The organism is Shewanella sp. NKUCC06_TVS (genome assembly GCF_019345515.1).
Lineage (GTDB): Bacteria > Pseudomonadota > Gammaproteobacteria > Enterobacterales > Shewanellaceae > Shewanella > Shewanella oncorhynchi.
Map to the genome: position 1 here is coordinate 57672 of NZ_JAHKQX010000003.1, position 115343 is coordinate 173014.

Annotated in this window: 85 protein-coding genes and 2 tRNA genes (1 of these 87 only partly in view); 38 read left to right on the forward strand and 49 right to left on the reverse strand. The window is 45.7% G+C overall.

Annotated elements, in window-relative coordinates:
- The first annotated feature begins 308 nt into the window (after positions 1-308).
- Positions 309-719: a lactoylglutathione lyase gene (gene gloA, locus KO531_RS04180; protein ID WP_006087315.1), complete on the forward strand. Its 411-nt coding sequence runs from the start codon at positions 309-311 to the stop codon at positions 717-719.
- 159 nt (positions 720-878) lie between these two features.
- On the opposite strand, the gene msrQ is transcribed toward gloA, so the two are convergent.
- Both msrQ and msrP read right to left on the reverse strand, forming a co-directional pair.
- Positions 879-1541, reverse strand: coding sequence for a protein-methionine-sulfoxide reductase heme-binding subunit MsrQ (gene msrQ / locus KO531_RS04185; RefSeq protein ID WP_105252441.1), 663 nt, complete (start codon positions 1539-1541; stop codon positions 879-881).
- A 46-nt stretch (positions 1542-1587) separates the two neighbouring features.
- A complete protein-coding gene (gene msrP / locus KO531_RS04190) occupies positions 1588-2622 on the reverse strand; it encodes a protein-methionine-sulfoxide reductase catalytic subunit MsrP (protein WP_219250460.1) in 1035 nt (344 codons plus the stop codon).
- 253 nt (positions 2623-2875) lie between these two features.
- Here msrP and rmuC point away from each other — a divergent pair, with 253 nt between their 5' ends.
- The 10 genes from rmuC (at position 2876) to KO531_RS04240 (ending at position 22283) form a co-directional block, all read left to right on the forward strand.
- Positions 2876-4450 (forward strand): DNA recombination protein RmuC, encoded by a 1575-nt coding sequence (rmuC, locus tag KO531_RS04195; RefSeq protein WP_219250461.1) that lies wholly within the window; start codon positions 2876-2878, stop codon positions 4448-4450.
- Between the two features lie 81 nt (positions 4451-4531).
- The gene (locus KO531_RS04200) at positions 4532-6457 is read left to right on the forward strand and encodes a transglycosylase SLT domain-containing protein (RefSeq protein WP_219250462.1); all 1926 of its coding nucleotides are present in this window, start codon (positions 4532-4534) and stop codon (positions 6455-6457) included.
- A 239-nt stretch (positions 6458-6696) separates the two neighbouring features.
- Positions 6697-7401, forward strand: a complete 705-nt coding sequence (locus KO531_RS04205; protein WP_219250463.1) for an EAL domain-containing protein — start codon at positions 6697-6699, stop codon at positions 7399-7401.
- A 185-nt stretch (positions 7402-7586) separates the two neighbouring features.
- The gene (locus KO531_RS04210) at positions 7587-8498 is read left to right on the forward strand and encodes a MoxR family ATPase (protein WP_028760026.1); all 912 of its coding nucleotides are present in this window, start codon (positions 7587-7589) and stop codon (positions 8496-8498) included.
- A gap of 71 nt (positions 8499-8569) precedes the next feature.
- A complete protein-coding gene (locus KO531_RS04215; protein ID WP_219250464.1) occupies positions 8570-9676 on the forward strand; it encodes a DUF58 domain-containing protein in 1107 nt (368 codons plus the stop codon).
- Positions 9673-11844 carry a DUF3488 and transglutaminase-like domain-containing protein gene (locus tag KO531_RS04220; RefSeq protein WP_219250465.1) on the forward strand — a complete coding sequence of 724 codons (2172 nt, stop codon included), beginning with the start codon at positions 9673-9675 and terminating at the stop codon, positions 11842-11844. The genes KO531_RS04215 and KO531_RS04220 overlap by 4 nt, the downstream gene beginning before the upstream one ends.
- Positions 11845-11999: 155 nt before the next feature.
- Positions 12000-15812, forward strand: a complete 3813-nt coding sequence (gene recC, locus KO531_RS04225; RefSeq protein ID WP_219250466.1) for an exodeoxyribonuclease V subunit gamma — start codon at positions 12000-12002, stop codon at positions 15810-15812.
- Positions 15809-19597 carry an exodeoxyribonuclease V subunit beta gene (gene recB / locus KO531_RS04230; RefSeq protein WP_219250467.1) on the forward strand — a complete coding sequence of 1263 codons (3789 nt, stop codon included), beginning with the start codon at positions 15809-15811 and terminating at the stop codon, positions 19595-19597. The genes recC and recB overlap by 4 nt, the downstream gene beginning before the upstream one ends.
- Positions 19594-21792 carry an exodeoxyribonuclease V subunit alpha gene (gene recD, locus KO531_RS04235; RefSeq protein ID WP_219250468.1) on the forward strand — a complete coding sequence of 733 codons (2199 nt, stop codon included), beginning with the start codon at positions 19594-19596 and terminating at the stop codon, positions 21790-21792. Before recB ends, recD begins: the two co-directional genes overlap by 4 nt.
- 95 nt (positions 21793-21887) lie before the next feature.
- Complete coding sequence (locus KO531_RS04240; protein WP_251068837.1) at positions 21888-22283, forward strand: hypothetical protein; 396 nt, start codon at positions 21888-21890, stop codon at positions 22281-22283.
- Positions 22284-22451: 168 nt separating this feature from the next.
- Here the strand turns inward: KO531_RS04240 and KO531_RS04245 are convergent, their stop codons facing one another.
- Positions 22452-22922, reverse strand: a complete 471-nt coding sequence (locus KO531_RS04245) for a GNAT family N-acetyltransferase (RefSeq protein WP_219250469.1) — start codon at positions 22920-22922, stop codon at positions 22452-22454.
- A gap of 322 nt (positions 22923-23244) precedes the next feature.
- Between KO531_RS04245 and KO531_RS04250 the strand changes: the two genes are divergently transcribed.
- Positions 23245-24258 (forward strand): D-alanine--D-alanine ligase, encoded by a 1014-nt coding sequence (locus tag KO531_RS04250; RefSeq protein ID WP_219250470.1) that lies wholly within the window; start codon positions 23245-23247, stop codon positions 24256-24258.
- Between the two features lie 206 nt (positions 24259-24464).
- Here KO531_RS04250 and KO531_RS04255 read toward each other — a convergent pair whose 3' ends face one another.
- The 4 genes from KO531_RS04255 to KO531_RS04270 form a co-directional block, all read right to left on the reverse strand.
- Positions 24465-26729, reverse strand: coding sequence for an EAL domain-containing protein (locus tag KO531_RS04255; protein ID WP_219250471.1), 2265 nt, complete (start codon positions 26727-26729; stop codon positions 24465-24467).
- A gap of 148 nt (positions 26730-26877) precedes the next feature.
- Entirely contained in the window at positions 26878-28092 is a 1215-nt protein-coding gene (locus KO531_RS04260; protein ID WP_219250472.1) for an RsmB/NOP family class I SAM-dependent RNA methyltransferase, read from the reverse strand.
- A 143-nt stretch (positions 28093-28235) separates the two neighbouring features.
- Positions 28236-29507 (reverse strand): sugar MFS transporter, encoded by a 1272-nt coding sequence (locus tag KO531_RS04265; RefSeq protein ID WP_105252429.1) that lies wholly within the window; start codon positions 29505-29507, stop codon positions 28236-28238.
- 141 nt (positions 29508-29648) lie between these two features.
- Entirely contained in the window at positions 29649-31271 is a 1623-nt protein-coding gene (locus KO531_RS04270; protein WP_219250473.1) for an alpha-glucosidase, read from the reverse strand.
- 494 nt (positions 31272-31765) lie between these two features.
- Between KO531_RS04270 and KO531_RS04275 the strand changes: the two genes are divergently transcribed.
- The 5 genes from KO531_RS04275 (at position 31766) to KO531_RS04295 (ending at position 40039) form a co-directional block, all read left to right on the forward strand.
- Positions 31766-34588, forward strand: a complete 2823-nt coding sequence (locus KO531_RS04275) for a TonB-dependent receptor (protein ID WP_219250474.1) — start codon at positions 31766-31768, stop codon at positions 34586-34588.
- 120 nt (positions 34589-34708) lie between these two features.
- Positions 34709-36949: a glycoside hydrolase family 13 protein gene (locus KO531_RS04280; protein ID WP_251068838.1), complete on the forward strand. Its 2241-nt coding sequence runs from the start codon at positions 34709-34711 to the stop codon at positions 36947-36949.
- Positions 36946-39117 carry an alpha-amylase family protein gene (locus tag KO531_RS04285; RefSeq protein WP_219250475.1) on the forward strand — a complete coding sequence of 724 codons (2172 nt, stop codon included), beginning with the start codon at positions 36946-36948 and terminating at the stop codon, positions 39115-39117. The genes KO531_RS04280 and KO531_RS04285 overlap by 4 nt, the downstream gene beginning before the upstream one ends.
- A gap of 143 nt (positions 39118-39260) precedes the next feature.
- Positions 39261-39644, forward strand: a complete 384-nt coding sequence (locus KO531_RS04290; RefSeq protein WP_113939623.1) for a VOC family protein — start codon at positions 39261-39263, stop codon at positions 39642-39644.
- 185 nt (positions 39645-39829) lie between these two features.
- Positions 39830-40039 carry a hypothetical protein gene (locus tag KO531_RS04295; protein WP_219250476.1) on the forward strand — a complete coding sequence of 70 codons (210 nt, stop codon included), beginning with the start codon at positions 39830-39832 and terminating at the stop codon, positions 40037-40039.
- A gap of 92 nt (positions 40040-40131) precedes the next feature.
- Here the strand turns inward: KO531_RS04295 and KO531_RS04300 are convergent, their stop codons facing one another.
- From KO531_RS04300 to def, 3 genes are all read right to left on the reverse strand, one after another.
- A complete protein-coding gene (locus KO531_RS04300; protein WP_131525774.1) occupies positions 40132-40758 on the reverse strand; it encodes a LysE family translocator in 627 nt (208 codons plus the stop codon).
- Positions 40759-40984: 226 nt separating this feature from the next.
- A complete protein-coding gene (rhlP, locus tag KO531_RS04305) occupies positions 40985-41830 on the reverse strand; it encodes a rhombotarget lipoprotein (RefSeq protein WP_219250477.1) in 846 nt (281 codons plus the stop codon).
- A 230-nt stretch (positions 41831-42060) separates the two neighbouring features.
- Positions 42061-42552, reverse strand: a complete 492-nt coding sequence (gene def / locus KO531_RS04310; protein ID WP_011789520.1) for a peptide deformylase — start codon at positions 42550-42552, stop codon at positions 42061-42063.
- Between the two features lie 545 nt (positions 42553-43097).
- Here def and KO531_RS04315 point away from each other — a divergent pair.
- Positions 43098-43526 carry an MGMT family protein gene (locus KO531_RS04315; protein ID WP_028760045.1) on the forward strand — a complete coding sequence of 143 codons (429 nt, stop codon included), beginning with the start codon at positions 43098-43100 and terminating at the stop codon, positions 43524-43526.
- Positions 43527-43741: 215 nt separating this feature from the next.
- Complete coding sequence (locus KO531_RS04320) at positions 43742-44533, forward strand: DUF3108 domain-containing protein (protein WP_113939617.1); 792 nt, start codon at positions 43742-43744, stop codon at positions 44531-44533.
- Between the two features lie 321 nt (positions 44534-44854).
- Here KO531_RS04320 and KO531_RS04325 read toward each other — a convergent pair whose 3' ends face one another.
- Entirely contained in the window at positions 44855-45634 is a 780-nt protein-coding gene (locus KO531_RS04325) for a class II glutamine amidotransferase (RefSeq protein WP_113939616.1), read from the reverse strand.
- 244 nt (positions 45635-45878) lie between these two features.
- Between KO531_RS04325 and fadE the strand changes: the two genes are divergently transcribed.
- Positions 45879-48326 carry an acyl-CoA dehydrogenase FadE gene (gene fadE, locus KO531_RS04330; RefSeq protein WP_219250478.1) on the forward strand — a complete coding sequence of 816 codons (2448 nt, stop codon included), beginning with the start codon at positions 45879-45881 and terminating at the stop codon, positions 48324-48326.
- A gap of 117 nt (positions 48327-48443) precedes the next feature.
- Here fadE and KO531_RS04335 read toward each other — a convergent pair whose 3' ends face one another.
- Both KO531_RS04335 and KO531_RS04340 read right to left on the reverse strand, forming a co-directional pair.
- On the reverse strand, positions 48444-50417 hold the full coding sequence (locus tag KO531_RS04335) for a cation:proton antiporter (protein ID WP_219250479.1): 1974 nt from the start codon (positions 50415-50417) through the stop codon (positions 48444-48446).
- Between the two features lie 508 nt (positions 50418-50925).
- Positions 50926-51345 (reverse strand): PRC-barrel domain-containing protein, encoded by a 420-nt coding sequence (locus KO531_RS04340; RefSeq protein ID WP_028760076.1) that lies wholly within the window; start codon positions 51343-51345, stop codon positions 50926-50928.
- A 291-nt stretch (positions 51346-51636) separates the two neighbouring features.
- Here KO531_RS04340 and KO531_RS04345 point away from each other — a divergent pair, with 291 nt between their 5' ends.
- The 7 genes from KO531_RS04345 to KO531_RS04375 all read left to right on the forward strand — a co-directional run bounded on the left by KO531_RS04345 (position 51637) and on the right by KO531_RS04375 (position 56176).
- Positions 51637-51792 (forward strand): DUF3309 family protein, encoded by a 156-nt coding sequence (locus KO531_RS04345; protein WP_197018079.1) that lies wholly within the window; start codon positions 51637-51639, stop codon positions 51790-51792.
- Between the two features lie 38 nt (positions 51793-51830).
- On the forward strand, positions 51831-52172 hold the full coding sequence (locus KO531_RS04350) for a BON domain-containing protein (protein ID WP_028760077.1): 342 nt from the start codon (positions 51831-51833) through the stop codon (positions 52170-52172).
- Positions 52173-52276: 104 nt separating this feature from the next.
- Entirely contained in the window at positions 52277-52975 is a 699-nt protein-coding gene (locus KO531_RS04355; RefSeq protein ID WP_219250480.1) for a Crp/Fnr family transcriptional regulator, read from the forward strand.
- A gap of 122 nt (positions 52976-53097) precedes the next feature.
- A complete protein-coding gene (locus KO531_RS04360) occupies positions 53098-53865 on the forward strand; it encodes a Crp/Fnr family transcriptional regulator (RefSeq protein ID WP_219250481.1) in 768 nt (255 codons plus the stop codon).
- A 499-nt stretch (positions 53866-54364) separates the two neighbouring features.
- Positions 54365-54541 (forward strand): hypothetical protein, encoded by a 177-nt coding sequence (locus KO531_RS04365; RefSeq protein WP_247651537.1) that lies wholly within the window; start codon positions 54365-54367, stop codon positions 54539-54541.
- Positions 54542-54887: 346 nt separating this feature from the next.
- Positions 54888-55310, forward strand: coding sequence for a DUF4398 domain-containing protein (locus KO531_RS04370; protein ID WP_028760080.1), 423 nt, complete (start codon positions 54888-54890; stop codon positions 55308-55310).
- Positions 55310-56176: an OmpA family protein gene (locus tag KO531_RS04375; RefSeq protein WP_219250482.1), complete on the forward strand. Its 867-nt coding sequence runs from the start codon at positions 55310-55312 to the stop codon at positions 56174-56176. Before KO531_RS04370 ends, KO531_RS04375 begins: the two co-directional genes overlap by 1 nt.
- A gap of 132 nt (positions 56177-56308) precedes the next feature.
- Here the strand turns inward: KO531_RS04375 and KO531_RS04380 are convergent.
- From KO531_RS04380 to dnaQ, 3 genes are all read right to left on the reverse strand, one after another.
- Positions 56309-56385, reverse strand: a tRNA-Asp gene (locus KO531_RS04380).
- 286 nt (positions 56386-56671) lie between these two features.
- Positions 56672-58045, reverse strand: a complete 1374-nt coding sequence (locus KO531_RS04385) for a TIGR03503 family protein (RefSeq protein ID WP_219250483.1) — start codon at positions 58043-58045, stop codon at positions 56672-56674.
- Positions 58046-58055: 10 nt separating this feature from the next.
- Positions 58056-58784 carry a DNA polymerase III subunit epsilon gene (dnaQ, locus tag KO531_RS04390; protein ID WP_219250484.1) on the reverse strand — a complete coding sequence of 243 codons (729 nt, stop codon included), beginning with the start codon at positions 58782-58784 and terminating at the stop codon, positions 58056-58058.
- Positions 58785-58854: 70 nt separating this feature from the next.
- Between dnaQ and rnhA the strand changes: the two genes are divergently transcribed.
- The gene (gene rnhA, locus KO531_RS04395; RefSeq protein WP_006081489.1) at positions 58855-59325 is read left to right on the forward strand and encodes a ribonuclease HI; all 471 of its coding nucleotides are present in this window, start codon (positions 58855-58857) and stop codon (positions 59323-59325) included.
- Positions 59326-59491: 166 nt separating this feature from the next.
- Here rnhA and KO531_RS04400 read toward each other — a convergent pair whose 3' ends face one another.
- Positions 59492-60400 (reverse strand): LysR substrate-binding domain-containing protein, encoded by a 909-nt coding sequence (locus KO531_RS04400; protein WP_105252337.1) that lies wholly within the window; start codon positions 60398-60400, stop codon positions 59492-59494.
- 33 nt (positions 60401-60433) lie between these two features.
- On the reverse strand, positions 60434-61171 hold the full coding sequence (locus KO531_RS04405) for a class I SAM-dependent methyltransferase (RefSeq protein WP_028760087.1): 738 nt from the start codon (positions 61169-61171) through the stop codon (positions 60434-60436).
- A 154-nt stretch (positions 61172-61325) separates the two neighbouring features.
- Between KO531_RS04405 and gloB the strand changes: the two genes are divergently transcribed.
- Both gloB and KO531_RS04415 read left to right on the forward strand, forming a co-directional pair.
- A complete protein-coding gene (gene gloB / locus KO531_RS04410) occupies positions 61326-62117 on the forward strand; it encodes a hydroxyacylglutathione hydrolase (protein WP_168827799.1) in 792 nt (263 codons plus the stop codon).
- Positions 62118-62349: 232 nt separating this feature from the next.
- On the forward strand, positions 62350-63897 hold the full coding sequence (locus KO531_RS04415) for a LysM peptidoglycan-binding domain-containing protein (protein WP_168827800.1): 1548 nt from the start codon (positions 62350-62352) through the stop codon (positions 63895-63897).
- A gap of 124 nt (positions 63898-64021) precedes the next feature.
- Here the strand turns inward: KO531_RS04415 and KO531_RS04420 are convergent, their stop codons facing one another.
- Genes KO531_RS04420 through KO531_RS04430 form a run of 3 tightly spaced genes read right to left on the reverse strand, consistent with a single transcriptional unit; the run spans position 64022 to position 67020 of the window.
- Positions 64022-64642, reverse strand: a complete 621-nt coding sequence (locus KO531_RS04420; protein ID WP_113939588.1) for a BsuPI-related putative proteinase inhibitor — start codon at positions 64640-64642, stop codon at positions 64022-64024.
- Positions 64642-66468, reverse strand: coding sequence for an AsmA family protein (locus tag KO531_RS04425; RefSeq protein WP_168827801.1), 1827 nt, complete (start codon positions 66466-66468; stop codon positions 64642-64644). The genes KO531_RS04420 and KO531_RS04425 overlap by 1 nt, the downstream gene beginning before the upstream one ends.
- Positions 66469-66525: 57 nt before the next feature.
- A complete protein-coding gene (locus KO531_RS04430) occupies positions 66526-67020 on the reverse strand; it encodes a putative 4-hydroxy-4-methyl-2-oxoglutarate aldolase (RefSeq protein ID WP_028760092.1) in 495 nt (164 codons plus the stop codon).
- Between the two features lie 220 nt (positions 67021-67240).
- Here KO531_RS04430 and KO531_RS04435 point away from each other — a divergent pair, with 220 nt between their 5' ends.
- On the forward strand, positions 67241-67561 hold the full coding sequence (locus tag KO531_RS04435; RefSeq protein ID WP_028760093.1) for a hypothetical protein: 321 nt from the start codon (positions 67241-67243) through the stop codon (positions 67559-67561).
- A 250-nt stretch (positions 67562-67811) separates the two neighbouring features.
- On the opposite strand, the gene KO531_RS04440 is transcribed toward KO531_RS04435, so the two are convergent.
- Entirely contained in the window at positions 67812-69584 is a 1773-nt protein-coding gene (locus KO531_RS04440; protein ID WP_168827802.1) for a DUF885 domain-containing protein, read from the reverse strand.
- A 312-nt stretch (positions 69585-69896) separates the two neighbouring features.
- On the opposite strand from KO531_RS04440, the gene KO531_RS04445 reads away from it, so the two are divergent.
- The 3 genes from KO531_RS04445 to KO531_RS04455 all read left to right on the forward strand — a co-directional run bounded on the left by KO531_RS04445 (position 69897) and on the right by KO531_RS04455 (position 73424).
- Positions 69897-71300 (forward strand): DEAD/DEAH box helicase, encoded by a 1404-nt coding sequence (locus tag KO531_RS04445; RefSeq protein WP_131525615.1) that lies wholly within the window; start codon positions 69897-69899, stop codon positions 71298-71300.
- Between the two features lie 61 nt (positions 71301-71361).
- The gene (locus tag KO531_RS04450) at positions 71362-71862 is read left to right on the forward strand and encodes a peptidylprolyl isomerase (protein WP_105252328.1); all 501 of its coding nucleotides are present in this window, start codon (positions 71362-71364) and stop codon (positions 71860-71862) included.
- 671 nt (positions 71863-72533) lie between these two features.
- Positions 72534-73424, forward strand: a complete 891-nt coding sequence (locus KO531_RS04455) for a DMT family transporter (RefSeq protein WP_242068414.1) — start codon at positions 72534-72536, stop codon at positions 73422-73424.
- Between the two features lie 146 nt (positions 73425-73570).
- Here KO531_RS04455 and KO531_RS04460 read toward each other — a convergent pair.
- The 3 genes from KO531_RS04460 to KO531_RS04470 all read right to left on the reverse strand — a co-directional run bounded on the left by KO531_RS04460 (position 73571) and on the right by KO531_RS04470 (position 76777).
- A tRNA-Ser gene (locus tag KO531_RS04460) sits at positions 73571-73658 on the reverse strand.
- A gap of 213 nt (positions 73659-73871) precedes the next feature.
- A complete protein-coding gene (locus tag KO531_RS04465; protein WP_219250485.1) occupies positions 73872-75866 on the reverse strand; it encodes a methyl-accepting chemotaxis protein in 1995 nt (664 codons plus the stop codon).
- A gap of 278 nt (positions 75867-76144) precedes the next feature.
- Positions 76145-76777 carry a YchE family NAAT transporter gene (locus tag KO531_RS04470; protein ID WP_006081420.1) on the reverse strand — a complete coding sequence of 211 codons (633 nt, stop codon included), beginning with the start codon at positions 76775-76777 and terminating at the stop codon, positions 76145-76147.
- Between the two features lie 318 nt (positions 76778-77095).
- Here KO531_RS04470 and adhE point away from each other — a divergent pair, with 318 nt between their 5' ends.
- A complete protein-coding gene (gene adhE / locus KO531_RS04475) occupies positions 77096-79699 on the forward strand; it encodes a bifunctional acetaldehyde-CoA/alcohol dehydrogenase (protein ID WP_212599851.1) in 2604 nt (867 codons plus the stop codon).
- 221 nt (positions 79700-79920) lie between these two features.
- Here the strand turns inward: adhE and KO531_RS04480 are convergent, their stop codons facing one another.
- The 4 genes from KO531_RS04480 to KO531_RS04495 form a co-directional block, all read right to left on the reverse strand.
- On the reverse strand, positions 79921-80856 hold the full coding sequence (locus KO531_RS04480; protein ID WP_028760134.1) for a M14 family metallocarboxypeptidase: 936 nt from the start codon (positions 80854-80856) through the stop codon (positions 79921-79923).
- A 161-nt stretch (positions 80857-81017) separates the two neighbouring features.
- Positions 81018-81476 (reverse strand): GNAT family N-acetyltransferase, encoded by a 459-nt coding sequence (locus tag KO531_RS04485; protein WP_219250486.1) that lies wholly within the window; start codon positions 81474-81476, stop codon positions 81018-81020.
- A 249-nt stretch (positions 81477-81725) separates the two neighbouring features.
- Entirely contained in the window at positions 81726-83777 is a 2052-nt protein-coding gene (locus tag KO531_RS04490; RefSeq protein ID WP_113939551.1) for a S9 family peptidase, read from the reverse strand.
- A 290-nt stretch (positions 83778-84067) separates the two neighbouring features.
- On the reverse strand, positions 84068-85612 hold the full coding sequence (locus KO531_RS04495; protein WP_219250487.1) for a fumarate hydratase: 1545 nt from the start codon (positions 85610-85612) through the stop codon (positions 84068-84070).
- Between the two features lie 119 nt (positions 85613-85731).
- Between KO531_RS04495 and pabB the strand changes: the two genes are divergently transcribed.
- Positions 85732-87144 (forward strand): aminodeoxychorismate synthase component I, encoded by a 1413-nt coding sequence (gene pabB / locus KO531_RS04500; RefSeq protein WP_219250488.1) that lies wholly within the window; start codon positions 85732-85734, stop codon positions 87142-87144.
- Between the two features lie 30 nt (positions 87145-87174).
- Positions 87175-87762 (forward strand): CoA pyrophosphatase, encoded by a 588-nt coding sequence (locus KO531_RS04505; protein WP_219250489.1) that lies wholly within the window; start codon positions 87175-87177, stop codon positions 87760-87762.
- Positions 87763-87829: 67 nt separating this feature from the next.
- On the opposite strand, the gene KO531_RS04510 is transcribed toward KO531_RS04505, so the two are convergent.
- Positions 87830-88165, reverse strand: coding sequence for a hypothetical protein (locus tag KO531_RS04510; protein WP_113939548.1), 336 nt, complete (start codon positions 88163-88165; stop codon positions 87830-87832).
- Between the two features lie 150 nt (positions 88166-88315).
- Between KO531_RS04510 and asnS the strand changes: the two genes are divergently transcribed.
- Positions 88316-89716, forward strand: a complete 1401-nt coding sequence (gene asnS, locus KO531_RS04515; protein WP_105252305.1) for an asparagine--tRNA ligase — start codon at positions 88316-88318, stop codon at positions 89714-89716.
- A 126-nt stretch (positions 89717-89842) separates the two neighbouring features.
- On the opposite strand, the gene KO531_RS04520 is transcribed toward asnS, so the two are convergent.
- The 19 genes from KO531_RS04520 to KO531_RS04615 all read right to left on the reverse strand — a co-directional run.
- Positions 89843-90214, reverse strand: a complete 372-nt coding sequence (locus KO531_RS04520; RefSeq protein ID WP_242068418.1) for a DUF1801 domain-containing protein — start codon at positions 90212-90214, stop codon at positions 89843-89845.
- A gap of 206 nt (positions 90215-90420) precedes the next feature.
- Positions 90421-91008, reverse strand: coding sequence for a cytochrome c3 family protein (locus KO531_RS04525; protein WP_028760143.1), 588 nt, complete (start codon positions 91006-91008; stop codon positions 90421-90423).
- A gap of 8 nt (positions 91009-91016) precedes the next feature.
- Positions 91017-91502: a nitrate reductase cytochrome c-type subunit gene (locus KO531_RS04530; RefSeq protein ID WP_028760144.1), complete on the reverse strand. Its 486-nt coding sequence runs from the start codon at positions 91500-91502 to the stop codon at positions 91017-91019.
- Positions 91503-91512: 10 nt separating this feature from the next.
- Positions 91513-94002, reverse strand: coding sequence for a nitrate reductase catalytic subunit NapA (napA, locus tag KO531_RS04535; RefSeq protein ID WP_028760145.1), 2490 nt, complete (start codon positions 94000-94002; stop codon positions 91513-91515).
- Positions 94003-94004: 2 nt separating this feature from the next.
- The gene (locus KO531_RS04540; protein WP_028760146.1) at positions 94005-94262 is read right to left on the reverse strand and encodes a chaperone NapD; all 258 of its coding nucleotides are present in this window, start codon (positions 94260-94262) and stop codon (positions 94005-94007) included.
- A gap of 43 nt (positions 94263-94305) precedes the next feature.
- Positions 94306-94464: a nitrate reductase gene (locus KO531_RS04545; protein ID WP_028760147.1), complete on the reverse strand. Its 159-nt coding sequence runs from the start codon at positions 94462-94464 to the stop codon at positions 94306-94308.
- 605 nt (positions 94465-95069) lie between these two features.
- Positions 95070-98951, reverse strand: a complete 3882-nt coding sequence (gene hrpA, locus KO531_RS04550; RefSeq protein WP_219250490.1) for an ATP-dependent RNA helicase HrpA — start codon at positions 98949-98951, stop codon at positions 95070-95072.
- 116 nt (positions 98952-99067) lie between these two features.
- The gene (locus KO531_RS04555) at positions 99068-99484 is read right to left on the reverse strand and encodes a CBS domain-containing protein (RefSeq protein ID WP_006081403.1); all 417 of its coding nucleotides are present in this window, start codon (positions 99482-99484) and stop codon (positions 99068-99070) included.
- A gap of 301 nt (positions 99485-99785) precedes the next feature.
- A complete protein-coding gene (locus KO531_RS22595) occupies positions 99786-100469 on the reverse strand; it encodes a response regulator (protein WP_028760150.1) in 684 nt (227 codons plus the stop codon).
- Between the two features lie 49 nt (positions 100470-100518).
- Positions 100519-103179 carry a sensor histidine kinase KdpD gene (locus tag KO531_RS04565; protein ID WP_113939544.1) on the reverse strand — a complete coding sequence of 887 codons (2661 nt, stop codon included), beginning with the start codon at positions 103177-103179 and terminating at the stop codon, positions 100519-100521.
- 2 nt (positions 103180-103181) lie between these two features.
- A complete protein-coding gene (locus KO531_RS04570; RefSeq protein ID WP_219250491.1) occupies positions 103182-103943 on the reverse strand; it encodes a TorF family putative porin in 762 nt (253 codons plus the stop codon).
- Between the two features lie 34 nt (positions 103944-103977).
- Complete coding sequence (gene kdpC / locus KO531_RS04575) at positions 103978-104577, reverse strand: potassium-transporting ATPase subunit KdpC (RefSeq protein WP_219250492.1); 600 nt, start codon at positions 104575-104577, stop codon at positions 103978-103980.
- A gap of 9 nt (positions 104578-104586) precedes the next feature.
- Complete coding sequence (gene kdpB, locus KO531_RS04580; protein WP_219250493.1) at positions 104587-106605, reverse strand: potassium-transporting ATPase subunit KdpB; 2019 nt, start codon at positions 106603-106605, stop codon at positions 104587-104589.
- A gap of 2 nt (positions 106606-106607) precedes the next feature.
- Positions 106608-108332, reverse strand: a complete 1725-nt coding sequence (gene kdpA / locus KO531_RS04585) for a potassium-transporting ATPase subunit KdpA (protein ID WP_219250494.1) — start codon at positions 108330-108332, stop codon at positions 106608-106610.
- Positions 108333-108646: 314 nt separating this feature from the next.
- A complete protein-coding gene (locus KO531_RS04595; RefSeq protein ID WP_219250495.1) occupies positions 108647-109645 on the reverse strand; it encodes an FAD:protein FMN transferase in 999 nt (332 codons plus the stop codon).
- Positions 109646-109697: 52 nt separating this feature from the next.
- Positions 109698-111179, reverse strand: coding sequence for a TrkH family potassium uptake protein (locus KO531_RS04600; RefSeq protein WP_049821715.1), 1482 nt, complete (start codon positions 111177-111179; stop codon positions 109698-109700).
- Positions 111180-111827: 648 nt separating this feature from the next.
- Positions 111828-112988, reverse strand: coding sequence for a PLP-dependent aspartate aminotransferase family protein (locus KO531_RS04605; protein ID WP_219250496.1), 1161 nt, complete (start codon positions 112986-112988; stop codon positions 111828-111830).
- Between the two features lie 18 nt (positions 112989-113006).
- Positions 113007-114011, reverse strand: coding sequence for a 2-oxoglutarate and iron-dependent oxygenase domain-containing protein (locus KO531_RS04610; protein WP_219250497.1), 1005 nt, complete (start codon positions 114009-114011; stop codon positions 113007-113009).
- 387 nt (positions 114012-114398) lie between these two features.
- Positions 114399-115343, reverse strand: the 3' portion of a protein-coding gene (locus KO531_RS04615) for an isoaspartyl peptidase/L-asparaginase (RefSeq protein WP_028760160.1). Its footprint extends 87 nt past the window's final position; the window shows 945 of its 1032 coding nt (coding positions 88-1032); the start codon falls outside the window, past its right edge — the gene reads right to left on this strand; its stop codon occupies positions 114399-114401.

Here is a 115343-nt window from a genome sequence, read left to right on the forward strand (position 1 = left end):
ATTACAACTGTGGTGCCTAAAGCCATTTTAAGTTCGGTGTTCATCATTCACTCTCCTAGTTGGTATGGCTACATTATTATCAACCCAGTGATAAAAACCCATGTTTGTCTCTGTGTTTTGTGAGCGATAGCCAATTTATCGGCAATTTTCTCTTCTAAATCCTGAAAATCCCTCTTACAGACATTCATTTCCCTATCCTAAGCTTTAATCTGGGTCAAGCGCTGTAAAAACAATGGCTGACATTTATCGAGGTCCATCTACGGATTTTTGGTATACTCCACCCCGTAATCTATTTAGAGAGAGGACCTATGTCGCAACTATTACATACTATGATCCGCGTCGGTAACTTAGAACGCAGTATTGCTTTTTATACTGAAGTGCTCGGCATGAAACTACTTCGCACCTCTGAAAATCCAGAGTACAAATATTCTTTAGCTTTCGTGGGTTACGGTGAAGAATCCACAGGCCAAGCCGTGGTTGAACTAACCTATAACTGGGGCACTGACAAATACGATTTAGGCACAGGCTTTGGCCACTTAGCAATTGGTGATGAAGATATCTACGCCCGTTGCGCTGCTATTGCCGCAGCCGGTGGCAAAGTGACTCGCGCCCCAGGTCCTGTCGCTGGTGGTACCACTGAGATTGCATTTGTTGAAGATCCAGACGGTTATAAAATTGAGTTTATTCAAATGAAATCAGCGACCCAAGGTTTAGGTTAAGTCCTGCCTACTGACCCCGAAAAAGTAGCTGAGCAAGACTATTTATTCAGCGAAAAATGCCGAATCTTCATTCGGCATTTTTGTTTTTATACTTTAGATCTCACGTTAGGCACAAAGAAACATAAATCAAGCCAGTGATTTACTGCTCGCGCCATACGTCTAAACCGACTTTATCGAAGCTTTATCTTGTGTCAGCTTACGCTCGGTTTTGTTCGCCACTTTACGGCTGAAATGACGTTTAAACCAAGGCGTGCGCCACAGCAGCAACACACTAAAACCTACGATATACAGACTCGGCTCGATGATTTCCGATTTTACCGACCAGTAAAAATGGATTGGCGCTAATATCGCGACTAAATACACCCCATTATGCAAGGTTTGCCAACGACGTCCCATCTTGCGCATCAAGGCTTTAAACGAAGTTATCGCCAAAGCGGTGACGATAAGATAAGCCACTGCGCCGACTAAAATGTACGGCCGTTTTACCACTTCACTAAACAGTAATTCCCAAGCAAATAACAGATCTAAACTAAAAAACGCCAAGATATGCAAGGTGGCATAGGCAAACACATATAAACCCACTAAACGGCGGGTCTGCATCAACAACCCTTGCTTGGTCAACTTGGCAATCGGTGAGATCAGCAAGGTCGCCGCTAGCGCATTTAATGCGCCTATGCCTGTGTAGTGAATAATGTGCTGCACGGGATCGCCACCCGCACGGCCAAGCACCACAGTGAGCACAAGGTAGACGATGGGCACTAAACCCAACAAATGAAATAACGCCTTTAGCCAAAACAAGTGCTTAGCGGTTAATCTCAACATAGGTTGTCCCCGCTTAATGGCGAATATCCAAACAACAAACCAATCATCAATAGTATTTCCTCAGATCCATGCCGTCATACAGTGAAGCCACAAACTCGCCGTAACCGTTGAACGGCAGGGTATCGATGCGGGTTGCTGAAAACAATCCCCCCTCGCCGATACGACGCTCTGTGGCCTGCGACCAGCGCGGATGATCCACCGCAGGATTAACGTTGGCATAAAATCCATACTCGTGTGAGGCAAGCTGATTCCAGCTGGTCGGCGGTTGTTTATCCAAGACGCGAATTCGCACGATTGATTTAATGCTCTTAAAGCCGTATTTCCACGGCACCACTAAGCGAATGGGCGCGCCGTTCTGCGGTGGCAAGGTTTTACCGTACAAACCGACCGACATTAAGGTTAAATCGTTCATAGCTTCGGCTATCGTGAGGCCTTCAACATAGGGATAATGAATACCACCGCCCATTAATCGACTCTTCTGCCCCGGCATTTGTTCGGGATCGAAGGCGGTTTCAAAGGCGACATACTTGCCCTTACTGGTGACGCCAACTTTTTTCAATAATGCCGCCAGCGGGAACCCCACCCAAGGGATCACCATAGACCAAGCTTCAACGCAGCGCAGGCGATAGTTACGCTCCTCAAGCGGGAACATTTTAGTCAGATCATTAAAATCTAAAGTCATGGGCCGTTCAACTTCACCTTCGATACGCAGGTGCCAAGGATCGACTTTAAAGCCTTGGGCATTATTGAAGGGATCTTGTTTGTCCGTACCAAATTCGTAGAAATTATTATGCTGCGTCACTTTATCAAACGGGGTTAACACATCGGCGTCACCGTACTGCTTATTGGATTGAAACGTCAGTGGTGTAGTGATAAATGAGGACTTAGGTTGATCGCCAAATAGATCGAATAATCCGGCCTGCACATAACCGGGCACGCTGGCACCGATAGCACCGAGTCCGATGGCTTTTACAATTTGCCGACGCGAGCGAAATACCGTTTCGGGCGTCACTTGGTTGTCTTGCATGTGCCACTGCGCTTTTTTAAGAATACCTGGGGTAAAACGGGAATGTTTAGCCAATTGACACCTCTACCATCCAATGATTAAAGCCACCGAGTCGCGATAAAAACCTTCTCTGGCGCTCGTCTGTATCGCTCACTCTTATATAGACAGGTAAAAGCCAGAAAAACTTTCCACCCGCGAATAAATGCACCTTAAACGTATAAGACTTGCTCATTCAAGCATTAAGCGCAGATATAGTTGATTAAAGGGCTTGAAGCCAGTTGGGGGGCATGCGAACCTAAGCGCCAAAGCTAAAGGAGTGCTATTGATCATGCCATTTTCTCAATCTTTTTCTGTCGCCGAAATCATCGGCCTTCTCGCCATTGCCTTCTTAGGCCTGTTGATCGGTGCTCTGCTCAATCAAAGACTCACCCGCCAACGCTGGCAACTACACAAAGACCAACTTGAGCAAGAAATGCGTCAAGTAAATGAAGATGCGGAATTATCCTTAGCACAACAGCAAATTTTGGTCGATGACAAAGAAGCGCAATTACGTCAATACCAGCAACGCCTTGAGCTCAAAATTGAACAACTGGGCAAAGCCGAGGCCTTAGCCGAACGCGTTCCCACCTTAGAGCAGCAATTAAATGATAGCCAGCGCCGTCAGTTAGAGATCCAATTAGCCCTGTCGAAATCCAATGCCATGCAGCAAACCATTCAAGCCAAGGCCGATGCCCAGCAAGAATCGCTGCAGGATAAAATTGCCAGCTTAGAATCGGCCGAAGTGCGTTTACAAACCCAATTTGAAAACCTCGCAAACCGTATTTTTGAAGAACGTAGCGAAAACTTTAAGCACCAAAATGCCAGCCAACTCGAAGGCGTACTTGGGCCATTAAAACAACAGCTTGAAGGATTCAGACAGCAAATTCGTGAATCCTACACCCACGAACAATCCGAGCGCAGCGCCCTCAAACATCAGCTTGAGCACTTAAGGGAGCTCAATCTAAAGATGAGCCAAGATGCTATCAACCTGACCAAAGCGCTCAAGGGCGATAACAAGCAACAAGGTAATTGGGGTGAAGTGATCCTCGATCGCGTACTGCAAGAAAGCGGCCTACGTGAAGGCCATGAATACCATACTCAGCAAGATCTCAAGGATGATAGCGGTAAGCGCTTTAAGCCGGATGTGATTGTGCATCTGCCAGAAAATAAAGATGTGGTCATCGATGCTAAGATGTCGTTGGTCAGTTATGAGCGCTACTTCAACAGTGAAGATCCGGCACTGCGCCAACAGGCGATTAACGAGCATGTCATTTCAATTCGCAGTCACATTAAAGGCTTAAGTCAAAAGGATTATCAACATCTGCATGGCCTTAAGAGTCTCGATTATGTGTTGATGTTTATTCCTATCGAACCGGCATTTTTACTGGCATTAGAGCATGATCCTAGCCTAGTCAATTTTGCCCTTGAGCAGAATATCATGCTTGTTAGTCCAACGAATTTGTTGGTGGCCCTGCGCACAATTAACAATATTTGGCGCTACGAATATCAAAATCAACACGCACAAACCATTGCAAAACAAGCGGGTCGAATTTACGACAAGTTATGTGGTTATATTGAAGACATGGAAAAACTCGGCCGCGCCTTAGATAATGCGGAGAAAACCTATCACAGTGCAATGAACAAGCTGTCATCGGGCAAAGGCAACCTAGTGCGTCAAGCCCATTTAATGCAGCAGCTCGGGGTCGATACCAGCAAACAACTGGATAAAATGCTGCTAGAAAAAGCGCTCAATGAAGCCCAGGACGATAACGACACTCAGGATGACGACGCTGAACTTAATCTGTCGCATACCCGCGAGCCTAAAGACACAGAACTCGAGCCTGTCGAGTGCAATGATAGATAACAAGAATTGAACACCCATTAATTACCTCAAATCGATACGGACATGTCGATTGATACCTTGATGCCCGGAGGCAAACGCTCCATGTGCAAAGCAGTTATAAATGTGGTTATATCCAGTGCAATATTGCTCGCAGGCGCATTGAATGCCCCTGCCGCACTTGCGTTAACGTCAACGCAGAAAACCTTTCTTGAGGCCGAAAAAGCCCTAAAGAAGCAAGATTATGCAACCTATAAACCCCTACGGGCAAAACTAGGTAATTATCCGCTCGCGATTTATTTAGATCATGATATCGACATCGGTGCTCTTAATGCCTTACAGGGTTATGCAGCTAAAGCCTTGATTGAAAAATATGAAACCACACCCATGTACAATAGGTTACGGTCTAAATATTTAAACAATGCTGGTAGCCAAAAACGCTGGAATGATTATCTTGCGATCACCCCAGAAGCGCCTACCGACATCCGCCTGCAGTGTTATTACTATGAGGCGAAACTCGCCAAGGGCGATCTAAAAACGGCTTATGCGGCCGCACAATCACTTTGGGTATTTGGGGGTTCGCGCCCAAAGGAATGTGATCCTCTTTTCAACACATGGACCAAAGCGGGCAAACGCACTCAAGATGTCGTATGGGCGCGAATGATGCTGAGTTTCGAGGCTGGCGAAACGAGTTTACTGAGTTTTTTATCCCAAAAAATCACCACCCATAGTAACGAAGCTAAGCGTTTAGTCGCCGTCTATAAAGATCCCAATAGCCTGCGCCATACCGAAAAGTTTAAAGATAAAAATCCCATTGTCGGTGACATAGTTGCCGCAGGATTAAAACGCCTTGCCCGTAAGGATCTCGACCAAGCCATTAATTTGTATGAACGGTATCAAAAGGCTCATCGTTTTACCCCAGAACAAGCGCAGCAACTCGATAAATACCTTGTTCGCCGCATTTTAATTGAACAAGATGATAACTATAAAAACTATGTCGACAATGTGCTCACTGAGCTGAAAAATGACGACTTATTTGAGCGCCGTTTAAGATGGGCTATCCGCGATCACGACATGCGCAGTATTGCCCGTTACTTGAACCTACTCCAACCAGAAACCTTGGCAAAGGAACGTTGGCAATACTGGCTTTATCGCACCAATGCCAAAGAAGCGCCTGAAAGCGCCATAAAAGCGCTCGCGACAATCAGTAATGAACGTAATTTTTACGGTTTTGCTGCTGCGCAGTTCTTAAATAAACCGGTATCACTCAATCAAAGCCCTGAGCCTGTTGTTGATGCCAATAGCCAAAAGTTAACCGATGATCTCGGCTTTGTCAGAGTACAAGAGTTAATGGCACTCGACCGTTATTTCGATGCTCGCTATGAATGGATGTCACTACTAAAACGCAGTGACAATACGATGCGAGCACGCTATGGACGCTATGCCCATGAACAGGGCTGGTACGATTTTGGTGTTGAAGCCAGTATTCAAGGTAAGTTGTGGGATGATATTCCTTTACGCTTCCCTATGGCGCACCAAGCCGGTTTTGAGCACGCCAGCAAAAAGCATAGGGTTAACATCGATGAGATCCGTGCGATTAGCCGCCGCGAAAGTGCATTCTATCTTTATGCGACCTCGGGTGTAGGTGCCCGTGGTCTAATGCAAATTATGCCTGCCACGGCCAAAGCTACCGCCAAAAAAAACGGGGCAAGATATAGCGATCCAAAGGATCTCTACAGCGCAGAGCTTAACCTCAATCTTGGTAGCGCTTACTATGCCCAGCTGTTGAAAGAGTTTAACCAAAACCGCATTCTCGCCACGGCGGCCTATAACGCGGGTCCCTCTCGCGTGCGTCGCTGGTTATCAAACTCTGATGGCAAACTCGATGCCATGGGCTTTATCGAGGCCATTCCCTTTACTGAAACCCGTGAATATGTTCAAGCCGTCCTCAGCTATCGATTGATTTATGAGGCGCAAAAGCAAAAAGCACAGCCATTATTCAGCGAAGCTGAGCTTAAGTTTGCTTACTAACTCGCGACATGAAAAGGAACTCGATACTCAGCAGCATCGAGTTCCTACGTTTCAGCATACCCTAGGGTAAAGCTCATGCTTTAACCACCAAAAATTCTAAATGTTATTCTCTAAATTCAAATAATTAGCAAAGCGAATAATTATTCAGCAATCACGCCGTTTTATCGAAAACTTGTTTGCACTGAAGGGCGTTAAATGCGAATAATTAGTATTAAAGCATTAAGAATCCCATTACACCCATGATTAACCTTAGTTCGTTAACCCTTAGCTGCGAATACCAACCCTTTGTCAATCCTCATACTTTAGCCATCGACGGCTATGAAGCCTTAGCACGCTTTTACTTGCCTAATGGTGATGCGGTTGCACCTAATATTGTGTTCGAGCAATTGCATGAATCCACAGAATTACTCGCCGCAGTTGAATATCAAGCCAAGGCATTTCAACTCATCCATGCGCCGAGTCAGCAGCGAATTTTTATCAATGTTGATCCCCACGCCGTCGATGGACCACATACCGCCAAGCTCATTCGTTTACTGTCCCACTATGAACGAGTCACAGTCGAGATCATCGAAAACACCTGCATTAACGATGCCCAGCTGGCCAGTCAATTATTCACTCAATTTAAACAAGCTAAGATACATGTGGCGCTGGATGATATTGGTGCGCCCCACTCCATGCTCAGTGTCGATCTGATGATGAACGTGGATTATCTTAAATTTGACCGTCATTGGTTAACGCACATAACACACCCAGAGGGAGCCCAATTATTAATTGCATTGGTCAACTTTGCCAAAAAGACTCACAAACAATGCATTTTAGAAGGCATAGAAACTGAAGCTCACTTAGCCTTTGCGCGCGATATCGGTGTCGACTTTGTCCAAGGCTTTTTGTTTAAATCCTGGTTTATTCGCCCCACCAGCAGCCAAGCACTGTGCCTTACGTAAGATCAGGCTAAAACGGTTTACATTCGCGCCACCAGCCCACTCAAGACCAAACCTAATGCTGTCGAGTAATTGATTTAGCACTAGAAATGCCACTGGATATACGGGCGATGATCCGCCATAGTGATAACGCACATCAGCTTGCAAATGCACCTTAAGCACACTTCCAAATGTATTAGGAGTCGCCCGTGGCACAATCTGGGATCAGCGAATTACTACAACAACTCGAACAAGTATTGCTGGGCAAGCCTAGGCAAATTCGTCTCGCTCTAGCCTGTATTCTCGCCCGTGGGCACCTGTTGATTGAAGACTTACCCGGCATGGGTAAAACCAGTATTTCCCATGGTATAGCCCAAAGCTTAGGTTTGAGCTATCAGCGGATCCAATTCACCAGTGACATGCTGCCTGCCGACATTCTCGGCGTATCGATTTTTGATAAGCATCAAGCACAATTTATCTTTCATCCTGGACCGATTTTTAAGCAGATGATTTTGGCCGATGAAATTAATCGCGCCAGCCCTAAGACACAAAGTGCTTTACTCGAAGCGATGGCCGAACAACAAATTTCCGTCGATGGCATCACCCACAGATTGCCCAATCCTTTCTTTGTGATCGCGACTCAAAATCCCACCGATCAATCCGGTACATTTTCGCTACCAGAATCGCAGCTCGACAGGTTTATGATGCGTCTGTCTATTGGTTATCCAAGCCACGATGCTGAGCTCGCTATGCTTAAGAGCAATCACAACCACTTAACCTTAGATCAATTGCCCCAATGCCTGACACCTATGGCCTTAATGCAACTGCAAGAGCAGTGCGACAAGGTCAGCGCTTCCGATGCCTTACTCAATTATATTCTGGCCTTAGTGAGTTTTTCCCGTAGCCAAAGTGACAGCGTAGGGTTATCGCCGCGTGCCACCAAAGCGCTATTACAAGCGGCTAAGGCATGGGCCTTTTTAGAAGGTCGACATTATTTAGTCCCTGAAGATGTACAAGCGGTATTTTGCTGCGTGGCTGAGCATAGACTCAGAACCAGTAGCCAATTACAGGGTGAAGCCTTATCCGAGCGAATTCTGGCGAGCGTTAACCCTATTATGTAGCAAGATACTGTAATGAGAAGATATCGCTAAAGTATGCATTTAACGCATTAAACCAAGGAAATAACTCAGAAGTGAAACGACTGATACTCCCGACTTTCATTACGACGTTAGTCCCGATTTGGCAACGTTGGTTAGCAAGACGCTTGCCACCGAGTCCCGAAATAACCTTAAGCCATCGCAGCATTTTTATTCTGCCGAGTGGTTTTGGGTTAGTTTGGCTCGGTCTGGTTTTACTTTTATATCTATTCGGCACTAACTATCAAAATAACTTAGTCATTGGCCTCAGCATCTTACTTCTAAGCCTCTTTAATACCTGCATTCTCTACAGTTACAAAAATCTGGCTGGCTTACATTTACGGGCCACGACGCCGCCCGAAGTCTATGCGGGCGAAACCTTAACCTTTCCCGTCCTCATCAGCACGCACCACAGTGGCCATAACATACAACTTAACTATCCGCATAATCGCACTTATACGGTGCAGAATCTTGGTACAGATGAACAACAAGCGCTCGTGCCCTTTGAGTATCATCAGCGGGGTCAAGTGTCACCGGGTCGGCTCAAAATTGAATCCTTCTATCCCTTAGGGCTTTGCCGCACATGGTCGCATGTGGATTTAGCCATTAGTCACTTAGTCTTTGCCCAGCCGATTGAAGCGCCGCTACAGCTTGAGGCTGATCATACTCAGTCGGAGCAAGATCCCCTGTTACTCGCGGGTAAACATGTATCGGGGATTGATGAGTTCAAAGGCCTTAAACCCCATGTGCTCGGCGAATCCCTCAAGCAAGTGGCATGGAAACAATGGGCACAAGGTCGAGGCATGCTGACTAAAGAATTCCAGCAGCCCCAAGGTGATCCCGTCTGGTTAAGGCTCAGACCCGATGCCAAACGCCTCGAAACCCAATTGAGTCAGCTAAGCTGGCAAGTCAATAAACTCACGCAACTTGAGCAGTATTTTGGCTTACATCTGCAAAACCCCATGGGAGACGATGTCTTGATCGCGCCCGCTATAGGCAATCACCACAGGATCGCCTGTCAAAAAGCCATTGCCTTATATCCACAATTAGCGCCTTCAGTGGCGAAGCCCCCATATCAGTCATCAGTCGCTAATCACCCACAAAAAACGAATCAAGCTCCCCGCAAGCAGCATCATATCCCTACTTCGAGGGAGCAAGTATGAAGTTAGCGGCCAATAGCACGACACCGCAAATCGGCGACAATATTAGCCGCCAGACACTTTTTTGGTTATTGATCACCAATATTGCGGTATTAAGCCCACTATTTGATAAAACCACGCCTTGGACTTTGGGCATTTGCGCTATCTGTTTGCTGTGGCGTGTGGGGATTTATGTCGGCAAAGTGGCAAAACCACCGCGTTTTTTGGTCACCAGTCTTGCGATCGGCGCCGCAACCACACTGGCACTCGTCTCAAAGGAAATAGGCTTACTCAATGCGCTAGTAAATCTGCTGCTGTTAGGTTATGCCTTAAAATACATTGAAATGCGTAATCAAAGGGATGTGCGCGTTGTCGTCCTCGCGGGCTATTTTATTATCGCGCTGACCTTTATCGACCATCAATCCCTGCTTAATACCGCGCATTTACTCGTGGTAACGCTGATCAATACCTGCGTACTCGTGACTTTGTATCAAGATAAGCAATCCTTAAAACACACGGCTTGGATCGGTGGCAAATTTTTACTCCAGAGCCTTCCCCTCGCGCTGCTGTTATTTTTAGTCTTACCGCGTCTTGCACCGCTCTGGTTAGTGCCCAACATGAAAGAAGCCCAAACGGGCTTGTCCGATAGTCTGGCGATTGGTGATATAGGTAAGCTCACCCGTTCGACTGAACTTGCCTTTAGGGCGAGTTTTACCAATGCAAAGCCCATTAATGCCGAGTTATATTGGCGCGCCCTCGTGATGGAGAACTATGATGGTGTCACTTGGCGCCAAGAAGCGGGGATTAAACAGTTGCAAAAAGATGCGCTGCTGTTTCCGCCCTCACGGCCCAGCCCAGCATTGATGGTCAATAATCCTGATCCCATGAGTGATCCCATGAGCAATAGTCCTGCTTCGATAAGCAGCGAAGCTCAAGAGAACGCATTAAGTGCGCAAGATAAGCATAGTATTCGTTATCAAGTAATTGCTGAGCCGAGCCACCAGCCGTGGTTATTTGGTCTCGATGTGGCCTATAGCCAAGATGATAACGTGGTCAATATGCCCGACTATCGGCTGTTGGCGCTGCGCAATATCGATCAGCGAATGAGTTATCAAGTGGAGTCTTGGCCTAAGGCGAAGATGGACCTCAAGCTATCGGCGCGGCAAAGGCAGATTAACCTCGAACTGCCGAGCCAAAGTAATCCACGCACTTTGGCGTTAGCTGAGCAGTTTAAGACTCAGTATCCCGCGCCTAAGCCACGACTATGGGCCATGATGGGCCACTTTAATAGTGAGCCTTTTTTCTACACTCTCACGCCGCCTCCCCTTGGGCCGCAGCAAGTGGATGATTTCTTATTTGAAAACAAAGCCGGTTTTTGCGTGCACTATGCCGCAGCCTTCATTTTTATGGCGCGGGCCACAGGCTTACCCGCGCGTATGGTCACAGGCTATCAGGGGGGAGAATATAATCCGCAAGCGGGTTACTACAGTGTGTATCAATATATGGCCCACGCATGGGCAGAAGTCTGGCTTGAAGATGAAGGTTGGGTGCGTTTCGACCCCACCGCTATGGTGGCGCCCGATCGTATCGAACAAGGTTTCGACGCCCAGTTTGATCCCGAGCAAAGTTACCTGCAGGAAAGCCCTTTTAGTAGCTTACGATTTAAATCCATGCCTTGGCTCAATGAGTTAAGACAACGTTTTGCCAGCATAGATTATTACTGGAGTGTGTGGGTACTGGGTTTTAACCAAGAGAAGCAGAATCAAGTGCTCAGTGGCATTTTAGGCGATGTGACTCACACTAAAATCGCGGTCTTTATGGGGCTCTGTATCAGCCTTATCGTGCTCTATATCGCCTACAGTGCGGGCTTATTACATTTTAGAGTTCAAGGCGATCCTATTAGCACTCGTTATCAACAGCTCTGTAATCGTCTCGCACACCATGGCATTAAGCGCAAAGACAGTGATGGACCAAATCAATTTGCGCAGCAGATTATTGAGCAATACCAACACAGTGCACCAAAGCTTTGCACGCTGTTCCAAACCTTGACCCAAAGTTATGTAGCGCTGAAGTACCAAGATTTACCGGCTAAAGACTATCAAGCGCATTTAACCGCATTTAAAACGGCGGCGAAGCAACTCAACTGGTTATTGCTCAGAGCCAAAGTGAAAGATAAGTTCAATCTAGCCTAGCATTCGTCAACTGAGCTGTAACTTACGATACCTCATCGGAGCAAGCACCAATAAACACCTAAAATTGCGGGTTAATTCCACAGAAGCTGCAATAGTGTTGAATCTTATAAATCAAACACATAGAATTGTTTTATTGTCACCATGCCGAGTTGCACATGCTAAAGTTAATCCAGTCCAATCAGATGGAAGTGCTCTGCGCCCATTTAGCCGCTTACCTGACCCAACCCCTTGCTTTCGCACGTCTACTGAGTAACGAGCATATTCTGGTGCAGAGTCCCGGCATGTCGACTTGGCTACGCCTCGAAATCGCCAAACAGAATGGAATTGCTGCCGCATTGGAATTCCCGCTGCCATCGAGCTTTACCTGGCAGTTGTGCCATGACTTATTGCCCAATGTGCCCAAGGATAACGCCTTCACTAAGGCGACGATGACGTGGAAACTGATGCAACTCTTACCGCGCATGTTACAAAATGACGCCTTTGGGCCGTTGAGACACTATCTAAGTCATCAGCAATCCAGCACAAATGCCGCCGACACGAGTGAACAGCAAAACACCCGTGATATGACGGCTGACGACATTAAGCTGTACCAACTCTGTGGCCGGATTGCCGATATCTTCGACCAATACTTAGTGTATCGCCCCGATTGGATTTTAGCGTGGGAGCAAAACGAGCAGCCCGACTCACTCACCAAGCCGCTGAATGAAGACCAACGCTGGCAACCCATTTTATGGCGCGCGCTCATTGCTTTTAACCGTGATGAGCTTAATCAAAGCCATTACCACAGGGCCAACCTGCACAGTGACTTAATTGCCGCGCTGAATCATCCCGACACGTCACTCGCCAAATTGCCACAACGCCTATTTGTGTTTGGCATTTCCTCGATGGCGCCGCAAACCCTTGAAGTGCTTTACCATCTGGCAGGCCGTATCGATGTGATCGTGCTTGGCTTAAGCCCGTGTCAGCACTATTGGGGGGATATTGTGGATCCCCGTAATCGTGCCCGCATAGCGGTGCAATATGCGGGTAAACGCCAATTAGCCGAACTGTGGGAAGATAAACTCGAAGTGGGCAATCCGCTGCTTGCCAATAACGGCAAGATGGGCCGTGAATTACTCGATATGCTGCTTGAGCTCCCCGCCGAACACTGCGACTTTGGCGATGATGTGTATTGTGAACCCTGTGACGATCCCAACTCGCCACACAGTCACGCCAGCATGCTCCACGGCGTGCAATACGATATTTTAGAGATGCAAACCTTAGACAGAGTGCTAGGGCCAGATGCCGAGCTGTACCAAAATGTCGAGAACAGACGCCTGCTTAAGCGCGACGATGAATCCATTCGAGTCAAGAGTTGTCACAGCCCACTGCGGGAAATCGAAACCCTGCACGATCACTTGCTTGAGTTACTCAGCAATGATATCGACCTGACGCCTAAAGACATAGTGGTGATGATGCCCGATGTCGCCGCCTACGCGCCCTACATCGATGCCGTCTTCTCGGCGAAGCAAGGCCTGCATTACATTCCCTACGCCATTGCCGACCGCGGCGCAGCGCAGGAATCACCGCTCATCAATAGCTTTTTAAATTTACTTGGAATTAATCAAAGTCGTTTTGGTCTGACCGACATTTTGAGCATACTCGAAGTGCCCGCCATTTTGCGCCGTTTCCAGCTCGATGACGATGAATTGCAACTGACCCGCCGCTGGTTAGATGAAGCTGGCGTGCGCTGGGGCCGCAATGAACAAAGCCGCCTTAAACAAGGTGTGCCAGCGTTTGAGCAAAACTCCTGGGCCTTTGGTATTAAAAGGCTGATTTTAGGTTACGCCTTGAGTGACGATGCGCCGCTCTATCAAGACCATCTTGTCGTCACTGGCATCGAAGGCCAATCGGCGCAGGCGTTAGGTAAGCTACTCAATTTTATTGAAGTGCTCGATGAAACGGCGCAAATACTCTCCTTACCACAAGTGGGCGCACTGCGTTTAGCGGAATTAACTGAGTTGCTGGATGCCTTCTACGACACAGATGAAGACGAGCGCGAACAATTACAGGAAATCCGCGATGCCATTGCCGCCCTAGAGCAAGAGTTACTGTCAGCGGGCAGGCCCTTAGATACCTCACCGTTAGCTTTTTCTTTAGATATAAGCCCGTTAGCGCCGCTAGCCCAAGAGCGCATAAGCGGACTTAGCCTCAGTATTGAGGTGCTGCAGCAATGGTTTAATCAGCGCTTAACCGAATCTCGGGTCGGACAGCGTTATCTTGCGGGGAGTGTTAACTTTTGCACCTTAATGCCGATGCGCTCGATCCCCTTTAAGGTCGTGTGTTTACTCGGCATGAACGATGGGGTTTATCCTAGGGTTCAACATCCCGTTGGCTTTGATTTAATGGCACACTTTGGTGCCCGTAAAGGCGATCGCTCCCGCCGCCTCGATGACAGATATTTGTTTTTAGAAGCCTTATTGTCGGCGCGGGAGCAACTGTATATCAGCTACATCGGACGCAGCGAACGGGATAACTCTGAGCGTATCGCCTCTATGCTCGTCTCTGAACTGATTGAATATTGTCAGCTGTGCTATCTGCCTGAAACGCTATTGGCTCAATCGCAAAACGCTTCAAGCCCCATAGACCCAGAGGATGCCGAAAAAGCCCTCTATAACGCAATTGTCAGCCACCAGCCGCTGCAACCCTTCGATCCTAAGTTGTATCAAGCCACAGAAAAAAGTGATGACAAAAATGGCTCAAACATAGATGGCTCAGGCAGAACCCAAAATAGCTCGGGCATAGGCCAAAGTTACAGCCTGCAATGGTGTCCACCCAATGCGGACGCTGCGGGCACACATGCGGGCCGCTTTATCGGCGTGCAAACTCGCATCATGCTAGACGCGGATGAACAAGACTCAGTGCCAGATTCTGAGCACGAACAACAGCAAAGTAAGCAAGTGGATGTGTCAGCCCTGATCCGTTTCTTTCGAAATCCAGCGCAGTACTTCTTCAACCGTACGTTAAAAGTCGATCTCAGCCTTAATATTCAGGCCGATGATAATGACGAGCCCTTTAGCTTGAATGCCCTAGAGCGTTATATGTTACAGGCCCAGTTACTCGATGATGCCATAGACCAAGGCCTAACTGAGCCCGATATTGAACTGATTAAACGCCTCAAAGCCAGTGGCACTTTGCCCATGCAGCCCTTCGATGATTTGCTACTGCGCCAATATCAGCATGATATTAAACCTTTGATTGGCAGAACCTTGTTCCTCAAGGGAGAACAAGCCAGCAGTCACGCCGATATTAAACTCGTGTTTGACTTGCCCATTACGGCGGGTAAATCCCAGCAAGTGTTACTGCAAGGTCGTATCGATGACATCAGCCCTAAGGGGTTAGTCAATTATCGCCCTGGTAGCGCACACGGTCGCGATGTGCTGAGGTTGTACCTTCGCCACCTGTGTTTAATGGCAATGGGCCACACACATGCAAGCTATCTACTCGACATGGGGCACTTCCACGCCTTAGCGCCAATCACAGCAGAGCGCGCCCATGCGTTACTGGCCGATTTGTTAGTGTTGTTTTATCAAGGCCAGCAACACCCACTGTGTTTTATGCCGCGCACGTCACTTGCCTACGTCAGCAGCGAGGGTGAGCACGATGAGCGTTTGCAGCAAGCGTTATCCGAATGGTTAGATGAGCAGAGTCAATTGGGTGAAGCAGCTTTTGGAGAAGGAAACGAACCCCATTACCAGAGATTATTCAGTTTCCCGCGGGATTTCTCTGAGGATAGCTTTGGCGCATTAGCCGAACGTATCTATCGCCCTATGGTGAGTTTATATCTCAAAGATACCTTGGCTCAGCTTGAGGAATTTGCGCTGAACGATGGCATGACCCAAGGCCAAACACCCGATGTACAAGCGACTGACACACGAGCGACTGCAGCACATTTGAACCGCAATAGCGCACAGGGAGAGCAAGCATGAGTGAACAGATGCCGTTGAACACGCAAGCCTTACAGTCTGCACCACAAGCGCTTGATCCTCTCACTCTGCCCTTTGGCGGTAGTCGTCTTATTGAGGCCAGCGCTGGCACAGGTAAAACCTACACAATTTCAGGTCTTTATTTACGCTTATTGCTTGGTGATGGCATTCCTGCGCCGCTCACCTGCGAACAAATTCTCGTGGTTACCTTCACCAATGCGGCCACCGAAGAGTTAAGGGATCGTATTCGTCGCCGTATTCAAGTTGCCTTTAAGTGCTTCTTAGGGCTAACGATTGCCGACCCCTTTGTGCAAGCGCTGTATGACAACACCCCAGAGAGTGATCGCGCTATTGCCCTGAGGCGGTTCGATCTCGCCCTTAAATCCCTCGACGAAGCAGCAATTTTTACCATTCACGGTTTCTGTCAGCGAATTTTATCGGATCTCGCCTTTGAGTCTTCCTTGCTGTTCGAATCGGACTTTACCTTGGACGACAGCGAATTTTTGCACCATGCCGTGCGGGATTTTTGGCGTGAGGCCTGTTATCCGCTGCCCGATTACTTAGCGCAAATCATTGCCAAGGAATTTGGCGAGCCCGATGGTTTAGTCAAACAGTTGCGACCGCTCCTTGGCGCCAGTCAAGCAAAGCCTCTGAAACCCGCGCTTAAGTTTGATGCCTTAGCCCTGTCACTACGCCAAAGTTTAGAGCGCTTTAAATTAGCTTGGCCAAGGGGACGCGATGGCTTATTGGCATTGCTACACAGTTTGCCACTCAACGGCACCCGCTTTGGCAAAGCAACGGATAAGTACCCCAAGCTCGCCGCCATGTTCGATGCATTAGATAACTGGCTCGCCTTCGGTCATGGGTTGCCGCCACTGAAAGAGTTAGAAGCCTTATCGCTGTCTGAGTTAAAACTCAACAAGGGCGGCGTGCTCCCAAGTGTGAGTGAAGCACCGCTGATGGATCATATGGAGCAACTCGCCACATTGATTGCCGCCATTAAACCAGCATTTTTATATAGCGCGAAACTCGGCATAAGCGAGCGATTTGCCCAGCAAAAACAACAACAAAATGTGCTGACCCCAGATGACTTACTCACGACATTAGCGAGCGCGTTAAACGCCAATAATGAAACCTTGCCCAAAGCCGTGGCAACACGTTTCCCCGTCGCGCTTATTGATGAATTCCAAGATACCGATCCGCTGCAATTTGCGATCTTCTCTGGCATCTACCAAAACCGCTACTCGTTTGAGCAGCAAGGCAAAAACGATACAAAAAATAAGCTCAGCCTGTTGATGATTGGCGATCCTAAGCAAGCCATTTATGCCTTCCGTGGCGCCGATATCCATACCTACATTGAGGCCCGTCATCATACGCAGGCGCACTATCATCTGGATACCAACTACCGCTCAAGCACAAACATGGTCGCTGGGGTTAACCATCTGTTTAGCCAGCATCACGATCCGTTTATCAGTCAATCGATCCCCTTTGATAGCGTGAAAACGCCCAGCAGTGCTAAAGGGAAAATCCTCACTGAAAAAACCGCCAATCCTGCCGCCTTAAGATTAAGACTCTTAAGCGAAAGCGTAGAAAACGGCCTCAACAAAACCACGGCAAGACACTTGCTCGCCGAAGATGCGGCGGCACAAATTACCCGTTTACTGACAGATGCGGCCAATGGCGAATGCCACAGCCCTAAAGGGCCTTTGATCGCTAAAGACATCGCTATCCTAGTGCGGGATCGCAACGAAGCGGCAGTGATGAAAACCGCATTAAGTAAACGCCACATAGGCGCGGTGTTTTTAAGTCGCGACAGTGTGTTCGATACCCTTGAAGCGCGGGAAATGGCGTTAATTTTGCGATCTCTGGCGAACCCTAAAGATGAACGGGCACTGCGCAGCGCCCTAGCCACGGCATTATTAGGTTATAGCGCCGAGCAAATCCATGCCTTTAACCAAGATGAAGAGCACAGACAGCTGTTATTAGAGCAATTTTTTAACTTGCACCAAGTGTGGCAGAAACGCGGCATCATGCCCGCGCTACTCAGCCTTGCCAATAGCACTAAACTAATTGACCGTTTACTGCACACCGCCAGTGCAGAGGTAGATGCTCAAGAGCAAGATGCCACGAATGGCGAGCGCCGTTTAACGGATTTTCGCCACCTTGCCGAACTATTACAGCAAAAGGCCACCGAACTTGATGGTATGAGTGCCCTACTCAATTGGTATGAACAGCAACTGATTGATAACACAGGCACCGATGAACAGCAGCTGCGCCTTGAGAGCGAGCAGAATCTGGTGCAAATTGTGACTATCCATAAGAGTAAGGGCCTTGAGTATCCCGTGTGTTTTGTGCCCTTTGTCAGCCTAGCCCGTGATAATCGCCGCCGCCCGACGCCTATGCTGTACCACAGAACTAACGATGCAGGTGAGCAAGAGCTAGTATGGGATATCGAAGGCACGGATGAGGGTTGGGATCGCGCCAAACAAGAAACCTTGGCCGAAGACTTGCGCCTTTTGTATGTGGCGCTCACTCGCCCAGTGTATTTGTGTTACTTGTATATCGCCAATCACAGTCGTCAGCTTAAAAATGGCCTTAAAAGTCAGCTGCATGAAACCGCTATCGGCTATCTATTGGGCATAGGCGACTCAGAATGTGACTTTGCCCGTATCTGCAATGCTGCGCAGCAGCTCGCCCAAGATGTGGAAGCCATAAGTCTTGATAAGGTGCCCAATGACATAGACGAGCGGCCATTGCCCTCAAGCCAAGACTTAGCACAAATACTGAGCGCGAAAACCTTAACCCGCCAATACAGCACGCCGTGGCGAGTCGGCAGTTATTCAGGTCTCGTTAAAAATACCAGCCATGGTAAAGCCGCTCCGGGTGCCGACGATGAAATATTAGGTACGCTTGAATATACGGCTGCGCAAACACTCTCTATTCCTGATGAGCCAAGCCATGAGCTGCAGGATGGCATGCTCAATCGCTTTAACTTTGAGCGCGGCGCCAATGCCGGTAGCTTTATGCATTTAGTGTTAGAAGAGATTGATTTTACGCAGGCAGAAATCGACTTACCGCTGCAATTGCCTAAAGCCATGCTGCAATACGGTATCGCGCCCGAGTGGCAAACAGTATTACATACTTGGTATTTGGATGTACTGCATGCACCGCTGTGCGCTATACCGCACGCCTTAGAGTCGCAGGTCACGGGGCATGTAAGCGCCGTCAAACCTGCTCATCCAGATCTGTGCTTAGCCAAGTTATCGCCGCAGAATACCTTAGTCGAAATGGAGTTTTATTTACCCTTAAGCGAACTTAAAGATACTGAGCTCAATGCGCTACTGCAGCAGTTTGGCTATGAGTCGACACTTAAGTTTGATGATCTCAAGGGCATGCTCAAAGGCTTTATCGATTTAACCTTTGAATACCAAGGTCAATATTATATCGCCGACTATAAGTCGAATCATTTAGGCGACAACATCAATGCCTATCATCAGAGCGCACTGCAAAGCGCAATAACCGATCACAGGTATGATTTGCAGTACATTCTCTATTCATTGGCGCTACACAGGTATTTGAGTTTACGCCTGCCAAGTTATGACTACGACAGCCATATCGGCGGTTGTTATTACTTGTTCTTACGGGGAATGTCGGCTCAATATCCCGGCTATGGTATTTATTACGACAAACCGCCGAAGGCACTTATTCTCGCGCTAGATTCACTTTTTAATGACAATTTATTTCACAGCAGATTGACTGGTGCAATAGATACAGGAGTCACGGCATGATGCGCTCAACCCAAGGGCTAAATGCACATTCACTCACAGCGGCGAAATGGATAGACCATGGCGCAATTCAGCTTACAGCGCCGCTGCCAGAGCTGTTGAAACAGTGGGAGCAAGAACGACTGCTCACGCCACTCGACCGGCATTTCGCACTCGAGATGAGCCACTTACATCCAAGCGACAGCCAACAACCTTTGTTTATTTTGCTGTGCGCACTGTTAAGCCAGCAATTATCTTCACAGCACAGTTGTCTAGTGCTCGCCCATATAGTGCCACTCAATCCCATGGCCGAACAAAATAGCCATTGTAAAATCACCTTAAGCCTAGAAGCACTCACAGAGACCTTACAAACTTTTGATGCCGTCGGCCAAGCGGGCAGTAACAAACCGCTTATTTTTGATAATGGCAGACTCTATTTACAACGTTATCATCAATTTGAAACCTCAGTCGCCGCCTCATTAATCCGCTTGTCCGGAAGCGTATCTAAGCACTTATCTGAAGAAGCAAACCACCAAGAGCAACCGCAAATCGCTAAGTTGAGGTCACTGTTAGATCAACTGTTCCCTGCCAATGTGAGCGCGACCCATGCACTCACTACCAATGTACTCACTAACAGTGAAGACACAGCACCCATTGATTGGCAAAAGGTCGCAACGGCCACAGCGCTGGGTAAAAAACTGTCAGTGATCACTGGCGGCCCAGGTACGGGTAAAACCACCACTGTAACTAAACTTTTGTTATTGCTACAAATGGAATCACAGCAGGAAATCCGTTTAGTCGCGCCAACGGGAAAAGCGGCGGCTCGCTTAAGCGAATCAATCAAAGCCTCAAAAGCGCGTCTGGCGAAGGAACTCAGCGCCCATGCTAATGTTATTGATGAAGTTCGCAATAGAAATAGCCAAGACTTTTTAACGACTCTGGGCCGCATTCCAGAGGAAGCTTCAACCTTACACAGGCTGCTTGGGGTGATCCCCAATTCGCCGCACTTTCGCCACCATCAAGGTAATCCGCTTAGGCTCGACTTATTGATTGTCGACGAAGCCTCTATGGTCGATTTGCCCATGATGTATAAATTGCTGAGCGCATTGCCTGAGCACGCCAGTTTGATTTTACTCGGCGATCAAGACCAACTCGCCTCGGTTGAGGCTGGCGCTGTGCTCGCCGATATTTGTGCTGGCCTTAAAATACCAGTAGATCCCAATAACCTTGCTCAGAACAACATAGCTTCAAGCAGCCCTGCTCTGTGGCAAATGCGCTATTCCAAGGAACAAGCCGAGCGTCTGAGTGCTTTAACAGGTTTTGAGTTAACGCCCTATATCAGCGACGCCCCTAAGCTTGGCGATAGCTTATGTATGCTAATGCACAGCCACAGATTTAAAGGCGATGCAGGGATTGGACTTCTCGCCAGTGCCGTCAATCGTGCTGATCTTCAAGGTATTTTGCAGGTATGGCAACAGGGACCTGCAGAATTGAGCTGGTTAGAACACAGTATGGTCGTAAGCCAAACCCAAGCCAAAGTGAGCGAGTCTGCTAATAATATGGGACTCAATTCACTTCTGGAGCAGGCCTGCCAGCAATATGGCACTTATCTCAGCGCCTTGAATAGCGATACGAGTAATAGTGATTTAAGCAAGCGTCCAAGCACAGCTGACATCATTGAACGCTTTAACCAGTACCGTATTCTATGTGCTATGCGCTCGGGCGATTATGGGGTTGAAGGCATTAATCAGTATGTGACTCAAGCACTGGCCAATGCCAAGCTGATTAAACCGCTACAGGAGTTTTATCTGGGTCGGCCCATTATCATCCAAAGCAATGACTATAACTTAGGCCTGTTTAACGGTGATATCGGATTGATTTTGCAGGATGAAGATAAACCCGAACGTTTAATGGCGCACTTCATCAAGGCCGATGGCAGCCTGTTAAAAGTCTTGCCAGCCCGTTTGCCCAGCCATGAAACCTGTTATGCCATGACAGTACACAAAAGCCAAGGCAGCGAATTTAGCCGTGTGGCCTTAGTATTGCCGCCGAGCCCCAGCCTAGCCCAATGGCAACTGCTGACCAAAGAGTTGGTCTACACCGCCATCACCCGCGCTAAAGTCCACTTTACCTGCTTAGGCACCCAGCACGTATTCGAGCGGGCCAGTAGCCAAGCAACCCAACGCGCATCGGGTCTTGCCGACCGCCTTTGGGGGTGAATGAAGCTTTGTGGTCAATGGGGAACACTTTAGGAACTACATTTTAAGATATGACTTTTAGATTTACTCTAACCATGAAACTAAGGATTTAAACATTGATTAAAAAGGACATTATTACACTTAAGGATCTACAAGCCGTTATTGCCTTGTTTGACGCCATAGCACCAGATGCCGCTTTACCTAAGCGTTATTATGAAAAAAACCGCTATATCCAGTGGTCAGAATTTAAAGACATGCAGGTATATGCACTCGACTTTGAGCCCTATTTAACGATTAGCCAGCGTTGTAATATGACGTATTTTGGCATACATCAAAGTACGCGACGTTTATACCTAGCACACTGTAATGATGCTGGCCACGCACCGCGCTGGGAAGCGAGACCAGTGACCTTAGCGCAACTGATGGATGTCGAGTTAATGGTGAATTTACATAAAAATCATGCCTATAACTTAGGGCTAAACATCTGTTTTGATCTGAACTATTTACTCTGATCTTTTGTATTAATGTACAAATTCGGATGACTGAATATCGGTGGTGGGCCAAGCAATATCAATTGCTAAAATCAATCAATTTGAAATTATCAATGTCACCCGCAACGTTTTTCCGGTACCCGAAGGCACAAGGACAACGGATCTGATTATGCTCGCTCGAGCCAAGAATTAGCCGTTTGGTTCACTCAAAACTAAGCTGTAGCGAAAGGATGTTTTGGTAAACCCTATACTTTCATAGTATTGCTGTGTGGCAATGCGCTGCATCGATGTAGTGAGTTCGAGTAACTGGCAATTCTCTTGCTTTCCCCTTTCTTTCGCAAAGGCAATCAACTGAGAGCCAACACCCTGACCCCGCATGTCGGCATCCACCACAATTGCGGTTATACGACAGATACGACTCAAGGCGGGGAAATAATCAAAGAACATTAAGGCCATCACAGCGACAACTTGCAGGTCACCCTGCACATTATGTTGCTCATACACCAGTAATTCATCACTGCGGCGCAAAGAATCATGCTGATATTGGCTTAACGTCTGGGCTAAAGCGGCACGGGGCAAAGAATAACCGAGTTGCTCAAGTAATACCTGCACACTATCTGTATCCTGTAAGCGGGCTAACCGAATGTTTTTATTCACCATGAGATACCATGCTGTAATCTGCCTAAAGGTAAGTGTCACTCGTACTGGGTTGCACAGTTTAGATGACAGTGACGAAGCAATAGTCCAACGACATTGCCATCTCACGCCACAAAAATCAAAATAAACCCGACAAAGGCACAAGCCCATATTTGCAATGCGATGTAATGCGTTAAAATTCACCACTTAATAGCCATCAGTCAGCAAAACCTTGCACTCATAGGGGCAAGAAAACTAAGATGACAGCGGCTGTACTATAGGATGATATTCGTATTGCCACAGGCCGATGTCATCCGATTTTGCTCACTTTGAGGAATCACTCACAATGTCTAAGATCAACCTGCTTTTGCTGTGCGGCGGCGGAAGTGCCGAACACGATATTTCACTCATGTCGGCCAATTATTTTGAAACCTCACTGGCAAAATCCGAGCAGTTTTGTGTATTGCGTGTCGAACTGGATAAATTTGGTCAATACCGCACCGCTGCGGGTGATGATTGTGAACTGACCAATAGCCGCGAAATTCGCTTCCGCGATGAGAGCAAAGCCCCATGGCCGGTCGATTACGTCATTCCCTGCATTCATGGCTACCCCGGCGAAACAGGTGACATTCAATCCTATTTTAACCTGATCCAACTGCCCTATTTTGGCTGTGAATCCGAGGCTAGCAGTAACTGCTTTAATAAGATCACCGCTAAAATGTGGTTCTCGGCCTTAGGTATTCCGAATACCCCGTATATTTTTCTAAACCAATTCGATGATACAGCAATAGAGCAAACCCAAGCCGCATTAGCACTATGGGGATCCATCTTCGTCAAAGCGGCCTCCCAGGGTTCCTCTGTTGGTTGTTATAAAGTCGATGACAGCGATAAAGTCGCTGGCGTGCTTAAAGATGCTTTCGGCTATGCGCCCTATGTTATCGTTGAAAAAACCATTAAAGCCCGTGAGTTAGAAGTCGCAGTATACGAATACAACGGTGAAGTGGTGGCGACAGTACCAGGTGAAATCATCTGTGATACCAACACCTTCTACACCTTCGATGAGAAATACGCCAAAAACAGTAAAGCACGCACCGATGTGGTGGCACAGCATGTGTCAGCTGAGATCAGTGAACAAATCCGCGCCTATGCAATCAAAGCATTTAAAGGTATGAAATTGCGTCACCTGTCGCGCATCGACTTTTTCTTAACCGCGGATAATGAAATTTTACTAAATGAAATCAATACCTTCCCAGGTTCTACGCCGATTTCTATGTTCCCCAAAATGCTGCAAAATCACGGTCATGATTTTACTGAATACTTGAGTCTAGTGATTAACAGCCAGATAACCGCTAAATCTTAGCGCTCGCCACCTGACTCAATGTGAACGCAGAGACTCAGTGCAGCACCTGTTTTCAGTAATAAAAAGAGCGCCTCGGCGCTCTTTTTATTTATTATGTTTCAATGTGTTATATTTAAAACTTGAATTATTACCTTACATCTAAACCCAATATTAAAATCAGACTGTCACTGATTAAGCCGCCCTCACATCTAGGTCAAACATCAAGGTCAAACGTCAAAACCCTTATGCAGCTCAGCTTGCTTTGCCAACAGGGCAAAGAATGCAGCTTTGGGCATAGGCTTATAAAATAAATAGCCTTGAATTTCTTGAATATGATTCGCCATTACAAATTTAAGCTGGGACTCTGTTTCTACCCCTTCTGCCGTCACAGTTAAATCTAACGCATGGCTTAAACGCACTATGGCCTCCACCAACGCTTCGTGACGTTTGCCTTCATCTAATCTGTCGATAAAGCTCTTATCGATTTTAATTTGATCGATAGGAAAATTAGCTAAATAAGATAGAGATGAGTAACCCGTCCCGAAATCATCTAAGGAGATTTTAATCCCTTTAACTCGCAAACCATTAAGCACATCAATAAGATACGTATGTTGCTTCATCAATAAAGATTCAGTGATCTCAAGGGTTAATCTGTCATAGGGGAAATCTGTCACCTCAAGTTGCTCGGTAATCGCTGCAAAGGATTCCACAAAGGCATCTTGTAGTTCATGGGACCAAAACTCAAAAGTCGAGACATTCACCGATAAATTAATGGGCCAATTTCGTTCCTGCATTTCTAAAATAGTCTGCATAGCACCAAGGCGAACATCTCGACCAATATCAACGATTAAACCACTGTTCTCCGCGATGGGAATAAATTCATCGGGTGGAATAAACGTTCCCTCATGCTGCCAGCGCAGCAGCACTTCAGCACGGACAATCAAGCCTGTGGTCGCATTGACTATGGGTTGGTAATAAAGCTCGAAGGTATGCTGATCTAATGCCTGCTTAAGCTGATTATGAAGGCTAGCAACACGCTCGGCATTTAGCTGCATTTGTTCAGTAAAAAAATGATATCGATTGCGACCATTTGCCTTAGAAATATACATGGCCTGATCGGCACAATTTAACAACTGTTCAAGATCGAGGGCATCTTCAGGAAAACGTGCAATCCCTATACTTACCGAGCTATAAACGCCTTTTCCATCGGCTAGCACATAATGTTTTGCCACATTTTTATTAATTGTATCTGCAATTTGTGCCAATTCTTTCTGGTTAACAACCCCAGATAATAGCAAGGCAAACTCATCCCCTCCTAAGCGTGCAAACACCATAGTGTCATCGACACACTCGCTGATCTGTTTAACCACTTGCACTAACAGTGCATCACCTTTGTCATGGCCATGGGTGTCGTTGACTTGCTTAAAGTTATCTAAATCCATCAACATAAAACTAAAGCCGGGGGTCAAACTGTCGGAAGTAATTAACGCTTGGATCTGCTTGAATAACGCATTGCGGTTAGCAAGTCCGGTAAGAGAGTCATTATTGGCCTGATACTTAATCAGCTGCGCCGCTTTCTTACGTTCACTAATATCTGAAAATAGCCATGCAAAACAGGGTTGCTGACCATTGGACTCTCGGAAGGTCGTGACGATAAGATCAAGATAAAACTCCTCGCCATTTCCCCTAAGACCCACCAACTCACCCTGCCACATTCTGTCCTGAGCTAAATGCTCAAATAACCCCACTAATTCATTAGATTGGGATGATGCTAAAAAAATCTTAGGATGAAAGTTAGCGATATCAGTATCTTGAGGGATAACTATATGTCTGAAAGCGGGATTAGCATAGAGAACTGCATCGTCAGAATTGGAAATAACCAGAGCAAGGGGTAACCGGTCAAAAATTTTCACAGCTAAATACTGAAACTCCATTGCACGACTGCGTTCAATGGCTAAACTCGCCAGTCTTGCCGCCTCTGAAATGAGTTCTAAATCCTGCTCTGTTGGGGACTTTATCGTATCATAATACATGGCAAATGTGCCTAGCACTTTACCATGAGTATCTTTGATAGGTTCTGACCAACAAGATTTAAGACCTGCACGTAATGGCAGTTCTTTATAATTAACCCAGTAAGGATGTTGAGCGATATCTTCAACGATGACACGCTGCGCATAATAGGCTGCCGTGCCACAAGAACCCACATTGGGGCCAATTTCGACACCATTAATGGCTTGATTGTAACTGTCGGGTAAATTGGGGGCGGCACCTAATAACAGACGTTTACCGTCAGCACTGAGCAGTAACACAGACCCTCTGGTTCCTACTTTTTGAGCTTCGATTTTTAAGACTAAGGCGTGCAAGATTTCATGTAGCGGTGCGCCATTGAGCAGCATAGAAAGAATACTGCTATAACAAGCTATGCTGACATTGTGGGCGAGTTTAACGTCTGCATGATCGAGCAGATCTGGAAGGTTAACGCCGTACGCCATAATTTCCTTAAGAGCAAAGTTGCAATATAAATACTGATTAACAATGTTAAATATTTATAACTTATAAGAAATTCTAGGCACTAATGTTAATTAAGTAAACCCTTTACCTGCGCGGTAAAAGGTTTACTTTAGTCTAAAAAGCAATGCTTTATTCTTGAATACGTTCAAGTTTGGCAAGGTAAAAGCCATCAAAGCCGCTATCGGCTGGGCTGATACTTTCATCTTCAATCAGGCGAAAGTTGGGGTTCTCGGCTAAAAACGCATCCACTTGACCGCGGTTCTCGCAAGGGAAGATAGAACAAGTCGCATAGACGACTATGCCACCGACTTTGACCATGCGACTGTAACTGTTCAAAATGTGTTTTTGCAGTTCCATTAACACGGGTAAACGCTCTACGGTATCACGCCATTTTGCATCGGGATTACGCTTTAATACACCCAAACCAGAGCAAGGCACATCAAGCAATACTCTATCGGCACTGAGCTTTAAGCGTTTAATGGTTTTACTGCTGGCGATAACACGGGTTTCGACATTGTGTGCGCCATTACGACGGGCGCGTTCCTTAAGTTTGTCGAGTTTCCATTGCTCCACATCCATGGCCAACAAGCGTCCTTTACCCTGCATTTGCGCAGCTATGTGTAAGGTTTTACCGCCCGCGCCTGCGCAAGCGTCAATAACTTTCATGCCTGGCTTGGCATCAAGCGCCGCAGCTACGCGCTGAGAGCCCGCATCCTGCTGCTCGAATAAGCCATCTTTAAAGCTTTGGGTACGGAACAAGGCAGAATCGGAGGTCACTTCAAGGGCAGAATCAACCCCATCAACACAGAGCGTGCTCACAAACTCAGCGGCAAGCTTAGCGGCCAGTTCATCACGAGTCACCTTAAGGCTATTAGCGCGTAAAAAACGTTTCGGCGCAGTACTTAACGCGGCGCGCTCTTTTTCCCAAGACTCACCTAGTTGCTCACGGCCCATAACATCGAGCCACTCAGGGCAACCGTCCCACAACACAGGCTTAGTTTTCGCTTGCTCGATACGCTCAGCTAAACGCGCCTCATCGACTTGCAGCGAATATTGCATTTTAGGCAATTCAAGCCCATGGAATAAATGCCAAGCATTAAGCAATTTAGAGCCAAAACGCTCCATCTCATCTGGGCTGATTTCCGCCAGATAACAATATAAATTTAAACGACGTAGGATATCACCCGTCGTTAATGCGATACGCGCCTGCTCGGCAGGTACCAATTGCAACCCAGAAAAATGCTGAGAATAGGCCCGATCTAAGGGTTTTCCTTGGCTCAGCACCATAGTTAAGATACTGATCACTAATTCGTTCGAGCTGGCAGAAAGCGGAGAATTCAACATTTAAAAGGTCACCATGAATGATAAAACCGGAGGATCATAGGAGGTCAGGCCCTAATACGCAAGCGCGCTGGCGCCGAGTTAAGGTTAAAGCCATAAAAAAAGCGATCCTAAGATCGCTTTTTTGCCACCGTCAGTTTAACCCATTACATTTTTGAGCCTTTAGCCCCGTAGAACAGGATAAACCCATAACAAATCACGGGTAGAATAAAGGCGAGCTGAACGCCAAGATTATCCGCTAACATGCCTTGAAATAAAGGCAAAATCGCGCCGCCCACAATCGCCAAACACAGAATGCCACTGCCCTGTGAAGTGTGTGGACCTAAATCACGAAGCGCTAAGCTGAAGATCGTTGGGAACATAATCGAGTTAAATAACCCCACCCCAAGAATTGCCCACATGGCAATGCTGCCACTGGTTGTCATCGCTGCAACCACAAGTAGCGCCGCCATAAAAGCATTAAATGCAAGCACTGAGCCTGCTGGTACTTTTTGCATCACCACAGAGCCAATGAAACGTCCCACCATAGCGCCGCCCCAATAATAGGCGATGTAATGGGCGGCTTCGGCTTCTGGCATACCCGCTATATGGCTTTCACCTAAGAAGCTGACTAAGAAGCTACCGATAGACACTTCTGCGCCGACATACACGAAAATACCCACAGCGCCGAGCACTAAGTGCTTGCTTTGTAAGGCACTGGTTTTACCTAGATGGGTCTGAACTTCACCTTGAACACTTTCATCATGCTCACGGATCACAGGTAAATCTAACTTCGCAAAAATCAGCGCTAAAATTGCCAAGGCGCCAGAAAGTAACAGGTATGGCAGTTTAACCACTTCTGCTTCAGCACTCGCTTGGGCTAAATCGCCTGATACTGAACTGGCAACAGAAAGAATTAACATAGCACCAAAAAACGGCGCGACCGTTGTGCCTAAGGCGTTGAACGCTTGCGTTAAATTCAAACGACTCGACGCAGTTTCGCGACTGCCTAAGGCATTGACATAAGGATTGGCTGCCACTTGCAGGATTGTGATGCCTGATGCCAAAACAAATAATGCACCGAGGAACAAGTTGTAAGTAGCGAGGGCCGCCGCAGGATAAAACAGCGCACAACCAATACTTGCAATCACGAGACCAGAAACAATTCCCTTTTGATAACCCAGTTTTTTCACTAAGTTACCCGCAGGGATTGAGACTAGAAAATAAGCACCGAAGAAACAAAACTGGATCAACATGGCTTGAGTATAATTCAGTGAAAACACAGCTTTAAGATGCGGGATCAGAATATCGTTCAAGCAAGTGATGAAACCCCACATAAAAAACAGTGAAGTCAATGAGATCAAGGCAAAACGATAACTGCCCGACCCATTTTCGCCAGTGCTGCTCGTGTAGCTACCGGTATTAATTGATGACGCCATAGTTATTCTCTCTGTATGTTTTTATTATCAGGAACTAATTAAGGTTACATTCCCCATGGTGCCCGTGGGCGGGTTTATATCGAACTGTGGGCTTGGGATCCCGTATCTATAACACTTCAACCGAATAAAAATGAATCATTTTCACTTTAACACTGCATAAAAGCTGGTAAATGCCGAAAACTTCAGCTGATTGTGTTCTATTTGTGCGGTTTTAAGGCCGTGTCCCGTCAGCGACTCACTGATTTCAAATGCAGAGAAATCAAACTCGACCTCGGTATCACCTAAATTGAATCCCACGAACACTTTTATATCGCCTAAGGTGCGAACAAAGGCCAAAATGGGCTCCTTTGTATCAACAAATTTAATATCACCTTCAACTAACACTGGATGTAACTTACGCCAAGCCAGAAAACGTCGATAACCATTGAGCATAGAATCAGCATCAGATTCTTGTAGATCCACAGCTAACGCTTGGTGCGCAGGTGCAATTGGCAGCCAAGGAGAAACATCACTAAAACCACTAAAGTCAGCGCCTTGCTGCCACGGCATTGGCGTACGGCAACCATCACGCCCCTTAAACATAGGCCAAAATGTTTTGCCAAAGGGATCTTGCAGCTCATGATATTCAATTGGCGCCTCAGTTAGACCGAGTTCTTCACCTTGATAACTACATATACTGCCGCGCAGCGAACTTAGCATGGCATTGAGCATTTTGACTATGTCTGAATTCTGCTTATCTTGCCCCCAACGACTCGCTACACGCTGCACATCATGATTGCCGATAGCCCAACATGGCCAGCCATCACCTATGCTCGCTTCCAAAGCCTCTACGGTTTGGCGAATATAACTTGCGCTGTAATCATCAGTCAGCAGCTCAAAACTGTAGGCCATATGCAGGCGATCTTCGCCCTTAGTGTAGGCAGCCATTACAGCCAAAGAATCTTCGGCAGAGACTTCGCCTAAGGTCACCGCTCCTGGATAGCGATTGATGAGCTTTCGTAAATCTTCAATAAAAGCGATGGTTTGCGGACGGTCATTATTGTAGTAATGGTATTGATAGGCGTAAGGGTTATCTTCACTGAAACCACGGCCCTGACGTTTATCCTTAGGTTTTGCCGGATTATCCCTGAGCAGCTCATCGTGATAACAAAAAGTAATGGCATCTAAGCGGAAGCCATCTACCCCCTTTTTAAGCCAAAATTCAACGTTATCCAGCACAGCTTGGCGCACTTCGGGATGATGGAAATTAATATCGGGCTGACTACGCAGGAAGTTATGTAAATAGTATTGCTGTCTGCGCGGTTCCCACTCCCAAGCACAACCGCCAAAAATCGCGAGCCAGTTGTTAGGCGCTGTACCGTCTTCCTTAGGATCGGCCCACACATACCAATCCGCCTTGGGATTCGTACGGTTTTCGCGGCTCTCGATAAACCACGCATGTTGGTCCGAGGTATGACTTAATACTTGATCAATAATGACCTTAATACCTAAACCGTGGGCTTTTTCAATCAATTCATCGAAATCATGCATAGTGCCAAAAAGAGGGTCAACTTCACGGTAATCACTGATGTCGTAGCCAAAATCTGCCATAGGAGATTTAAAGAAAGGTGAAATCCAGATGGCATCGACATTGAGACTCGCAATGTAATCCAGCTTTATGATAATGCCGCGTAAATCCCCGACGCCGTCACCATTGGTATCTAAAAGGCTACGCGGATAAATTTGGTAAATCACTGCACCACGCCACCACGTTAACTCACTCATTGTTGCCCCTTTATCATTATTCTACAGCGAACTTTCCCTAACACACTCAAGCAAACAGTTATCGTTTTGTTACTGCAGAGTAAAGTCATCGCGGCTTCTTTTGTGCTAACGAGCATACGTGAAGAGGGAAATAAGGTTCAATACACCTGCATACGTATGCAGAAGATGCTGCCAATAGTCACATGGCATCACAATGAAATTTACTTTTTAGTAACAGTCACTTGATTACAAAATAAAATCATTTTATTCCCTGAGTTCACCCTCTATCACAGTCTATTCTTAACTCTGCTAGGTATTGAATACGTATGCACTCTGTTGTTCAGCTAAGAAACTCGGGAGTAGTATCTTCACCGTTGCATAACAATTTGGTCATAAACGCAGCACTTATGCAGTCAATTAAGCGCCCATATACCAAAAAAAGGCCGCAAAAATAACGCGGTGATAACGATAAACGCTCTACAAAGCGATAAAGCGACTCCAAGGGGAAGAGAGATATGATGCGATTTAAACCCAGTTTGCTAACCTTAGCGCTCATCGCCGCAGGTGCCAGTATGCACTCCTATGCGGCAGATGAAGTGACCACAGATAAGGAAGCAAAAGCAAAAGAAGCTGCTATTGAGGTTATTGAAGTTAAAGGCTTTAGAACCAGTGTCATCAAATCACTAAATGATAAACGCTTTGGAGATACCGTCTCTGAATCGATTTCAGCAGATGATCTTGGCGCCCTTCCCGATCAGTCAATCGCTGATGCACTGACTCGCTTACCAGGCGTGACCGCAGTGCGCACTGGTGGACAAGCAAGCGGCCTCAATATTCGAGGTCTTGATGGTGATTTCGTCTTTGCAACACTTAATGGACACGAACAAGTGACAACGGGCGGTAAACGCGCGATTGAGTTTGACCAATATCCATCCGAATTAATTAGTCAAGCCGCCGTCTATAAAACACCAAAAGCCTCGCTGATTGAAGGTGGCGTCGCCGGTACGGTAGAATTAAAAACCGCAGATCCCTTAAAAAGCGACAAAGACCAATCATTTAATATCAATGCTCGCGGCAGTTTTAATGACAGAGCGGATGAGATTTCCGATGCAGATCAATATGGCAACCGTCTTAGCTTTGCCTATCAAGGCAAATTCCTTGAAGATACACTCGGTGTGGCGCTAGGCTATGCCCATTTGTACCAACCTTATGTTGCCAGTCAATTCATTGGTTTACGTTTCAATGACGGTAAACAAGATGTCAATGGCGATAATATTTTAGAATCAAACAGTGAAGGTTTTGAACTGCAGCAAAAAGGTGGTGATGATACTCGCGATGGTTATATGGCGGCTATCCATTGGCAACCTACAGACAATCTTAGTGTGAAAAGTGATTTATTCCACTCAAAATTCACTTCCGAAAACTTTGCTAGAGGCTTCCGAGTCAAGTCATTAAAAAATGGTACTTTCAGTGATCCCGTTGTCGAAAATGGCTCTATTACTGGTGGAACCATATCAACCACTGGTAATGATAACTTTGCTGTTTTTGTGATTAACGATAACGACTCAAAATATTCAGAACTGACATCAGGCTCAGTCAATATTGAGTGGAATAATGGCGGCGCCTTGACTATCGCAGGTGATGTGAGTTATTCAAAAGCCGATGGCGAGTTCGTCAACGGTGGTACGCGTGCCGTTCTATATGATGATATAGGTAATGAAGTACGCTCAGCAGAATCAATCACCTATAGACTACATGGATTGAATCCTGCGGATGTCAGTTTTTCACACGACTATACAGATACGGCGACTTTGGGTTTAAAAGAAGTGGGTATGTGGCCATACGATCAACAAAATGATCTTGTCGCCTACAAGTTAGACTTTAACTATGTGTTAGATTCTGGTTTCTTAACTTCAGTTGATTTTGGTCTGCGCTACTCAGAACGTGAGTTTAATGCGCAACGTTCACAAGCAGGTTATGGTTTTGAATTTGGTAAAAACCCAACTAACCAGCCCGTGCTTCAAATGAACACTGACATGACAAATGTCGTCAACTTTGGCGGTGAATTATCTGGTTACCCTAGCTTCCTTTCCGTTGATTTTAACAAAGCCATTGAGCTGATTAACGCACAGTTAGCGGCAACAGGACAATCCCCTTTCACCCCGACAGCCAATTGGTCTAATAACTGGACCATGATCCAAAGCGGTTCGGTCAATGAAGATGTATTAGCTGGCTATGTCCAAGGTAATCTCGAGTTTGACTTAGGCGATATGAAAGTCACGGGTAACGTGGGCGTGCGTGTTGTTCAAACAGATCAAAGCAGTAAAGGTCTACAACAAGTTGGCTATGGCCTAGGTGAAGCGATTACTGATGAACTTGGCGTGATCAGTACCGATTATATCCGTAACGAGATAGGTAAAACCTATACCGATTATTTACCGTCACTCAACTTAACTTTCCACCTCACTGAAAATGATCAACTGCGCTTTGCTGCAGCCTCTGTGATGTCACGTCCTCCAATCGACAAACTAAAGTCAGGCATGGGATCTTGGTATGACGATTCTGCTACTCCGGGATACAAAAAGTACAATGCTTGGGGTAACACCAGTCCTCTACTCGATCCGTTCTATGCTGATCAATACGACTTATCTTACGAGCACTATTTTGAAGATTCTGAAGGTGCGGTTGTCGTAGCCTTGTTCTACAAAGATATTAAATCCTTTATCAACAACTTTACAATCCAACCATTTGATTTTGAAGGTAATGGATTTATCGTCCCCGATACTATTATCGATAATGGTGTTGAATTCCCAGTAGTAAAAGATGAAGGTCAATATCAAACTGCAATCAACAACGACAATGGCGGCTACATTCGTGGTGTTGAGTTAGGTTATACCCAAATATTTGATTTCCTACCCTCGCCACTCAGCGGTCTTGGCTTCACTGGCAGCTACTCGTATTCAGACAGTGAAGTGGAATTTACCACAGATTTAAGTGGTTCAAACTTATCCATTCCATTACCAGGTTTATCAGAAAGCGTACTCAACACCACCTTGTTCTATACTCTGGATGGTTTCGATACTCGCGTCAGCATGAGATATCGTAGTAGCTATGTTTCAGAACAAGTGGCAGTTGAATCACAACTTGCTTTCTTCGATGCCGAAACGATTGTGGATTATCAAGCTTCATACGCTCTGGAAAATGGACTTAAGTTCTTATTCCAAATTAATAACTTAACTGATGAACCGAACAAAACCTATTTTGGTGAAGAACATCAGACAGGAACAATCCAATACTTCGGTAGACAGTACTTCCTAGGGTTAAGTTACTCTTTATAAACTACCCCAAATAAAGCCTGCTTCAATTAAGAAGCAGGCTTTTGCTTATGTAGATTTCAGCAATGTTAAACTTCATCATGCCAGCGCATTTTACTTCTCTATCTTTAAAAGGCTTACATTATGATCCGTCAAAACCTAATGATTGCGCTTTATTTATGCTTGGTTTGCTCTTCATTTAATACGGCCTATGCAAACACCTTTAAGCAAGATATATCGACGGACGTTAAGCTTGAACCCGCGTTTTGGTGGGCGGGGATGCAGAACCCTGAGTTACAGCTGATGCTGTATAGCCGCGAACTTCCAAGCTTACCGCAGCAGATTAAGCTTGATATCCAAGGAAAAGGCATCACACTTAAAAGCCTTGAGCACACTGATAACCCTCACTATTTGTTTATCAATTTAGATCTGAGTCAAGCTGCGCCGCAAACCTTTGAACTAGTGATTTCCAGCACTGACTCTGCTTCAAAAGCCAATAAACCTCTTTATCGCCTGCCCTATACGTTGCAAGGGCGCGCTAAAGGTAGCCGTGAACGCCAAGGATTTAGCAATAAGGATGTGATTTACCTTATCACGCCGGACCGATTCGCCAATGGCGACACCAGTAATGACAGTCAGGCCGATATGTTAGAGCAAGTCGCGGCTAACTCTCCCAGTAATCTCAACTATCCCGATGCTCGCCATGGCGGCGATATAGCAGGGATCAGCCAGCACTTAGCATATCTGGCAAAACTTGGCGTGACTCAGTTATGGATCAATCCACTGCTTGAGAATAATCAAGCCCAGTATTCATACCACGGTTACTCAATTACCAATTTATACCGCGTAGATCCCCGCTTTGGCAGCAACGAAGATTATAAAGCCTTAGTCGCTAAGGCAAACAAGCTTGGGCTTGGAGTAATTAAAGATATTGTGGTGAATCATATCGGCTCTAACCATTGGTGGCTCAACGATTTACCTAGCCATGACTGGCTGAACGATGCCACAAAAACGCAGCTAAAGAATCAAGAATCCAAGCCTAATTTGACTCAGTCTGCCGATGCTAAATCCAGCGCTATCACATCCAGCGTTACCAGCCCCCGTTTCACCAGCCATAGGCGCACCACAGTGCAAGATCCCTACGCGGCAGCGCAAGATCAAATCGATTTTGTCGACGGTTGGTTTACCGACACTATGCCAGATCTGAATCAAAGCAATCCAAAACTGGCAACCTATCTTATCCAAAACAACATTTGGTGGGTCGAGTACGCCGGACTTTCGGGGATACGTGAAGATACTTACTCCTACGCCGACAAAGCATTTCTCGCTAAATGGTCTAAGGCCGTGATGACTGAATACCCCCATTTTAATATTGTGGGTGAAGAATGGACCGCAAACCCTATCACAGTGTCCTATTGGCAAAAGGGCAAAATCAATGACGATGGTTATACCTCAGATTTACCCAGTTTGATGGACTTCCCGCTATATGAAAAATTAATTGCCAGCCTCAATGATCCAGAAAGCTGGGATACGGGTTTTATCAAGCTTTACGAGATGTTAGCCAACGATGTTGTGTATGCCTCACCCAGTAAGCTAGTGCTATTTGAAGGCAATCACGACACCAATCGTATCTTCAGTTTAGTGAAAGAAAATATAGACTTATACAAGATGGCCCTCACCTATGTGCTGACCGCCAAACGCATTCCGCAGCTGTTCTACGGTACAGAAGTGTTAATGACTAGCCCGACAGAAGGCCGTCACGATGGCGTTGTGCGCAGTGATTTCCCCGGCGGGTTTGCCAACAGTGCCACTAACGCCTTTACCGGCCAAGGGCTGAGTGAACCCCAGCGACAAGCACAGCAATTTGTCCGTACCCTACTGAATTACCGTAAACAATCCCCTGCGCTGCAATCGGGTGATTTACTGCACTTTGTGCCGCAGGATGGCATCTATGTACAATTTCGTTGCTTATTGAATGACCCATTATCAGCTGAACAGAAAGCCGAAGCACTTAAGTCACTAACTCAACACAATTCTCAAACCCAACACAATGCCTGCACTCAGCCCTCGGCCGATAAAGTCATGGTGATTTACAATAAAAATGACAAAGCAGTCACGCTAGATGTAAACCGCTTTGCCAGTGTACTTGGCGATAACCGCGCCGCTACAGATATCATCAGTGGCAACACAGTTTCACTCAATCAAGCGCTAGCATTGCCCCACGCAGGGGTCACTATCCTTGAGCTTAAAGCAAGACCGCAGCTAAATACTGGCTTATCTAGCCGTCAAACCTCTAATCATATGAGTTACTCAGCTAGCGATTTAACTCAGGCTCAAACAACTCACCCAATCAAAAACTCAACCCTAAAAGGAATTCAGTCTTGAGCTTTTTATCGCCTATCAATTCCCGAGTGACTCAGTGCCCCCAAGAGGCTAAATTTCCCATAGTGGCTTTACTTATAACCCAAGCAGCGAAAGCCCCGCAGCGCCGACAGTCATCACTCAGCTTATGTTTAAACGCTCTATTCAGTGCCTCTTTATTAACTGCCTCGCTTTTTAGCTTCTCGACCAATGCAAATACATCGACACAGGCGCTTGATAATGAGTTACTGCCAAAGTCTGAGAGTGAGGTTATGACGTTTAAACCTGTGGTGTATCAAATCTTTACTCGCCTTTATGGCAATAAAAATCCAACCAACAAACCTTGGGGCACGATTGCCGACAATGGCGTCGGCAAGTTTAATGATATCGACGATATTGCACTCAATAGTATCAAGGACCTAGGCGTTACCCATGTGTGGTACACTGGCGTTCCCCACCATGCATTGATTGGTGATTACAGCGCGATTGGCGTGAGTGCAGATGATCCCGATGTGGTAAAAGGCCGTGCGGGCTCACCCTACGCAGTCAAAGATTACTACAACGTCAATCCAGATCTGGCGGTCAATCCCGCCAACCGTTTAGCCGAGTTCGAAGCGCTCATTGCCCGTACCCATCACCACGGCTTAAAGGTGATTATCGATATAGTGCCAAACCATGTGGCGCGCCATTATCAATCCGTTAATAAACCCCAAGGCGTGCGCGATTTTGGCGAAGATGATGATACCAGTCTGGAGTACGCCAAAAACAACAACTTCTATTACGTTGTTGATAAAGTTGATGTTAATAATGGCTCGGAGGGGGCAAAGGGACAAGCGCATGCCTTTGAAGTGCCAAGCTTACCCGCAAATCTTAAACCGCTGGGCGGAGAAGCTCACCCATTAAGTGACGGAAAATTCAACGAATTTCCCGCAAAATGGACAGGCAATGGCTCACGCTTAGCCAAGCCCGATGCCAATGATTGGTACGAAACAGTCAAAATCAATTACGGCGTACGCCCCGATGGCACCTATGACTTCCCTCGCCTGCCAGCCAATTTCGCCACTTTAACGCAGGCGCAGCATTACGCTTTTTGGCAACAACACTTAGCCGAGCTCCCGAGCTCTTGGATTAAATTCAATCAGATTGCGCAATACTGGCTAGCGAAAGGGGTCGATGGCTTTCGCTATGATATGGCCGAAATGGTGCCAGTGGAGTTTTGGAGCTATCTCAACAGCCAGATAAAACACACAAATCCCGATGCCTTTATCTTGGCCGAGGTCTATAACCCCAAGCTGTATCGAGATTATATCCAACTTGGCAAAATGGATTATCTGTACGATAAGGTCGATCTTTACGACACCCTAAAAGCCGTGATGGCGGGTAAAACCAGCACAGCTAATATCGCGGCAGATCAGGAAAAAGTGCAGGATATTGAATCTCACATGCTGCACTTTTTAGAAAACCACGACGAGCAACGTATTGGTAATGCAGCATTTTTAGCATCGCTACACACAAATAAGCCCACCGCAACCCAAGCCGTTAATCCACACAATGCCCTACCCGCTATGGTAGTGTCGGCAACGATAGGCACTTCACCGACGTTAGTGTATTTTGGCCAAGAAGTGGGAGAAGCCGCCATCGACAACCCAGGATTTGGTCATGCATCACGCACCAGTATTTTTGACTATGTTGGCGTCCCTGCCCATCAGCGCTGGATGAACAATGGCAAGTTTGATGGTGGACAATCAACCGTAAAGGAAGCCACTTTGCGGGCTTATTATCAAAAATTACTGAACCTAAGCACAGGTAAAAATGTACCGGCGCTTTTAGGAGAATATTACTCGCTCGATGCCGCCAACCGCAGCGCACAAACCGCCACAATGGATACACATGGCAGCGCAACGGGTTATGATGACAGCAATTTTGCCTTTGTGCGCTTTGAGGAAAATACGGCCAATAAAACGGGCCAAAAACTGATTATTGTGAATAACTTTAATCAAACCCAAGCAAAGCCATTATCCCTTAAGCTGCCAAAGCCACTTATCGACCAATGGCAGTTAACGGATGGGACCTATCCACTTAAGGATTTGCTGGAAGACAACAAAGCGCAGTTGGTTGTCAAACAAGGTGAAGGACAAGTTCAGATGCAACTTGCACCGCTGTCTTCAGCCATATTCGAGCTGGAAGATTAAACGAGCAAAAAGCCTAGGTGAGCTAAAAAGTGAAATCGACCGATAGCGTCACGCTAAACTGTGACGCTATCTTTTTTTAACCGTTATACTCTCAAACCTTTCTATCTTATTTGATCACCCTTTAAAAATCACAAAGGAAAGCGATGTTACTCGGCATTCACCATGCAGCGATTATTTGCAGCGACTATCAAAAGTCCAAACACTTTTATGTAACCATTCTTGGCCTTACCGTGCTTGCAGAGCATTTCCGTGAGGCACGTAAGTCCTATAAACTTGATTTACAACTGGCCGATAAGAGTCAAATTGAGTTATTTTCATTCGATAATCCACCCAAACGACCAAGCTATCCCGAAGCCTGTGGACTTAGGCATCTCGCCTTTCGCGTAGCATCGATTGAAACCGCCATCGAACATCTTCATAGCCATCACATTACCGTTGAACCCGTCCGCATTGACGAATACACAGGCAGAAAATTCACCTTCTTTAGCGATCCCGACGGCTTACCCTTAGAGTTATATGAGCTATAGCACGAGTGAAATAAGGCAACATCACAGCAATAAGATGAATAAAGCTTAATTACGCTAAGGGATGGTCAGCATTAGACTCAATAAAACGACGCAGCCGTTTAACCAATAGTTTAAGTAATCGATTGACTAATTTGGCGCTGTGATAAGGTCAAAGCCTACCTAGGCTAACCATTTAGGAACTCAAGATGTTTGATAATCCAGCATTATTACTATGGAGTTTAGTCTTTAGTCTCTTTGGTCTTGGCTTTTTCACCTATGGCAAACGCCAAGTTGCACCCATCCCCCTCGTCGTTGGGATAACCCTGATGCTCTACCCTTATTTTGTCAGCAACCTAATCTTACTCGTCTGCATCGGCATAGCACTCATCGCGCTACCGTATTTTGTGAAGTTGTAACAAGCGATCTTTGTCATAGCTAGATTGAAAAGCTCATATCTATCAGAGCAAATGAGGACTTATGTCTTACTCGACAAAATGACCTTATTCCACTATCTATCACTGGTCATGACTTTACTGGCCAAGCCAATAAGCAACACACCTGATATCCCCTCTAAGGCTCTCGAATAACGCAGGGAATTGGGGCGACTAAATACCCAGCTTCCTGCCGACGCATAAAGGACGTTACACAAGGTCGCTAACAAACTGAAAATAAGACCAAGGGTTAACAGCTGAATTGACGTTGAACCCGCTAACGGGTCAATAAACTGCGGCAAAAAAGAGAGGAAAAATAAAGCGACTTTAGGATTAAGTACACTAACGACAATGCCTTGGAAAACTACGTTGCCGTTTGGTTTGCTATTGTTATCAACCACAATTTTATTATTGCCACGCCACATTGATATTAACGCTTGAATGCCTAAATACACTAGATACGCGGCCCCTAACCACTTCACAATACTAAAAGCCAACGCTGAACTGAGAATGATGGCAGATAATCCCAAGCTAGCAGCAAGCGTGTGAACAAAATAACCCACACCTAAACCCATCGCAGCTTTAAGCCCACTGATCATTTTCCCTTTCATTGTGTTAGATACAATGTAGATGACATCGGGTCCAGGGATAAGATTGATAGCAAGGCAAGCAACTGCAAACAGTAATAGTGAATTTAAATCCATTTAATTTTTCTCCTTGTTAAACGCGTAATCTATCGCGCCGCTTAAGTGGTGTCCGACGCAATACCGCAGCCTCTGTAAACCACTTTAAAAAAAATCAAAACGTTAACTACAAGTAAATTGGTAACCAGAACCTGTGCTCAACTTTATATACTTTTTGCTCACGTCTTGATTCAAAGCAAACTTCAATTTGCTCATCCTTAACGATCTTAATTTGCGCTTAATTTTTTTATTCACGGCAAATCGTTAAACGGCGCACCGCAAAAATCCCCAGTAGTGAAAGTATCAATAGCGATAAGCTGCCACCGCCGCTGTAACCTTGTTTATGTTCTATGGTGGCGACGTGCTCTTCCTTAACCCGAGTTTTAAAACGGGCAAGCTCGTCATCTAAATTGACTATCATATCGTTCACCGCGAGAGCAAAGCCCTCGTAGGATTTTTCTCTTAGGGTTGTCGTCACGCCAACAGCGGTTGAACTTTCAGTTAACTGATTAATACCTGGCGCCCTAAATAACATCTTCTGGCTACGCATATCGAAAACGGCTGTATCAACAAAGGTTTGAATCGCATTTTCATTACCGGGGATTAAATACATACCCACAATCGTCCAATAAAGGATGGCGGATTTGTTCTCGTGGCTTTGCATCAATTGATCGTAAGAAACCAATGCCATCACATCAACATCATGCAGGCGAGCAACCTGCTGCAAGGTTTCAAAACCTTTACCATTTTTAAGATAGGTACTTGGGATCACTTCGATACGATCAATATAGTCATATTTGACAAAGGATTTTTTAACCTTATCAAGTAAGGCCATCTGAGTTCGGCTATCAATTGCATCGGCTTGCCAATGGGACGAAGGCAAGAAAGCGATGCCGACGGTAATAGGTAAACGCAGCACAGGTAAGGATGGCTGCTGGGCTTGGCGACTCTTCTCATCGGGGTATAAATATTCAACTAAGCTACTTGATACCGCATTTTTCTCCGTAGTATTACCGTTAAAAAATGCACTACAACCGCTCAGTGAAAGCATGGCGAATGAGGCTATGCCACAGGCTATTACCTTAAGTTTCATTTGTTTCCCTACCGTATCCATACACTTGCTGTTAATGATGAAAACTGAACCCACAACTAATGCAGATTTTGGATTACCTTATCCACTCATCAGAGTAAAAACAAGCTGTTATGTTCACATATCACAGCATTAATCTTCCTTGATTAGATTTTAAATACAAAAAAGCCGCACTATAAATGCGGCTAGTCAATAGGTACAACCACTCTCTAAAATACAACTTAAGTCAAAAGTTAAGCGTATTTACGCACTTTTTTAAGGGCGATTTGTTGTTTTAGCATGGATAAATGTTCGATAAATACTTTGCCATGCAAATGGTCGATTTCGTGCTGCAACACTATGGCTAAAAACTCATCAGTCTCGATTTCGATAGCCTTGCCAGTTCTGTCTAAGGCTGTCACTTTAACCTTTTCAAAACGTGACACTTTAGCGCGATAACCGGGGATAGACAGACAACCTTCTTCACCGACGAACTCACCTGACTTTTCAACAATCTCAGGGTTAATCAGCACTAAAGGCTGGTCGCGACCGTCAGATAAATCGATCACGATAATGGCATCTGTACTGCCGACTTGAGTTGCCGCTAAACCTATACCATCGTCCGTGTGATACATGGTTTCGATTAAATCATCGATAAATCCCTGAACAGCTTCAATATCTTTTACAGGTTGCGCTTTACGTTTAAGGCGCTCATCGGGAATAGTTAGAATATCGAGTACAGCCATGCCAGTTATCTTCTCTCATCGAGTCAAAAAAATTGGCGCTATTATGGACTATTTGACCATTTACACAATATTTAAGCTAAAAACAGTTTAAATATTTTGTTAGTAATCGAGCTAGCCGATAAAAATATCGAGAAGTGCTTAATCCTTTAAATGCCAAATACTCTCACATCTTCCGCTAAGCCACGCTTTACCGTTACACTAGCGTGAACTCATCAAGCAAAAGTTTTTGAGCGTGATTCTTTGTGAGTCATACCAATCGTATTAAATATCTGTTCATTCAGCGAGAATTCAACGCGCTTTAGACAAGGCGAAGGCTTGAAGGCATAGTGGTGCTCTGTCGAAAGCCTTAAACGCAGTATAAAGCGTTTTGAAACCCGCCCTTTGGGAGCCTCACAGGTATCCCACTCTGGTGTTGCATTGACTTAAAAGAGAATAACGATTTCTGCGTCAATGCGCCTGAGATTTAAATACCTGTGAGGCTTTGAACTGATTAGATATTTAATGTGATTGGTATCAATACCATTAAGCTGAGGGTTAACAATTCAATGGCATCGTTTCCTAAAGAAAAATCACCACTGTATCAATACCTTGAACAAGATAAACAGAGTGTAGCGAAAAAACAGCCCCAAGCAGTGGATTTGTCTCCTATGGCGAAAATCTGGCATATCGTCGCCATGATCCCGCAGGGTAAAGTCAGCAGCTATGGCAAAATAGCTGATTATGCAGGATTACCGGGACGAGCGCGTTATGTGTCAAAAGCGCTAAAAGCAGCTCCCGAACATTTGTCACTCCCTTGGCATAGGGTACTCAATAGTCAAGGCAAAATATCCTTCGAGAAAAATTCAACCTTCTTTCAAGAACAGATGGAATTATTAAGAATTGAAGGGATAACAGTGAACTGCGGCAAAATTAGTTTGTCTGAATACGAGTGGCGCCCGGATCTGGTGACTTTAGTCATGGCAATGCCATTTTAGTTTAATATATTGATCCATAAACTATTTACATCTCTATTTACAGAAACGTCGTCCTCGGCTATAACCTGCTTACAGTCGATCCGATAATTGATTTATGCTCAACTGATTGACCAAGAACTGTGTAAGTAAGCATGCTACTCGACACTTTTTTATCAACCACTACCGACCGTTCTGTAGTGATACAAGGTGAAAACCTGCGACCCAAGGAGCATTCTTTGCGTACCATTCCCACATTATTAGTGAGTTTTACCGTCCTCACTCAAAGTATGTTTGCCATGGCAGCGCCAACACCGCTAACACCGCAGACGGCCGAATACCAAGTCAACTATGGAGACATTGAATTAGGAAAAGCCAAATACACGCTACCCAATGCCGAAGATGGCGTGTTTAAGTATCGTTTTGATAGCGATCTCAGCCTGTTATTGTTAACCGATGTGCGTCACATCTTGAGTGAATTTACTCAAAATGATTCGCAGCTCAGTCCTTTGCGTTACTTACAACAACGCCAAGGTGTCGGGCCTAATTACACGGAGCAAACCGCATTCGCCAAAGCTCAAGGCTTTATTCATACCCGTTACAAAGATGAAAAAGGCAAGTTTCCCTATGATGATAAAATCTTTGATCCTCTTATGGTGCAGTTGCAATTTAGGCTAGATATGATGGCAGGCAAAGAAGTGCTCGACTATAAGATGGTCAAGGACAACGAAGTCGATGAATACAAGTTTCATGTGATCGGTAAAGAACGAATGAACATCGACAGCGGCAGTTACGACACAGTCAAAATTGAAGTCGTGCGTGACAATAAAAAGCGTCAAACCTTCTTCTGGATGGCGCCTGACTTAGCATATTTGCCCGTGCGGTTAACACATTTTGAAAAAGGCAGTAAGCAGCTCGATATTAAGTTGCTGAAGTACCACTTCGATGAAGTGCCGAACCAAGAAACCATACCTGCAGACATTGCAGAGAAACCGCTAGTGCCTAAACTGCTCGGCACGACTGAAGGTTAATCGGTAAGGCATTGAGTTAAGATGTATAAACTTAACCCAATGATACAAAGCCTTAGCTTCACAATACTGAACTAAAGCCAAACTCATATCGAATAAAGCCCAACCGAACTAATATCTAACCGAACTATATTTAACTGAACTATATCTAACTGAACTTAGGGCCTACCTCTAAGTTCAGTTAATGTTCATCGCTAATGGTTCATCACTGATTGCTAGAAGGTATGTTAGATACTGACTCGAACTTTTTAATAAAGTGACCTGAACAAAACAAAGTCAACCGTAAATCCGCTTGCCCTCATTATTTAGCTCAGTGGTATCACATCAGAGATCGATTAACAGCTCACCCAATCTGAACAGCTTCCAGTTACCCGGCTGCATAACGCGCCACTGTTCATTCTCGGTCAATGGGCGAGTCGCAATCACAGTCACCACATCATGGGCGGTAGTTTCCTTATCAAAATCAATCACCACATCGGTATCAATAAGTTTCGCTTTACCAAACGGCGCGCGGCGAGTGATGTAACATAAGTTATTACTGCAATAGCTCATTAAATGCTCGCCATCGCTCAATATCATGTTGAACACACCTAAGGCACGGATTTGCTCGGCCAACGTTGCAACGTAATGGAAAACTGCCAACATATCTTCAGGTTTAGTACCGCCAAACTTCTGGGCGACTTGTTCCAAAATCCAGCAGAAAGCAAGTTCGCTATCGGTATCGCCTACGGGTTGATAGCGCGAGACATGAAACTTGGGCAGATAGTCCGTCAATTGACCATTGTGGGCATAGGTCCAATAACGTCCCCATAATTCGCGGGTAAAAGGATGAGTGTTCTCTAAAGACACACAGCCGCGATTCGCTTGGCGAATATGGCTTATCACCACCTCACTTTTAATCGGGTAGGATTTGATCAATTTTGCAATATGCGATTCGCTACTCGGGCAAGCATCTTTAAAAGTACGGCTACCTTTCCCCTCGTAAAAAGTAATACCCCAGCCGTCCACGTGGGGACCAGTTACACCACCACGTTGTGCTAATCCCGTAAAACTAAACACAATATCGGTCGGCACATTGGCGCTCATCGCCAGTAACTCGCACATATTTCTCGCCTATCATCAATCAAAAAAACTACTTATTGGCATTGTAACTAGTTGATGACATTTGTGGAATGATCAAAGCTGACAAATAATTTAAACAATTGTTTGAAAAATACTTGTATTAAAATTCTCTTAGGTTTAACTTTTATGCGACACAGGTCTGACCACAAACTATAATTGTGATCGCAATCAATAAAACACTCTATGACCTGTGGTTGGCACTCGGTCATATTTAAGGAGAATTACAGTGACTACCCTACTTTGGATCATCGCCATGATCTTAGTGCTAGGAGCCCTAGCTTACCTTCGGGTATCTTTGCTCACTGCCACTATTACAGCCGCTGTTGTGATGACAGCAGGATGGACACTCGATGTTGTCGGCCCTATCTCTTGGATCGTTTTCCTCGTGATCGCGCTGCCGTTAAATATCAGTGCATTTAGACAAAATGTGATCAGTCGTCCACTGATGAAGGTATATCGCGGCATCATGCCGGAAATGTCTTCAACAGAGAAAGAAGCGATTGAAGCCGGCACCACTTGGTGGGAAGCGGATCTGTTTGCGGGTAACCCGAACTGGAAAAAACTCCATAACTACCCAGTTGCGCGTTTAAGTGCAGACGAACAGGCCTTCCTCGATGGCCCTGTTGAAGAAGTGTGCCGCATGGTGAATCAACACCAAGTGTCACATCAACTTGCCGATCTGCCTGCCGACGTATGGCAATATCTGAAAGATCACGGTTTCTTCGCCATGATCATTAAGAAAAAATACGGCGGTTTAGAATATTCAGCTTATGCCCAATCTCGCGTGTTACAAAAACTGGCGGGCTTAAGTAGTGAATTGGCTTCAACTGTTGGCGTACCTAACTCTTTAGGCCCTGGAGAGCTGCTGCAACATTACGGCACGCCAGAACAACAAAACCATTATTTACCGCGTTTAGCCAAAGGGTTAGAAGTCCCTTGTTTCGCTCTGACCAGCCCAGAAGCCGGTAGCGATGCAGGCTCGATTCCTGACTTTGGTATTGTGTGTAAAGGCCAATGGGAAGGTGAAGAAGTTCTGGGGATGAAGCTGACCTGGAACAAGCGTTACATCACCTTAGCGCCTGTCGCGACAGTATTAGGCTTAGCCTTTAAACTGCGCGATCCAGAGCATCTACTTGGTGATAAAGAAGAACTCGGCATTACTTGTGCTTTGATCCCTACCGATATGGAAGGGGTTGAAACGGGTCGTCGTCACTTCCCGCTCAACTGCATGTTCCAAAACGGTCCGACTCGCGGCAACGAAGTATTCGTGCCATTAAGCTTCATCATTGGCGGCCCGAAAATGGCTGGTCAAGGCTGGCGCATGCTGGTGGAATGTTTATCTGTGGGTCGTGGTATCACACTGCCATCAAACTCAGCTGGCGGCGTGAAAACCGCAGCGCTGGCAACAGGTGCTTATGCTCGCATTCGTCGTCAGTTCAAATTGCCTATTGGCAAGCTTGAAGGTATCGAAGAGCCAATGGCACGCATCGGCGGTAACGCTTATCTGATGGATGCTGTAACGACTTTGACCACCACAGGTATCGACTTAGGTGAAAAACCGTCGGTTATCTCTGCGATTGTGAAATATCACCTGACCGACAGAATGCAGAAATGCGTTATCGATGCCATGGATATTCACGGCGGTAAAGGCGTGTGTCTTGGCCCCAATAACTATTTAGGCCGTGGCTACCAAGCTGCGCCTATCGCAATTACTGTTGAAGGTGCAAACATCCTTACCCGTTCTATGATCATCTACGGCCAAGGCGCAATTCGTTGCCATCCGTATGTACTCGCAGAAATGGAGTCAGCGTTTGATACTGAATCGGGTCAAGGTTTAGCTAACTTCGATGCAGCTATTTTTGGTCATATTGGTTTTGCGACCAGTAACTTCATCCGTAGCTTCTGGTTAGGTCTGACATCAAGCCGTTTCTCTAACGCGCCTTATTCAGATAAAACCAAGCGTTATTATCAACAGATGAACCGTTTCAGTGCCAACCTTGCCCTGCTTTCTGACTTAGCCATGGCAACCTTGGGCGGCAACCTTAAACGTAAAGAACGTATCTCTGCCCGTTTAGGTGACTTACTGAGCCAACTGTATCTGGCATCAGCCACGCTGAAACGCTATGAAGATGAAGGCCGTCAAACCGACGACTTGCCATTAGTACAATGGGCAGTTGAAGATGCGCTATATAAGCTACAAGCTTCTTTAGACGATTTACTGGATAACTTCCCTATGGGCCTTGGTGGCGTATTACGTGTGGTGATGTTCCCATTCGGTCGTCCACTGAAACGCCCAAGCGATGTGTTAGATCATAAAGTCACTAAGATCATGCAAACACCATGTGAAAGCCGTAACCGTTTAGGTAAAGGTCAGTTCTGGACTAACTCTGAGCACAATGCTGTGGGGATCCAAGAACAAACACTACTCGACATCATCGCGTCTGAACCGCTACATGACAAAGTCTGTAAAGCCAGTGGTAAACGTCTACCATTTATGTGGTTAGATAAAGTTGCCGCAGAAGGTAAAGCCTTAGGAGTGTTAAGCGATGCCGAAGTGCAATTACTGGAAAGAGCAGAAATTGGTCGTATGAAATCAATCAACGTTGATGACTTTGACCCAGCAGAACTGCGCCCAGAAGTGGTTTCAACCACTTCACAGGAACGTGCAGCGTAATCCACTCAGTAAGATTTAAACCACAAAAAGGAGGCTAATTAGCCTCCTTTTTTATTACCTATAACCAATCACACGACTCAAGTTATTAGGCAGTATTAAACGCAATAGCAGCCTAGGTTAATTCTTCACTAAGGTCTCATCTACAGCTTGTAGTGCATTATTATCTTCAGTAGCAACCTCAGCTTGAGCCTTTTCAAGCTTTAATTGCTCGGCCTCCTCTTCCGCTTTTACCTTTGCTAAAGCAGATTCTGCTGCTTTTTCTTGGGCTTCCCGCTCTGCAATCGCTTGCTGCACTTTGGCTTCTTCTAAGGCTTCAATCGGCAACAGGCTAATCAGCTCAATACCATTCGGGAACACAGTATCGTTGCCTGACACTACGACGACCTTACCTTCCTTCGTCAGGTAAACCAGTGATATTGCCGTTTCACCGTAACGTTTACGAAAATGTTCAAAGCTGAAGTTTTCGGTTAAATTCGTTACTTTAAGTTGAGCGCCTTTCGCCATTAAGCTGGCTATCTTGGCATAAGACACTGCATCACCAAACAAACATAAACGTTGCTTATAACTTTCAGAGAGCTGGTGGCGCGCACTGCCAACTTCGGTATTATTAAGACCAAAAACTTTTTTAGCACCAAAAAAGTCTTGGAAATGAAAGCTCACTAACGGGTTTAACTGTCGGTAAGGTGAAATAATCAATACGCGGCCAATTCCAGTTAAATCCATATAAGTTTCAGCATGTTCCGAAACAGGATTACCAAAATACACTGGAATATTATCCATACGCGCGAGCCTAATGTTGTCCCAGTTATTATCAGCCAGTAGCACTTTGACATCTTTGGCTTTTAAAATTTTCGCTAACTCTCTGGAAAATTTAGAGGCACCAAAGATCAATAAACCTTGGGCAGAATCGGCTTTAACCCCAAGAAATCGTGCCCAACGTCCCGCCGTTAAACTTTGGACCACCACAGTGCCGATAATAATTAAGAACACTAAGGGCACTATTGCATCTGCGCCCTGCACATTGTTGGCTTCTAACTTGATTGCAAATAAAGAAGATACCGCCGCGGCCACAATACCTCGAGGGGCAATCCAGCATAAAAACCACTTATCCGCTTTCGACAGAGATGTACCTATACCAGAAGCCCAAATACTCAGCGGTCGTGCCAATAACATGGTCACCGCTAAAACACCCAGTCCACCCCAGCCTAAGCCGAGCATGGAGTTAGAATCTAATCGCGCCGCCAGTAAAATAAACAGTGCAGAAATCAACAGAACGGTTAATGTTTCTTTAAATTCAAGGATTTCAGCAATATCCACACCACGCATATTCGCAAGCCAAATGCCCATAACCGTCACAGTCAATAAACCCGATTCTTCTTGTAATAGGTTCGAGCCGACAAAGATACCCAGCATTAAGGTCAAAACGGCGGTATTACGCAGATAGTGTGGCAATAGGTTGTGTCTTAAGATTTGTCCCGTTAGATAACCCGCTACTGCGCCAAGTCCTAATCCGAGGGACAACATAGAGCCTAAGGCATAGAGCACATGCGTCGTTTGATCGCTGGCAACGGTTATGTATTCAAAGACTAACACTGCGAGCAGCGCGCCTATTGGGTCAATCACTATACCTTCCCAACGCAAAATACTCGCCAGCTGGGATTTAGGACGCACACTTCTGAGCATTGGCACGATAACCGTAGGCCCAGTCACTACCACTAGCGCCCCAAAGAGCAATGCAATTTCCCAACTAAAATCCAGTAAATAAAAGGTGGCCGTACTGATACAGGCCCAAGTGATCACGGTACCGATAGTCACAAGATGCGTCACCATACGACCATGATCTTTGATTTCTTTGAAGTTAAGAGTCAAAGCCCCTTCAAATAAAATCACGGCGACCCCGAGGGAAATTATCGGAAAAAGCAAATCACCAAAAATCGCATCAGGATTGAGGAATCCAAGCCCAGGGCCTAAAGTGAGCCCACATAGCAACAAGGGTAAAATCGCTGGTAACCGCAGTTTCCAGCCAAGCCATTGACAAAATAACGATAGCACTCCAATTAGCGCTAGCATGCCAGTAATGTGTTCAACCATATAAATCCTTTAGATAACTGAGCTAAATACTAATGAGCTTAGCTTTAATGACACAGATGACAACAGCATGAACAGTAAGCTGAAATTATCTATTCGATATATCCACTGTTAAATATAACTCTTCCCTCATCACCTATGGAGAAAAAATCAAGAAAACGGAGCAATCTAGCGACATCAAGTAAAATAAGCTGTAGTACAAATCCGAAAACATCAGATTTACCTTAAATAGGGATTTAAACTTAAAATAGAAAAACAAAAAAGCCTTATCTTTCGACAAGGCTTTAATCATTTGATGAAGCGAAGACATTGATCAGCAATACACGCTGGTGACTTTCGATAATACGCTAGCTCAAACTTTTATCGTTATTAGGTGTCAACTATAACGATGAGCTAATGTCTAACAACTAAAATGCGTGTGGCCCTACTCACTTGATAGACACAACCACATTTATACATATTTACCGAATCCAAATAATAACGCAGGGGATAAATCCCCTGCTTAACACCATTAATCCCTACGGCTACCGTAGTAATCGTGCAGTTCGTTTTCCCATTCAACATCTTTCATATTGGGCCAATGGCCTTTGTCAAAACCCGGCGCCGTTTTGAGTCGCTCTAATGATATGTCCATGACAAAACATTTTTGCTCATGATTAAGTGTCAGCATCTTCCAAGGCACTGCAAACAGCTTTTCTCCAAAGCCAAAATAAGTACTGAACGACAGTACCGCATACCCGACGTGGCCCGTTTCCACTTCAAGCATAATTTCTTTGATATCCCCTAAGGTTTCACCAGAATTATTAACAACATTATTGCCGATCAGTGTTTCAGCGCCCATCAGATATGGGCCGGGTCCTTGTGCCAATGATGGAGAAGCGAACTGTGGATTGTTGTAAATACCGTAAACATCGCGATCATGATAATTCATTTTGTTGACCTCTTTATTAGCGCAGCCCATAAAACTGGACAACGGAATAAGTGAAATACCAAACGTTGGTTTCGAATTGAACATGTCCGTCATTGGACATAAGTTAGAGTATGCATCTCTACAATCACTCGCTCTGTTCGGCATACCGCTTATCAGTTAATGCGAATATAAACACATCGACTCGTCAGATCCCTGTAAGTGCGCCACCGTACCGACATCCCATTTGTTACGGCACAGACTCATGTTACCCAGTGCAAAATTGCCCCGGTATTAGGAAGATTAGCCATGTCTATTGCGACTATTTTATTGATTATTTTAATTTTGTTATTTCTCGGCATGCTCCCCACTTGGCCCCATAGCCGAAACTGGGGTTATCGTCCTGGTGGACTTATAGGCATAGTGCTACTGGTGCTGATTATATTGCTGTTAACGGGACGCGTTAGCTAATGCCCCCATTTTTACTCTTTATCAAAAAGGATAATCTGATGAGAACAATTAAAATGTTAAGTATCTTCCTGCTGGCTCTAGGCTTAGTCGCCGTGGCCAGTTGCAGTTCTGCATACAACAAAGAAGGTACTGGCGAGTATTTAGACGACAGTGTGGTCACCACCAAAGTAAAAGCTGCCATTTTAGGTGATAAAAACTTAAGTGTGGCCGAGATTAATGTTGAAACCTTTAAAGGCGTGGTCCAGCTCAGCGGGTTTGTTAAATCGCGTGAAGATATCAATACTGCGGTAAAACTAACAAGCAAAGTCCCCGGCGTAATTTCAGTCAAAAACGATATGCAACTAAAATCTGGCGCACCTTCACCGCAACTAAAAAACTAGTCATTTAATCTCCATCATTCCGCAGCCCCGTTCTGATGCTGCGGCCCTTCTTTTTGCAGCAGATTTTCTGGTGCCAAGTCAATGCCACCACAGGTTGAACCGCTATGCCCACTCAACACCAAGACACATTAGCCCCACAAATTCAGAACCGATTAATCCGTCATCTGCCAGTGGTGGAACAAGCGGATTTATTATCGCAAGCTGAGTTAGTCCAACTTAACTTTGCCGACTTACTGTGCAAGCCAGGCGAGTCATATCAATATGTCTATTTTCCCTTAACGGCTTTTATTTCTTTGATTGCTAAACTCCCCAAACATCCGGCATTGGAAATGGGTTTGATTGGTTACGAAGGTATGCTTGGGGCGACAACCTTGTTGGGCACTCGGCAAGTGCCTTCAGAGGCGATAATCCAAGGTTCTGGTCAAGCTTGGCGGCTCCCCATTGAAACCTTTGAAAACTTACTCGCTCAAAATACCAATCTGAAGCAAATAGTAGAGACTTATCTATACACCTTGTTATGCCAATTATCACAAAATGCAGTCTGTGCCCATTTTCACTCCATTGAGTCTCGGCTAGCACGTTGGTTGCTAATGAGTCACGACCGAATTCAGACTGATGAGTTATATCTAACCCATCAATTTTTAGCCGACATGCTGGGTGTTAGGCGAAGCAGTATTACCGAGGCCGCAGGCAATTTACAGACCCGCGGCAGCATTTCATATAATCGTGGGCGATTACATATTCTTGATCGGCAAGCTCTACTTGCCCGATGCTGTAGCTGCTATCACTCAATGCGCACTTAAGTGCATATTTTCCGCTCAACGATTCAAAAAACCTGCCATTATGTTCGCTACCGTACATAGCATAGGTGTTTCTCGCTGTAACCTGAGTTAGCGACATCACCAAACAAGGACACGCTATCATAATGGACACTCTAGAACTGAAAGCCGTAGCAGAACACGTGCCACTGGAAACTCACTTCCCGCCAGAATCCAATCGGTTGTTAGGTGAATTACCAGAGGAAGTTAAACAACGAATTTTCCCGCATCTGGAGCTAGTTCCATTAGAACTCGGACAAGTGGTCTGTGAAGCCGGCTCGAAACAGCGTTATGTGTATTTTCCGCTGGACTCGATTATTTCGCTGCTGTATGTGATGGAAAATGGATCATCCGCTGAAATTGCCGTCGTTGGCAATGATGGTATGGTCGGCGTTGCACTGTTTATGGGAGGAGAAAGCACCACGAGTCGCGCGGTAGTGCAAAGTGCTGGCGTTGCCTATCGGTTATTTGGTCAGCGACTTAAAGACGAATTTAACCGTCATGGCGCCCTGCTCCATCTATTACTGCGTTACAGTCAGGTACTGCTGACCCAAATGGCTCAGACCGCGGTTTGCAATCGCCACCATAGTATTGAACAGCAACTGTGTCGTTGGTTGCTGCTTTCGATAGATAGGTTGCCCGATGATCGCGTGCTGATGACACAAGAATTGATTGCCAATATGCTCGGCGTACGCCGTGAAGGTGTCACCGATGCGGCAGGCAAACTGCAACGCATGGGAATTATCAACTACAGCCGAGGGAATATTGAAGTGGTCGATCGCGAGTTACTAGAACAAACCTGTTGTGAATGTTACACGGTCGTTAGACAGGAATCAGAACGGCTGATGCCCCCTCAACAAGCGCAGCAAACATAAACGTACAGTGAATATAAGAATACAGTAACAATAGGCAGTGCGTTAAAAAGGAAGTGTTTAAAAACAACCGATACTTTAGTTACATCAGCCAGAAAAACTCACATTTCAATTCTTGTATCCTAGGTACTTCAAATAAAAATACACATAGCGGATGGCTAGACCACTCGTACAACAGCCATTCTATCGTTATCCCATATGCCACTTCAGTACTAAACCCACACTGGTACTGCAAACCATAAACAAGAACAGGCAGTCATCAACCCGACACGCCAACATGGCGCAAACTGATGCTGCCTAATATCCACATATTACCTTTGTAATCAAAGCATTATGTTTACTCATTTTTTGGCCCACCCAGCAAACAAAAAACGTGCCGCGTGGCCAATATTGCCACCACGGATCCCATGCGCGCTAACGCACAGACGTTTAATAGTTAACAGGTCATGCTGAATGTACGGTTCATGCACTCTTGCACTACACCGGGTTACTTGAGGTTTATATGAAAAAATTCACAGAACAATATAAATCCGTCGATAACGATGCACAGAATTCCAACACCAACAAAGCCAATCCTCCCGTCGTAGCCCGCAACCGTCAGATGGTCAAAACTGCAGTTGCGGATAAAGCTAAACAAGACGTGGATACCAGTAAAAGCACACACAATAAGCGAGGTTGAAGAACTTAAATCAAACGACAAGGAAGAAAACTGGACTGAAAAAGAGCCAAATCATCACTCGTTAGACTAGGACGTGACGAACAAACAGGGAAAAGTTTCATTGATTAAGTGCAAAAACTAAACCTTGCAGTAACACACTGCGTTTAGCTCAAGCCGATGCAATCCTTACTGTGTCGGCCCTCTTTAACTCAGAGGAGTAGATCATGAATTTCCGTGGCGTCAAATTACTCACTCATACCAACTGGCTCAAAAATGAGGCTATTCACCAGCATATTTAACTGTGCATGGTGGAATAACAAACCTAAAGACCACACTCTGAACACTGTTTCCGAGAAAGGAATTTCAAATGAACATCAATAAAAATCAACAACCACAGCAATATTCAATCGGTCTGCAGCGAGCCAAACACTTCTTATTAGCAGGTTGTATTGCAACAGCGCTCGTGGGCTGCAGTTCAACGCCATTGACTAAGACCGCAGAAATGGAACGAGCTGAACACACCATTGCCCGCGCTGAGCAAGCAAGAGTCGGCCAATATGCCTCAAATGAACTGGCACAGGCCAGACTTAAACTTCAATCTGCAAGCAGCGCATTACTCAATATGGACACTGTCAGCGCCGATCGTTACGCCATAGAGGCGAGCCTTGAGGCCGAACTGGCACAAGCTCGCGCTGAGCTGGCACAAGCCAATAGCGTCAATAATGAAATGAAAAACAATATCAGCATACTGCAGCAAGAAATGTTGCGCCGTTCAGGAGGAATTCAGTAATGAAAAAACCTATCGTTTCATCGGGTCTGCCTTTACGTTTTAGCCGCCATCTACTGGCATATAGCCTAATCCTAAGCACAGTAGCAGCTTGTAGCAGTACGCCTAAAATAGCTGAAGGCATCGGTGATATCCGTACAGAACTTAATAAACTGCAAGCGAATAATGAACTGGCAATTTTAGCCCCTGCTGCCATTAAACAAGCTGAAGAAGCCGTTCGCGCTGCTGAACAACCGGTAAAAGATGAGCAACAATCACAGCACCTAGTGTTTGTTGCTGATAAGAAAGTCAATATTGCCTTAGCTCAAGCGCAGAGCCGCTTTGCCGAGGATCAACACAAAGTCCTCGCTAAAAAACGCGATGACGCCAGATTGGATGCTCGAACCACAGAGGCCAATCAAGCCCATCAAGATGCGCGCCTAGCCCGTGCTGATGCTGCAGATGCGCGTCAGGAAACGACCGAACTGCAAGCCCAGCTCACATTGCTGAATGCCCGTCAGTCAGAACGTGGTTGGGTCGTAACCTTAGGTGATGTCTTATTTGACACTGCCAAAGCGAATCTTAAGTCATCGACCAGTCAACATCTAACCAACCTAGCGAACTTTCTGAACAAGTATCCCGCGCGTGGTGCCATGATTGAAGGGTATACTGATAGCGTAGGCAGTGAACAATACAATCTGGGTTTATCGCAGCAAAGAGCTGATAGTGTTAGCCATTTTCTACAGGGAAAAGGGATCAAATCCAATCGGCTCAGTAGCCTAGGTAAAGGTGAAAGCTCACCTGTTGCCAACAATGAGTCCGCCAGTGGCCGCCAGCAAAACCGTCGGGTTGAAGTCATCCTCACCGACACCCCACAGGCTCCACAGTAGCTATCTTAATCCTATTAAGATTTCAGCGTGATCCTTGAATCGAGTCTCATCGCTAATAAGATGAACGGTGCAGAAATTAAGTAGATCAGTAAAAAGCAAAAAGCCCCATCTTTCGATGGGGCTTTTGCAATTTGGCGGAGCGGACGGGACTCGAACCCGCGACCCCCGGCGTGACAGGCCGGTATTCTAACCAACTGAACTACCGCTCCAAATTCTTCCATATCCAAATATCTAACGAGTATCTAACCCACTAAACACAACGTGACAGGCCGCTGATATTAAAACAGAACGATAATTCAACACACTTATCAAGGCTCTGCTTAAGATGCGAAGAATAATACGGTTGAGCCCTGCAGGCGTCAACCGTTTTTTTACTTCGATTTATCATTTGATTAAAAAAAAACCAAATCAATTGCAGACCTTGATTTATATCCCAAATATCGCTGCAACGTTCCAGTTCAAAGTCATAAATCAAACATATTAAGCAACACTTGGCTAACGGTCTTTATCTGCCTCATCTGGCATAGTGAGATCGATTTCATCTAATGAAGGCGCTGCGGGTGGATTTGCAGATGCTTCATTCAATAAACGTAACTCCGCGGCAGCTAAGGCCTGCGCCAAACTTTGGCGCTTACGCCACACAATTAATCCCACCACGCCTAAGACTAATAAGATAGCGTTGACTGTAATGATCCAGAACATTGCATCTTTCTTCGCCAGCTCTTCTTCCTCTGCCGCTTTTTGTGCAGCAACAGCAGCCAACTCTTCGGTGCTCGGTGGTGGTTCTGGTGGTTGAATTAAGTTAAAGAAAAGCTCAGGTAAATCCAGCACGATTTCACGACCAGTGACAGTCGTCGTCGCCACAAAACCTTTAATTCGATAACTACCAAACTCTGTCACTGTAGGTAAATCTAATTCAGAGTCAGGCTCAGTGAGACCATTAACAACCAAAGGCAGTTGCAAGCCAGCAGGGCCGACTAACTCAAAGGAAAAATGCGTCTCAGCCAGCTGCAACACTGTCTTATCCACGTGTAACATGACTTTCCATTGCCCTGTTAGCGGATCGTCAGGGGTAATAACTTCTAGATTAATTGGCCGAGGTGACAATTTAAACGGGAATGAAACCTGCCGTTCAAACACATTATTACGTGCCTGCACGACAAACTCATAATCACCCCAAGGCTGCTTTATATTGATATTGCTAGTAAATACACCATCGTCGGGTTTTTCATCGTAATCTTCACCATTGTCTTTATAGGAACCAACAATAATGTCACCCGCGGCAAAGTTTTCATCGCCCGCCTTATGTTTACTCACAAAATGTGCCGTCCATTCGACTAAATAATCTAACCCAGGCATACGCACACGCTGCTCGTCACCCATTAACTGCGCGACAATTTTAACTTGTTCACCTTGGAAGATTGGCTGTGGTAAAGGCTGGACTTCGATTTCGAGTTTTGAGAGCTTCTTAAGGGTTGAACCTGAGACAACCTTGCCCACCAACTGCCAAGGTCCGGGCTGTGGTGACTCAATGTAAATAATATCGCCCGTTATACCATCAACCCACTTAACGGTTGCGGGATGACGATTGGCGTACCATTTACTGCCATCGGGTAACACTATGACCACAGGCGCAGAGCCATATTCACGCTCCACTAATAAGGTCATGTTATCGACCATATGATCAATACGAAAACGGTTTTTAAGCTCGGAAGCCGTCTCCAATCCTACAATCGGCGTAGCCTTAGGTGGCTTGACGACTTTTTGGGCTGGATCTAGGTCAGCGGCCAATACACTCGCCACACTTAATAACAGCGTAGTGACAAGCAGGCAAAAAGCTAAAATGGGTTTATGGCGCGACATCGGCATAGTAATTCTTCTATCCTCTCCAGAGGCATTTACCTGATTTTGCGACTAAATCAAGGCGTTGTTCATGCATTGTCAGTTCATCGGCCGATGCGCCAATCACTTTAAGATTAAGTGATTGCGGATCAAAACGTTGAATCCCCCCCGCTTCCTGCCCCGCTTCTTCATTAGACAAATTAAACTTTGTCTGTCCGCCAGTCATGATCAGATAAACATCTGCGAGGATCTCGGCATCGAGTAATGCGCCGTGGTACTCGCGGCGAGAGGTATCGACGCCGTAACGCTTACAGAGCGCGTCGAGATTGTTTTTCTGGCCGGGATGTAAAAACTTAGCAATCTCTAAGGTATCGAGGATCTCACACATATCAGCGGTTTTCGGACCACGCGGCTGCAGCAGTGAAAACTCATGATCCATGAAGTTCACGTCGAAGTTCGCGTTATGTGCGACGATTTCAGCGCCGTCGATAAAGTTGATAAACTCTTGAGCAATTTGATGGAAACGCGGCTCTTTAGCCACGCGCTCATCGGTAATACCGTGAACAGCGATAGCTTCGGGATCAATTGCTTGACCTGGATTGATATATTGATGGTAATAACGCCCCGTCAAACGACGGTTTACCACTTCCACACAACCAATCTCGATGATCCTATGACCTAAATAGATGGCGCCGCTGCCCTGGTTCATACCTGTGGTTTCGGTATCTAAAATAACCTGACGGCTAGCATTAGAGATAATATTCATGTTTTTATGCGCTTCTTATGACAATTTTTAGTTATACTCGGCCGAAATTCCCGGCTATGGTAACAATTTGATGACTGAACTAAAACTGATCCACATCTTCACCGACGGCTCTTGCTTAGGCAATCCCGGTCCTGGCGGCTATGGCATTGTAATGAATTATAAAGGCCATACAAAGGAGATGTCCGACGGTTTTGCGCTCACGACCAATAATCGCATGGAATTGTTAGCCCCAATCATAGCGTTAGAAAGCTTGAAAGAGCCTTGCCAAGTCGTGCTCACCAGCGATAGCCAATATATGCGCCAAGGCATAATGACATGGATACATGGCTGGAAGAAAAAAGGTTGGATGACATCAAACCGTACTCCAGTCAAAAACGTTGACCTATGGAAACGATTAGATAAAGCCTCACAGATGCACACTATCGACTGGCAATGGGTTAAAGGTCATGCAGGCCACGCCGAAAACGAACGTTGCGATGTGTTAGCTCGCACCGCGGCAGAATCTAAACCAACCCAACCCGATTTAGGTTATCAGCCATAACCCAGTGCTACTCAGTGTAAACTCGCTAAATTCGAAAAAGTAAGTTCGATGCCATCACGCCTAAGTTAAGCACTTGGGCGTGATGGCTTATTTCACTACTCATCTCAGTGTCAGTCCACCGTCAACATTTATGCTCACTATTTATGAGCCATTGCTATCAAACGGTTTATTTCAGTTCCACACCTGCAATATTGAAAAAATTCTCACAAAACAGCACAAAAGCTTGACCTAGGGATGTCGCCTGACGGCTCTTATGGGTGATGCGATAAAACTGCCGCTCGAGTACGAGTCCCTCAATCGTGACTAACGCCAACTCTTTACGACTGATTTCTTTCTCCAGCGCCAACTCAGATAACACCCCAAGCCCAGCACCTTGTTTCACGGCCAATTTAATCGCATCCGGCGTAGTAAAGCAGAATTTAGCCTCTGGCTGCATATCCAACTCATTGGCGGCATTTACAAAATATTCGCGAGTGCCCGATCCTTCCTCACGTAGCACCCAAGACAGGCCTTTAACAGCTGCAGGTTTAACCACTTTCCCCGCCAGAGGATGCGCCGGATGACAAAACACCAGCAGCCTATCCTTATGCCATGCCTCGACACTCAAACGATTGTCAGTGCAATGGCCTTCAATAAAACCCATTTCAGAGCGGAACTGAGCTACCGCTTGGATCACATCTTGAGTATTTGTGATCGCCACATCCACATGGGTTTGAGTGTGCTGCTGACAAAATGCCACTGCGGCTTTCGCCATCAGATAGTTACCTATGGTCGAACTGGCACTGATACTTAAGCGCCCAACCAAATCGCCACCATGGTAGGTAAATGCCTGCTCAATTTGCTCAACACGGTGCAATAAATCCGTCGCCAGTGGCAACAGTAAATTGCCCTGCGAGTTCAGCTGTAATCGATTACCAATGCGCTCGAATAGGCGGGCATTGAGCTGTTTTTCTAACTCAGCCAAAGCCATAGAAGTGGCAGGTGGTGATAAATTAACCTGCTCCGCCGCCTTTGCGACTTGGCCGCTACGTGCCACAGCTTCAAATACCGCCAATTGTCTTAAGGTGATCCGCATATTAAAACCTGTACTTAAAAAGGAAATGGCTTATCAGTTTTCCGAATGCTCTGATAAATGCCCTGAACGTCCCGCGGTCGGCGCCGTGGTCCAATTCGTTTGCCGCACCTTACGTTTATCGCGAATAGGCGTGAGTGGCGACTCGAGTTTACGCGCCACAATCAAATACAAACTGCCCGCGCTAGGAAGCCATGACGCTAAACTCTGTTGAAAAAATTTACCTTGGGTGAAATCACCCATTAAGGGGTGATAGACCAAACGCTCATCGCCCACCACTTGATAACCTAATAAACCTAACCAATCTCGCACCCTTGATGGCATAAAAAAGCGGCCATTCCATGGGAGACAATCCTGATACTTAGGCCATAACTTACCCAAAAATACTGGACTCAAGGGATTAAAACCGACGATAAAAAGATAGCCTCCGGCGATGAGTACCCGATCGGTTTCACGAAGAATACGGTAAGGATCGGGTTCAAATTCGAGCAATAGACTCATCACCACCGCATCTATCGCCGCATTCTGCAGGGGTAAATGACAAAAATCGCCTTCAATCGAGGCGCCTTTGGATGGCGAGAGTGAAAAATGATGGGCGACTGGCGATGCCATGCTCGACAATTCGGCACTCAAAGGCCCTAACTTTAATAAATGATAACCAAAGACTCTTGGCCACCAATCTTCAAGTTGTTTAGCAACAGCTTGTTGCAACGCCTCACCATTGGGTAAGTCGCTCCATTGTTCGGGTTTGAGCTCAGTACTAAAATGCGACACAGAGTTCCTCCGTTAGTTGGGTAGACAAGTATCCAATTGGGTCAAAGATTGCTGCCATTTTGCCACAGGACAAAAGCGGCAAAGGTCGCCAAGGGCCGTTCACTCATGGATAATACCTTTATCTTCGAATTGAAATACAGACATAGGCGGTTCTATGCTCACTATAACAGCGATCAAAGCCTTTAATGACAATTATATCTGGGTGTTACAACAACAACCGCATACACAGGTTTATGTCGTCGATCCCGGCGATGCGAGTGTGGTTATTGACTATCTAGAGGTCAATCAACTCACGCTAGCGGGCATTTTACTGACCCACCACCACAATGACCATACGGGTGGCGTCGCTGAACTTCAAGCCTACAGTCAAGACCGACTCACAGTTTATGGCCCAGATAATGAGAAGATCGAAGGCATCACACATCCACTGCACGCAAAAGCCAAGCCCAGATTCACACTGGAGTATCTCAGCGCTGAGCTGCAAGTCTTAGATGTACCAGGCCACACAGCAGGACATATAGCCTACGTTGTTGAAGATGCCTTATTTTGCGGTGACACCCTGTTTAGCGGCGGCTGCGGACGCTTATTTGAAGGCACGCCAGCGCAAATGCTCAACTCACTACAGCAACTTGCCCAGCTTCCCGCCGACACTCGGGTTTATTGTGCCCATGAATACACACTTTCAAACCTCAAATTTGCCCTCGCGGTCAATCCCAACAATCGCGAGCTCCAAGACTATAACGAACGCGCGATGCAGTTACGTCGCCAAGACAAAGCGACTGTTCCCTCCACCATCGCTTTAGAGCGTGCCATCAATCCCTTTTTACGCCCTAGCGACACTGAAATTGTCGATAACATAAAACAGCATTTTAGCGGTCTAAATCACGCAAATTTAGACGAACTCAGCGGTTTTACCTTACTCAGACAGTGGAAAGATAATTTTTGATCACAAAAGCAATATTATAGATTGAAATTCAAACAGTTTTTCTCATTTTTGATGATGTAAGTCAAAAATGGCCTTACATTATGTACGATAATTAAGGGACAAGATCGAAAAGATCCCATAGAATGGCTCGTTTTGCGTGAAAACTTTGCGCGCTGCGTCGTCTTTATCTTCATATAAAACATACTGTTACTATAAAGAAAAGCGATGCACTAACAGAGGACTACCGTTTTCAATGAGAGTATCACTTTATGTTGTTGTAGGGGGATTTGCCCTACTCACAGGCTGTCAAACATTAGACAACCATGGCGTTAACCAAACAGAAGTTGAAGCCGTCACAACCGAAAATACAGTCCCAGAATATTACCTCGCAACCGAGGCTCCATCGGCGCAAATTACCGATGTGTGGGAGCGAATTCGTCAAGGCATGCAGTTACCGGTTCCAGATCAAAAATTGGTGAATCAATACCGTGATTGGTACATCAAAAATCCACAGCATCTGGCGATCATCTCGGAACGTGCTGCACCTTATATGTACATGATTGTAGAAGAACTTGAAAAGCGTCATCTTCCTATAGAGATAGCTTTGTTACCCATAATTGAAAGCGCCTTTGATCCTTCCGCATCATCGACTGGCGCGGCATCGGGTCTGTGGCAATTTACCACACCTATGGCCAGTCATTTCGGTTTAGAAATGAACTGGTGGTATGACGGTCGTCGTGATGTCCCCGCATCAACGACTGCGGCGCTCGATATGCTGGAATACCTCTACGATAAAACCAATAACAATTGGCTTTATGCTATTGCTGCCTATAACTCGGGTGAATCACGGGTGCTCAATGCAATCAAACGTAACGAGAAAAAAGGCTTAAAAACGGATTTTTGGTCATTGGATTTGCCCAGAGAGACAGAACGCTATGTGCCGCAACTGCTCGCACTGGCAGAAGTCATTAAACACGCTGATGAATATGGTATTTCTTTAGCGCCAATTGACAACAATCCGACAATTGAAGTGGTTGATATTGATAGCCAAATTGATTTAGCCATGGCGGCAGGTTTTGCCAATATGACCACGCTTGAGTTACAAAAACTCAACCCAGGTTATAACCGCTGGGCTACATCGCCACTTGGTCCGCACACCTTAGTGCTACCAATTGATAAATCGGAAGAATTTAAAAAAGCGCTCGCTGAAACAGAAACCGAAGATAGGATCAGCTGGTTACGTTACACGATCAAATCTGGCGATAGCATTGGCAAGATTGCTACGCAGCACCATACGACCGTTGCCGCTATTCGCGCCGCCAACGGCATGAAAAGCAACACGATCGTCGCAGGCAAGCATTTGATTATTCCTGTCGATGCGCAAGACAAGCAGCTTTATGCCCTGTCAACTAAGCAGCAATTGCCGAAAAAATCACATGCTGCAGTTGAATCAACAAAAATTGCTTATCAGGTTAAGTCAGGAGACACACTCTCAGAAATAGCCCAAGCCCATAAAGTGACGGTGAAACAACTCAGCACTTGGAACAAATTGGCTAAGAATAGCAAGCTACAAAACGGTCAGCAGTTAGTGATCTTAGCACCAAAGGAGCTTGAGCAAACCGCACAAATTCGTACTGTTAGTTACAAGGTAAAATCCGGTGATTCACTTGCCCGTATCGCCAATAAATTTAACGTAACTGTTGCCGAGCTACTCGAGTGGAATAGCCTAGCGCAATCACAGTATTTACAACCAGGCCAAGTGATCAAATTAGTGGTTGATGAAACTAAGTTGAGTGCGTAGGGACTAAACTGGCACATAGTTCGAACGGATTAGTGCTATAAATCCTAAGCAAAATTGAGCCATAGATAACAAAAAGGCAGCAACCCTATCGGATTGCTGCCTTTTTCTATTATGAGAGGCGGCGTTATTCCATCGTCAGTAATAAGACAACGGGCGCCATAACAACGGCATCAGACTCTAATGCTTTAGCGGCAAAATGCGCTTCTAAGCGAGCACCATCTGCAGGTATTCCTGCAAATGCTTTGGGCGGAATACTAAATGAAGTCGTGATCACTTTCCCTGCCGCCAATTGGCTATCACGTAATGCTTGGGTAAACATCATATCATCCGACCAAGCCCACAGACGTTTGCCCTCTTGCGTTACCAACCACAAATCCGCCGTCATCCCAGAGTTATAACGCAGGCCGACAGCATAGGTTTGTGGATTTGTCACAGTCAATGTCGCCTTAACCGACTGCTTAAAATCGATAAAAGGTTCTAGAGTTAATTCGCCGCGAAGCAAGCCTTGTGCCTTTTCTGCCATCACAGGTTCAGCCTTTAATGTCGGAGTGCTTTTAAGCCCAGAAACATCGAGCGCCAGATCGGCAGCGCGAATAATCTCAGGCTGAACGGCCGCAGCTGTTGTAGTCTCACCCTTGGTTGACTGACTCGTGTCAGCGGCTTCGGGCGCCGAGCACCCAACAAGTTGCCCGCCGACAAAAGCACTCGCACAAACAAGTAATGCGTAACGCGTTGAAGCAACCATTAAAAACCGCCTAGTTTTTTCAATAAGGAGTCTTTTAATTTTTCCTTAGCTTTGTCGGTTTCTTCCTTTAGCTGATTATTCAGTAAGGCTTTAGTATCCAAAGCATATTCAGGTTTTTGGAAAGTGCCTGTAATCGCCAACGGAATGTCAACTCCAGCCAGCGCATCCTTGTCGCTACCACCCTGACCCTTCAATGAATTCACTAGGCTAGCGGTTAGTCTGTAGTCCAAGGCTTCAGTCAATAAATTCGCAGTGCCTTTACCATCCAAACGCAGTAAAGGCGAAGACAAGGCAAGATCTGGATTCGTGGCAACGCCATTATCCAACGAGAAACTGCCCGTCAGACTCGAGAAGTCAGTTTTGCGCTCCGCCTTCGTTTCTGGCGATAAGTCGCCCTTTAACTTAGCTTGTGCGCTGCGGATCATCTGTGGAATATTTACCCCGTACAGAGCACCGTCATTAATATCAAAATGACCATTCGCTAACAGGTTTTTCTTTAACTGCTCAGGGATCAAACTCTTACCTTTCCCCTTCACATCAAAGTTGGCTGTACCGGCCAATAAATCCACATCCGCCGCATCTTTCAGCAAAGGACGAATTTGTACGCCCGTCACTTTTTTATCAAATTGATAACTCGCCACAGCTTGACGAGCATCAACCTGAGCGCTCACCAGCAACTGACCTTGATATAAATCCGCATTCAGTTTCGTCAAATCTAACACGCCATTTTTAATGCCCACATCCATTAACCAATTTTGAGTCGACAGATTCGCGACCTTAATAGACTTAACAGTCAACTTGAGTTTTACATCAAGCTGCTTAAGGGCTGAGAGATCAGGCTCAACTGCCTGAGGGTTTGCTGCTGGCGCTTGTTCAGCGGTGGCGGTGGCCTCTGTTTTAGGTAACAGTGTATCTAAATCAATATCGCCAACTTGAAAATCAGCATTAATTTGTGGAATTTTCGTACCATAATTAACACCCACTTTACCCGCAGCGGTAATGCTCGCCGCGGTAAGCTGCGCAATATCGACGGACAATTGCTGTTTATCAAGGGCGATTTGAGTTGCTAAGCTGACAGATGTTTCGAGTTTCTTGTTCGGAATACTCTCACCTTCCACCACAGTATCAATTTTCAGCCCATTGATAACGAGTTGTTTAAAGTCTCGACTGAGTTTTAGTTCACCTTTAGCTTCGCTACTTATCGTCATATCCGGCATAGTTGCACTGAATTCAAAGGCGATAGGCGCAAATTTATCTAAGGAGAACTCACCTAGGGTGAAGCTACTTAAGGTAAAGACTTGAGTCTGCTTATTAGCTTCGTCAATCATATTAATTTGGGTATTGGTGATAGAAATGCCACCAATATTAATGTCGTTAAGTTTGGCATTCGATGAGGATTCGGCGGCAGCTGGAGACGCAGTTTTTGGGCTATTATCGCCACTCAACCCATCGAAACTGCTAGTGCCATTTTTACGGGTGACTAAATTGATCGTTGCGCCATCGAGACTCAATTCTGCAATTTCAATTTTCTGACTAAACAACGGCATGAGCGCCACTTCAGCAACGGCTTTTTTGACTTCTAACATAGCCTTAGGCGTAAAGCCTTCAGGGTTAGATAAAGACACTCCCCCTAGATTAATACCTATGACAGGGAAAAATGTCCAAGATAAATCGTCAGTAATGACTAATTCACGACCCGTTTGTTTTTTTACGGCATCGACTATTTCAGGTTTAAAATCATTAGGGTCGAAAAAGACGGTGAGATAAACGGTGACTAAAAGAATGAGCGTCACCATTAAGGCTAAGAGCCACTTAATGAATTTCATATAAATATCCTTATCAAAAACAACTTGAATTTATAGCAACTAATGCATTTAGAAATGTTAATTTAAAAATGCAAAGTTCAACATTTCATCACTTACTGCAATACCATTTTCATCAGCATAGAGCATCATACCGGGCTTAACCGTCACGCCACCCATATCCACAGCCACATTAATTTGGCCTTGACCTAACTTTTCGGTTTTTATCGGCATAGCCCCTAAGGCAAAGACACCTAAGCTGAAAGTATTTAATCTCGCCACATCGCGAACACAACCATTAATCACTATCCCTTGCCAACCATTATCTAAGGCGCTCTGCGCTATGAGATCCCCTAACAATGCGCGGCGCAGAGAACCGCCGCCATCGACAACGAGCACTTTTCCATGCCCATCCTGTGCAAGTATCTCTTTTACCTTTGAATTATCCTCAAAGCACTTTACTGTGACTATCTCGCCCCAGAAGAGCCGTTTACCACCAAAGGGTTTAAATGCAAGGGGAAGTAACTGTAATTTAGACGGATAGTGGTCGAATAAATCTGGTAGTAGATCAAGCATTTGAATCTCCATGATAGTCTATAACTTTAGACTACTCATAATTGTAGACCCCGACAAGGTCAAAGCAAAAATCAGCGGAATTTTTTATTTCATTTTAACGTGCAAAGGCTTGGTGTATATTGGCATAAGCATTATAATCTGCGATAGTTAACGTCCTATGACACTCTTTAAAGTTTCATAAATTTGTTCCCACACCTCTTTGTTATAAAGCGAAAACCAAATGACAACTGATCTTGATTTACAGAGCGCAATCGCAGCTCTTGATGAGTATGGATATGATAAGAAAGTCTCAACGGATCTTGAGCAAGCACGTAACAAGCAACAAATGGGTAAATATATTAAATCTCTCGACTATAGTTTACGTCGATTATTGATATTACAAGAAACCGTTAATGAGTTAGTTGAAGAAAAGAAACATCAATTAGCTCAGCAAGAGAATATTCAAACCTACAAAACAAAAATCATTAACTTGTCGAGAGAATTTAACATTTCTTACGATGAAGTATTAGCGCTGATGGCATCATCTAAATCTAAGAAGTAAGTTTATCGCCATTGTGCTCTATCACCACGCAGTTAAATTGTTTAATTAACATCTGCATATGCCATATAACGAAATATATACTTTTTCGGTTATATGGCAGAATTTTCGGCTTTCATTATTCGGACAGTGTTAACGATTTCATTTCATAAGTAACAATGCCAACTTATGTTAAGCTCACACTATACCTGTCTAGCGATTTGGCATAAAAAAGCAGAGCCTAAGCTCTGCTGATTTATATCAATATGCGAACTTATTTGCTCTGCATTAATTGGCGAATATATTTCACTGGTGCACTACCATAACTCAAGAATGTTTCGTGGAAAGTTTTAAGGTCAAAATCTTTACCTTGCGATTTTTTGTATTCTTCACGGAAATCATAGATTTCTCGATAACCTGAATAGTAACTCGTCAGTTGCACTTGACTAAGTGTCGCACGGCGCCACTTGCCTTCAGCTTCAGCTTGCTGTTGGAAGGCTTCATTCATCATCAGGGCAATAGCTTGGTCTTCGGTCATGCCTTTCACATGAATACTGTAATCTAAAATAGTGTTAGAGATAACACGTAAATTCCACTTGTAGTACATCAACCACATTTCAGGCTCAAAATTGCCATAGCCTTCTTCTAACATCATACGCTCTGCATAAACCGCCCAACCTTCGACCATAGCACCATTACCAAATAAACTTTTCACTAAACTCGGAGATTGATTAGAGTAAACGAGTTGAGTGTAGTGCCCTGGGATGGCTTCATGAATATTGAGGATTTGCAGGATCCAGTGATTATATTCACGCAAGTAACTCTCGGCGGACTCATCACTCATGCCATCGAGCGGCGTCACGTTATAATAAGTATTGCCTGACTTCTCATAGGGTCCAGGTGCACTAATTGATGCACCGGCATAACCACGCATATATTCGGGCGTTTCACGGACAACGAGTGGTTTTTTAGGATCTAATGTGACTAGTTTTTTCTTATTTACAAATTCAATCAGCTCTGGAATTTGCTTACGCACTTCATTCACGAATTCATCGCGCTGAACATGCTGAGTCGATAATTTATCGATTAATTGGCGAATGGCGAGCTTACTGTCAGCAGGCTTTGGCGTAGTAAAATATTTAGGCCATAACTTATCGGTAATTTTAGCCATTTCTCCTTGAACACGCTCTTTATCGGCTACGGCTTTTTGATATAGCTGTTTCGCCGTCATCCCCGCTTGGATATCAAAGGCAAATTTTTGCTCATATAACGCCTCGCCAATTCTAAAACTACGTGCTCCATCTTTTTTAAGTTGAACCACTAATTTGTCTAACCAAGCGATATGGCCGTTAATCGCCGCAGTGGCCGCATCGAAACGCGTTTTAAATAACGCTTTTTCCACATCAGTCAAACCAGAGTCGGCGACCTGTTTTAATAAGTCATCGGAAAAAACCGAAAATGCACCTTGATTCTGCAGCACTGCTAACTCAGTGTGCTCCAATGTTGGTTTGCTAATGTTCGCCTGCGCAGCAGCATAATAAGCTGGCACATTTTCTAAACGCGCTAATACCGAACGTAATCTGTCATCTAATGGAGCGAATTTTTCATTGATGATTTGGGCAAAACCACCCGATACGTTGTAACTTGAAGGATCCCACTGCCAAGATTTAAAACTGTCAATTTCCCATGCCATGCTACCGAGTAAATTGTCGATCAGATGGTAATCAATCAGTTCATTCGGCGTTAGCGACTTTTGCTCGAACTGAGTCAACTGCGCTTGCTGAACTTTCACAAACGCTAAGGTCTTTGCTCGACCTGCTGCATCGGGGATTTCAAGGTAACCATCGTTAACATGCTTGCCACTGTATAAGGCCCAAGTCGGTGACAATTCCCACAATGAATCAATAAAGGATGCTGAAAATTGCTCAAATGAGTGGGCTTTAACTTCAGGTGCGACCACGGGCGCGGTTTGACTCGTATGGGATTGACAGCCAGCAAGGCTGGCCAGCGATAGCACTATCGCAAGGGAAATAGCGTTTTTTTTCATTATTATGGGTCCTTTGTTAAGATTTATCAGGCATATAAAAATTACCTCAGTTAATCATATTGCCCCAATAATTGCAGCTATGTTAGCCATGAATACATGCGCGGTTACAAAATTGTAAGTTCTCAATATTTTACCGCCTATCATTCGCCTATTCGACGTATAAGCCCCTCTTTACCAAACACACACACAAATAATGATAATCGCCTATTCTGTTTCACCTCCTGCTATAATATCGCCCTGCTCCACTGTTCATGCTTTAGCGTAACAGTTTGCTTATACATTATTGACCTGACCCTTTACCTGAGACATTCAATGCCATTTTCCAAACTTGGATTAAGCGATCCGATTTTAAGAGCCATCACTGAGCTCGGCTATTCACAACCTACTCCGATCCAAGAAAAAGCCATTCCGGTGATCTTGAAAGGCAAAAACCTGCTTGCTGGCGCGCAAACAGGTACAGGTAAAACCGCCAGTTTTGTGTTGCCAATACTGCAAATGTTCGCCGACATGCCGAAAATCCGTGCTAAACGCGTTCGTGCATTAATCTTAACGCCAACCCGTGAATTGGCCGTTCAGGTAGAAGATAATATTGCCAAGTACGCAAAATACCTGCCGCTGACGTCTATGGCCATGTATGGTGGCATGGATGCCGCACCGCAGAAACAACGTCTTATTGAAGGCGTCGATATTCTGGTGGCAACACCCGGTAGATTGCTCGATATGTACACCCAAAGAGCGATTCATTTCGATGAAATCTCGATATTAGTCCTAGATGAAGCCGATAGAATGCTCGATATGGGATTTATCGAAGACATCAATAAGATTATCGAACGTCTGCCAACAGAACGCCAAAATCTGTTGTTTTCGGCAACCTTATCTAAGCAAGTGCGCTTTTTAGCGAAAACAGCGGTTGAAAACCCTGTCGAAATTGAAATTGCCCGCGACAGCGCAAACGCACCACAAATCGACCAATGGTTGATCACTGTCGATAAAGATAAAAAGTCGGCCCTGTTAAGCAAACTCATCACTGAGCAAGCGTGGGAACAGGCACTGATCTTTATCCAGACGAAACAAGGCGCCGCCAAACTGGTTAGCCAACTCGAAAAACGTGGCATTGCCGCCGAAGCCATTCACAGCGGTCGCAGCCAAGCGGTACGCGAGCAATTATTAGTGGATTTCAAATCTGGCAAACTACGCTTTTTAGTCGCGACTGGCGTTGCTTCCCGCGGTATCGATATCGACGCCCTCACCCGTGTGGTCAATTATGATTTGCCCGATGAAGCCGATGATTATATTCACCGTATTGGCCGAACCGGTCGTGCTGGCGCCTGCGGCGAAGCCATCTCCTTTGTTTCTAAAGATGATTTTAGGAATCTATGTGCTATCGAGCGCCGTCTAGGTCACCTCATAGTGCGTAAAGAAATTGAAGGCTTTGTGCCGAACAAAGAAGTGCCTGTGTCTATTCTCGATTTTGTGCCCAAAAATACTACGCCAAAAACCTTTAAAACTCGGGCACCTGAGGCCAGATCCTCGCGCCCCGCGAAGGAAGGCTCCTTTGAAACCGCCCATGCGAAAAAGCATCGCAGCGCAAAATCAAAGCCAGAGGTTAAAGCCAATGTAACACGGCCGCAATCTATTCAGACTGACAATGGTAACGATACAACGGGTCGCAGCGCGCCCTTTAATCCGTGGAATAGCGGCCCTAAAACTAAGTAATGACTCAGTACAAGTCGTGACTTATTAGATATAAAAACTCATTAAGATAGAAGATATTAGCATGATTACATTTAGCACAAATCTAGGCGACATCACTATAGAACTCGATTTTGAACATGCGCCTGTCAGTTCAAAAAACTTTGTTCGCTATTGTGAAGAAGGCTTCTTTGAACACACTATTTTTCACCGAGTAATCAAAGGCTTTATGATCCAAGGCGGCGGGTTTACCGCAAAAATGAAGGAAAAACCGACCCACGAGCCTATCGTTAACGAAGCCAACAAAGGCCTAAGTAACACCATAGGCACAATCGCTATGGCTCGCACCGATGCGCCTCACTCGGCCACCGCGCAATTCTTCATCAACACAGCCAATAATGACTTTTTAGACCATACCGCCACCACCAATAACGGTTGGGGCTACGCGGTATTTGGTAAGGTTACGGCGGGAATGGACATTATCCAGCAGATTGAGAAAGTCAAAACCACCACGGTCGCTGGCCACGAAGACGTGCCCCGTGAACCTATCGTCATCGAGAAAGTAACGATTAATATCCAAAGTTAATTTTTAAAACAACAATATTTTTTCGTTAATATGATTAATCGCGCAGTTTTAGTTGAGCGATTAATCATTTCCCCAAAGTTATTTAGTTAACTTTCCCGTACTATTCAACGCAAATTCATTTTATATAAACCTAAAAACACTAAATCCCCAATACAAAATCACTTAGTATAAAATCAACTGATGGATTATTTAAGCGTTGCCATTATTGACTTAAGACTACTACATATAAAATTAACCTCACAATATAGACCTCTTTCAAACAATGTTATTCATCATAAAAGCTGAAAAACAGCAGCACATACCTGACATCAATATCTTATACTAGCCGCACAAGTTGATAATATTAAAACAATACACCAACCATAATCCTTATGGTAAAAAGAGGCTTAACTTGCCATCTGATATAGATAAAAAAACCATATCTGTATCTATTATCATTTCTTGCTAATGCTTATTATCCCTATTTATTTTTAAGCCAGAATCATTACTACCTTAAGCAGCGAATCCTATTCAGATAAGCAGAGAAAGCTTGCTATAGTGATCAGAAAATGATGTTTCTATTGGATTCTAATAAGCTATATCGTAACTTCTGTGCCTTTGTTGATGAAACCAGAACTCTCATGACAAAACTTTTGACTAGAGATAGCGTCTAAGCATTTAGGGAATTTATTTTGAATAATAGAAAAGGTAGTCTGTTTATGGTTGCTGCGATGGCAGCATTTTCTATTGAAGACATGCTGATCAAATCCGCAGCAGAAACCACCTCTATCGGCCTCATTTTAGCGCTATTTGGCCTAGGTGGAATGTTGATTTTTATACTGTTAACCTGGCGAAAGGGTGAAACTGTGCTTCATCCTGCAGTCTTGTCTACCCCCATATTAGTACGTGCACTATGTGAAATCGTCGGCCGATTCTGTTTTGCTTTAGCCATCACGTTAACGCCACTCTCAAGTGCATCCGCTATTTTGCAAGCCACACCTTTAATCGCCATGCTTGGCGCGGCATTGTTGTTCGGTGAACAAGTGGGTCATAAGAGATGGCTTGCAGTATTGATTGGTTTTATGGGCGTGCTGATGATCATTCGTCCAGGACTTGATGGTTTTGAGGCCACATCTTTATTCGCCGTTATCGCTACCTTAGGTTTTGCAGGACGCGATTTAGCAACACGCGCAGCTTCTCCCGTGTTATCTAATATGCAGCTTGGAGTGTATGGTTTTTTTGTGTTGATTCCTACAGGCTTAGCGATACTGATTTACCAAAATGAAGCAATACAGTTTAGTGCTACCGCAGCAATACAGATAATTGGAGCAATCGTCTTTGGTGTAATGGCTTATAATGCGCTGACAATCGCTATGCGCACTGGAGATGTATCGGTAGTAAGCCCCTTTCGTTATACACGTTTACTCTTTGCCTTAGCTTTAGGAATATTTATATTTGGAGAATCCCCAGATTTGCTGACTATTCTGGGAAGCCTACTCATAGTATTAAGTGGCGGCTATACCTTAGTTCAAGCGCGTAAAAGAATGACGACGAATAACATACCTAATGCGGCAAAAACCTAAGGACTCGCAAAAAATAGCTAATCGAGTGTCAGAAATGCTTGGTTTTACCAAGGACACAGAAGGAGAACAAAACGGCGATTTTGCCCAGTTTTTGCCAAAAAGCAACAAAGGGAATCAGTAAGATACTGATTCCCTTTGCTTTAATTTGGCGGTGAGAGAGGGAGTCGAACCCTCGATACGTTACCGTATACACACTTTCCAGGCGTGCTCCTTCGGCCACTCGGACACCTCACCATATGTCGATTTATGTTAGCGTGGTTAATCTTTCACGTTTAAGAATCACTAACGATTTCGTATAGCCTTGCCGAGAGGCTTTCATCGTTAACGGAGCGGTACTGTACGCAAAAGCCTAAAGGGGGTCAAGTAAAAAAGACTCAGTTTCAGGCGGTTGCACAATTGCTAAACAAACCGCCGTGATTTCTTGAATCTTTTCACCGTTTTATACCGTTAATTGACGGTAAATTTGTGTACTTCTTTTGACATTGAATTCGCATCAAACGTCAGGGCTTTGGTCAGCTCCCTAAGCTCATCGGAGATCCTTTGAGTATTAAGGTAAATCTCACTGATCTTCAGTGCATTACGATTTACGTCTTCGGATACCGCCGATTGCTCATGGGTTGCTGTGGCAATTTGCTCGTTCATGCGGTCAATAATGTCTACTTGCTCCACAATACGTTTCAATTCGATACCTGCCTGTTCAGCTTCATGGACACTGCTATTAGCCTGAGCTAACCCTCTGTCCATGGCTTTTACTGCAATGCTCGCTCCCGCCTTCAATCTATCTGTCATATTTTTAATGTCAGAGGTCGAGGTTTGTGAGCGCTGCGCTAAACTTCGGACTTCGTCTGCAACTACAGCAAAACCGCGGCCCATTTCCCCTGCGCGGGCAGCTTCAATGGCGGCATTAAGCGCGAGTAAATTAGTTTGCTCAGCAATACTGCTGATCACTTCAAGCACTACCACTATGCCGTGAATTTCACGATCTAAATCGTTAATGGCTTTAGAAGCTCCACTAATATCGTCGGCTAACGCTTTGATCGCTTTGCTGGTTCGGCCGACTTCGAGGTTGCCTTCTTTAGCCTCTATATTGGCAGCGGAAGACGCTTCGGATGCCTGCACTGCATTGCTGGCAATCTCGGCCACTGTTGCACTCATTTCCGTCATAGCGGAGGCCACTTGTTCTGCCTCACTGTGGCCCGCCATCACATCTTGCTCCATGGCATGGGTACAGAGATCCATTTGCGCCACAGCTTGTTGCAATTTAGCGCCACTGGAACGTACATGTAGGATCACTTTTTCAAAATCACTCATCATGTCGTTAAAGGCGATGGCGAGTTCACCGAATTCATCGGAGCTAGAGTGAGTCAGACGCACACTTAAGTCGTAATGTTTACGGGCTTGCGTGATGGTCGAATATAAGTGATGCACACTGTCATGCAAATAACGGATAACAGATAGACTCAATATCAAGACTATCGCCAATACTGAGATTAAGGTCGCGAGCACTAAGAACATTTTCTCATTCGCTAAGGTTAATCTTTCATGGGTGGTATTAAGTAAATCTGCCGAGACTTGCTGTTCAAACTCACGTAATAGCTCAATCCGCGCGGTCGATTTACTGAACCACTCTTCGGGACTTTGTTGCAGGATTTTTTGATTATCTTGCTCGAATGCGATTTGACGTAACAGCTCAACGTCATGCATTGCAGCTGAACTCTGTAAACGGTTAAACGAGGATAATAAATCAGAATTTGCTAGTGCTAAAAAACGCTCTTGATAGGTATTTTGCTCCGAAACCAAAGTGATAAATTTGGCATAAACCTTAGGCTTAAATCCAGCTTGGCCAAAGGTTGAGCTGAGTACCGCCCTTTCAATCCCCGCCCTTTCCTTTAATTGCAAAAAAGCACTAAAAGCCGTCGCTTTAATGGCGATTTCTTGATTAGCACCCGTTTTTGCGGTTTCATCGACTATCGTCAGTAATAACTTATTTAACTCAGTGTAATAGGCAACTTCATCGGCGACACTGATACTTAAACTATCCACCTGCGAGCGGATTGAATTTAAACGCCCGAGTTGAGCGTTTAGCTCTCTAAGTTTTGGGGCAAATATCTCCGGCAGATGGTTCTCAGTGATAAAACGCTGATAGAGGCCGAGCTGCGTATCCGTTAATTGTCTTTGATCAGGTATTTTACCCGCAAACGCTTTTCCTGCTGAGCCAATAAATCCAGCACTCATGCCGCGCTCTTTTTGTAACTCATGCACTAAATTACTGTTGGTGACGGCCAGCTCGCTTAATTGCACTACTAAGGTTAAATCTTTTCTATATTCATATTTTTCAATGAGGTAAAGCGTGCCACATAAAAAACAGGCTAACAGTGGAGGCAAGACAACCATTAATAATTTTTGTTTTAGACTGAGATTACCAATCCATTGCCATTTCATAGAAATATCCTTTTAAACTTAGTTTTAGATCCAAATACCGAACACTAGGTATAGCATAATATCAACCGTAGGACGACTAAGGTTTATTGAAATTGCACAAGCTAATATCCTGATAAACGAGGATTTCCCCCATATTCCATCAATAGTTTAGATTTTGCTAATCGCAGAGCAAACTTGAGAAACGTCAAACAAGGATCAGATAGAAATAAAAAACGCATTGAAAATTCCAATGCGTTTTTCTAGAGAAAGGAACACTTAATCTGTGACTGAAGATGACTCTAGCTGAAAAGCTGTGGGAATAATCCCTTCACACCAGCCGCAATGACTTCGATACCAATAGATAACATCAAGAGTCCCATGAGACGGGTAATCACGTTAATACCCGTTTTGCCGAGGATCTTATAAATGATAGATGCCATTCTAAACAGGCCAAAACTTACTAAACCAAACACTATCACAGTAATGAACATCGCAATAATGTTCGACAATGAATTATGCTCAGCGGCAAAGACAATCACCGAACTGATAGCGCCAGGTCCCGCCATCAGTGGCAAAGCCAAAGGCACAACCGCCACAGATTCCATCGCCGAGGATTCGCGGTCTTCCTCTTGGTTACGCTTCACTTCACCTAACTTACCTTGCAACATTGACATCGCAATAATGGCAATCAGGCTGCCACCAGCAATTCTAAAGGCAGATAACGAAATGCTGAACATATTCAGAATGTGCTGCCCCGCCACAATCGTGACTAAGAGGATCACCACAACCGCAAAGTTCGCTACTTTACCCGTGTGATTCCGCTCAGCCTCCGTTTGATGGCTCGTTAAGCTCACAAACACAGGCAACAAGCCAACCGGATTAATGATGGCAACGAGGCCAAGAAAAAATTTAACGTAAAGAGTTAACTCCAAGGGACTATCCTTATGTGCGTGTCACGCCGTCTTCATCAAAATAAGCTTGAGGGCAAGTATAGTATCTCAAGCGCTATTGACTGAAAAATGAGATTTTTGAGGTTAAATCACAACTTCGAATAATATTTAGTTATCGAAGCCGATGCATTTTCAGCGCAATTTTAAACAAAAAAGTTACCCTAAGTGTAGTTTTATTACATAAAAGCACGATATTGTCGTTGATATCACACTTTCAACGCGGCTTTAGGTGTAATTTTCTACCATAAAGAGGATTTAGTGAATGCCTTGATTCACTAAATCTTTTTAGGAGTATTAATCATGACAGTGACTAATGCACAAGAACTGGATCTCATGGTCGAGCGAGTGGCGAAAGCACAAGCCGAGTATGCGACATTCAGCCAAGCGCAAGTCGATAAAATTTTCCGTGCAGCCGCCCTTGCAGCTGCCGATGCGCGTATCTCGCTGGCGAAAATGGCCGCCGCAGAAACCCGCATGGGTGTGGTTGAAGACAAAGTAATTAAAAACCACTTTGCCTCCGAATACATTTATAACAAATATAAAGATGAAAAAACCTGCGGAATTTTATCTGAAGATGTCACCTTCGGTACTATTACCATTGCTGAACCCGTAGGTATCATTTGTGGCATAGTACCGACCACTAACCCCACATCGACCGCGATATTTAAGGCCTTAATCAGCCTTAAAACCCGTAACGCAATTATCTTCTCGCCCCATCCTAGGGCCAAAATATCTACCACAACTGCAGCAAAATTAGTGCTTGATGCTGCCATAGCCGCGGGCGCGCCCAAAGACATTATTGGTTGGATTGATGAACCCAGCGTTGCACTATCGAATCAATTAATGACTCACCCTAAGGTGAATTTAATCCTCGCAACGGGAGGCCCAGGCATGGTGAAAGCCGCCTACTCTTCCGGTAAACCGGCTATTGGCGTAGGTGCGGGTAACACACCTATTGTTATCGATGAAACCGCCGACATCAAACGCGCAGTCAGTTCGATTCTCATGTCGAAAACCTTCGATAACGGTGTGGTTTGTGCGTCAGAGCAAGCGGTAATTGTGGTCGACAGTATTTATGAGCAGGTTAAAGAGCGTTTCGCAACCCACGGTGGCTATATGCTATCGAAGGATGAAACCGCTGCGATGCAACACGTCATTTTGAAAAATGGCGGTTTAAATGCTGATATCGTTGGCCAAAGTGCTGCCAGTATCGCGAAAATGGCGGGCTTTGAAGTGCCACACTGGACAAAAGTGTTGATTGGTGAAGTCACCGACATTTGCGACAGCGAAGCCTTCGCCCATGAAAAATTATCGCCATTACTTGGCATGTACCGCGCCACCGACTTTAACGATGCCATGGATAAAGCCGAAGCCTTAGTCGCGCTCGGCGGCATTGGCCACACTTCAGGGCTTTATACCGACCAAGATACCCAAACAGAACGTGTGCATGCCTTTGGTTTTAGAATGAAAACAGCACGTATTTTGATCAACACCCCAGCCTCACAGGGCGGTATTGGCGATCTGTACAACTTCAAACTGGCACCTTCGCTGACGTTAGGCTGTGGTTCTTGGGGCGGCAACTCGATTTCAGAAAACGTTGGCCCGAGTCATCTAATCAATAAAAAAACCGTCGCTAAGAGGGCCGAAAACATGTTGTGGCATAAGCTTCCTGCATCTATCTATTTCCGCCGCGGTAGTTTGCCCATCGCGCTCGAAGAACTGAGCGATAAAAAACGCGCCTTAATCATCACAGACAGATTTTTGTTCAACCACGGTTATTGCGATGAAACCATGCGGATTTTAAAAGCCCAAGGCCTTGAAACCGAAATTTTTTACGATGTTGAAGCCGATCCCACATTAGCCATAGTCCGTCAAGGCGCTAAGGTCGCTCAAAGCTTTAAACCCGATGTGATAATTGCGCTCGGCGGCGGCTCACCAATGGATGCGGCTAAGATTATTTGGGTAATGTACGAGCATCCAGATGTGGATTTTGCCGATCTCGCATTGCGCTTTATGGACATTCGTAAACGTATCTACAAATTCCCCCAAATGGGCACCAAAGCCATGATGGTGGCAATTCCGACGACTTCAGGCACAGGCTCAGAAGTCACACCTTTTGCGGTAGTGACAGACGAAATAACAGGTAAAAAATACCCGATTGCCGACTATCAACTCACGCCCAATATGGCGATTGTTGATCCAAATCTTGTGATGGACATGCCTAAATCCCTCACCGCCTTTGGTGGCATAGATGCGGTGACCCATGCATTAGAAGCCTATGTCAGCGTGATGGCGAATGAGTACAGCGATGGCCAAGCGCTACAAGCCCTCGACTTACTGTGCAAATATTTACCCGATGCCTACAACTTGGGTTCACAATCACCTGTCGCCCGTGAAAAGGTCCACAATGGCGCCACTATTGCGGGTATCGCCTTTGCTAACGCTTTCCTTGGGATTTGCCACTCAATGGCACACAAACTGGGCGCCGAGTTCCATCTCGCCCATGGCCTAGCCAATGCGCTGCTGATCAACAACGTAATACGCTTTAACGCAACGGATCTGCCCACTAAGCAAGCGGCCTTTAGCCAATACGACAGGCCAAAAGCCCTGTGCCGTTATGCTGCCATCGCAGATCACTTGAAACTAGGCGGAAAGACGGATGAAGAAAAAGTCGAAAAATTGCTTGAGAAAATCACACACCTCAAGAAGACGATTGGCATTCCTGCTTCTATCCAAGAAGCCGGTGTCAACGAAGCCGACTTCCTCGCCAAGTTAGATGAATTAGCCGAAGATGCGTTCGATGATCAATGTACCGGTGCCAACCCACGTTACCCATTGATTAACGAGCTGAAACAACTGTTCCTCGATAGCTATTATGGCCGTGACTATAGCGACAACAACTAGGTTATCGCCTGCCAATGCTAGGCTCGTGCTTAATAAAAGCCGCGCGACATAAATGAAGAAGCCCTCGAATGAGGGCTTTTTATTGCGTGATGTTCCGTGAATGACCTAATTAAGGAGTCGATGCGTTAATCGATCGCACGCAAAATGACTTCACTAGCAGCTAACTCAACTGGGCATCACTCACTTACGATCACTAAGCTGAACATCACAACAAACTGTGACTAACGCTGTGCCAGTACATAATCAATGGCGCTGGTGATGGCTGCAACCTGCGCCAGATTACATTCGGCAGGCGTGGCCGTTGGGCTATCTGGGTACACTTCTGTCGTTGTGTTATAGATACAGCCAGTGACACTGCTGCAAAGCCCTAATGACTTAAGCGGATAGTTAATCACCCCGTGCTGCACCACAGTCGAGCCAATGATCTCGCCTTTCTCATCGGCAGGAGCAATGTGCGTCACTTTACTCACACCATCAATAATAGCTTTCTGAAAGGCATCCATTGAGTTTTCGGTATCACCCACAGCATAAAAACCATCTGGGATAGTACCTTTGACGTACTCTTTTCCATCACGGGCGCAAAGCGCTGGACGAAATTCTAATTCATCTGAATCAGTGGTTTCATGTAAGTCCACATGCACATCAAAATCTTGCTCTACGGATGCGACTAAGGCCATCAAGGCCGCCGATTCTTCCGCTGGGCTATTGGCATAAAATGAGCGATTAGGATCGATAGCCTTAGGGTTCCAACGGTTGATGGTTTCGTAACCCCAAGGACTCACGCACACGGCGATCACAAGATTGACGCGATCAACATAATGCGCCACCTTATCCGCTAAAAATGCCAAGGCACCATGAACACCGCTGGTCTCGTAACCGTGCACGCCACCCGTGACTAATACTGTCAGTTTTTGAGGATCGAAGGACGCTGACTTAACCGCAAGCAAGGGATAACGCTCCGCATTTATCGACAAGGCGCCATATTGCACAACGGTAAGCCCAAGTGCCAAGAGTGCTGCTTCCATCGCCTTGAGTGGCGTCACGACATCGTCCTGATACGAACGCTTGATTTGGGTACTCGCCAGCCATGCGGCTTTTTCAGCCTCGCCCCATTTTTCGCCTACGGTGCCGATGGGATAAAATGTTAAATTTGCCATAATTCCTCTATTTTTAGTTCTATTCGGTAAAGTTCTTTTTATTCAAGTTCTTTGCACTCTAGTGCTTTAATTCAAGCTCTTTTCGCTCAAGCTTTTTCGTTGAATTACTATTCAGTCGAATGATAGTGCTCGTGTTCGGATGATAAATGAGTACAGTCAACCTAAAGCACTAGCTGCATGGGAATATCGCGGATCCCGCCGCGTTCTCGCTCGGGTCCAAGGGGCACAAAGCCAAAGCCTAAGTACACAGCCTGCGCATTCAGCGCCGAGTTCACGGTAAATATGCCCGAATTGCCTTGGGCTAAACATTGAGCTTTGGCATGTTCCCACAACATTCGCGCCACGCCTTTCCCCTGCGCATGGGAGGCGACAAAGAGATGGTATAAGTGACTATTCGCCTTCATCCCCACTACGCCTGCGAGTTGGCCTGAGTCCGTTATGGCGACATGGTACTGATAACCCATAGCAAAGTAGCTACCAATCGCCTCTATCGACATGGCATTGACTAAGATTGCAGCGCCCTCAGCAGTGCAAGTTGGGGCGATAAATTCTTGGGTTAATTGAGTGAGTAATACGCTTATTTCAGGGATGTCAGTTAAGGTTGCGGCTCGAATTTTCATCTTAACTCCTTGATTAAAAACATTTCATGACACAATAAAAAGCCAGAACAAAGTCTGGCTTTTTAAGATACTGAATCAAAAGGCACTTAATCAAAATACACTTGGTCAGAAAACGCTTAGTTTAAATACAGACTAAAAATACTTTGATTGTCAGTTGAGCATTAAATGACTTGCCGATGATAATCCTATCAGGGCGAGCCTTGCTTCTATGGGCTTTCGTCGGTGCAAAGCCCATAAACGCACGGGTCGTTATTGCTTAGTCCAGCGGTCCATCCAACCGAAGACATTAGCATACCATTGCTCTAAGTTTTCAGGTTTTAAGATCCAATGGTTTTCATCAGGGAAAATCAATAACTCTGATGGGATCCCTTTGCGCTGCATAAAACTGAATGCCGCTAAACCTTGACCATAAGGGACGCGGAAGTCCTTCTCACCGTGGATAACCAGCATGGGTGTTTTCCAGTTTTCAACATAATTCACTGGGTTAAACTTCTCATATAACGCTTTGTTATCTGAATAAGTGCCGCCAAACTCATGCTCTGCGAACCACACTTCTTCGGTCACGTAATACATAGAACGCATATCGAACAGACCCGCGTGGTTAACTAAGCACTTGAAACCGTCGTTCCAGTTACCTTGGATCCAGTTCATCATGTAGCCGCCGTAAGAACCTCCGAGCGCACAGGTGTTTTGCGGATCGAGCCATTTTTGTTGCTGGCTCACCGCTGCTAGGCCTTTTTGCAGATCTTCTAATGGCTTACCACCCCAATCTTGGCTGATTGAATCAGTAAAGGCTTGGCCGTAACCAGTAGAGCCGTGGAAATCCACCATAACGACGCCATAACCCGCACCCGCCCATAATTGGGCATTCCAACGACCACTGAAGGCATTACCAAATGAACCTTGCGGCCCACCGTGAACGAGATAGGCAATTGGGTATTTTTTCCCTTCTTGGAAGTTCGCCGGTTTGATCCAGTAACCGTAAACGTCTTCGTTATTCCAACCTTTAAAGCTGAACTGTTCAAACTTACCAAACTTGATCTCGGCCAATTTGTCTTTATTCACTTCGGTCAGACGTTTAAGCCCTTCACCTTCAGTCGTAATGCTATAGAGATCGCCCGGTTCAACTAAGGTTTTGCTATCGAAAATCAGTTGTTCGTTAGTGACCGCAATTAAACTGTTCGTGCCATCACTGTAGACAGAACGCACATCGCCAAATTGGGTATTCACTTGGAAAATAGAGACTTGACCTAGGTCTTGTGCCGTCACATACAAGGTACGATTGTCAGGAGCAAACATCAGTGAGCTTGGGCTGCGATCCCATAATGGCGCAACTTCTTTGGTTTGGCCTGTGCTAGTATCGCGCAGCATAATGCCGTAACGATCTGCTTCAAAACCCGGTTTTTTCATTGCTAAATAGGCCATGTAACGACCATCGCTCGAAAATGTTGGCTGCGCATCCCATGCAAGATTGTCTTTGGTTAAGTTGGTTGCGGTGCCGCCTGTCACTGGCACTTGCCACAAATCATAGTTAGTGGTCCAAGCTTGATCTTTGCTAGGGGCTTTCGCGCTATAAACCACAAACTTACCGTCTGGGGTGAAAGTTACTTCTTCCATACCCGAGAAAGGTTTTGGCGGCGTTTCAGTATCTAAACCTTGAGTCACATCCACTACTTTAGTCAGTTTTTCACCGTTTACAGCGCCAACAAATAAGTGGTTACGGGCGTGGTCTTCCCACGTATCCCAATGGCGAACCATTAACTGCTTGTATTCACGGCCAGTCGATTTACGCTCAGCTTCGGCGGTAAATTTATCCTTTGAGCAGGCTAAGTCCTTACACTCGGGGAATACACGCATGCTGAGTACAACTTGTTTACCGTCGTTTGATAATTTGTAGCCATCAATATCCAAAGGTAAATCAGAAACTTGTACCGCTTCACCGCCCGTTAATGGCAGTTGAAATAACTGGCTTGAACCACTGCGACTGGCAAGGAAATAAATCGACTTGTCGTCATTGGCGAAGCTCACATCGTGCTCAGTGCCCGTGGCAGAGGTCAATTGCAGTGGTTTCGCCTTCGTGTCTATCAAATCTAATAGATACAGATCCGAGCTGGCCTCTCCCTTATCGTTTACCGTTTTAAGACCATAAACTAATTTAGTGCCATCATGGGACACAGTCGCAGAGTGCATCTTATTGAGTTTAATGAGTTGTTGCACAGTAAAAGGCGTTGGATCGGCCGCTTGGGCTGATAACGCCAGTCCCGCAGCGCCGAGCGCCAATAGGAGAGGAGCTATTTTCATTGTTATGTCCGTCTTTTGTTGAACAGGTTCGAGGCTTGCAAATATTCGATAATCATCATTGCTGCAAACACGAATGTTAAAAAACGATCTGAGATCGTATCTTTCGAAGATAAGCTTGCCACACTATCGAAACAAAAACGCTCAGGCAAGCCAAATGGCGAACCTGAGCGTATTTTTTTGTGACAAAATGTCAGTGGCGCAACGTTTTACCTCAAGAACAGATATCAGAACTCAAACTTAAGCTGTTTTGCTTAAAAAGCCATCAAGTTCAATCCGCTGCATCCTCACCTTTACGCTTTCGCGTTGGCGATATTCACTTTCCAAATTGCTGGGCCAGTTTCATGGGCGTTCACACCATGCGAATCCACAGCCACAGTCACTGGCATATCTTGCACATCAAACTCGTAAATCGCTTCCATGCCCAAATCAGCAAAGGCCACGACGCGAGAATATTTAATCGCTTTAGACACTAAATACGCAGCGCCGCCAACGGCCATCAGATATACCGCTTTGTGTTTTTTGATTGATTCAACTGTCGCAGGGCCGCGCTCAGCTTTACCTATCATGCCCATAAGACCAGTTTTCTCTAACATTAAGTCAGTGAATTTATCCATACGGGTTGCTGTGGTTGGGCCCGCAGGACCGACAACTTCAGCACCGACTGGATCAACGGGGCCAACGTAGTAAATAAATTTACCCGTAAAGTCCACGCCTTCTGGCAGACCTTCACCGCTTTCAATCAGGCTTTGAATGCGCTTATGGGCAGCATCGCGACCTGTGAGCATTTTACCGCTCAGCAGAATGGTTTCACCGCTCTGCCACTGCTCGATATCCGCTTGAGTCACAGTATCTAAGTTCACGCGGCGCACATCATCACCCACTTCACGGGTGATTTCTGGCCAATCGGCCAATGATGGCGGCGTTAATTCCGCAGGACCTGAGCCATCTAAATGGAAATGTACGTGGCGTGTAGCCGCGCAGTTCGGGATCATCACCACTGGCTTTGACGCCGCATGGGTGGGCGCCGATTTGATTTTAACGTCTAACACTGTGGTTAAACCGCCAAGACCTTGGGCACCTATGCCTAAGTTGTTCGCGCGCTCAAAAATGTCTAAACGCAGCTTTTCTTCGGTCGTTTGCGCGCCACGGGCGAGCAACTCATGGATATCCACGCTTTCCATCAGCGCTTCTTTGGCTAATACGGCCGCTTTTTCTGCCGTGCCGCCAATGCCTATACCCAGCATACCCGGTGGACACCAGCCCGCACCCATGGTCGGTAGCGTTTTTTCTACCCATGCAGCGATATCGTCAGATGGGTTTAACATCACCATCTTAGCTTTGTTTTCACTGCCGCCGCCTTTGGCTGCAATCGCCACTTCGATGTGGTTGCCAGGCACCATGTCGATATGCACCACAGATGGGGTGTTATCTTTGGTATTTTTACGGCTGCCAGCAGGATCTGACACTATTGATGCGCGCAGTGGGTTATCAGGATTGGTATAGGCACGACGAACACCTTCGTCGACCATTTCCTGGATCGTCATATCGGTTTTGTCCCATTGGACACCCATACCCACTTTCACGAAAGTGGTCACAATCCCAGTGTCTTGACACAGAGGACGCTTACCTTCGGCCGACATACGAGAGTTAATTAAGATCTGGGCAATCGCATCCTTCGCCGCCGCACTTTGTTCACGCTCATAAGCTTGGCTCATGGCATCAACAAAATCCTTCGGGTGGTAATAAGAAATGTATTGCAAAGCATCCGCCACACTTTCAATAAAGTCGGCTTGTTTAATCACAGAAGTTTCAGACATTTTATGGTGAGATGACATAGTAGGAGCGCTCCAGCAGCCTTTGCGGCCTAACTTGTTTTTGTTTAATTCTTTCTGGGCCAATATGATACTCTTTCACATCTTTTTGGGCTACATCACATTTTGAATAGGGTTAATCGATGGCAATTAGGGCGTCAAAACAGCTTGCATCACGCCAACTTGACTGGACATTAAGTACCGCAGCACTGTTCGAACACTTTGCAAATGACACTTGGGCAATTCTGTTAGATTCGGCGAACGCGCCGCATCAAGACGCCAAATTCGACATCATTTGCGCCAATCCTATCGCAACGTTAGTGACTCAGGGCGAGCGTAGCGATATAAAGCTCATCGATACGAACTTGAGCTTACCCGAGGCAATAGACCCAAACCGTGATCCCTTCGAGTTACTCAACACTTTATTAACCCATTGGTATTCAAAATCTTTTGATTGTGATTTGCCCTTTAGTGGTGGCGCAATGGGCAGTTTTAGCTACGATTTAGGCCGCAGAATTGAATCCCTGCCGATAACGGCCAAGCAAGATATTCAACTGCCAGAGATGAACATCGGCTTTTACGACTGGGCGTTAGTTTTTGATTACCAAGCCCAGTGTTGGCATTTACTGCATTATTTAGGTGAAACGGCACTCGACATTGAGTTGAATAAAATTCAAGATAAAATCACTAAAAAGCCAAATTCTGCCACATTTGTGCTTACTAGCCCATGGACAGCACAGATAGACAAAGCCCAATACACGGCAAAATTTGCAGCAGTTCAAGCCTATTTACACAGCGGTGATTGCTATCAAATAAATTTAACCCAAAGATTTGAAGCCTATTATCAAGGCGATGAGTGGTCGGCCTATAGCCAACTGCGCAATGCCAATAAAGCGCCCTTCTCGGCCTTTATGCGTCTGCCGCAAAACACGATTTTATCGATTTCACCCGAGCGCTTTATTCAGCTTCGCGGTGACGATATTCAAACCAAACCTATCAAAGGCACGCTGCCGCGTCATACCGATCCCGCATTGGATGTGAAAGCCGCCAATACACTGGCAAACTCACCAAAGGATCGCGCCGAAAATGTCATGATTGTCGATTTACTGCGTAATGATATTGGCAAAGTGGCGGCAGCAGGCTCAGTACGTGTACCGCATCTATTTGAGATTGAAAGTTTTCCTGCGGTGCATCACCTTGTCAGTACAGTAACGGCCAAGCTCGATGCTAAGTACAGCGCCAGCGATTTACTGCGCGCGGCGTTTCCCGGCGGCTCAATTACCGGCGCACCGAAAATTCGTGCCATGGAAATTATCGAAGAGCTCGAACCTTCACGGCGCAGCCTTTATTGTGGATCTATGGGTTATATCAGCCAAGACGGTCAAATGGATACCAGTATTACCATTCGCACTATTGTGTCTGAGCAGGGGAAACTCTATTGCTGGGCGGGCGGCGGCATAGTGGCGGATTCAGAAGTGAATGCTGAATACCAAGAAACCTTTGATAAGATCAGCCGGATTTTGCCTTTGCTTGGCGCAGAGCCGCAAAAGCCGTAACTTTAAAACTAAACAGTAACGAGAACGTCGATGGATCAAGCGGAATTTAGACTCAGATTTAATCTGCACCCTTTAGCGCTGCAAGATCCGGCGGCCTTCCCTCACCTTGGACTGCGCAAAGCTGCGGTGTTGATCCCGCTGCAGGATATCAACGGTGAACTAAATCTAATTTTGACCCAAAGACCGATGCACCTTCGCGCTCATCCGGGGCAGATCAGTTTCCCCGGCGGTAAAATTGAGCCCTATGATATTGATGCGATTGCGGCCGCGTTAAGGGAAGCAGAAGAGGAAATTGGACTCTCAAGGCATAACGTCGACGTGGTGGGCACGTTTCCAGCCCACAATACCTTCACAGGGTTTGAAATCACCCCTGTGATTGGCATTATCAAGCAGGCATTTGATTTAAAACTCGATCCCGGTGAGGTAGCCGATTGCTTTACCGTGCCATTAAGCTTTTTTATTGAACCGAATAATCGCCACCAAAAACGCTTTTTACGCCAAGGGCGCTATTACAGCGTGCATTTTATTCCCTATCAACAACGGTTTATCTGGGGTGCGACTGCCGCGATTATCGACCATCTGTGCCGCCAATTAAGTATTCCTGCCGATATCCTCTGACTTCACTTGCCATTGCTAAACCGTTAAAAAGCCAAACTGTTAAATTAGCCAAACAATGATGACTAGCTTAAACCACCAAGTGGATATACAAACCAGCGACAATAGAGGTTAACAGCAACATGGGAATATTAAACCAATAACCCATACGACTGTGATGGGCGACATAATAGTTAAACGCTAAACTGACCAAACTAATACCGCCACAAACCCAAATCAAATACTGCAATAATTGGGTTTCATGTGGATCCCAATGGACTCTAAATGTCGCGCCACGGGTCAAATAGGCCCCAACTTCACGGTCTGGCCTTGCATCACTAAACACTAATAGCGCATAGACGGCTATTGCCCAGCCTAAAATGGATAAGGTCGCAAGGATAATTTGAAATATTCTAGTCTTGCTCATACCGCCTCCCGCCGTTTAACTCACTATATCGCTCAATATCGATATTATTAACCTCAGGATACCTTTTTCAGCTTGAGAAAAGCCACCAGCAAGGTAATATAAACCTCCAAAATTTTCATATAAAACGTTTCGTTGGAGAATTAAGCAACAATGAGCATTGCATCTGTCGCATCTGTATTTAAAGGTGAGCACGCCGTCGGTTCTAAAGTCACAGTGCGTGGCTGGGTCAGAACCCGTCGTGACTCTAAAGCCGGCATCTCTTTTTTAGCTGTTTACGACGGCTCTTGCTTTAATCCTATCCAAGGTGTCGTGCCCAATAGCTTAGATAATTACGACAACGAAGTGTTAAAGCTGACTGCGGGTTGTTCTGTTGTGATGACAGGCGACGTGGTGGAATCTCCTGGTGCAGGCCAAGCATTTGAGCTGCAAGTGACTGAACTTGAAGTCGCTGGCTGGGTTGATGATCCAGACACTTACCCAATGGCCGCTAAGCGTCACTCAATTGAACATTTACGCGAATTAGCGCACTTACGCCCACGCACTAACATTATTGGTGCCGTTGCTCGCGTACGTAACTGTCTATCTCAAGCGATTCACCGCTTCTACCATGAAGAAGGCTTTATTTGGGTATCGACCCCACTTATCACAGCATCAGATTGCGAAGGCGCCGGTGAGATGTTCCGCGTATCGACCTTAGATATGGAAAACCTGCCGCGTACTGAAGCAGGTAAAGTCGATTACGATAAAGATTTCTTCGGTAAAGAAGCTTTCCTGACCGTATCAGGCCAGTTGAATGCTGAAACCTACGCCTGTGCACTGTCAAAGGTGTATACCTTTGGCCCGACTTTCCGTGCTGAAAACTCAAACACTAGCCGCCACTTAGCGGAATTCTGGATGGTTGAGCCTGAAGTCGCCTTCGCTAACTTAAACGACATCGCAGGCCTTGCCGAAGCTATGTTGAAATACGCGTTCAATGCCGTATTGACTGAGCGTATGGACGATTTAACCTTCTTCGCCCAACACGTTGATAAGACTGTGATCGACCGTCTGCAATCTTTCGTTTCAAGCGATTTTGCTCAAGTGGATTACACGGATGCGGTTGAAATTCTGCAAAACTGTGGCAGAACCTTCGAGTTCCCAGTGTCTTGGGGTATCGATTTATCTTCTGAGCATGAGCGTTACTTAGCCGAAGAACACTTCAAAGCCCCTGTGGTAGTGAAAAACTATCCAAAAGATATCAAGGCCTTCTACATGCGCTTAAACGATGACGGTAAAACCGTTGCCGCAATGGACGTGTTAGCCCCAGGTATTGGTGAGATCATCGGTGGCTCTCAACGTGAAGAGCGTTTAGACGTGCTGGATATGCGTTTAGCCGAAATGGATCTGAACCAAGAAGATTACTGGTGGTACCGTGATATGCGCCGTTATGGCACAGTGCCACATGCAGGTTTTGGTCTAGGGTTTGAGCGTTTAGTATCTTATGTGACGGGCGTGAACAACATTCGTGATGTTATCCCTTTCCCACGTGCACCGCGCACTGCGAACTTCTAATCTCCCTTAACTTGGTACTGCATAGCTAAGACATCTCTATTAAGCCTTAGCAAAACGAAAGGAGCTGAATATTCAGCTCCTTTTTTATTCGTCCGTTTTTAGTCACATCATGCGGCTAAACAACCATTAATCCGCCAGACTCAACGCCTGCGCAATATATTCCGCGACTCGCTTGGCAGCAATATCATCGATTGACACCAACTTAATATGGCGACGAAATTTGCCACTGCCTTCGAGAACCTTGTGTGGATCGCTAAGATTCGCGCCTGAGCTAAACTCCAATGAAACATGCTGTTTATAGGCAAACACACCACAAAAACTGGCTTTAGTGCTAAAGAGTATACCGCCGTACTTAACGGCTTCAGTAATGGCCCGCGACGATGTGGTAGCGGCGGTTTTGACCTCCTGTCGCACCCCCTGCACTATTTCAAACAGACTCGGGCTGGTACATAAAATATCTTCTAACAGTTTTTCAAGTTGCGGTTGATCTTCCATCATGATCTCTTTACCTCTCATACAAGCAAGACTATCTCAGCCAGATTGTAGCGCGCTAATCGGACTGAATAATACCCTATTGAAGCATCCCCAAGAAATTGAATAGTGACGTGCCAATAAAAAGGCCAAGCGTGGAGTACGCTTGGCCTTTTGCTGGAGTTGTCTAACTTAGCAAAGCTAAGTCACACGGATAAACACTGCGCCCTAGATTAAAACCCCTTCACTCCGGCCATATCAGGGAGATGATGAGCAATCCCCTTGTGGCAGTCGATACAGGTCTTTTCGCCGCTTGCCAGTGACGTTGAGTGCATCTGCGCCGCTCTGGGTGATTGGCGAGTAAAGTCCATGTAAGTGAAGTTATGGCAGTTACGACACTCGAGCGAATCATTGGCCTTTAATCTTGCCCACTCATGTTCTGCCAGTTCACGACGCTTATCTTCAAACTTCTCACGGGTATTAATCGTCCCAAAAACCTTACCCCACACTTCCTTAGATGCCTGCATCTTACGGGCAATTTTATCGGTCCAGTTATGCGGTACGTGGCAATCAGGACACGTCGCCCGCACGCCACTGCGGTTAGTGAAATGAATCGTCGTCTGTAGCTCTTGATAGACGTTATTTTCCATCTCATGGCAACCAATACAGAAAGCTTCTTGGTTGGTCACTTCTAGGGCAGTGTTAAACCCGCCCCAGAAAATCACCCCTGCCACAAAACCACCTAAGGTCAAAAAACCTAAACTGTAATGCACACTCGGACGATTGAGTACCTGCCAGATTTTTTTCAGTTTATCTAACATGCTAACTCCTAGTGTTTTTTCTGCTCAGTGTTGGCTTTGATCAGATGTTCCATATCCACAAAGTCGTTTTCGACCAGTAGCTTGGCATCCAACTGCGGCACATGACACTGAGTGCAGAAATAGCGGCGCGGCGATAACTCGGCTAAAAAGTTATTGTCCCTGTCCATAAAATGCGTGACGCTGACCATAGGCGCTTGCGAATCCCCAATGCGACTACGAGCATGGCAAGCCATACACTTGTTCACTTTAAGATCAAGCTGATAGCCGTCGATCTTGTGTGGGATCACAGGTGGTTGCATGGGATAGCTGCGCACTTCCTTCACATCGGTATTACGCACACTTTGCATCGCAGGTGGCGTAGGCTCGACATTGATAGGCGCTTGGCGCAGGGTATCAATTTTATCTTCGGGAATACTGGCGGCAGACACACTGGTCATGATGAATGAGCCAAATACCAATAAACCGATCGCTGAGACTAATTTTAGGGTTTTCATCGTGTTCTCCTTAAACCTTGACGATCTTCACCGCACACTTTTTAAAGTCAGTTTGTTTTGACAAGGGATCTGTCGCATCTAAAGTGACTTTATTAATGAGCTGGCTAGCATCAAACCAAGGCACGAACACTAAACCCACGGGCGGTTTATTGCGGCCACGGGTTTCAACTCGGGTCTTAATTTCACCGCGACGGGACACAACGCGAATTTCATCGCCACGGCGCAGACCGCGTTTTTTCGCATCTTCAGGGTGCATAAAACATACGGCATCGGGGAAGGCACGATATAACTCAGGCACACGTTGGGTCATAGAACCCGAATGCCAGTGTTCCAGCACTCGCCCCGTCGACAACCAGATATCATATTCTTCATCGGGCGCTTCTGCGGCAGGTTCATAGGGCAAAGCGAAAATCACCGCACGACCATCGGGATGACCGTAAAACTCAAAGCCCTTACCCGCCTTAACATAAGGATCTGTGCCTTCACGGAAGCGCCACTTAGTTTCTTTACCATCGACCACAGGCCAACGCAGACCATGAGCCTCATGGTAAACATCAAATGGGGCGAGATCGTGGCCATGGCCGCGGCCAAAGGTCGCATATTCCTCGAATAAGCCTTTTTGGACATAGAAGCCAAAGTGTTTAGCCTCATCGTTCAAATACTTAGGATCGGCATCCGCAAGTGGGAACTTATCAACATTACCGTTCTGATACAGGACTTCGAATAGGGTTTTCCCTTTGAACTCAGGGTTCGCCGCTAATACATCCTTAGGCCAGACTTCGTCTGTGGTGAAACGCTTCGCAAACTCCATCAATTGCCACAGATCCGAATGGGACTCACCCGGTGCCTGCACCATTTGATGCCAAAACTGAGTGCGGCGCTCGGCGTTACCATAGGCGCCCTCTTTTTCCACCCACATAGCGGTGGGCAAAATCAAATCGGCCGCTTGAGTCGTCACCGTCGGATAGGCATCGGACACCACGATAAAGTTGGCAGGATTACGGTAACCCGGTAAACCTTCTTCATTGATGTTTGGGCCCGCCTGCATATTGTTGTTCACTTGCACCCAGTAACAATTTAAGTCGCCATCTTTTAGACGACGGTTTTGCTCGACAGCGTGATAACCGGGTTTAGGTGGAATAATGCCGCTTGGGATCTTCCAAATGTCTTCGGCATGCTTTCTGTGTTCAGGATTGGTCACGACCATATCGGCGGGTAAGCGATGGGAAAACGTCCCCACTTCACGGGCCGTGCCACAGGCTGATGGTTGACCCGTCAAAGAGAATGGACTGTTACCTGGGGTTGAAATTTTACCCATCAAGAGATGAATGTTATAAATCAGGTTGTTACACCACACACCTCGGGTATGTTGGTTAAAACCCATGGTCCAAAATGAGGTCACTTTGATGTCGGGATCGGCATACAGCTTGGCCAGCGCAATCAGTTTATCCTCGGGTACGCCCGACAACTTACTGACTTTTTCGACGCTATAATCCGCCACGAAGGCTTTAAATGTCTCAAAATCAATTGGGGTTGAATCCCCCGCCGTTTTAACATTTTTCGCTTTTTTCTCAAGGGGATGTGTCGGACGTAAACCATAACCAATATCTGTTGTGCCCTGACGGAAGTTAACGTGTTTCTTCACGAAGTCCCAGTTCACTTTATCATTCTGAATGATGTAGTTAGCTATGTAGTTCAAAATGGCTAAATCGGTTTGCGGGGTGAACACGATCGGCAAGTCGGCCAAATCGAAGGATCTGTGTTCAAAAGTCGACAACACGGCCACTTTTACATGGCTGGCACTGAGACGTCTGTCTGTCACTCGACTCCAGAGGATCGGGTGCATCTCCGCCATATTCGAGCCCCAAAGGACAAAGGCATCGGCGGCTTCCATATCGTCATAGCAACCCATAGGTTCGTCGATACCGAAGGTGCGCATAAACCCGACCACAGCTGACGCCATACAGTGACGCGCATTCGGATCGATATTATTCGAGCCAAAACCCGCTTTCATCAGCTTAACGGCAGCATAACCTTCCCACACTGTCCATTGGCCCGAGCCAAACATGCCCACGGCGGTTGGCCCTTTAGCTTTGATGGTTTCTTTCCATTTTTGCGCCATGATGTCGAAGGCACTGTCCCAACTGATGGGCGAAAACTCACCGTGCTTGTCGTATTTGCCATCTGTCATCCGCAGCATAGGCGTTGTTAAGCGATCGCTGCCATACATGATTTTCGATAGGAAATAGCCCTTGATACAGTTGAGCCCACGGTTCACTTCACTGTTGGCATCGCCATGGGTGGCAACCACTTTGCCGTCGCGAGTTGCGACAATCACAGAGCAGCCCGTGCCGCAAAAACGGCATGGGGCTTTATTCCACTCTAATTTGGTTTGTTCTGAGCTGGTAATTAAGTTGCTTGCGCCTGCGGGCAAGGCTAAACCAGCGGCGCCTGCAGCGGCAATCACCGCATTGGCCTTAATAAAGTCACGTCTGTTCATATTCATTCTTCACCCTCTTCGAGCACTTCACTCTGGTGGTAAACCATAGTGGCTGATAACACGCCCGGAATGGCATTGATCGCTTCGATACTGTCCATCAAGGCGCGTTGCGTCTCGCCTTCGATCACGACGACCAATTTCACTTCGTTGTTGACGGAAAGTTCGGCATTTTCAATGGTCATTATCTGTTGTCTAACATCTGCCATTTTCTGCGGTAAGACCTGCACCACTAAACTGGTGATATGGAGTTCTTTGCTCATCCGACATTCCACTCTTATTTTTAACTATTTGATGATGTTACGTTTAACCAGCGCCCGGTGGACCCGTCAAAATTTGGCTGAACCAAATAGCAAAGCCCAGACCACTGACCAGTAGTACGGACAATAACGGTGCGAGAAACACGGTTAAAAAGATAAAGATTTTCAGTTCTAAGGATTTTTCTTCTGCGGTGCTAGCACTCATGCATCCTCCAAGAGGTGTGTTCCTGCCACTTTGAATGCGCTGCAAAAAATCGCCAGCGGCAGGTTTTATGTATATCTATTGCATCTTTGGATCACGAAGCGATCATACCTTTTAGTTGTTAACAAAATGTATACCTCCAAATTGGTAAAGCGGATGATGCTTGATCCAGATCATCAATTTGATGTGAGTATTCGTCAGATCTCAGTTTTTAAACGTTTTTTGCAATTACAAGTTAGGTTTTTGAATTGATTTTATGATTAATAGGCGACTGAAATGGATAAATCACTGCAAGAAAACAACAGAAAACCCGCAAAAAAAAACTGAGTATTCATAAAGGAGTAGGCAATAGAAAGGTGTTAAAACATGCGAGATAACGACTTGATCCCAAAAGAAAGATATTCGGCATAAAAGCATCGCTGCCACCCAGAAAAAGCGCTCATTTCATGGCGCATCACTGGAGGTATATCGCGTGAGCAGAGTAAGCATAGGGAAAATAAAAAACCGAGAAAATAGTTAGTTTTCTCGGTTTATTTAGTCATTTTTTGATCGCGTTATTGTTACATTAATCGGACAAAGGCGCTCAGTTCAACCTTTAAATCAGTCCATTAAACCTGTTGAATATGATTCAAAATGCGCTTTTCAGATATCGGATAAGCCGTGCCTAACACCTGCGCAAAACAGGAAACACGGTACTCTTCAATCATCCAGCGTGCCTCGATTAACGCAGGCGGTGTTGGCATAGAACGCGGTACTTTAGCCAGTTGTGCGATTAAAGCTTCTTGAACCTTGTTGATGCTCTGCATATGCAAACGGTCACGGGTCGGATCAACGGGCAACTTCTCGACACGGATTTCAATCGCTTTTAAGTAACGCGCCACATCGGCTAACCGATTCCAACCACAGGATTCGACAAACCCTTTAAACACTAACTTGTCTAATTGGCTTTGAATATCACTCATAGCAAAGGCAATATCTAAGCTAATTTTGCCCTTAAGACGCTTTTTAATGCTCTGATACAAGGTCAAAATCTGCTCAACCTTCAATGCAATTTGCTCGGCGGTCGGGTTTAGTTCTTGGCGAACCCAGTCCTTTGCCTGCTCAAATTGGGTTTGATTACGCACATCGAGGGCTTTTTCATCCAACAATTGCTGCACAGCGGCGGCAATAATGTCATCAATCAAGATTTGCACTTGACCGAAGGGATTGAAATACATCGCCAATTTCGCCTTATTCGGCAAAGCTTGCTGTAAGTGTTTCACCGGTGATGGAATGTTTAGCAGCAATAACCGTCGCAGACCTTGGCGATGGGCATCTAAGGCCTCAAATTCATCATCAAATAATTTGATCGCAACACTGTCTTTTTTATCGATCAGCGCCGGAAACGCCCGCACTTGGTAATTGCCTTTTTGCTGCTGATATTGCTGCGGCAAATCGCCAAAGGACCACTCAGTTAACGCTTCTTGCTCTATACCTTTATCCGCCACCTGACGAATGGCCTTAGCCACCACGCCTTGTAACTCGGCTTTTAAGATATCGAGCACCCGACCTTCAGCCACTAAGTTGTTTTTATCGTCTTCGATTTTAAAGTTCATCTGCAAATGCGCGGGCAGTTGCGTTAAATCAAAATCTTCCGGCGATATACGCGTGCCACTCATGCGCAATAATTGCTTGCACATGGCCTCAAGCAAACTGGCACTAAAAGGCACCATGGCCTGCACACAAGCGCGGGCATAGTCAGGCGCGGGTACAAAGTTACGTCGTAAACTCTTAGGCAGAGATTTGATCAGTGCGATGCACTTTTCTTCCCTTAGCCCTGCCACTAGCCAATCAAAATCGCTATCGTCGATTTGATTAAGCAGCGCCACCGGAATGTGCACCGACACGCCATCATCCGCCGCCGCAGGTTCAAAGTGATAACTCAGCTGCAGGCGCAAATTGCCCTTGTGCCACGTATCGGGGAAATCCAAGGTCGAAATATGGTCGGCATTGCGCTGCATTAACAGTGCTTTGCTGAAATCGAGTAAATCCGGTTGCTCGCGCTTTGCCTTCTTCCACCAGCCAAAAAACAGCTGGGCGTTGTAAATCCCTTCCGGGATCCGCGGCTCGTAAAAGTCCACCAACACTTGCTCGTCCACCAAAATATCGCGGCGACGGGATTTATGCTCGAGGGATTCAATGTCTTCGAGCAGCTTTTGGTTAGCGACAAAAAATGCTTCTTGGGTCTGTAACTGCCCTTCTGCCAAAGCGCTGCGGATAAAAATCTCACGCGCTTCAACGGGATCGATGGGGCCGTATTGCACTTTACGACGGTGCACAACCGTCAAACCGTAGAGCACTTGATTCTCAAGGGCGATAACGCTGCCAGGTTTTGCCTCAAAATGGGGCTCCACATAGCTTTTCTTGATCAAATGCGCCGCTAAGGGCTCTAGCCATTCGGGTTCGATTTTGGCGCAGCAGCGAGCGAATAAGCGTGAGGTTTCGGTAAGCTCAGCCGCCATGATCCACTTAGGGCCTTTTTTGGCCAGTGGTGAACCTGGGAATACAAAGAATTTACGATTACGCGCACCTAAGTACTCGTTATTGTTATCTTTAAAACCCACATGGCTCAATAAGCCCGATAAGAGCGCGCGGTGCAAGCTGTCATAATTGGCTGGCGTATCGTTTAGGCGCCACTTTAAATCGTGTACGGCTTGCTTAAGCTGGGCGTATAAATCCTGCCACTCGCGAACGCGCAAATAGGCTAAATATTCATCGCGGCACTTTTTACGGAACTGGCTAGCAGATAACTCTTTTTGTTGATCTTTTAAATGCTGCCACAGGTTTATCCAGCTGACGAAATCGGAACTGGGATCGGCAAAACGCCGATGGGCTTCATCACTGGCTTGCTTCTTCTCCATCGGACGTTCGCGGGGATCTTGAATCGATAAGCCCGCGGCAATCACTAACACTTCGTTCAAACAACCTAACTGCTGACTCTCGACCACCATACGCGCCAAACGCGGATCCACAGGAATTTGCGCCAAGTTGCGCCCAAGTGGTGTCAGCACTAGCTTGCCGTGTTTGCTCTCAACCGCTTGTAATTCTTCGAGCAACAGGAAACCATCGCGGATATGGCGTGGATCGGGTGGCTCGATAAAGGGGAAACCGGCGATATCACCCAAACCGATGGCCAGCATCTGCAAAATGACCGAAGCCAAGTTAGTGCGCAAGATTTCAGGATCGGTAAACGCCGGACGATTATTAAAATCCGCCTCATCGTACAAACGGATACAAATACCCGGCCCTACACGGCCACAACGGCCTTGGCGCTGATTGGCACTCGCCTGCGAGATAGGTTCAATCGGTAAACGTTGCACCTTAGTGCGATAGCTATAACGGCTGATACGCGCCGTACCAGGGTCAATAACGTAACGAATGCCCGGCACAGTCAACGAAGTTTCCGCCACGTTCGTCGCTAATACAATCCGCCGACCTCTGTGACTACTGAAAACTTTGGACTGCTCGCCATAGGATAAACGCGCGTACAGCGGCAAAATTTCGGTATCGCGGTAATTACGCCGACTCAATTGCTCGGCCGTATCGCGAATTTCCCGTTCACCGTTCATAAAGATCAGAATATCGCCCAGCCCTTCGGCCACCAGTTCATCGACGGCGGCAAAAATGCCTTCGATTTGATCTAAATCGGCATCGCTATCTTGCACTAAAGGTCGGTAACGGGTTTCGACCGGAAAGGTACGGCCCGACACTTCGATAATAGGTGCATTGTTGAAATGCTTAGAAAAACGCTCAACGTCTATGGTCGCCGACGTGATAATAACTTTGAGATCGGGGCGTCTTTTGAGAATTTGTTTGAGGTAGCCCAGAATAAAATCGATGTTGAGGCTGCGCTCGTGGGCCTCATCTATGATGATGGTATCGTATTGATCAAGATTACGATCGGAGGTTAATTCCGCCAGTAAAATACCGTCGGTCATCAACTTGATATAAGAGTCACTCTTAAGCGCATCGGCAAAACGCACTTTAAAGCCAACCACTTCACCGAGCGGACTTTGTAATTCTTCTGCGACTCGGCTCGCCACACTGCGGGCTGCTAAACGTCGTGGCTGGGTGTGGCCTATCATGCCACGGCAACCTAGGCCTAATTCCAAACAGATTTTAGGTAACTGGGTCGTTTTGCCCGAGCCCGTTTCACCGGCGATGATCACCACTTGATTGCCCGCAATCGCGCGTGCAATATCATCGCGCATCAAGGAAACAGGCAGGTTTTCAGGATAGTGGATTTTAGGGCGAGCGTTACGGCGCTGCTCAACCTTCTCAAACGCCGCCTGCGCTTGCTCGCTCAGCTGAGCTAAGACTTGGGTCTTTTTATCTGAGTCGGCTTCTTTATTGAGCTTAAATAAACGACGACGGATCCGCGACGCGTCGCTCTGATAACAAAGATTAAGAAAGGCGTTCGATAGCGGATGTTTGTCTGAGTTCAAATCCAAATTCCATTGCTAGCATCAAAAACGGCGATCCTAGCAAGGAAAGTGGCGTAATGGTATTGCTAATTTACTCTGCCCTCAGTATATGGCGTGTCAGTTTCGCACTGGCTCGACTTAGATTAAACCGGTGACAGATAACATTGTTGCATATAGATATTCATGGCTTTGAGCACATTGGTGCGATTAATCGTGCCAATCACTTTGCCATGTTCAACCACTGGATACACCTTAGGTTTAGGCCCTAGCATTTGTTCGGCGAGCTGCAAAATACTGTCATCTGGCCCAACAAACAGCACTTCAGTTCGCATGCAATCCTTCACCACTGAGGTCATATCACAGTGATAGCTACTTTTGATCATCACAGCCAAACAATCCTGCTGGGATAAAAAGCCCACCAAATCGCCCGCATCATCAACCACTGCTGCGCCCATTTTATTATTATCTAACAGCTTTTCGACCGCAGTCGCGAGCGACATATTAGCGCGCAGCAACACGGGCTGACGATCCATATGGTCGCGGATTTTAATTAAGTCCATAGTCTTTCCCTCGAATTAACCCTACGTTTGTAGTCTAGTCAAAATATCGGCAAGAATGTGCGATTTATATCGATTGGGCTTATCTAGTGCATAAACCCTATGTCAACAAGAGCTAACAGGACAAAAATAGCGCCAACAAAGGCAGCCAGAAAGAGCAACTTAGAGTTAACTGAAGCGAACACTACAAACTGAAATCAGGCAAGTATCCGATTGAGCTTCAATGGCGGCAGATAATACCATCCGTCTTCGGTGATCATTTTACTTGTCATTCCAACGCATTTAAATTCGCTATTGATACAAGCTATAAGTCGATATAAAAGCGATAGCCTACACCGGGCTCAGTCCGCACATACTGAGGTTCACTCGGGGAGTCGCCTAATTTTTGCCTTAAGTGACTGACCACAATCCGTAGATAATGTGTGTCTTCTGTATGAGCGGGTCCCCAAATTTCTTTGAGCAACTGAGTCTGAGTGACAACGCAGTTAGGTGACGACGCCAATTTAGACAATACTGCGTATTCCTTGGGTGTGAGTTCGACAATTTGATGATCAACTTTAACCAGCCTGCGACTTAAATCAATCTGTAACTTGCCGTCATCTAATATGGGTAATTTTTCAGGTTTGATATGGTCCCTTAAAATCGCCCGCACCCTTGCCAGTAACTCTTCCACACTAAAGGGTTTGGTCACATAATCCTGCGCGCCTGCATCTAATGCTGCGACTTTTTCTTTATCTTGATTACGAACCGACAATACAATCACAGCAACATCGGACCATCCCCGTAACTCCTGTAGCACTTGATGGCCTTCCATATCCGGCAAGCCTAAATCCAAAATAACTAATTCAGGTTGCTGTCGAGCAACAGCTGCGAGCCCTTGCTGACCATTTTCAGCTTCGGTAACGTCATAGCCCTCACTGGTGAGTGCAATCCGCAGCATGCGGCGTATTTGGGTCTCATCATCGATAACCACGATTTTTATTGCCACGTCTCTAGTCCATTCTGTGGTTTATTAAGGATATTTTGGCTAAAAATGATTAGCCAGGAACGGGATAGTCTAACGGCAATTCAACTTCAAAACGAGTGCCTTGCCCCTGTAGGCAATCGGTAACGCGAACACTACCGCCGTGTGCAGCTATCATGCCTTTACAAATAGCCAGCCCCATACCTGTATTCTGTTTTTTCTGATCGCCATCGGCAACCACATAAAACATATCGAAAATTTGATCCCTATGGCTGGCGGGAATCCCTGGCCCTCTGTCTTCAATTGCAATACAGCAACGGTGATTAGAAATGGTCAATTCAATACAAATAGGCTCTTCTGGTGGTGAAAATCGAACAGCATTCTCTAGAATGTTAAATAATCCTTGCTCAATCAGCGCCGCATGCACAAATAGGAGTGGGGGTTCTTTTTCTCTGTGATATTCAACGATTGCATTAGGGAAATAGCGTTTAAGCCTGCCAAGTACGCTGCCAATAATGTCATCTGCCGAAACCCAATCACGCTCTATGCTCAAAGTGCCATGACCCAGGCGTGTCATATCGAGTAGATTTTGGATATAGCTGTCCAAACGACGGCTTTCTTGCAAAATAGTATCAAGTAGCTCGTTACGGTCGGCCTCTAGCAATTGTTTATTCAATAGTTTTAAGCTCTCCGCCGCCCCCATCATGGCTGAGAGTGGTGATTTTAGATCGTGAGACACTGACGATAATAATGCGGAACGTAACTGCTCAATTTCTGTTTTCACCCGTGCTGATTCAAGATCTGACACTAACTGAATACGCCGCCATGTATTAGCGCCTTGCTGTAACATGGCCAGAATAAGCTCTCTATCAAACGGACTGAGTTCGTTGACTGTGGGTTGCCAATCTAAAATCGCCGCGCCAATTGTCGTACCTTCAAGTTCAATGGGGAACACACTCACACCCGATGCGCTCAAGGTATCGCTCAAACGCCCCGCAGCTTGCCCATGGCGCAAGGTCCAATCGATTGCGGCTAAATCAAGGTCGTTAAATGGCGTATTCAGCAGCGGTAAATAGGATCGCTGACCGTCTTTACGCTGCAAAACAATATAACAATCGGCATTCACTGAACCAGCAATCTTGCGCCCTATCGTTTGCCAAAGGGCTTTTTCATCATCGGCGACCGATAATTCTTGGGCAACATCTTTTAAGGTTTCAGCATAACGATTTGACTCACGCAGCAAAATAAACTGATTTCGGATCCGAGATGCCGCCGGTCCACTGATAAGCCCTATACACATCAAAAAGATTAAAGTGGCAATATCATCCTGACTATTTACATTCATAGTAAATTTGGGATCAGTAAGAAAGAAATTAAAGCTGAAAAAAGACCACACCGCGGTTGCCATGGCAGGCCTAGCGCCATAGGTTAAACCAATGCTGACAATCAAGAAAACATATAACAACACCAGATTGCCATTACTGAGCCAAGTATCTAAAAATGCCACCAGCGGAAAAATAACCACCACGCCAATCAGCCCAAGAATATGGCCTCGAAGATCACCAAAACTGGCTTTAGGCGTAATGGGATCTCGTACTTGCATTTGGTTTTCGGGTGCGTGATAGACACTCACCTCAACAGGTAAACCAGACTCAATCAAACGTTGATACAGCCTTTTACGCCACCAAGGATAGGTGCGTTTCACACCCGCGCCGACTAATACTGTGTTAATTCGATGCAGGGCTATGTAAGGTAAAATGGCCTGATAACTGCTCGTGTCGCGTAATACTTCAGTCTGCGCGCCAAGTTCCTTCGCTAAAGCAAAGGCCTCATTTAGCCTTTTCCGCTGATAAAGGCCCAGCGCTTTGCCAGTATCGACCCAAAGCACTAACCAAGGAATTTGCCGCCGCTCGGCAATCTGCCGACCTATGCGGATCAAATACTGATGATCACTGCTGTTACTCACTAAAACCAGCAATCTGTCTTTGAGAACAAAATCCGTTCCCTGTGCTTTGGCATCGAGTTCACAAATCAGTTTTGCATCGACTCGCTCTATGACTTTTTTCATTGCCAATTCGCGCAGTGCAGTCAAATTCGAGACCGAAAAAAAAGCATCTAAAGCCGAGCGAGCATACTCTGGCAGATAAACTTTGCCTTGCTGTAAGCGTTCGATGAGTGTTGATGGCGGTAAATCAACAAATATAATTTCATGGGCTTCATCAAGGAAGCGATCGGGGACGGTTTCCCGTACCCGCACTTGAGTAATTTGCAAAACCAGATCATTCAAACTGACCAAATGTTGGATATTGACTGTGGTATAGACATCAATGCCCGCAGCTAATAATTCTGCGACGTCTTGATAGCGCCGTTTATGGCGACTACCGGGGACATTCGTGTGGGCCAACTCATCGACTAAGATAAGCTTAGGCCGACGAAGCAGCGCTGCATCCAAATCGAATTCCGTTAAACGATTATGATGATAATCAATGGGTTTACGTGCCAATACCTCAAAACCCGCTACCATGGCCTCGGTATCGGCACGCCCATGGGTTTCCACCAGTCCAACCAGCAAATCGACACCTTGCTGGGCCATTTCCCTTGCCGCACTGAGCATTGCATAGGTCTTGCCCACGCCAGGTGCCGCCCCAAGAAAAACCGTCAGTTTACCTTTATCATTTTGCTGTATCTGACTTAAGAGCGCATTGGCTTGCTGTGTTTGACTGATTGGTACCACGATTAGAAACTCCTTGAAAGACTCACTATCCAGCGCGCATCACACAGGGACTGGCACTGACTCTGCGATAAATCCGTATCGACATAACCGACACTCAACACATCCTGCTCAGTCATATTGAGGTTCAGCCCAACTCGCCAATCTAAATAGTGGCTATTGCTAGCGGCCATAGAACCTAAAAACAGTGCCATATCTTGCTGAGAAGCAAAAAAATTGCTCCCAAGATGCAGTACTAAGCTGACATTAGAGAACAGCTGCGGCTCATAACTGGCATAAACATACTGAAAATCGTCCACATTCTCGCCAAAATAATCAGGAGAATAAACCAGCCCTAACTTAGCATCGGCGTAGCTTACCACAGCATAAATTTCGTTATAACTCAGGTCGGTATCGTCCTGCGAGTATTGGTAACGTATCACGCCTAGGTCCGTTGTTAAGCCATTATCCCAATCTTTAGCCCAGCCAGCGGACAAGTCGAGTTCTAAACTTCCATCCCCAAATTCGATGTTACTGCCCCAAAGCGAGCCATACCAACCAGAATCATGGTTTAAGGTATACCCTGCTTGAACTGCAGGTCCTTCATCAGTTTGAGAAATACCGCGAAACGCATAATCACTGATGAGCATCACACTCCCTTGACTCTGCCAAGAGGCATTCCCCCCTTGAGCCTCAGTGCTGGCAAACGCGCCCATAGAGAGTGAAGATAATGCCATCATTACACCCGCACAGAGGCGCGAACAAGGAGCAGACTTAATCGGTAACATAAAAATTTATCCTTAAATTCAGTAGAATATTGTTTTATTGAGCGTGTTTAGCAATCTGGTCGAGAGCGAGGTTGAGCTTGAGCACATTGACGCGCGCTTGCCCAAAAATGCCCCACTGCGGTGGTTCGATAAATTGCGCCACTAAGGTCAACACTTGTGGTTCGGCTAACTGTCGAGCCTGAGCCACGCGCGCAACTTGCAGTTTGGCCGCTGCGGGTGAAATATGAGGATCAAGTCCCGCGCCCGATGTGGCGAGTAAATCCACAGGGATATCAGCGGCCTGAACGGATTCCCTAGCTTGGATTTCTTGGCTTGTTGCCATCACACGTTCACGTAACGCCGGGTTACTCGGCGCAAGGTTACTACCACCTGTCGCCATAGGATCGTAACCGACAGCGCTCGGCCGACTATAAAAATAGGCTGGATTAACAAAGGGCTGAGCGATGAACTCAGAACCCATAGCAACATTATCCCTGTGGATCACACTGCCCTTAGCTTGTTCGGGAAATAAAGCGCCACCGAGCTGAGTCACAGTGCCGGTATAGACAACGCCACACACAAATAACAGGGCGAGACTGGCTCTCAATCCCATAACAACATGTTGGGTTTTAGTGGAATATACGATTGAATTCATTACTGTCTCCTAGAGCATAAGTGCAATGATTGAGTCGAGCGCTTTAATGCCGACAAAGGGTAAAATCACCCCACCTAAGCCATAAATCAGCATGTTATTTCGCAGTAATTTTTCGGCACTTATGGGTCTGAGTTTGATGCCTTTTAATGCCAATGGAATTAAGGCGGGAATGATAAGAGCGTTAAATACGAGCGCTGCGAGTACGGCTGAGGTTGGGCTGTGAAGCTGCATCAGATCCAGCGCACCAATCGCAGGTAAAGCCCCCGCAAATACCGCTGGAATAATGGCAAAATACTTAGCCACATCATTGGAGAGGGAGAATGTAGTCAAGGCGCCGCGGGTAATCAGCAATTGTTTTCCGACTTCAACGATAGCCAGTAATTTAGTGGGATCTGAATCCAAGTCCACCATATTGCCAGCTTCTTTAGCGGCTTGGGTACCTGAGTTCATCGCAAGACCTACATCGGCCTGCGCTAATGCCGGCGCATCGTTAGTACCATCCCCCACCATAGCCACTAATCGACCTTTGGCCTGCTCTGCGCGAATAAGGGCAAGTTTATCCTCAGGTTTAGCTTCAGCGACAAAATCATCGACCCCAGCTTCGGCGGCAATCACGCCAGCCGTTAGCGGATTATCCCCTGTCACCATGATGGTCCGTACACCGAGCGCCCTTAAACGGGCAAACCGCTCCGCAACGCCTGGCTTAATCACGTCACTTAAGGCTATAACCCCTAAAATGTGCGTGCCACTGGCGACGACTAAGGGAGTGCCCCCCTGCAAAGCCACTTTGCGGATAAGCGCGTTAACAGATTCAGGCCAGTGAATTTGATGCTGCTGCGCCCAAAACTGCATCGCATCGCCCGCGCCTTTAATGCCTTGAATACCATCGGTTAAAATGACCCCAGAAACCCGAGTCTCCGGTGTAAATGGGATAAAAGTCGCATCCGTAGGTTTGACGGGTAACACCGCGCCCAAATCTATGGCCAATTTGAGTACAGATTTCCCTTCAGGGGTGGGGTCATCGAGGGAAGACAGCACCGCCGCATCACGCAACATCTCAGCTGCAATGCCTTTCACGGGTAAAAATGCGGTCGCTTGACGATCACCGAAAGTGATAGTGCCAGTTTTATCTAGCAGTAACGTATCGATATCCCCCGCAACTTCCACGGCTTTACCCGATTTAGCGACCACATTGGCGGCTAAGGCGCGGTTCATGCCTGCAATACCAATGGCAGGTAACAAGCCACCAATCGTCGTAGGGATCAAACACACTAACAGCGCAATTAACATAGTGTAATCAAGGCTTGCACCGACGAAACCCGCCATGGGTGGCAAAGTCACCACCACGATGAGGAAAACCGCAGTCAATGATGCAAGTAGCACAGTCAACGCCGTTTCGTTCGGTGTTTTCTGACGCTTCGCCCCTTCGACCAGCCCTATCATACGATCTAAGAAGCTATTCCCAGGATCGTTGGCAACCAGCACAGTAATTTCACCCGTAAGTACCTTAGTGCCGCCAATCACACCGGAATGATCTGTACCCGCTTCACGCAGCACAGCCGCAGATTCACCGGTAATCGCCGATTCGTTGATCGTGGCTATCCCTTCAATGATTTCACCATCGGCAGGAATATAATCACCCTGTAAAACCTTCACCTTATCGCCTTTGACAAGCAAAGTTGCGGATACTGATTCCAACTCACCGTGGCGTATACGCCGAGCCTGCAAGGCCTCTTTCGCCGACTTTAAGCTGGCCGCTTGTCCGCGACCCCTTGCCTCTGCCACGGATTCCGCAAAGTTAGAAAACCACACGGTAAGCAAAAGAATAAGGGTCGTGGCTAACTCAAAACCAACCATCTCGCCATTGAAGAACTTTTGTCCAGTGATCAAAGCGGCGAGTAAAGCGCCGACCATCACTACGAACATCACAGGGTTGCCAGCCATACTCACTAAGGACATTTTCTTTACAGCACCAAAGGCAGCTTGCTTCACGCCGGCGCTATCTAATATTTGAGCAGGTTTATGCATGACTATTTCTCCAGACTCATAGTGGCAAGTTCTAAAGCTTCGCCAATAGGCCCTAATACCGCCGCAGGTAAGAAAGACAAGAAGTTAATGATTAAAATCACAGCAATAAGGGTGAAACAAAAGGTGGGACTCTCGAGCTTCAAGCTCGCGTTACTGTCGGGACTCACTCTTTTACTCGACATCATCCCCGCAATCGCCAGCGGTAAAAACAGCGGCAGGTATCGACCAAGCAGTAAGGCGATAACGCAACTGATATTCCACCAAGGCGTGTTATCACCTAAACCTTCAAAACCCGAACCGTTATTAGCAAAAGCGGAGGTATATTCGTAAAAGACTTGCGAAATCCCATGAAAGCCGGGGTTACTGTTGCCCGTAATACTCGGGATAGCCACAGTGATCGCCGTCAAACCTAAGACGCACAAGGTAGGTAAAACTAATAGACTTCCCAAAAGGGTGATTTCACGAGTTTCGAGCTTACGACCAAATATCTCTGGCGTACGGCCAATCATCAATCCCGATAAGAACACAGCAATCCACACATAAACGATAAAGTTAACAAAACCGCAGCCAATACCGCCCCATATCGCATTGAGTAGCATGCCTGATCGCGTCATCAATCCCCCGATTGGATTGAAGGAATCGTGCATGGCATTGACCGAACCGTTAGAGGTTTGTGTGGTAAAAGAAGCCCATAGCGCCGATAGCTCAGGTCCAAAGCGAACTTCTTTACCCTCCATATTAGGCCCTTGGGCGCTTAATCCCGCAAAGGCGGCGTTGGGTTGCAACTCGCTGTACACAGTTGCCCCAAGAAAACTGACGCTCAATAAACCCATAGCAACCAGAGCCATCAAGGTAAATTTTTTGCGTCTTAGCATTCCGCCAGCCATAAAGACGACGGCCATAGGGATCAGCACTAAGGCAATGGTCTCGATTGCATTACTGACTGGCGTTGGGTTTTCTAGCGGGTTACTGCTGTTGGGGCCATACCAGCCTCCGCCATTAGTACCTAACTGCTTAATGGCCACCATAGATGCAACGGGGCCAATCGGAACGACCTGCTCAGTGATAGGTGATGCAGAATCTAAGGTGTTCACTTTTTGCGCACCATCAAAACTACTCGGTACGCCTTGCCAAGTCAGTAACAGTGCCACAATAGCCGCTAATGGCAGCATAAATCTGAGTACACCGCGCACTAAGTCAACATAATAGTTACCCAGATTTCGAGCCTCACCCTCTTTGGCGCTGTCATTATTCAACCCGCCTAACATTCCCCGCAAAATCGCCACACAAACAGCCAGCGCCATGGCTGGAGTGACAAATTGCAGCGTGACAATGACAAATCCTTGGGATAGATAACTGAGCTGAGCCTGCCCGGAATAGTGCTGTTGATTGGTATTGGTGAGGAATGACACCGCAGTGTGCAAAGCCAGATCCCAAGATAATGGTCCTATACCATCGGGGTTAAGCGGTAACACATGTTGGAATTTAAGGATAAGAAACGCCAAAATGCCAAGTACCAAGTTGCTGATAAGAAACGCCGCACCATAGGATTTCCATGTCATCCCCGAATGGGCATTTACGCCTATAGCCCGATAAATCCACTTTTCAATGGGATTAAATAAACGATCTGAAAAATGGGACTGACCAGAGAAAACCCCTGTCATATAGGATCCCAACAGCCATGCGAGCCCAAGCGCAGTAGTAAAAATAAGGGTAATTTCAAACATAACGACTCCTAAAACTTATTAGGGGCAAACATTGCCACTGCTAAGTAGATGAAAAGTGCTATGGAAAGTATTAGAAATATCCAGTCCATATAATTTGTCCTTAAGAAAGTGAGTAACAGAACAAATATATGAATTAACCGCGTAAAGTCTCTAGAGTTCAAATGACTAATCCCGTAAAGAATACGTAAAAGTCATCATAATCAGTGGTAAACAAGGCCACAATAAACCATGGCATTAGCTATAAAAGTAAAATAAAAATGCCAGCTAGAAATACTAACTGGCATTAACACATGACCTAGCAATGATATTGTAGATTAATTAAGCTCTATTTTTTTCATTTTATTATAGCTATCTGTCTTAATCTCTTTAAGTACACCTTTATTGTCATCAATAAATAATGCTTTTATATCATTCTGATTAGCGACGACTAAACCTTCTTGACTTCCTAAACATAATAGCGCTGTAGACCAAGCATCTGCTCTAGCCGGATCCGTTGCCAATACAGTTACAGATACTGTGTTATGGGTTACGGGTTTACCGGTTCGCGCATCAATAATATGTGAATAGCGCTGCCCTAAATGATCAAAATAATGACGATATGTACCCGATGTCATGATCGCTTGAGGGAAATTAATAAGCAGAACCTTTTGCATTATTCGCTGTTCTGGCAGCGGTTTTTCAATCGCGATTTTCCAAGCAGAACCGTCGAGCTTACTGCCGTGTACGACCATTTCGCCGCCAATCTCTACCAAATAATTATCGATATTGTATCGCTTTAGCACATCTGCAACTTTGCCTACGCTATATCCCTGTCCAATCGAAGATAAATCAAGATGTACCTCTGGCAAATCTTTAGTTAACATTTGATTATCAATACTTAAATGATGTAAGCCTACATAGGTTAATGTCTGTTGAAGTGCACTTTCTGTAGGAATAGTTAATTGATTATGGGTAAATCCCCACAAATCGAATAATGGTTTAATGGTCAAATCATAACAACCCTCCGTTTTTGAAGTGACCTCCTTGGCTATCCCTATGAGCGCTAAAATATCATCCCCGACCGCCATAGCTAAGTGCATACTGTTAAAACGAGAAATCACCGAATCTGAACGATAAGTAGACATATGAAGATCTATTTCTGCCAATTGCCGCTCAATCTCGCGGTTTATCTCTGTACTATTTATCTTGTCTTTACTCCAAAATGTCACATGCCAACTCGTTCCCTGCGCAAGGCCTTCTAACTTGGTATAAACTGGCGATTTCTGACACCCTACTAGCATAATGAGTAATATACATCTCAATAACCATTTCATTTACTGACCCTCCCAGTCAATTCGACAAATTAACCATAAAATACACTTAAAATTAAAATCGCCAGAATGCCCGTGAGAAAATTATGAGTACAGGAAATATTTCTAATCGCCCAAAAAGCATAGCGACACACATCAGCCATTTAGCCGCATCTTTTAACGTGCCAAATCCAGATGCAGTGTCACCATAACCAATTCCCATATTATTAATGCACGCGGCGACTGTTCCAAAGGCGGTGGCAAAATCATGTCCAATGGCGACCAATCCCCATACAAAAACGCAAGTAAAAAATATGTACAGGAAAAATAATCCCCATACTGAGCGAATGACTCTGTCTGAAACGACTTGGCCACTGATCTTTGTCGTTAAAATGGCATTAGGATGAACCAATTGATGAATTTCTCGGATCCCTTGACGGTACAAAAGTAAAAATCTGACAGCTTTAATACCGCCACAAGTAGAACCAAAGCATCCACCAAAAAAGCTCGCGCCTAATAATAAAAGCACAATATGACTGGGCCAATTAGGATAACCCGCAGAGCCTAATCCATTGTCCGTCATAACTGAAACCGTTTGAAAAAATCCATGTACCAATGAATCTTTAATATCAAAAGTTTGAGTACGATTCAGCTCTAAACAAGCGATCCCAACAACGATAGATAATATGAGAATAAAAAATCGAACCTCCGCATTATACCAAATAGGCTTGAAGCTTCGCCGAACTAACACTATGTAGTATAAGGCGAAATTGATTGCTGCAAGTATTGAAAACACACCACCCACAAGCTCAATTGCAGCACTGTTATAATATCCTAAGCTGTCACTATGTGTGGAAAATCCACCCAATGAAACGGTAGATAGACTATGACATATGGCATTAAACCAATTCATTCCTGCAAGTTTATAAGCAACTGCACAGCCTAAGGCAAGTACGCTATAAAGCCCCCATAAATTTCGAGCCGTATCCGCAAGGCGAGGCGTCATCTTTTCCTCTTTCATGGGACCTGGCATCTCAGATTGATATAATTTTGCGCCACCAATACCAAGAAATGGCATAATTGCAACAGCCAAAACAATTATCCCTAACCCACCAAGAAAATTAAGCTGTGCTCGATAAAATAAAATCGATTTGGGTAGTTCATCAATATCTGAAAAAATCGAGGCTCCAGTCGTCGTAATGCCAGACACACCTTCAAACATGGCATCGGTTAAACTCAAGTCCAATCGTCTATCAAGAAGAAAAGGTAATGCACTCATTAAGGAAAATATCAGCCAAAATAAACAAGCGACCATGAAGCCATCACGTTTTTGCAGATTTTTATTTTCCTCACTTGTCATCTTCCAACCGACCACACCAATAAAAAGGGAAAGGAGGAATGTGATTAAAAATGGAGTGATATATCCATCTTTATAAAATAATGCAACAGCGATAGGCATCAACATGGTGAAGCTATATATGACAATCAAAAAGCTACATAGATGAATTATGGTATGAAATCGAGAGCTAGATTTCTGTATTCCACTGACTGCAATCATTCCAACTCACCTTTAGATATTTATCGTTAAAGACTTAATGAATAATTTATTAGGTATCATAAAATACGAGCGCTCACGTCCTGCTCTAAAATCATATGCAATCGATAACAGAGTTAGGTTACAAAATAGGTCTTCCCTAATACTCTATGTTGTTTAAGGTGGACTGCAAGTTGACTTATCGTCGCGACAATGGCTATGACAATAAAAGTGATTAGATTAATAAAAAAAGCCACATCTATCATTGGGAGGGAATAACAAGGAATGTTAAATAAACACGAATAGCTTCAACAAATGCAGCCATATACGCATATTGAAAACAACATTGAAGTGTAATCATAACGACAACGAGTTAGAGTACAATAATAATGCTTTAGATGAGCCCCTCCAAGAGGGTAAATACAAGCAAATAGCGAGTAGGCACTCAGAAATAAAGCTCAGCCTAACAGAGAGTTTAAAAACACTTAGTTTTTCCATCAAAATGTAAGTCGTTATGTCATACAGATTTTCACTTTAACAGACGAAAACAATTCTGACGCGTAAAAAAAACGTAAAAAAATACGGAAATTAACTTTAGATAGACGAAATGAATAACATTATACTTTTGAAATCCCCAATCAATTTAACTGGGGATGGCTAGTATCAATATGCTTAAATGGCTAAGGCTTGCTCAAGATCGGCAATCAAATCTTGAGGATCTTCGACGCCAATGCTCAATCTAATCAGGTTGTCATTCACCCCTGAAGCTAGCCGACTTGCGGCATCCATAGCAGCATGGGTGGTACTTGCTGGGTGACAGGCAAGACTCTCTAAGTCGCCTAAACTGACCGCTTGAGTAAACAAGTTCAAATGATCTAAAAACTGCGCCGCTCGATTAAAACCCCCTTCGAGCTCAATACTCACCATACCGCCAAAGGCGTTGATGGTTTCACTCAGAACTTGATGACCTTGATCCTCTGCTAGCCCTGGGTAATAAACTTTTGCAACGCTCGGATGGGTTGCAAGAAAAGCGGCGACCTTAGCCGCGCCCGCAAGATGAGCATCCATTCTAAGTGCTAAGGTACGTAAGCCTCGCTGTAATAAATAGGCTTCCTGTGGCCCAATCGCAGCGCCGATATGTTTAAGCGCTATAGTGCGAATAGGTTGCATTAATGCCTTAGGTCCAGCGACAACACCTGCGATCAAATCGCCATGGCCACTTAAATACTTAGTGGCACTGTGCATCACGATATCAATGCCATGTTCCAGCGGTTTGAATAAATACGGGGTTAAAAACGTATTATCACAAATGGTTATAGCGCCCACTTTTTCGGCGGCAAGCTTAACCTTACGGTAGTCACTGACTTTTAAGGTCGGATTGGTGATGGGCTCAAATAAAATAATTTTTGTTTCGGCGGTAATCTCTGCCAATAAATGATCATCGTCTTGATAACGGCGCACAGTAATACCCGTGCGGGTTAACGTTTGGATTAAAAATGCCGCAGTGCCACCGTATACGGGGTCGATAAATGCGATTTCATCACCTTGACTGGCTAAGGCATAGAAAATACTGCTGATTGCCGCCATCCCACTCGCAACAACGAGTGCTTCATCAGCCCCTTCCAGTTGTGCTAATTGATATTCAAGCGCCTGCACTGTCGGATTCGCCATGCGACTGTAGATAAAGCCCGGTTGCTCACCTGCAAAACGGGCTCGACCATCCTCGGCACTACCGTAGGCGAAGGTGCTACTTTGATAGATAGGAGTTGTAAGCGCGCCCGTCGAGTTATCAGCGGCATAATGGGTGTGAAGTAATTTAGTTTTAAATTGCATAATAGATCCTAATAACCATTAAATGGCATGAGCGAATGAGGCGTAATGTGCTTGAGCAACGTCGGGATGAGAGCGTAAACGCCCTTTTAATACGTTCTGGCCCACTTGGTGGAAAAGTGGATTTAATGGATCGCTTGCCGGTCCTTGAGCTTGGTTCGCCAGATGCTTTGGCAAAGGTAACAAAGGGACTGTCGCATTCAACTGCGCCGCCATAAAAAAGGCGCACGAGTAGCGCTCGACCCCAGCAGGCGGGCTAGTAACCCTATGGTTGGTTGCCTTTAAATACCCATTAGAAGCCAACTCAAGTAATTCACCTATATTCACCACAAAGGCGTCTTCTAATGGCGGTATGCTTAACCAACCGTTGTCAGTCTGAACCTCTAAACCGGATTGTTTATCTTGCAGCACTAAGGTCAAATAGCCAGGATCTTTGTGTGCCCCTACGCCTTGGCCTGAAGTCTGTCCATCCGCGCTGGGATAGCGAATAAGCTTCATATGCTGATAAGGACCCGCTTCGATCGTGGCATCAAAGGCGCTTTCTGGCTGCTCTAGCGCAACAGCTAAAGCCCTCAATAGTGTGACACTGGTATCGGCTAAATCCTGTTGCAATGCCAATAAAGTCGATTTCATCTGTGGTAATTGTGACGGCCATTGATTAGGCCCCTGTAGCTGCCACCATATAGGCACATCAGACTGCTGAGGGTTAGCCACTTCTTCTTGCATGATATCAAACTGTTCCCGCAAGTCCGGTTTCCCTAAGGTCAATTCACCTTGCAAACGGGTATAACCGCGAAAATGCGGTGTATTAGCCATTTTCACCGCAAGTTTATCTACGACGGGCAGCGCAAAGAAATCTGCTGCTAACTTAAGTACTTGCTGCTGTCTAGCAAGCTCAATGCCGTGGCCGGTGAGATAGAAAAACCCTATTCTTCTGGCTGCATCGGCAAGCTTAGTAATAAAAGCGTTACGACGTTGTCCACCGGCATGCCAATCACTTAAATTCAATATCGGTAATTGTTCCATCAATGACTCCCATTTAATGCATTGTCTGAGCCGGATTCTATGCCTTTATGGGTCGATGGATAATGAATTAATAACTATTTGATATATTAAACGGTAATAATAGATCATTTGGATATATAGACATCTAGGCTTCTATACTGCTAGATTTGAATTTCAAAGGTTAAAACAGCGCTAATTATTAGGCCAACTCAAACCGCACCACTCAGATAAACATCATAAGCCATACTGCTTAATGATATTTATCTAGTTACTTTTCAAGATATTAGTAAAATTAAGATATAAAAATAAAAGCGAGTCCACTTTTGCGGCACTCGCTTTTTAAGGTTTCGAAGTTTTAACGTTTCTAAGTCATGTCAGTTATAAACCTAGATACTTCTACAAATGACATTATTGATCATGCCAAATCAGCACTTGGGCTGGCTCACCATTACTACGGGTGGCGCGGTACATACCTTCGGTATTAAATGGCGTAGCAATATTGCCACGCTGATCGACTGCAATCACACCACCTGAACCGCCAGCAGTGATAAGACGTTGATTAATAACTTCATCTGCTGCCTGAATGATAGATTTTTGCTGATATTTCACCTTGGCACAAATATCCCCCGCGACGAGGTAACGGATAAAGAATTCACCATGACCCGTTGCCGATACGGCACAAACACCGTTTTCAGCATAAGTGCCAGCACCGATGACAGGAGAGTCACCAATACGACCAAAGCGTTTTGCCGTCATACCACCGGTCGATGTACCTGCAGCTAAGTTACCCTTTTTATCTAAGGCGACAGCACCAACGGTACCAAATTTGTAATCGAGGTCCTTCATCTCAACATTAGCAACTTGTTCAGATTTAGCCGCAGCTTGCAGTTTTTGCCGTGCATCGAGTAATTGCTGATAACGCTCGTCAGTATCAAAATGACGGTTTGGCACTAAAGTAAAACCTTGAGTCAGTGCAAATTCTTCCGCTCCTGCGCCCGAGAGCATCACGTGCTCAGATTTATTCATCACGGCCAAGGCTAAGTCAATTGGATTGGCAATATGACGCACTCCAGCAACAGCACCGGCATTCATGGTTTTGCCATCCATAATGGAGGCATCTAATTCATGTCCGCCGTCATAGGTGTAAACCGCGCCTATACCTGCATTAAACAGAGCGCTATTTTCAAGGATATTAATTGCGGTTTGTACTGCCACTAAGCTGTCACCGCCCTCCTCTAAGACTTTTGAGCCTTTATCGACCGCTTCCTTTAACTTATCTTTGTAGGCTTGGCGTTGTTCAGGGGTGAGATTAGCTTTAGAAATCGTCCCCGCACCGCCATGGATCGCAATGGC

Coding starts and splice junctions, on each gene's coding strand:
- kdpC (WP_219250492.1), bottom strand. CDS start 104,577: ATGAATTCAATCGTATATTCCACTAAAACCCAACATGTTGTTATGGGA.
- def (WP_011789520.1), bottom strand. CDS start 42,552: ATGGCTGTACTCGATATTCTAACTATTCCCGATGAGCGCCTTAAACGT.
- KO531_RS04570 (WP_219250491.1), bottom strand. CDS start 103,943: ATGTTACCGATTAAGTCTGCTCCTTGTTCGCGCCTCTGTGCGGGTGTA.
- KO531_RS04360 (WP_219250481.1), top strand. CDS start 53,098: ATGGACACTCTAGAACTGAAAGCCGTAGCAGAACACGTGCCACTGGAA.
- kdpA (WP_219250494.1), bottom strand. CDS start 108,332: ATGTTTGAAATTACCCTTATTTTTACTACTGCGCTTGGGCTCGCATGG.
- KO531_RS04325 (WP_113939616.1), bottom strand. CDS start 45,634: ATGTGCGAGTTACTGGCGATGAGCGCCAATGTGCCGACCGATATTGTG.
- recB (WP_219250467.1), top strand. CDS start 15,809: ATGAGTGAACAGATGCCGTTGAACACGCAAGCCTTACAGTCTGCACCA.
- KO531_RS04340 (WP_028760076.1), bottom strand. CDS start 51,345: ATGAATTATCATGATCGCGATGTTTACGGTATTTACAACAATCCACAG.
- KO531_RS04265 (WP_105252429.1), bottom strand. CDS start 29,507: ATGGCGTCATCAATTAATACCGGTAGCTACACGAGCAGCACTGGCGAA.
- pabB (WP_219250488.1), top strand. CDS start 85,732: ATGGCAATTAGGGCGTCAAAACAGCTTGCATCACGCCAACTTGACTGG.
- dnaQ (WP_219250484.1), bottom strand. CDS start 58,784: ATGAATATTATCTCTAATGCTAGCCGTCAGGTTATTTTAGATACCGAA.
- asnS (WP_105252305.1), top strand. CDS start 88,316: ATGAGCATTGCATCTGTCGCATCTGTATTTAAAGGTGAGCACGCCGTC.
- KO531_RS04425 (WP_168827801.1), bottom strand. CDS start 66,468: ATGAAATTCATTAAGTGGCTCTTAGCCTTAATGGTGACGCTCATTCTT.
- KO531_RS04400 (WP_105252337.1), bottom strand. CDS start 60,400: ATGCGGATCACCTTAAGACAATTGGCGGTATTTGAAGCTGTGGCACGT.
- KO531_RS04435 (WP_028760093.1), top strand. CDS start 67,241: ATGACAACTGATCTTGATTTACAGAGCGCAATCGCAGCTCTTGATGAG.
- KO531_RS04430 (WP_028760092.1), bottom strand. CDS start 67,020: ATGCTTGATCTACTACCAGATTTATTCGACCACTATCCGTCTAAATTA.
- KO531_RS04270 (WP_219250473.1), bottom strand. CDS start 31,271: ATGAGTGAGTTAACGTGGTGGCGTGGTGCAGTGATTTACCAAATTTAT.
- KO531_RS04290 (WP_113939623.1), top strand. CDS start 39,261: ATGTTACTCGGCATTCACCATGCAGCGATTATTTGCAGCGACTATCAA.
- KO531_RS04450 (WP_105252328.1), top strand. CDS start 71,362: ATGATTACATTTAGCACAAATCTAGGCGACATCACTATAGAACTCGAT.
- KO531_RS04415 (WP_168827800.1), top strand. CDS start 62,350: ATGAGAGTATCACTTTATGTTGTTGTAGGGGGATTTGCCCTACTCACA.
- KO531_RS04485 (WP_219250486.1), bottom strand. CDS start 81,476: ATGAAAATTCGAGCCGCAACCTTAACTGACATCCCTGAAATAAGCGTA.
- KO531_RS04335 (WP_219250479.1), bottom strand. CDS start 50,417: ATGGTTGAACACATTACTGGCATGCTAGCGCTAATTGGAGTGCTATCG.
- KO531_RS04605 (WP_219250496.1), bottom strand. CDS start 112,988: ATGCAATTTAAAACTAAATTACTTCACACCCATTATGCCGCTGATAAC.
- KO531_RS04600 (WP_049821715.1), bottom strand. CDS start 111,179: ATGATTGCAGTCAGTGGAATACAGAAATCTAGCTCTCGATTTCATACC.
- KO531_RS04445 (WP_131525615.1), top strand. CDS start 69,897: ATGCCATTTTCCAAACTTGGATTAAGCGATCCGATTTTAAGAGCCATC.
- KO531_RS04275 (WP_219250474.1), top strand. CDS start 31,766: ATGATGCGATTTAAACCCAGTTTGCTAACCTTAGCGCTCATCGCCGCA.
- KO531_RS04495 (WP_219250487.1), bottom strand. CDS start 85,612: ATGTCATCTCACCATAAAATGTCTGAAACTTCTGTGATTAAACAAGCC.
- gloA (WP_006087315.1), top strand. CDS start 309: ATGTCGCAACTATTACATACTATGATCCGCGTCGGTAACTTAGAACGC.
- KO531_RS04440 (WP_168827802.1), bottom strand. CDS start 69,584: ATGAAAAAAAACGCTATTTCCCTTGCGATAGTGCTATCGCTGGCCAGC.
- KO531_RS04555 (WP_006081403.1), bottom strand. CDS start 99,484: ATGGACTTAATTAAAATCCGCGACCATATGGATCGTCAGCCCGTGTTG.
- KO531_RS04520 (WP_242068418.1), bottom strand. CDS start 90,214: ATGATGGAAGATCAACCGCAACTTGAAAAACTGTTAGAAGATATTTTA.
- KO531_RS04370 (WP_028760080.1), top strand. CDS start 54,888: ATGAACATCAATAAAAATCAACAACCACAGCAATATTCAATCGGTCTG.
- msrQ (WP_105252441.1), bottom strand. CDS start 1,541: ATGTTGAGATTAACCGCTAAGCACTTGTTTTGGCTAAAGGCGTTATTT.
- KO531_RS04355 (WP_219250480.1), top strand. CDS start 52,277: ATGCCCACTCAACACCAAGACACATTAGCCCCACAAATTCAGAACCGA.
- KO531_RS04545 (WP_028760147.1), bottom strand. CDS start 94,464: ATGAGTGCTAGCACCGCAGAAGAAAAATCCTTAGAACTGAAAATCTTT.
- recD (WP_219250468.1), top strand. CDS start 19,594: ATGATGCGCTCAACCCAAGGGCTAAATGCACATTCACTCACAGCGGCG.
- KO531_RS04525 (WP_028760143.1), bottom strand. CDS start 91,008: ATGTTAGATAAACTGAAAAAAATCTGGCAGGTACTCAATCGTCCGAGT.
- KO531_RS04480 (WP_028760134.1), bottom strand. CDS start 80,856: ATGGCAAATTTAACATTTTATCCCATCGGCACCGTAGGCGAAAAATGG.
- KO531_RS04530 (WP_028760144.1), bottom strand. CDS start 91,502: ATGAAAACCCTAAAATTAGTCTCAGCGATCGGTTTATTGGTATTTGGC.
- napA (WP_028760145.1), bottom strand. CDS start 94,002: ATGAACAGACGTGACTTTATTAAGGCCAATGCGGTGATTGCCGCTGCA.
- KO531_RS04200 (WP_219250462.1), top strand. CDS start 4,532: ATGTGCAAAGCAGTTATAAATGTGGTTATATCCAGTGCAATATTGCTC.
- KO531_RS04295 (WP_219250476.1), top strand. CDS start 39,830: ATGTTTGATAATCCAGCATTATTACTATGGAGTTTAGTCTTTAGTCTC.
- KO531_RS04260 (WP_219250472.1), bottom strand. CDS start 28,092: ATGTTGAATTCTCCGCTTTCTGCCAGCTCGAACGAATTAGTGATCAGT.
- KO531_RS04385 (WP_219250483.1), bottom strand. CDS start 58,045: ATGCCGATGTCGCGCCATAAACCCATTTTAGCTTTTTGCCTGCTTGTC.
- KO531_RS04490 (WP_113939551.1), bottom strand. CDS start 83,777: ATGAAAATAGCTCCTCTCCTATTGGCGCTCGGCGCTGCGGGACTGGCG.
- KO531_RS04250 (WP_219250470.1), top strand. CDS start 23,245: ATGTCTAAGATCAACCTGCTTTTGCTGTGCGGCGGCGGAAGTGCCGAA.
- KO531_RS04315 (WP_028760045.1), top strand. CDS start 43,098: ATGGCATCGTTTCCTAAAGAAAAATCACCACTGTATCAATACCTTGAA.
- KO531_RS04255 (WP_219250471.1), bottom strand. CDS start 26,729: ATGGCGTACGGCGTTAACCTTCCAGATCTGCTCGATCATGCAGACGTT.
- KO531_RS04375 (WP_219250482.1), top strand. CDS start 55,310: ATGAAAAAACCTATCGTTTCATCGGGTCTGCCTTTACGTTTTAGCCGC.
- KO531_RS04595 (WP_219250495.1), bottom strand. CDS start 109,645: ATGAAATGGTTATTGAGATGTATATTACTCATTATGCTAGTAGGGTGT.
- KO531_RS04280 (WP_251068838.1), top strand. CDS start 34,709: ATGATCCGTCAAAACCTAATGATTGCGCTTTATTTATGCTTGGTTTGC.
- rnhA (WP_006081489.1), top strand. CDS start 58,855: ATGACTGAACTAAAACTGATCCACATCTTCACCGACGGCTCTTGCTTA.
- KO531_RS04245 (WP_219250469.1), bottom strand. CDS start 22,922: ATGGTGAATAAAAACATTCGGTTAGCCCGCTTACAGGATACAGATAGT.
- KO531_RS04510 (WP_113939548.1), bottom strand. CDS start 88,165: ATGAGCAAGACTAGAATATTTCAAATTATCCTTGCGACCTTATCCATT.
- KO531_RS04350 (WP_028760077.1), top strand. CDS start 51,831: ATGAGAACAATTAAAATGTTAAGTATCTTCCTGCTGGCTCTAGGCTTA.
- KO531_RS04365 (WP_247651537.1), top strand. CDS start 54,365: ATGAAAAAATTCACAGAACAATATAAATCCGTCGATAACGATGCACAG.
- KO531_RS04610 (WP_219250497.1), bottom strand. CDS start 114,011: ATGGAACAATTACCGATATTGAATTTAAGTGATTGGCATGCCGGTGGA.
- KO531_RS04420 (WP_113939588.1), bottom strand. CDS start 64,642: ATGGTTGCTTCAACGCGTTACGCATTACTTGTTTGTGCGAGTGCTTTT.
- KO531_RS04540 (WP_028760146.1), bottom strand. CDS start 94,262: ATGAGCAAAGAACTCCATATCACCAGTTTAGTGGTGCAGGTCTTACCG.
- KO531_RS04220 (WP_219250465.1), top strand. CDS start 9,673: ATGAAGTTAGCGGCCAATAGCACGACACCGCAAATCGGCGACAATATT.
- recC (WP_219250466.1), top strand. CDS start 12,000: ATGCTAAAGTTAATCCAGTCCAATCAGATGGAAGTGCTCTGCGCCCAT.
- rhlP (WP_219250477.1), bottom strand. CDS start 41,830: ATGAAACTTAAGGTAATAGCCTGTGGCATAGCCTCATTCGCCATGCTT.
- KO531_RS04505 (WP_219250489.1), top strand. CDS start 87,175: ATGGATCAAGCGGAATTTAGACTCAGATTTAATCTGCACCCTTTAGCG.
- KO531_RS04465 (WP_219250485.1), bottom strand. CDS start 75,866: ATGAAATGGCAATGGATTGGTAATCTCAGTCTAAAACAAAAATTATTA.
- KO531_RS04205 (WP_219250463.1), top strand. CDS start 6,697: ATGATTAACCTTAGTTCGTTAACCCTTAGCTGCGAATACCAACCCTTT.
- adhE (WP_212599851.1), top strand. CDS start 77,096: ATGACAGTGACTAATGCACAAGAACTGGATCTCATGGTCGAGCGAGTG.
- gloB (WP_168827799.1), top strand. CDS start 61,326: ATGCTCACTATAACAGCGATCAAAGCCTTTAATGACAATTATATCTGG.
- kdpB (WP_219250493.1), bottom strand. CDS start 106,605: ATGCATAAACCTGCTCAAATATTAGATAGCGCCGGCGTGAAGCAAGCT.
- KO531_RS04300 (WP_131525774.1), bottom strand. CDS start 40,758: ATGGATTTAAATTCACTATTACTGTTTGCAGTTGCTTGCCTTGCTATC.
- rmuC (WP_219250461.1), top strand. CDS start 2,876: ATGCCATTTTCTCAATCTTTTTCTGTCGCCGAAATCATCGGCCTTCTC.